Raw genomic sequence first — 109,153 nt, 5'->3', positions numbered from 1 at the left:
AAAAGGGGTGTTTTTTTCAAAAAGATAAAAATATAAAATTTGTCTAGCTCCAGCGAAAAAGCATCATCGAATAATCTTCGAAGTTTTTGCCACAAGTAATCGCACAAAGGAAAGCTACTTAGAGCTACTTCGCACGAAGAAAAAGCTTGCTTTTTCGAGGATGTGGGCCTCACCGCCTTACGTCGATGATCAAGGGCGCTTGCGCTTTTCTTAAGTCAGTCTGAACTTATTGTTTTATTAATATAACAATCAAAAAAAAGAAACGGGTTAAGATATTGTTACACTTTATGCAAACTTTTTTTATTTAATAATTTTTAACAGCAAATTAGAATGTGACTGATGTCACAGATTACAACATGAACAAAGTGTTATTATTGCTACAATAATTAGAGCATAATACAGAATCCAAAAATTACTATTACAGTTTAAATGGGGGCATATTTTATTATTTTCGACGAAATTGGGAACAGTTTGTGACAAATTGACTATCCCTATGCTGTTTTTAGTTGAAACCGATTACAATAGAACTGAAGGTGGTGGATGTGATGATTATTAAAGCAAGTCCTGAAGAATATCCCATTACACTTTATTTAAATAATCAGGAAATAGGAACCTTTCAAATGACAAGAGAGGACCTAGAAGATTGGGCAATTGGCTATTTGTTTTCAGAAGGAATGATTGATCGAATAGAGGACGTAGTTAAATTAAAGGTTTATAAAGAAGAAGGTCGAGTACTAGTCCAAAGACAACAACCGTTTTCTTCTGAAGATTTTCAAGAAATGAAAAAAATATTTACAGCTGGCTGTGGCAGAGGAACTACTTTTTTTTCCTTAACAGATGTAAAGCAATTTCCAAGAATAGTGAGCGACATGAAAGTCTCTCTCACGTACTTGTTAAAAAAACGTCATGAGTTTTCTGTTAATTCTCCAATGTACTTAGAAACTGGGGGTATGCATGGTGCGTGTATCATCTTAGAAAATGGTGAAATTGTAGTTCGCGAGGATATTGGTAGACATAATGCTGTAGATAAAATTATTGGATTTGCTATTAGAAATAAAATCAAACCCGAAGGAACTATTTTATTAACTACTGGTAGAATCTCTTATGAAATGCTGGCAAAGAGTGCTAGGTTTGGATTCGCTGTTATTGGTTCACGGACAGCAGCAACTAAACAAGCAGTTCAGATAGCAAAATATCTTAATCTATCTGTAGTTGGTTATATAAGAGGCAAAATGGTGATAGTCTATCATTCTAATGGGCGGATCATTGATGATTTAGCTAAAAAAGCTGTAGGTGATATTACCTAAAGGAGGCGATGCCTAGATTCAAACATCACGCTGTTCTTTTTAGGATAAGAGTATTGGTAGAAGGGGAGGAATAAGATGGTTGATTTAACTAGACGTAATTTTCTAAAGCTATCAGGAGCTACAGCAGTTACTTTAGCTGTAGTAGAGCTTGGCTTTAATGAAAGGGACGTTAAAGCAGAAGCTAGTAAACTTAAAACAGAAGAAACAACCGTAACACCTACTATTTGTCCGTATTGTGCAGTTGGCTGTGGTATCTTAGTTTATACCAAAGATAATGATGTGGTATATACAGAAGGGGATGCCGATCATCCAATTAACGAAGGAAAGCTTTGTAGTAAAGGCACTACGATTCGACAACTCTACACATCAGAAAAGCGCGTTCAGAAACCATTATATCGTGCGCCAGGTAGTGACAAATGGGAAGAAAAAGATTGGGAATGGATGTTATCTCGTATAGCAGATAAAGTTAAAGAAACGAGAGAACAAACCTTTATTAGAGAGGAAAATGGAATAACCGTTAACCGTGCTCATGGCCTTGCGTGTCTCGGAGGAGCTGCTCTAGATAATGAAGAAACTTATTTATTAGTTAAACTTATGAGAGGTCTTGGTTTAACGTTTATTGAACACCAAGCACGTATATGACACAGTTCTACGGTTGCCGGTCTGGCACCTTCATTTGGTCGTGGAGCTATGACAAATCACTGGAATGATCTTCAGCATACGGATTGTGCAATGATTATTGGAGCAAATCCAGCTGAAAATCATCCGATTAGCATACGATGGTTGTTAAAAGCGAAGGAAAATGGTGGAAAAGTCATTTCTGTTGATCCTCGTTATACTAGATCTTCTCAAATGGCAGATAAATATGCCCCAATGAGATCTGGAACAGATATAGCTTTCATTGGTGGATTAATAAATTATGCAATTCAAAACGATCTATTCCATAAAGAATACGTAGCATACTATACAAATGCTAGTTTCTTAGTAGTAGATGAATTTGATTTCGAAGATGGACTGTTTTCTGGTTATGATGAGTCTTTACGTTTATATGACCGTTCCACTTGGAAATTCCAAAAGGACGAAAATGGCGAGATTATTAAGGACTACTCACTAGAACATCCAAGAAGTGTATTCCAATTAATGAAAAAACACTATTCAAGATATGATGTTGAAACTGTGTCGCAGGTTACAGGTACTCCAGCTAGTGATTATGAAGAGATTGCTAAAATGTTCTGTTCAACGGGAAGTCCAAAGAAAACTGGAACAATCATGTATGCAATGGGTACTACGCAACATACAGTTGGTACTCAAAACGTACGTAGTTATGCAATGCTTCAATTACTGTTAGGGAACGTTGGTCGTCCTGGTGGTGGAGTTAATGCACTACGTGGGGAGTCAAATGTTCAGGGTTCAACAGACTTCGCATTGTTGTATCACATTTTACCTGGATACATTGGTGCACCATCCGCTACCGACAAACATAGCACTTTAGAAAAATATCTAGAAGCAGAAACACCAGCTAAAGGTTACTGGTCCAATAAACCTAAATTCTTAGTTAGCTTACTCAAAGCTTTCTATGGCCCAAATGCTACTAAGGACAACGAGTTTGGATACCAATATCTAGGGAAATACAGCAAAAATTCATCTCATATTGCATTATTTGAGTCAATGCTTGCAGATGAAATTAAAGGTCTATTCTTGTTTGGACAAAATCCAGTTGTAGGTGGACCAAATGCTGGAACAGAAAAAGAAGCTCTTGCAAAACTTGATTGGATGGTAGCAGTTGATTTATGGGAAACTGAGACAGCTTCATTTTGGCAGAAGGATGCCGGATCAAATCCAAAAGATATTAATACAGAAGTATTTTTGTTGCCAGCAGCTGCTTCCTATGAAAAAGAGGGAACAATCACTAACTCCGGACGATGGATGCAATATCGTTGGAAGGCGATTGAGCCTAAAGGTGAAGCATTAGGTGATCTAGAGATTATTCATATGCTTGCTCGACGCATTCAAGCACTATATAAAAATAGTTCTAATGTGATAGATGAACCAATTAAAGCTCTTTATTGGAATTATGGTGAAGGTGATCACGTTGATATTGATATAGTCCAACGAGAAATTAACGGTTATGACACCAATACTGGAAAATTATTAAAGAATTTTACTGTTCTTGCTGATGATGGTTCAACTTGTAGTGGTAACTGGATTTATAGTGGATTCTACCCTGAAGAAGGAAAGAACCTTTCTAAAGCACGTGACAACAAAGATACTGGAATGGGGAATTTCTTGAATTGGTCATTCTCTTGGCCAGTTAACCGTCGGATTCTATACAACCGTGCTTCCGCTGATCTTAATGGCAAAGCATGGGCAAGTGATAAAGCTGTTATTGAGTGGGATGGTTCTAAATGGGGAGGGTATGATGTTCCTGACTTCGGTGGAACAAAAGCACCATCAGATCCAGGAGGACATGATCCATTCATCATGTTAGAAGATGGAGTTGGAAGTATGTTCGGACCAGTAAACGAAGGTCCATTTCCAGAACATTACGAGCCATTTGAAAGTCCAATTCCAAATGCATTTTCCAGTGTTGATTTAAACCCTGCAGTTGTTATTTGGGATGGTAAACACAATAAAAAGGGAGACAAAGATAAATACCCTATTGTCGCTACAACCTATCGCATGACAGAACATTGGCAATCTGGAGCAATGACAAGAAATCAGGAATGGTTATCTGAACTTGTTCCACATATGTTCATCGAGATGAGTGAAGAGCTTGCAAAAGAAAAGGGTATTAACAATAAGGACGAAATCATCGTTAGTTCAGCACGTGGTGACATCAAAGCCTATGCTATGGTAACGAAACGATTTAAGCCTTATACAATCAGGGGACAAAAGGTTCATCAAGTTGGTATGCCTTGGCACTTTGGTTATAAAGGTATTGTCACAGGTAGTACTGCCAATCGTTTAACTCCTCATATAGGGGATGCAAACACAACGATTCCTGAATACAAAGCATTCCTCTGTGATGTAAGGAGGGCTGACTAATGGCTGATACAATTAAATTTGTTGATGTGACACTGTGTGATGGATGCCGTGCTTGTATGGTGGCTTGTAAAAACTGGAATGACCTACCTGCTGAAAGAGAAGAATTCTCAGGAAGTTACCAGTCTCACGAGCATTTAACGGCGAACACTTGGAATGTTCTTACTTTTAAAGAACAAGAAAATTCTAATGGCACTTTAGATTGGCTTTTTAGGCACTCCTCTTGTATGCATTGTACAGATGCTGCGTGTGAAAAGGTTTGCCCGGAAAATGCAATCTCTTATACGGACCATGGATCTGTTGTAGTAGACTATGACGCTTGTATTGGCTGTGGATATTGCGTACAAAATTGCCCGTTTGGCGTTATTCAATTAAATGAATATAAGGAAGAAAATGGAACAACCCAAAGACGCGCACAAAAGTGTACACTTTGCACAGACCGTTTAGATAATGGATTACTGCCAGCATGTGCAACTGCATGTCATACAGGAGCTATTCAGTATGGTAGTAAAGAAGAAATTCTTGCTATGGCTAAACAGCGCCTTGCTAAGGTCAAAGACCGTTATCCAAACGCAAATATCTATAACCCACAAGGAGTAAATGGTACTCACACTGTGTATCTTTTAGCTGATAAGCCATCTGTGTATGATTTGCCAGAAGATCCACGTGTACCACTTTCTGCTAAGGTTTGGAAGGACTATGCACAACCAACTGGAAAAGCATTATTTGGTGTTACTACAATGGCAGTTGTAGGTGCATTCATTGGAAACACCTTCTTCAATAAAGATAAGGGTGAAGAAGTGGAAGGAGATGAGAGGAATGAGTAAGAAGCAATATAGTGGAAAAACGGTCAAACGTTTTAGTAAACCTGTTATTTTTGCTCATTGGCTCAATGCAGCTGCCTTTATAGTACTCTATCTTTCAGCGTTGCCATTGTATACTGAATGGTTTGATTGGATGTTCTTAATCTTTGGAGGAGCAGAAGGAGCAAGATTAGTCCATCGTGTAGCGGCTGTATTTTTTGTCCTACCAACAGTGTTCATCTTGTTAGCCGATCCAAAAAGCTTTTTCCATTGGATCAAGCAATGCTTTACCTGGAGTAAAAATGATTTTGGTTTTATGACTCGCTTTATTAAGGAATTCTTTACTGGCAATGTGAAAAACATGCCAAAACAAGATTTCTACAATGGAGGAGAAAAATTCAATTCATTGCTTCAAATTCTTTGTGCCATCTTGCTTATTGGATCAGGAATCGTCATTTGGTTCCCACAATATTTCGGCTCGGGATTAATTCAAACTATGTATCCTATTCATAGTTTCAGTGCTGCTCTTGCCGTCGCTGTAGTGGTTGGCCATGTGTATTTGAGTATTGGGCATCCGAATTCCAAAATTTCAATCCGTGGAATGACTAAAGGCGATGTACCGATTGAATATGCAAAGGAACACCATGAAAATTGGTACGATGAATTGATGGAAGAGGAAAAGAAAAAGAAAAAGCAATCCGAAAAAGGTGCTTAAATAATAGGTGTGGGAGACTACCCGTAGGTAGTTTCCCTTCCTTTTTACCCATTGTTATATTTAATACTTTTGAAATAGAGATAAGCATTATCAACTGTTTATCTGTGTTTCAAAATTATAAGGAATTAGGGGGAAAAATTATGAAAAATGAAATAGTAAGTGAAGAATATATAGAGCTTCAGAAAAAGTTGCTAGATGTTCAAAAAAGAATTGAGGAACAAATTGATCAGGAGCATTTAACAGTTCTTGTAGAAGATCCATTTAAAATACCACATTTACCTTTATACACTCAAGTTGCCTTTAATGTGGATCGGAATATATATCTAGAAGCATTTAAAGGAATATTAGGGGTAATGGTCAAAAGTCAACCTTCCTTGCAAAATGATGCTTCTATATTCGGAAAAATCATGGATGCCAATCTTGCTAACCAATGGATAGAGGAAGCGTTGTCTATGAATGAATATTATTTCGTATCTTGGGCTGAGGAAAACAAGGTTGAAAGCTGGTTACCTTATTTTATGGCAGAACAAGCATTAAGACCGTTTATGAGGGTTCTTGCCAAATTATATGAAGCCCAGATTAAGGATGTAGCAAAAACCGCAAAACATTGTCCATGTTGTGGAGAACCAGTACGCCTTGCACAACTTGAGCAAAAAGGCAAAAAGTTTTTAGTTTGTCCAAGATGTTATGCAAAATGGCAGGAAAAAAAATTATCCTGCTCCCATTGTGGGAATGACGATCATCAAAAATTGAAATATTTATCAGTCGAGAGACAGAAGGAAGCTCAAATTCAAGTTTGTAACGAGTGCAATGGTTACATTAAAGTGATAGACACCAGTGCCTATATTCAAAAACCAGAGCCCGCTTTACTAGATATTCTAACCATCCATCTTGATTATATTGCTCAAGAAAAAGGGTATGGGGATATCAAACAAGATACTCAAAAACAAAATTAAAGGATTGAAGATTATGAAATTTTGTGGAGTCATTCTAGCCGGTGGACAATCTAGGAGGATGGGAACAAACAAGGCTCTTTTACCTTTAAATGGGAAGCAAGCCATTGGACACATTTTGGATGAAGTTTCCACAGTTGTTGAATCTAGTGTTATAATTAGTAATGAAATAGAAAGTTACTCTTTTTTGCAAATTCCAGTATATCAAGATATCCATCCAGGGAAAGGTCCTTTGGCAGGACTAGAAAGCGTGATGGAGAATGTTGAAAGTGAATGGTATGTAATTATAGCATGTGATATGCCTCTAATCTCCCGTAAGATTATTGGTGAACTCATAGATGAAGCAGTCTCGTGTGATGCGGTGGTCCCGAAGGTGGAAGGAAGAAAGCATCCCTTGATGGGAGTTTATCATCGATCGGTGCTCTCTGTTGTTAAAGAATGTATCAAAAACAACGAACTTCGAATGGAATCTTTGCTTCAAAAAATCAGTGTGAAATATAAAACTAGTTTTCAAGTGGAAGATTCCGTGGTTCAAAAACATTTCTTTAATATGAACCATCCTGAAGAATATGAGAATGCAAAAAGAATGATTACAAAAAATTAGGTGATAGGATGAAATTTTTTAATGTAGTATCTGTTGAGGAAGCTAAACAATTAATTAAGGAAAAGGTTCCAACTCTAAATAAAGTTGAAACTATCCCCATTGAGGAAGCGGTAGGCAAGATTTTAGCTGAAGACATATTCTCTCATGAACAAGTTCCTGCTTTTAAAAGGTCATCAGTTGATGGTTATGCTGTAAAAGCGAAGGATACGTTTGGCGCGTCAGAATCGATGCCAGCTTTTTTAACAAATGTGGGAAAAGTCGAAATGGGCGTGGAAGCAAGCAAACCAATCCAATTTGGAGAAGCTATGTATGTTCCTACTGGTGGAATGCTTCCCGAGGGAAGCGACAGTATGGTAATGATCGAGCATTGTGAGGAAATAGACGATCTTTTAAATATTTATCGTCAGGTTGCACCAAGGGAAAATGTAATTTTTGCTGGCGAAGATATTGATCAAAATCAACTTGTGTTGTCCAAAGGAACAGAGTTAGGTCCTCAACATTTAGCGGCTCTTGGTGGATTAGGAATCTATGAAATTAGTGTCTATCAACCTGTCAAAATTGGTTATTTTTCAACAGGAAATGAAATTGTTCCTTATACTACGAAAGAACTTCCATTAGGAAAAGTTCGTGATATGAATGCTCTTATAGTGGGTCAATGGGTAAAAAAATGGAATGCAGAATTTGTTTATGGCGGAATAATTTCTGACTCATTTGAAGAGTTGCAAAATAAAGCAAAAGAGATGTTACAAGAGGTTGATTTCTTATTATTATCTGGTGGAAGCTCCGTTGGAACGAAGGACTACACTGTAGAAGTAATGGAATCGTTAGGAGAGCCGGGCCTTCAGTTTCATGGAATTTCCATTAAGCCTGGAAAACCAACCATATTTTCTTTGGCACAGGAAAAACCGATCTTGGGACTTCCAGGACATCCAGCTTCTGCTTTTATCATTTTCTTTTTATTTGGAAAAGAAGTCATCTATCGATTAAGAGGAGAAGAAGTGGTCTATGCCAAAAAATCAAATGCCATTCTTACTAAAAACCTTTCTTCAACCCCTGGTCGAACTGATTATATTCGAGTAAAATTATTTGAAAAAAATCAGCAACTTTATGCGGAACCGATCTTAGGCAAATCCGGGTTGATTTCTACTCTATTAGAAAGTAATGGAATATTAGAGATTTCCAGCGAAAGAGAAGGATATGAAAAAGGAAATCTTGTTCCTGTCTATTTATTTTAAAAAGAGGTGAAATGGGTGGGAGAGAAAAACTTCAAACGTACCATTTATTTGGAAGACAAGCCAAGAAACCAGGCTCTGTCTGAATGGATGGAACATAATCATATGTTGGAGAGAACCGAGTTTATCCCTGTTGAACAAGCATTGCACAGAGTAACTGCAAAGCCGATATTCGCATCCCAGTCTGTTCCTCATTATCATGCATCGGCAATGGATGGGATTGCGGTTATTGCGGAGACAACTTATGAAGCTCATGAAAAAAATCCAATTCAATTAACTGAAGGTAAAGATTTTGTTTATGTAGATACAGGTCACAAAATTCCTTCTCCTTTTGATTCAGTTATTATGATTGAACATGTCAACGAAGTTAATGAAGGAGTGCTAGAAATTATTGAGCCAGCTACCCCTTGGCAGCATATTCGACCAATTGGGGAAGACATCATGAGTGGCTCAGTTATTCTTCCCATGCATCACCAAATACGTCCTGTGGATATTGGAGCCTTGTATGCAGCTGGTAAGGAAGAAATAGAGGTTTTGAAAATACCAATAGTGAGCATTATTCCTACAGGAAGTGAATTGGTGGAACGAAATCCATCCTTGCAACCAGGAAAAATTACTGAATTTAATAGTAAGGTTTTTGCTGGGTATGTGAAGGAGTGGGGAGGAATCCCTAAAAATAGTCCGATAACCAAAGATGATCCTGAATCCATTAAAAAAGCCTTATTAGAAGCAACGATGCATTCTGATATTGTTATTATAAACGCAGGGTCATCAGCTGGATCTAAGGACTACACTGTTCATGTCATAGCAGAATTAGGAGTAGTCTATACCCATGGTGTAGCTACTCGGCCAGGTAAACCGGTAATTTTGGGGAAAATCAATGAGACGTTTGTCATTGGGTTGCCTGGGTATCCTATTAGTGCTTATCTGGCTATGGAATGGTTTGTAAAACCTTTGCTTTATGATTACTTTCATTTACCACTCCCTAAGAGAGATACCTTAAAAGTGAAAATGGGAAGAAGAATTGTATCCACTATGGGTGCAGAAGACTTTGTAAGGGTTTCTATTTCCCTGGTAAATGGTGAGTATATAGCAAATCCTTTAACTAGAGCAGCAGGTGTAACGATGTCATTAGTGCAAGCGGACGGGCTTCTTGTTGTACCTTCCACAAGTTTAGGAATAGAGCAGGGAGAAGAAGTTGAAATTGAACTTCTTCAATCCATTGAAAAGATTAACTCTTCTATTTCTATTATAGGAAGTCATGACCCATCTTTAGACTTACTATCAGCAGTATTAAAAATGGAATCACCTCCTTATCAACTTCAGTCCTCACATGTTGGAAGCATGGCAGGAATTATCGCGTTAAAAAAAGGGGAAGCAGAAGTCGTCACTGCTCATTTATTAGATGAAAAAACAGGTGCTTATAATATTCCTTTTATTGAAAGGTTTTTAAAGGGTCAAGAATTAGTCTATATTCCTTTTTTACGTCGTATGCAAGGGTGGTATGTGACAAAGGAAAGGAAAGAAGAATTTCGAGGGCTAGAGGATCTTTTAGATGGTAGGTTTGCTTTTATTAATCGTCAAAAAGGAGCAGGTACTCGATTGCTTTTTGATTCCCTTTTAAAGGACCAAAATGTAAGTCCTGATTCTATAAATGGCTATGATAGAGAAATGTTCTCCCATTTAAGTGTTGCAGCAGAAGTTAAGGAGAGTGCAAATACAGTTGGTTTGGGAGTTTATTCAGCCAGCAAAATTATGGACATAGAATTTCTTCCCGTTGCAGAAGAAAATTATGATATTATAATGACGAAATCTATATTTGATTCAGAAAGAGGAAAAATGCTATTATCAGCCATAAGGTCTCCTCAATTTAAAAAGCAGTTGGATGAACTTGGGGGATACCGGTTAAGCTTAGAGGAACCGTTTTATTTATCCACATGAACGGGCAGTGATACCCAACCTCAAATTTTAAGTGAAAAGAGAAGAGTAGGTGTGGGATAAACTGCCAATAAATGTCCGATTGGTTCAAGGGCCAATAGATCATACCCTTGGGAGCTAACCATCAGTGGGGAAGTTTTTACTTTGTTTTTCTAAATTATGACGAATATATGTAGATTTTCGTAAAAGCTCCAAAAAGATTTTAAAACAGTTATAATAGGAGTTAAGCTAGAAAGATTTAAAGGTGGTGAATAAAAATGTTATCTAACATTGGAATTCCTGGGTTAATCTTAATTTTGGTAATTGCTTTAATAGTCTTTGGTCCAAAGAAGCTTCCTGAAATAGGTAGAGCAACTGGTCAAACTTTAAAAGAATTTAAAAATTCTGCTAGAGAACTAACTAGTGATGTTACTGATGAAGTGAAAGATGTTAAAGAAATAGTTAATAGTGATCAGCCGAAAAGCTAATCATATCGACGGTTAATGGGGTGATGAATCATGTTGTCAAATATTGGTGCACCTGGCATGATTTTAATCTTTGTTGTTGCTTTAATAGTTTTTGGTCCTTCGAGACTTCCAGAGGTTGGGAAAGCTGTTGGGAGCTCACTGAGAGAATTTAAGAGAGCAACCACAGGAATCGTAGCTGAGGATTTTGAAAAAGATCAAAAGAAAGTAACGGAAGAGGATACTCAAAATCCTCAAAAAGTTTAAAAGTGAAAAATGAGGAAGATGTAAGGAAATCGTCCTTACATCTTCTTTACTTGCAATATCAGAATGTATCCCGCATGAAGGGGCAGTAATACCCCCACCACAAGTCTTAAGTGAAACGAAAAGAGTAGATGGGGGATAAGTTCCCATGAAAATAAAACATTAAATTTTTCATCCTTGTTGGTGAAGCTTACTACATGGTTGGCTACCCGTAAATGTCTGATTGGTTCAAGGGCCTTTAGGTCATACCCTTGTTTGCTAACAATCAATGAGGAACGGCCACTGATTGAAGTTTCACTTTATAACTTTAGTCGGTCGATTGTATAAGTAAAACTAAGTATTTCGCCATTAGTACTTGACGATAGACCAAGTTTTTCTAATAATAAATTTATGTCACATGTTCTATCATTGGAGGGAAGTACGTTGTCTAAGGAGCAGGATAGTACATATCAAGATAAAGAAATGAATTTATTAGACCATTTGGACGAATTACGAAATCGTTTGATATGGACAGCGGTTGTCTTCCTGATTTTTTTAGTACTTGGATTTGTTTTCGTTACCGATATTTATAATTTTTTTATACGAAATTTAGAATTTCAATTAACCGTTATTGGACCTGGAGAGATTATATGGACCTATTTCATGCTCGCTAGTGTCGTTGCTCTTGCAGGAACCTTGCCATTTTTACTCCTACAAGTTTGGCTGTATGTCCGGCCTGCATTAACAAAGAAGGAACGTAAAGCTACATTAAATTATATTCCTGCTGTTTTTCTCCTGTTTTTAGGTGGGCTATCCTTCGGATTTTTTGTAGTTCATGATTTAATTCTAAATTTCCTAATGTCCTTAGGTGATGAAATGTTTCAAACCATGTTTACTGCAGAAAAATACTTTCGCTTTTTACTAGGAGTAACTTTACCTATAGCAATTCTTTTCGAAATACCAATTGTTATGATGTTTTTGACAAGCCTAGGCATAGTAGATCCATTTAAACTAAGAAAGTTTCGTAAGTATGCTTATCTGATATTAGTAATTGTTGGTGCTATGATATCACCTCCGGATTTTTTTCTTCAAATCGTAATAGCTATACCTTTGTTTATTCTTTATGAAGTGAGTATTCTGCTTTCCAGTAGGGTATATAAACGAAAGAAAGCGAAAGAAAAAGAGTGGGAAGAAGAAATGAATAAACCTAGCTAAACTGTTCCTTATAGGGAACAGTTTTTTTGTTTTTTCTATAGAAAGTACTGTACAAACCTTGTTAATAAAAGAAGTCCATAATCTTGACTATTTAGTGACCAAATTTTGACATGTTGAAAAATGTGATTAATGTCACATTAATCGGGTGATTATGTTCTCTATAATGATGGTGAAGTTATCTGTTTTGGTTTGATTTTCTATGGAAGAAGGGGTGTTCATGAAGAAAAATGAGACTGTATGGCAAACAGCGCTAGACAGAGGGGTTTCAAGAAGGGACTTCATGAAAATGTGTACGGTTATTGCTGCAACCATCGGCCTAGACTTTACACAGAGTAACAAGGTTCAAGCTGCAATGGAAACAAAAGAACGTGTGCCGGTAATTTGGTTACAGTTCCAAGATTGTACGGGGTGTTCTGAGTCTTTTATACGATCCTCACACCCAAAAACAGAAAGTGTTTTGTTGGATATGATTTCATTAGAGTATAGTGAAGTTTTATCTGCTGCAGCTGGCCATCAAGCGGAAAAAGCAAAAGAAAGTGTCTATGAGAAGTATAAGGGTAAATATGTTTTAGCAGTTGAAGGAAGCGTTGCAAACCCTGAGTATTTAAGTGTCGCCGGTCAAGGTGTCATAAAAGAATTTGAGAAAGCTGCAGAAAACGCTTTTGCTATTATTGCGTATGGAAGTTGTTCCTCATGGGGAGGAATTGCAGCTGCTAAGCCAAATCCAACAAATGCAAAACCAGTGACATCCTTAGATACGAAAGGGACTCCAGTCATTCGAGTTCCAGGTTGTCCTCCAATTGCGGAGGTAATGACAGGAGTTATTGCTCATATCTTAACCTTTGGCACTGTTCCTGAATTAGATTCCCTTGGTAGACCAAAAGCCTTTTTCAGACACAGAATTCATGACAAATGTAATCGTCGCGCCTATTTTGATGCAGGACTATTTGTAGAGAACTTTGATGATGAGGGTGCCAAACAAGGATATTGTTTATATAAAGTGGGATGTAAGGGACCTACCACCTATAGTTCATGTGCAGAAATGAGATGGAATGAAGGAACAAGTTATCCAATCCAATCAGGAAATCCATGTATTGGATGTACTGAAAAAGATTTTTGGGATAATGGCCCTTTCTATACTAGAGTATCTAAAATTCCTGGAACACAGACGACCATTAACCCTGACCAAATTGGATTATATGCGGCTGGGGCAACAGTAGTGGGCATAGGAGCACATGCAGCAATCACTGCAGTAAAAAAAGACAAAGATGTGCCAAATGAAGGACGGGGTGAAAAGTAATGGCAGAGCGTATTGTCGTAGATCCAGTTACTAGGATTGAAGGTCATCTGCGTATTGAAGCAGATATTCAAAATAATGTTATCAAGGATGCATTTAGCTCCGGAACAGCGATTCGGGGAATTGAGAAAATTGTAGAGGGCCGTGATCCAAGAGATGTTTGGGCCTATGTTCAAAGAATTTGTGGAGTATGTACAACGGTCCATGCTTTAGCATCTGTTAGATCAGTAGAAGATGCATTGGATATTAAAATTCCTAAAAATGGTCATCTCATTCGTGAGATTATGAATGAAGCTCTGTATGTTCATGACCATGTTGTTCATTTTTATCATTTGCACGCCCTTGACTGGGTAGACGTAGTAAATGCACTTGATGCAGATCCAGCAGAAACTAGTAAAATTGCTCAATCTATCTCAGATTGGCCGAAATCTTCTCCTGGATACTTTAAAGAGGTTCAAAATAAAGTAAAAACATTGGTGGAAAGCGGACAATTAGGTATCTTTGCTCAAGGATATTGGGGACATGAAGCTTATAAGCTTCCACCGGAAGTGAACTTGTTAGCTGTAGCTCATTATCTGGAAGCGCTAGATTGGCAGAGAAACATAGTGAAAATCCATACTATTTTGGGTGGAAAGAATCCTCATCCACATTATGTAGTTGGTGGAATGGCAACTCCAATTGACATTAATAGTGACAATGGCATTCATGCTGAAAGACTTATGCATGTATCTCAATTAATTGATGAAGCAATGGAATTTGTAAATAAAGTATATATTCCAGACCTACTAGCTATTGGATCTTATTATAAAGATTGGACCTATGGCGGAGGGTTAAATAATTACCTTTGTTTTGGAGATTTCTCCTCTAACGGGGATCTTTATGATGTCTCATCCTATCGTATGCCAAGAGGAGTCATCCTAAATGGGGATTTGACGAAGGTTTATGATGTCGATCTGAAAGATCCAGAACAAGTGAAAGAATTTATTGATCATTCCTGGTATATGTATGATGGTCAAGGTACAGGTGGTAAGCATCCGTGGAATGGGCAAACCAATCTAGAATATACAGGTCCAAAAGCCCCATATAAGCAATTAGATGTTGACGAAAAGTACTCTTGGTTAAAATCTCCAAGATGGAAGGAAGCTCCAATGGAAACAGGTCCATTGGCACGTATTCTTGTTGGATATGCCAAAGGCCAAAAAGAAATCGTGAAAATTGTAGACGATACTCTAAAGACTCTTGGTATTCCATTAGAAGCTTTACAATCGGCTTTAGGACGCACGGTTGCTAGAGGACTTGAAACTAAGCTAATCGTACAGTGGTTGCGAAATGATATGGACCAACTTCTTTCCAACATTAAAAATGGTGATTCCACAACATTTGATCGCTCAAAATGGGATCCAGAGTCATGGCCTAAGTCAGCACAAGGTGTAGGCTGGATGGAGGCTCCAAGGGGAGCGCTCGGGCATTGGATTCAAATAGAAGATGGAAAAACAGCTAATTATCAGGCGGTCGTTCCAACGACGTGGAATGCTTCTCCTAAGGACCACAAAGGGCAACAGGGTGCTTATGAGATGGCATTAAAGGGGACTCCTGTAGCAGACCCAGAACAGCCATTAGAAATCTTGAGGATTATTCATTCCTTTGACCCTTGCTTAGCTTGTGCTGTTCATTTGACAGATTTGGAAAATGATAAAACTACAGAAATTAAATTAGGTTAGGGGGGGTTTAAATGTCACTAGAGACCAAACCGGCACCTAGTATCACTCCTACCCCAACTGTCAAACAGAAGAAAATTAAAAAACCAAGGAAGCCGGTCTTAAAACTTGAAGTCAATGAAAAGGTGGAAAAGGTGTATGTTTGGGAACTTCCAGTCCGCGTTTTCCATTGGATTAACGCAGCAGCCATACTCCTGTTGTTGGTCACTGGATTTTATATTGGGCGACCAGGATTTAGCGCAGGTATTCCAGAAGAAGCATACTATTCTTCCTTAATGTGGTGGATGCGATACGTTCACTTCTTTACAGCTTTTGTATTTACCTTAAATCTAGTAATTCGTTTATATTGGGTCTTAAAAGGAAATCGATTTGCAAAGTCAAAGGCATATAAGAAAGAGTTTTGGATGGGGACGTATGAGACTCTAAAATATTACTTGTTTATGAAAAATAAGAAAAAACATTATGTTGGTCATAATCCACTTGCAGAATTAAGTTACTGGATTTTCATAGGTCTTGGATCAATTATTATTATTTTCACAGGTTTTTACATGTACATTGAGCCACAACCAGAATCCATTTTAGGAAATTTATTTTCCTGGGTACCATTTATTTTTGGAGGAGACAGCTTCACTGTTCGTTCTTTGCATCATATAGTAGCGTGGGGATTCGTGGTCTTTACGATCCTCCATGTCTATATGGGATTCCGTGAGGATTGGTTGGCTAAAAATGGTACAATGTCTTCCATTTTCACAGGATATAAGATTGAAAAAAAGCATCATGATGAGGATGAACAATAATGAATGTTTTAGAAAAAGTAAAACCAATCACTATCCTAGGAATCGGCAACACCCTCTATTCAGATGAGGGTGTTGGCGTTCACCTTTTACCATTACTAGAAAAAGAACTAAACTCTAGTGAACGAATTCATTTTGTTTACGGAGATACCGACTCACTGAGACTTCTAGAAGACATTGAATCAACAGACTATTTAATCATTCTTGATGCAATAAATGGCGGAAAGAAACCTGGAACGATATATTTTATGGAAGGAGATGAAATTCCAAAGTATATTGGAGTGAAAATGTCCATTCATCAGATTGGATTCCAAGAGGTTCTATCAGTCGCAAAAATAAGAGAAAGATTACCACAAAACATGGTCATGATAGGAATTCAACCCGCTTCTTTGGAATTGGGAGTTGATGTATCTGATACTATCAAAAAGAAAATGCCACAGTTGGTTCATGTCGTTTCTGAACAAGTGGAAAAGTGGTGGTAATAGATGAATCGTCTGCATTTTTTTCGGGAAATAAAAAAGGGAGTAATGGATACGGTGAAGGAAATGACATACCCAACTATCGTAGATGAGGTAGACCGGATCGAAGGGGTTATCGAACATGCTACTGGAGTAGAATGGATAGAGCTTGGAAACTATGATTCTTCTATTCCAAACAAAAGATGGGAAATTTATAAGAATGGTCATACGTTTATTGTTTTTTATAAGGATCAAACCTTGTGGGCTATTAATCCTACTTGTTCAAAATGTGGAACTATTTTAAATTGGATTTCTTTTGAAAATGTATGGAAGTGTTTTTCATGTGATTCCAAGTTTGAATTTGATAACAAGGAGCAATTGCAATCCATGAGGCTTCCAACTAAAAAAGTGGATGGTGTTTGGTATGTAAGTGACCATAAAAATAGGAAAGCTTGGTTTATTTAACCAGGCTTTATTCTTACACCGTTAATCACATAAGGATGGTAATTATGCATGAAATAGCATTAATGAGTGATATCTTTACAATCATTGAAAAGGATTGGAACAAACGAAACTTAGAACCTGTTAACAAAGTTAGTTTAATAGTCGGCGAGCTTAGTAATGCCATGCCAGATGCCCTAAGTATGGCGTTTGATATTCATAAAACTTATAATTATCCTTTTTTAGCAAATGAAGCTCAATTGGTGATTCACATTGAAAAAGCATTAGCTAAATGTACGATCTGTGGAGAATCATACGAACCAGATCAACGGATTTCAAATTGTCCTAATTGCAAACTGCCAAGTGGAAAGATTATTCAGGGCGAGACTTTTAAAATTCAATCATATGAAAGTAGGGATCAAGAGTGACAACTTCAAAAACTATTCAATTAAATGAAGATGTGTTAGCGGATAATAATCAAGCCGCAGAATATGTACGGGGTGTTCTTAAAGATAAGCATATTTTTTGCTTAAATTTGATGAGTTCTCCTGGAGCAGGAAAGACCACCATACTAGAACAAACCATAAAAGAATTGCCTTCAATCTATAGGGTTGGTGTAATCGAAGGGGATTTAGCAACTGAAATGGACGCTGAGCGCATACGAACTTCCGGCGCATATGCCGTTCAAATTAATACGAATGGTGGATGTCATCTCGATGCTAGAATGATAGCGAAAATTTTACATGAGCTACCATTGGAAGACATTGATATTCTATTTATTGAGAATGTAGGTAATCTTGTATGTCCATCTGGTTATGACCTGGGACAACAGCATAAAATTGCGATTCTAAGTGTACCAGAGGGGAATGATAAAATCCCTAAATATCCAGTTATGTTTAGAAGAACAGAGCTTGTCCTATTAAATAAAATCGACTTACTTCCATATCTAAATTTTGATGTAGGGGTAGCGTTAGAAGATTTAATGGGAATAAATCCAGAATCTAGCATGATTCAGCTTTCTGCAAAGACAAATGAAGGAATGGATGAGTGGATCTCATGGATAAACAAATCTTACAATCAGTGGAAAGAAGCTATGAAATAACAATTAGAGGGCGCGTACAAGGAGTAGGATTCCGTCCATTCATCTATCAATTAGGAAAAAGTTTAGATTTAAAAGGGACTGTACAAAACAATATGGATGGAGTTCATGTTCGAATGAATTCTACCTCTGAGATATTATCTCGTTTTATAGATAAAGTTCAAAAGGAAGCTCCGCGTTTGTCAAGAGTAGATTTCTGTGAATGGAAGGAAATTACGAGTTTTATAGCTGATGATTTTACTATTATTCCAAGTGAGCGAAGTGGGAAATCGCAACTTGTCATTCCGGTTGACGCAGCCATCTGTGATGATTGTTTAGAGGAAATGAGAAATAAGAGTGATTTTCGCTACCAGTATCCCTTTATTAATTGTACACAATGTGGACCAAGATACACGATCATTAGGGAACTTCCATACGATCGTCCATATACTTCTATGGAAAACTTTGAAATGTGTGAAACTTGTTATGGCGAGTACGAAAATGCTGAAAATCGAAGACACCATGCTCAACCCATTGCCTGTCCAACGTGTGGTCCTCACTTAAATTATATCGATATTCAACAAGATTATATGATGGAAGGCGATAAAGTAATTTTAAAGGTTACTGATGATATAGTACAAGGGAAGATTGTAGCAATTAAGGGGATTGGTGGCTATCACTTTGCATGTGATGCAACAAATGAAAAGACGATTGATCATTTAAGGAAAAGAAAACATCGACCTGCGAAACCTTTTGCGATTATGGCTCGTTCTTTAGAGGTGGTTCTACGAGATTTTGAATTATCTTCCGAAGCTATGAAGTGGATGAAAAGTCCGGAGGCTCCTATTTTACTATTGAAAAAGAAGGAACAATCGATTTTCCCAGAAAATCTTGCACCAAATTTACAAACCGTTGGAGTGATGCTTCCATACGCTCCGCTACATTATTTGTTATTTGATCATCTTCCAATGGATTACATCGTTATGACCAGCGCCAATCCTTCGGGACTGCCATTACTTTATCAAGATGATGAGGCGCTTCAATATGTAAAAGAAATTGCTGATACTATTTGTGGTCATAATCGCCCCATTCTCCACCCTGTAGACGATTCCGTTATGGAGATGAATGGGGAAAATCCATTACTCATTCGACGAGCTAGGGGATTTGTTCCAGATCCAATTTCTTCACGAATTCCAGTCAATGGAATTATTGCCTTGGGGTCACAGCAAAAAAATACCTTTGCCTTAGGTCGACAAGATCAAATCTTTGTTGGCCCCCACATTGGCGACTTAGGAGATGAGAGAGTAGAGAGTCATTTTCATAAAGAATTAGATCATTTAATGAAATGGATGGACATCCATCCTTCACATATAGTTATAGATAAACATCCATCCTTTTCTACAAGGGGCATGACGAAACTATGGGAGGCCCCAGTTATTGAGGTTCAGCACCATCATGCTCATTTTGCAGCATGTATGGAGGAAAATCATTTAGAAAAACCAGCTTTCGGCCTCATTTTAGACGGAACTGGATATGGGGAAGATGGTCAAATTTGGGGTTTCGAATGCTTTTACGGAACTCAAACTGAAGTCAGAAGAATGGGTCATTTAGATTATTTCCCTCTTCCAGGTGGTGAAAAGAGTGTAAAGGAACCGTGGAGAACAACAGCCGGTCTATTCCTTCATTATTTAGGGGCGGAGTCGATGGAAGAGCTCAATAAAACGTTCCCTACAAGAGTTAGCTCTTTTCCGTTGATTAATAAGATGATACAATCCTCCATTCATTCCCCGCTAGCGGGTACCTGTGGTCGATTATTTGACGCGATCAGTGCGTGGCTAGGGATAGGGGAAGTTTCGACCTATGATGGGGAAGCAGCTATTAAACTATCGGAGGTCGTTCGACCATTTAGTCAGAAAGGAAAATTACAAGAACCTTATTCTGTTGATTATAAAAATGTAAATGGATTACTAAAAATTCAGGTTAGAAAAATGCTTTCTGAAATGATGGACGATAGAAATAAAGGAAAATCAATTCTTGATATTGCGTTAAGGTTTCATGAAACGATTATTTCACAGTGTGTTCAAATGATTATGCATGCTTCGAAACAAGATCCAACCTGTAAGGATATCGTATTATCGGGCGGTTCTTTTCATAATGAATATTTGAGAACAAGAGTCCGAGAAGAGTTAAAGGAAAAAGGTTTTGAAGTTTATGAGCATAAACAACTACCTCCAAATGATGGGGGATTGTCATATGGCCAAATGGTGGTGGCTAGCTACCAATTGATAGAAGGGAGAGTGTAAAAAATGTGTGTAGGTGTTCCGGCAAAGGTTATTGAGATAAATGGATATGAGGCTAAGGTTGATGTTATGGGTTCAACCATGAAGGTGGGCATCATTTTTGTTCCTGAAGTTCAATTGGGAGAATTCGTCATAGTGCATGCAGGGCAAGCAATGTCAATCGTAGATGAAGAACACGCCAAGCTGAGCATGGAGGAATGGGGGAAGTACTATGATGCAAGAAACACAGAAGACATACTCTGAAATTGCTCTAAGCAAAGTGTTATTACAGGAAGTAAAACACAAGGCTTCCCTATTTGAACAGAAATATCAGCATAAGCCAGCCTTTATGGAGGTGTGTGGTTCTCACACAATGGCTTTGGCAAAAACAGGGATTAAACAAGCTTTGGTGAATGATGTTGATCTGATTTCTGGACCAGGTTGTCCTGTCTGCGTGACAGACCAGTCTTCCATTGAAGCCATGATTACTTTGTCAGAAATGAAGGATGTAATCATTTGTACTTTTGGAGATATGATGAGGGTACCAGGTTCAAAGCGTACATTAATGGAAGCAAAAACGTTTGGTAGCGATGTGAGAGTCCTTTATTCACCAGTAGACGCCATTCAAATCGCTATAGATAACCCTGATAAAAAGGTCATTTTTTTAGGAATTGGCTTTGAAACGACTATTCCTATCTTAGCTTTAATTGTTAAAATAGCTGAAGAGAAAGGTGTAGATAATTTCTTTCTCTGGCTTTCCACGAAGATGGTTGAGCCGATCTTACGAAAACTATTAGATGACCAAGATGTTCATCTTGATGGATTTCTATTACCAGGACATGTGTCTATTGTTACTGGTGTAGATGATTATAATTATTTAGTTAATGAATACAACATGTCAGGAGTTATTTCTGGATTTGAACCTTTGGAGATCCTCGGTGGTCTGATTAAATTATTAGATTCATTATTAGAGGAACGTTATGAGATCATAAATGATCATCCAAAAGTAGTTCGTAAAGAAGGGAATACAGTAACTCGGTCCATTATGAATCATTATTTAGAGAAGTGCGATGAAGCATGGCGTGGCATGGGTGTTATCCCTCAAAGTGGCATGGATCTCAAAACTGAATTTGATAAATATAATGCCAAGAAACAATTTATGGTTAGCATCCCTTCACCTAGAAAAACAAAATGTCGCTGCGGGGAAGTTATTCGTGGTTTAATCTCTCCCCAACAGTGCGCACTATTTGGAAAAGCGTGTGTACCTACGAATCCTATTGGCCCATGTATGGTCTCAAGTGAAGGAAGTTGTGCTGCCGCATTCCAGTATTTAAGGGAGGATTGAGAACCATGAAACCATATATAAGTTTAGCCCATGGTGATGGTGGGGAACTGGCTCATAAATTAATTCAAGAGGTCTTTGTAGAGGCATTCGATCATTCAGATGAAGCACGCTTTGATGCAGCTGCGATTAAAGTTCCATCCGAAAAACTCGCCTTTTCAACTGATAGTTTTGTTATCCAGCCAATCTTTTTTCCAGGTGGAAACATTGGGAAATTGGCAGTTGCAGGTACAGTCAATGATTTAAGTGTGTCAGGGGCAGTCCCACTTTATTTAAGTGTTGGATTTATTATAGAAGAAGGCTTCTTACTAGAGGATCTCAAAGAAATTGTTCAATCGATGGCAATAGAAGCAAAAAAAGCTGGTGTCCATATTGTGACAGGCGACACAAAGGTTGTAGAGCGAGGAAGTGTGGATGGGTTATTTATTAACACTGCTGGTATAGGTTATTATAATTCTTATGAACCTGAACCAAGTAGGATAGAGAAAGGCGATTCAATCATTGTTAATGGAACTATTGGGGATCATGGTCTAGCTGTGATGTCGGCTCGTGACCATTTAGGAATTCATCATTCGGTTGATAGTGATTGTGCTAGTTTGAATCATCTCATTCAAGCTATTGTGAAAGAATTTGCTAGTGTACGAATTATGAGGGATCCTACTAGAGGTGGTGTGGCAACAACTCTCGTTGAAATATGTGAAGATTTTCATGTTCATGCCACTATTTTCGAAGAACATTTACCTATTAAGGATGAAGTTGATGGCGCTTGTGACATCCTAGGGTTTGATCCTCTTTATATTGCAAATGAAGGAAAAGTGTTATTTATAGTTCCTAGTGAGATTAAGGAAAAAGTTGTTGATTTTCTACACCAATTTGAAGAAGGAAAAGATGCAGCTATTATTGGGGAAATTACACAAATAGAAGAGGAAATTGGTAAGCTTTATGTGACAACTCCATTAGGAACCCTAAGAAGGCTTCATCGCTTATCAAACCTTCAACTTCCAAGAATTTGTTAAAAAAATGTTCACGCTCTATTGACTTTTGTTGGTGGAGCGTGAAATAAATAAAAAAATTACACCTTTATCACAGCACACTGGGGAGACAGGTTACTGATAAAGGTGTAAAAGGTGGGTTCACTTTGCTTATTCTTACTTTAGCAGGACATTCCAAAAAATTCTATGAAATATATCACATTTTGCCAGTTTTCTGATATGATAGATGAAAAAGTTTTAAGGAGTTTAGGGATGCGATCTTTTTACCATTTTGTCATAACATTTAGAGCGAAAGTTAAGTCCGATTCAGAAAGTAGGTTTGCGGACTGGGTTTTTAAGGATCATTCTTTTCCAAGGCAATCTACTGATTATCATGAAATTAGTTCTTATATTGAAGTGTATAGCCCTTCCCCTGATGGGGTTCAAACGTTTGATCAATTATGGAAAAAATATGAAGAAAATGAAATGATATAAAAAAAGAACAGCTAATGGTTGTTCTTTTTTTACAAGATAAAGTATAAAATTTGTCTAGCTCCAGCGAAAAAGCTTCATCCAGTCATCATCTGCGTTGTTGCCCCGAGACCGTAGTAAGGAAAGCTACTTAGAGCTTATTCACAGAAACAAGTGCTTTTCTTGTTTCGAAGGGTCCTTGCGCTTTTCATACTAAGGATTTCTTGCTAAAACGAGGTTTTGAATGGATGAAACAGAGATCGTTGTTTCCTCTTGATGTAAATTTTTTATACGGACGGTTCCATTTAAAGGATCAAGATGTGTAGGGATCCCTATTTCCTTATATATATTTTGATTAGCTATATATTCTATCTCTAAAGGAAACTTAAGTTTAACAGCCTGTTGAAGCAATCTATCCCATTCAGACTGAGTTTGTTCATCTAGCGTTTTTCGTAATGGTTTATCATCTTCATTCCAGATTTCTTTTAACAATTCCACATGTTCAGGAAGCATCATTGCTGTCCATTTAATTGTACCTCTATCTCGTAACATGTTTATCAACTCCTAAGAATATTAGTATAACGAACATTTGTTCTAAAATCAATGGCAATAAAACAAACGTTCGTATATAATAGAGATAAGGAGGTGAATGGGATGAATAATTTTTCTTTTATAAAACGTTCGACCTACTGTTGGATTATTTATATGGATAAGAATGGGCAGATCAGTAAGAGAAAAGTAAAATACCTTGGAGAGACGGAAAAGTGGATGTTAGCCTATTGCTTTTTAAGAAAAGAAAAAAGAATCTTTATTAAGGATCAAATTTTGTCCATTTCTCCTATTGAAAAAACCAAAAAGTCGAGTGTTTATGCGTAAACACTTCATTACCTTGACAAAAACAGATAAAAAACCAATAACCATTTAACCCAAACAATCCCAGCAATAATTAAAGAGCCAATAAGTGTTTCAATTGTAATAGAAGTGGTTTTGAGATCTTCAAGATTTTCCTTCGCCTCAGATATGTTTTGATTAAAAGTGTCATTTTCCATGGTATCACCCCATATAATGTAGTACCTATTAGTTTCCATCTGTCAGATGAAAATTATTCATTTTTTCATGCGCTACCAATAATTGTCCATTCAAAGATCATTCTTGCCATGCTATAGTAAGGATAGAATAGAAACCGTCCTAATAGGATGGTTTTTTCCTCTATGGGAAAGAGATCAGGAGGGAAATAATGAGAATTATTAGTGGTGGAAGTGTAAAGCAGGAAGAATACGGAAAAGAACTGATGAGAGAGATAATGGAAGATTTGCTTCCATGTTTCTTTTCTAAAACGGAGTGGCAAAAATTAAAAGAAAATGGGATATTAGACCCCAGTCCCATACGTGAATTCTCGAAAGAAGAATTACTAGAATTAATTGCAAGCTTACAAACCATTAAAAGCATACTTGAACACCTTAAAGAAGACCACGAACAAAAGCGTTACAAAAATATATTCGAAAGAAATTCCGTAAAGCTTAAGCAATTGTCTATTGAATTTCCATTTACATATACGGATTTTATTTTAGGTGAAGAATTATGGAAAATTGCTCCACCTAGCACTCCTTGGATTAATTAATCTATACCTTTTCTTAAAAAGGGGGAGTTGAGTATGTCAATGACTTTGACTATGAATTGGAAACTGATGATTCTTGGTCAAGAAATAAGGATACAAGGGGAAGAGAATCTATTCCAATTAACGATGTCAGGTTACCAATTGTTTCCTATGGATGAACCCATTTCGATTAAGCGAAACGACAAAGAAAGGGAGATAGGAATTGGGGTGGTAAAAGAAGTCCTGTGGAAGGATCAAAAAACGATTCTGACCTATCAGTTAATAACTTTGTTTACTGTAAATTAGTGTCTGCAAAAAAGGAATGCAGTCGAATAATGCGCTTCCCTGGGAAATGAACTTAAAATTAAAGGAAGTCATAAAATCGTCAAAAAAGCACTCGAAGGATTGTTATTGTTCCGTTTATAATGAAAGTAGTTATTACTACCGACACATTATTTAATGGAGGAGGAATAGAATATGGCTTCTTTATTACCAGCTGTTTTAATTGGCTTGGTTATTGCTGGTCCTATTGCATTAATTATTTTGGGTGAAGTATCTATTGATTAATTGGAAAATCGTAGTCTAGTAGGCTACGATTTTCTTATTTTACTATTAAATTGATAACTTTCACTATTTAATAGTACATGAAAAAATTAAGCTTTCGCCATTAGAAATTTTACTCTAGAGTAAAAGGGCTTCTAAGAAAGCAAAATACACTTTCAAGAATCCCTATAACGATAAGCCGAGTTTTTCAGTTTTTCTATACATACAGGGGAAATTTCTCAATTATTTAAACGTTTTTAGAAATGGGCTTATGCCCACACTGATAGGATAAAGACCCCATAGTCTATAAGAGAGTATTGTGTAGCGTAGGCACCACGATGGAAAGGAGTGTCACCATGGTATTTTCGAGAAGAGGAATGGGTCCGCCAACGATGCCACCGAATCATCCTATGGGCGGAATGATGTCCCAAGGGCAAGGAAGAGGATTGTTCTCGGGAGGGCCAGCATCTACAAGAGGCATGCAATCCATGTTTGAAAATAGAGGACCGATGTTTGGGGGCGGAGGTCAAGCTCCGTTTGGAAGAATGCAATCAGCAGCTTCCCAAACACCGAAAAGAGGCCTGCTTTCTTTGTTTCAAAAAGGAGGAAGTGGGCTAGGAACGGGTAGTAATTTAGGTAGTTCATTAGCAGGTGCAGGAAACAGTTTAGGCAGTGGTGGAGGTTTTCAAGGAGTACTTAATAATGTACAACAAATGGTGCGATTAGCACAAACCGCTACTCCTATGATCCAACAATATGGGCCTATGGTTAAAAACCTGCCAGCTATGCTGAAAATGGCAAAAGCCTTAAAGGATTCCGATGATTTGGAAACAGGAGACAATTCTGATGAGGATTCTGAAGAAAATGAGTTATCCGAAAATGAACAAGAGGATTTTAATGATGATGAAGATATCGAAAAATTTCTAGAATCTGATTCAAGTAAAAATTCTAAAAAAGTCTCAAAAACCAAAAGCAAAAAAAAGAAAAGCAGTAAATCAGTTAAATCAAAATCAAATGAATCTTCCAAACAAAAAGAATCAGTTCCTAAATTATTTATTTGAATTAAGTAAAAAACCATCAATAGATTTGTGAAATCTATTGGTGGTTTTTTTAATAATAAGTTCCTTTCCTTGATTTTTTTACTGTTAAGCGGAACAATAAGAGATATATCACATGGGAAAGGGTAGATAACATGAATGAAAAGATAGAAAAAGCAACCTTTGCCGGCGGTTGTTTTTGGTGCATGGTTGAGCCTTTTGATCAAAGACCAGGAATAAAGGAAGTTATATCCGGATACACAGGAGGACATAAAGAAAATCCAACGTATAAAGAGGTGTGCTCTGATACAACTGGCCATGTAGAAGCTGTACAAATCACCTTCGATCCAGTTGTTTTCCCTTATGAGCGCTTGCTAGATATTTTTTGGCAACAAATTGATCCTACTGATGCTAGAGGGCAGTTTTATGATAGAGGGGAATCTTACCAAACGGCTATTTTTTATCATAACGAAGAACAAAGAAAGAAAGCAGAAGCGTCAAAAAAAGAATTGCAGGAAAGTGGTAAGTTTAACAATCCGATTGTGACGCCGATTTTACCTGCCAAAACTTTTTATGCAGCAGAAGAAGAACACCAATATTATTACAAAAAACAACCTTTACATTATAAGAGATATAAAGCAGGGTCAGGAAGACAACAATTTATTCAAGATAATTGGTCAATAACTAACAATAAAAATGAACTTAAAGAAAAACTGTCTCCTATTCAGTACCATGTAACTCAAGAAAATGGTACAGAAAGGCCATTTGAAAATGAGTTTTACAATTATGAAGAGGATGGCATTTATGTAGATATAGTTTCAGGGGAACCATTGTTCAGTTCCACTGACAAATATGATGCTGGTTGCGGGTGGCCGAGCTTTACGAAACCTATTGAAAAACAGGAAGTTAAAGAAAATGTGGATACCTCACACGGAATGATTCGAACAGAAGTAAGGAGCAGGAGAGCTGATTCGCATTTAGGTCACGTTTTTGAAGATGGCCCACAAGATAAAGGCGGCCTTCGTTATTGTATAAATTCAGCGGCATTACGATTTGTTCCAAAGGATAAAATGGAAGAAGAAGGTTACGGAGATTTTTTGTATTTGTTTAAAAGATAAAAGAGTTTTATAAAACAATAAACGCTTGTAGAGATGATAAATTTCTACAAGCTTTATTGTCTTATATTATTGAAGGGCTCTGAGATTATGCATGTCAAAACACTGATAGCATCCTATCTGATTGCTATTATTGGGGGAGTTATCTTCAATTGGATTCAGTTCCCAATACCATGGATTCTAGGACCTATCACAAGTATGCTAATTTATAAAGTAATGCTTAAGAAGAATACGTACTCTTCACCACGGTTAAAAAACATAAGTCTTGCTATCTTAGGAATACAAATAGGGCAAACCTTTACTCCTGATACATTACATACGGTTCAACCATACTTTATTCCTTACATGATATTTTCAATTTTGATGATCATTATTGCGATACTAAATGGATATTGGATAACTAAATGGGTTTCTATTGATCCGGTCACTAGTATTTTAGGAACTATTCCAGGAGGTCTATCAACGAGTATTGCTCTAAGTGATTCCTTAAAAGGAAACACTATTATGGTGACTATTTTTCATACGATTAGGTTATTAGCAGTTCTTTTTATTATCCCTTTTGCAGTTTTACACTGGTTTAACAGCCCTGAAGGTAATGTGATATCTGACCTTTCTAAACATCAGGTTCATGAAACACCCTGGATTCTTATATTATATTTTACCAGCATATGTTTAGGTTTTTTATTACAAAAAAAGGTACCTGCTTCTTTCATTGTTATTCCTATGATTTTAACTGCTATTTCTCAAATAACAAATCTAGGGACCTTTAGTTTTCCTTCTGAGGTTTTTCTTTTTGCACAACTTACGCTAGGTGTATTTTTAGGAAACTCAGTAGAAATTAGGGATTTATTAAAAGCTGGAAAGTATTGCGGAATTTATTTGGGGCTCAATTTATTTTTAATAGTAATTACTATAATTTTTGCTTGGCTATTTAGTTTATGGACAGGTATTCCAATGGCAGTCGCTGTTCTTAGTATAGCTCCTGGTGGACTTGTTGAAATGGCATTAACGGCACAATCCGTTGGACTAAACCCTTCGATTGTAAGTTCTTTGCAGATCATACGACTTCTTATTGTAGTTCTCATCATCCCTATAGCCTTACAAGTCACTTTTAAAATGATCAAGAAAAAAGAACCCGTACATCAAAAGGAGGATCAACCACATGATTAAGGATTTTGACACTCCTATTTGGATTCCTTGGTCACTCCCACTAATAGAAACAACTTTTATTGAAAGGCCTAACCGTTATATTATTCATTGTAGAAAAGAAGGTTCAGAAGATATTTTGAGAGTGCATTTACCAGACCCAGGTCGACTGAACGAACTTTTGTACCCAGGAGTAAAGGTTTATCTGCATCATATTCAAAAAGAGGGTAGAAAAACAGAATATAGTGCAGAGAGAGGATGTTCAAAAAGTGTTGCCCGCAACATGCCGTTCTTGTACAAACCAATAATAATATCCTTGTTTCTTTAAATCCTAATATGGCCAATGATTTAGTACGTAAAGCTTTACAAAATCAATCCATTCCTTTCTTTCAGAACAAAGAAATTGAATATGTTCGAAGAGAATATTCATACGGCGGAGCTCGTTGGGATTTTCTCCTCCAAGATCAAAACAGTCAAATAGCTGTTGAGGTAAAAAGTGTAACATTTGCTAAAGATGGGATAGCTTATTTTCCAGATGCAGTCACTGAGCGGGGGAGAAAACATGTACAAAAATTAACAGATCTCCATCTTTTAACTGGATGGAAAGGAGCTCTTATATTTGTAGTGTTCAAGCAAAGTGTTCGAAAGAGGGTATATTGTTATATCGTCAGATACCTTTTTCACTGTAGTTATTAATAGAAAGCTTGCTTGAATCCGAAACATACACTAAGATTAGAAAAAGAATATTCAATATAAAGGAGTCTGACAAGAATGTTACATAAGGTTTGGGAAAACAAAGAAACGATTAAAAAAGTGGAATGTGTACATGCCAATGCAAAAAAATACATTGTAGACCGTGTTCTTACACCTGGAAAGGTATATGAGGTTAAAAATGAAACAGAAGAGTTCTATTTTATAATAGATAATTCGGACAGAATCGGTGGCTTTAAAAAAGATTATTTTAAAGAAGTATAAAGTTTGTCTAGCTCCAGCGAAAAAGCACCATCGAGTAATCTTCGAAGTTTTTGCCCCAAGTAATCGCAGGAAGGAAAGCTACTTAGAGCTACTTCGCAGAAACAAGTGCTGTTCTTGTTTCGAGGGGCAGCCTATCGACTAGAGTCGGTTCCCCCCTCTCCTTCGATAAGTCAACATCGATGAAGGTGGTTCGGTTAAAAACGCGACATTTTGGTGGGACTGCGATTACTCGTCCCACCAAAATGATTCGCACACCGAACGGACTCGCATCCTGCGAGCCCTCGTGAGCCGTGTTTCCTTTATCTCGGAGGATCGTAGGCTAAAACCGCCACATCGTGTGGCAACGCCTACGTGACCCACATCCTGTGGGCCTCACCGCCTTACGTCGATGATCACAAGAAATGCTTCTCGAGCATTTACTTCGCAGAAACAAGTGCTTTTCTTGTTTAGAAGGGCGCTTGCGCTTTTCTTATTACATATATAAATTGGCTAGAAATATTCCTAAACTTTCTTCGTAAATTTCATCAAATTGACTAAGAGGCAGTGGGTTAACTCCAGTCCCCAATTCAACTGTATATCCAGGTCTATTCCATTCTTGTATGAACCAATCTTTATATCCAGCATAACTGTCAACAGTTTGGACCGGTTTGTATCCACTTACACGGGCATATTCCTTAACAATTGCTGCTGCTTCTGGAGGTTCTTGATTTCGAAACCCCCAATATATGACTTCACCTTGCGTATGAAAGGCATTGACACGTGAAAAGTTCCTTCTGTTAGTTAATTCAGCCATGGCAATAGATTCTGGTTCAGTTAATGGAGCTTCTCCAGGATAGTCTCTAGGTCCAGGGGATTGTTCCTTCCTTTCTTTTTCAATTTCCCATCCAGCAGGAAATTGGTTATTCAGATCAACCCCTCGAATATTAGCTTTCCAATTGTTAAAGGTTAGATTCCCTTGATTCATTTCAATAACTTGGGATCGATACGGTTCTATATTTGGTGGACCATTAAGGACAAGATTTACACCATCGGGATTAACCATTGGCACAAGAGAAAGGGTACGTCTTGTATAAAATGGATTCATGGATAGACCTCGAATAGGGGTTTGATTGGTTAATGCCAGTAAATAATCATTTAAGAACTGTATCATGATAGGCGTTGTTATCCATTCATTTGCGTGAAAAGAAGAATTCGCTTGAACCATTTGGGCCCCTCTGCCGATTTGAATTTCATCAATAGAGCTCCCTAAAACCGATTGACCAATTGATTCTTGACGAATGAAAGGATAGGCTTGTCGGAGTCTCTGTAAATCTTGTTGTAGTGAGGAGTAATCGTAAGCTTTCCTCGTCTGTACAATTCTTTCGGTGAGACGAACAGGAACATAGAGTGTACTTCCAATCATTAGCTGTGTTGGAATCGTCCAAGGGTTCATCAATCGAATAACATCCATTGGTGTCTGATAGCGATTTGAAATGGACCAAAAAGTATCTCCTGGTTGTATGCGATGTGCTAATACTCTATATCCAGGTATTCTTAAGTTTTGTCCCACTTGTAATTGAGTTGGGATTACATTGGGATTGGAATCTGCGATGAGATTAAGTGGAATACCAAAAGTCTGACTTATCGACCATAAGGTTTGACCTGGTTGAACTAAAATATTCATGACATCACTCCAAGTATAAGACTTATTCTTTTATATATATATTTGATTAGTGATGATCATGAATAAAAATGGTTAATGTTTGATTTCGAAATAATCATACGTAATTTCTGTTTCTACTTCTTCTACATCTAGATTCGTAACTTTTGCATAGGGACGTGGACCAATACTTAATGCCCGGAGAAAAAAATCAATAGATTCTGATTCGCCTTGTGCAATTATCTCCACAGACCCATCTTTTTCATTTTTGACCCAACCGTTTATTGAAAAATTGGCGGCTTTCTGCTGAGTAAAGTATCGAAATCCAACACCTTGAACTCTTCCAATAACTTTCACTTTTACATTTCTCAACCGACTCACCTCACCATTATCTATATCCGCTTTTGTTAAAGATCAAACAAGAAAATCAAACTGCTGGAGTTTTTCCTGTGAATAAGTTATAAAATTGAGTAAAATAGAAATCAGGCTCAAAATAATAATATGCACGAGGAATATCAAAGGGGTTTTTTCATGAATCAATCTAAAACAATTAATTTAAGCCATTCATTGGCAGGTCTTTATCATTGGTTTTATGAAAGAAATGAAGTAGAGATTGCAGAGCAAATGTTAGATTTGCTAAAAAAAGAAAGGGAACAAGGGATTTCGATAGGATTTAGTGGACATTATTCAGCAGGAAAGTCTAGCCTTATAAATTATTTGGTTGGCCAAACTATTTTACCATCAAGTCCCATACCCACTAGTGCCAACGTCGTTGAAATCTATAAAGGGGACGAAAAAGTAAGGTTAGTTCAACAAAATGGAGAATTAATACAAGTTAGTGGTCCCACTAGTTTAGACGATGTGCGGCAATACTGTAAGGATGGAGATCTAGTTAAACGTATCATCTTAAGTAAAGAAGATATAGAACTACCCTTAGGTGTAACATTGATAGATACTCCCGGAATTGACTCTGCTAAAGATGCAGATGCTATATTGACTGAATCAACTCTTCATACCATTGACGTTTTGTTTTATGTAGTCGATTATAACCACGTTCAATCAGAACATAATTTATATTTTTTACAGCAAATGCAAAAAAGAAAGAAACCTTACTATTTAGTTGTCCATCAAATCGATAAGCATGAAGACCGCGAAAGTACGTTTGAAAATTATAAAGAGAAAATTAATCAGGTATTACATCGATGGAATATAACTCCTAAAGCAGTATACTATACGTCTTTATATGATGAAAACAACCCACATAATCAATTAACCATGCTTCAAAATACGATTGAAGAGTGGGAAAGAGGAATAATGGATTTATCCTACTCCACTATTCAACGCTCCATTCATTTTATTTTAGAAGAATTTATTTACGTAAAACGGCAGGAATGGGAAGAGAAGAAAGAAAGTCGAATGGAACAGAGAAATAAAATATTAGAGAATCTTGAATTACTTCACAAAAATTCTTCAACTCCAACTCCGAATACAGCTGAAGTTGAAATGAACCAGCTGATTAAGCAAATTGGCCAAAGAGCCCAAATTACTCCTTATGAGTTGCGTGAAAAAGCGCGTGTCTTTTTAACTGTCATGCAGCCAGAGTATAAATCGGGACTGTTTTTCTCAAAGAAAAAAACAGAGCAAGAGAGAAAAGAAGCAACTGAACAGTTTTACCACGATTTGATGAAGCTTGTGGAAGCAAATCTTCAATGGCCCATTCGTCAAAAGGTAAGTCAATATGCGCAAGAGCTGGGAGTTTCTGACCCTAAAATTTTATCTTCTTTGGAAGGAATTTCAATACATTTTCCACAAGAAAGATTGAAAGAGATAATTAAACCTGGGACGAAAGCTACAGGGGACTATTTATTATTGTATATGGAAGATGTAAAGCAGAACCTTATCAAGGCTTTTGTTAAAGAGGCACAAACCCAATGGGAAAAAGCTAATGATACTTTAGAAAAAAACTACCAAGAATTTAAAGAAGTTGAAGAGAAGGTTAAGTCTCTTCAGAATGAACTTTATCAAACCGAAAAGAAAATTGAGGTTGAGGAACAAGAATGGAAGCGGGTTGAAAGCGGCCTCCTAGCTTTGGAAGATGGGGAAATTAAGGATACCTCTTTAGTTCAAGCTGCTTTAGATAAGATTCATACTGAGACCTATACAAACTTAGAATCATTTCCAATTAAAAATTCATATTCCAACGAACTAGTGAAGAATAAGCAACAGACTCAACGTCAACAGAAACAAAAGATTAAAAAAAATTCGAAAAAAGAAATGGCAAACCTTCTTGAAGATACCGTATCTAAATTGAGCGAGTTGAAATCAGCCTCCCTAATAAAAAGGGCTCTACTAGAGAAGAAAAACTCTTTAGAAACAAATGAATACACGATAGCCTTATTTGGTGCCTTTAGTGCGGGAAAATCTTCGTTTATTAATGCTATGTTAGGGAAAAGCCTAATGCCGGTTTCTGCTCATCCAACGACTGCTACCATCACTCGAGTTTTACTACCACCGACCGTTGACGACAATCAAAAAGTTAAAATTACGGTAAAGTCAGAAGAAGAATTAAAAGAGGAATTGATGGATGTTTTCGACCAGACCAATTTACCTAACGAAAATATTGAAAAAGAGTTGAAAAAGTTAAAGAAGAAAGTAAATTCAGACCCCCTTGAACATTGGGTAGATTCTTTACTTGCTGGATATCAAAAAATGGCAGACTCACTTGGTAAAACTATTACAGTACCAATAGCTGAAATGGAAAACTTAATTAAAGATGAGGAAAGAGCTAGTTATATTCAAAAAGTTGATATTTTTGATGATAATCCGCTGACACGTGCTGGCATCATTTTAGTGGATACACCGGGAGCCGACTCCGTTCATTCAAGGCACACAAGGTTATCTTTTCAATTTATAAAGGATTCAGATGCAATCATTTATGTTTCGTATTATAATCACTCTTTCGCAAAAGCTGACGCTTCGTTTTTGTATCAATTAGGTAGGATTCAAGATGCATTCAACCACAACAAGATGTTTTTTGTTGTAAATGCAGTGGACTTAGCCAAAAATGAACGTGAGCTTGAGCTAGTTTTAAATTATGTATCTGATGAACTAAGTAAATTCGATATACAAGGACCGAGGTTATATCCTGTTTCCAGCAAAATAGCGATGGAGGCCGACGGAAATTCAGTCTGCGAAAACAAATCTGGAGTTCCTGCTGTAAAGGAAGAACTTTTTGATTTTATAAATCATGAGATTGACAATATTTTAGTGCAACAAGCAAAAAAAGAGTTAGATTATTCCATTCAGTGGCTGGATGAACGAATAAGGGAGTTTTCATTAAATCAAGAAGAAAGACAAAAGAAGGTTGAAGAACGAAAATCACTCTTAGAGAATATAAAAAGATCTGTTCTTATTTTTTCTGATGAACGATACCTTGATATAAATGATCAAAAATTGAAGCAGCAGTTCTTCCACATGCAAAAAAGAATGGTTCTTCGTTCTATGGATGTATTCAAAGAAACTGTTAACCCATCTACCATAAAAGCAAATGGGAAACTAGGGAGGACACAACTTATAGACCAGCTTCACAACTTTTTCCATCATGTGAGAAACGAACTTATTCAAGATCTTGTAGCAACTTCCCTAAGAATTGATCATTACATGAAAGATCAGATAAATCATTGGAAAGCTGATATGATTGAGAATACTAAGGACATGAATTATTTTATTCATGAGAGAAAAGCGAATTGTAATATTCCTACTCCAAACATATCTTTATCTAGCTTTGTTGCATTAGATAAGGATATTCAATCGATAGCAGCAGGATTTAAATCTACAAAGGAGTTTTTTGAACAAAGACAAGTAAACCAAGTAAAAGATGAGGTAGAGCAATACCTAAGAGTCTCCTTACAAAAAGAACTGCGTGTTCAAACGAAGGAATTACTATCTTATTATCGCGACCATTGGAACAAAGTGATCGAAAGGGAACGAGATCAACTACAACAAAGAGTGAACGAAATAGAGGTACAGGAAAATCAACAGTTATTTTCTTATGAAAGCGTAGAGAAGCTATCTCAAATTAAAAAGCAGATTGAAGAGCTGATTTATTAAGTTAAATTCCCATCAGGTGAGTGTGGAAATATATCATTTCTATACTTGCCTTTTATCCGGCATGAACGGACAGTCTACCATGAAGCAAGCTTCACCAACAACTGTCCGTAAATGTCGGTTAGGTTCAAGGGCCTTTAGGTTATACCCTTTTGTACTAAACAATTAGTCAGAACGGCCGCTGAATGAAGTGTCACTTTCATAAAAGAATGGAAAGTTGGAAGTTAAAAAAAATCTATGATTGACTTTATTTGCTTCATGCATTATGCTGTATATGGTGTTAAATAAATACGCATGGCTTTCTCGCAAATTTACTTGTTATAAAGAGTCATATCGTTTCATTTAACAACTGACTTTTTATAATGGGTAAATTTTTTTGTTGTTTTAAAACGTATGAAAAAATGTACCACATTTAAATTATGGAGGTTTTTTAACATGAAAAACGGAGTAGTAAAATGGTTTAACGCAGAAAAAGGTTTTGGATTTATTGAAGTACAAGGTGAGGACGATGTATTCGTACATTTCTCAGCAATTACTGGAGAAGGATTCAAAACTCTTGAAGAAGGTCAACAAGTTCAGTTTGAAGTAACTGAAGGTAACCGTGGACCTCAAGCAGCTAACGTAGTTAAACTTTAATATAAAACTACACATAACAGCTATCACTAAGGTGATAGCTGTTTTTATTTCAAGATAAGAAATCATTATGGCTCGCTTCGCGGAGCCACCATCTACCATGAAAATGGATTCCTAATCAAACATGGAGGATAAATCTTGTTCATCTTTGGGAATACCTTTAATAACAATATGACCAGGTCGAAATATACATTGGTGGATCCTGAAGAAGGATACCCTGCATAAGAAACGGGTTGTGACGGTATAGAAGTACCATCTATTGTGACTTGATCACGTATACAAAAGTTTTGCAGGGTCTGTTTTCATACAAAAGCATAAAATTTGTCCAGCTACAGCGCAAAAGCTTCATCGAGTAATCTTCGAAGTTTTTGTCCCAAGTAATCGTACGAAGGAAAGCTACTTAGAGCTACTTCGCAGAAAAAAGTGTTTTTCTTGTTTCGAAGGTCGCTTGTGCTTTTCTTATTTGAACCTAGAATTAAGAATAAATTGTTGTTGTTATTCAAAACCTATTCTTAGGAGGTGGATGACAATGGGTAAGAAAAGACAAGAGAGTCAATATGTCAAAGAAAATCATGCAAAACCAAAGCAAGAAGAAAAAGCACGTGGATTTGGCAACAAAAAGATGGAAGGACCAAATCGACCTTCGACTTAATACTAAAAGCTGGGAAACCAGCTTTTTTCTTTTGAATAAAAAAGGATTTTAAAGTGAAGAAAAAATAAAAAGGAGTAAACAACTTACATTATGCGATGAATATGTAATGCCCAAAGAAGAATTCGAGCCCTTTGGATCAGGACCTGTTGAAATATGGACAATGGGGATGGCTTATACTACACCTCATATTAATATTTAGGATCATTTTTGTTGGGTATTATGTTGGGAAACTATCAAAATTACTTATACACAACTAAAAAAGCAGTGTGTTACATATATAACAACACTGGTTTTTTAGTTGTGCAAAATTATAGAGGATAATAATTTTCTGAATTGTTGACGATCCTCTTCCGTAAACTTCTTAGGCCCTTTTGTTTTATGTCCGCTTCTTCTTAATTTGGCATGGGCATGTCTTTTCGATAATAATTCATCAATGTTTTTGGTTGTAAACTCGTAGCCTAAATGATGAATAACTCTACATCCTTTTCCAAGACCTAACGCTGCAAGACCGTAATCTTGAGTTATAATTAAATCCCCAGACTGGGCTAGTTGAACAATACGATAATCTACTGAATCTGCTCCTGTATCAACATACACAGACTCTATTCCATCTGGGAACTGTTCAGTTGAAAAATGCGAAAAGCTACGTACAAGCTTTACATGTAATTGATTTTTTACAGCCACTTCAATCACAATATCCTTTACTGGACATGCATCAGCATCTACTAATATTTGCATTAGAATTCTTCTCCTTGTCTGTCCTAAGTTTATATTTTTTGAAGGGAAAACAAATACAATTCATTCCATTCACCATTAAAGTGTCTAGGCATATGCTAGGGATAGGTTCTAGATTGGAGGAATTAATATGTTATTACCCGCTATTGATGCTGGTTTAATGGAAACACATTTATCTACCCATGAAGGAAAACTTTTTAAGCTTCACACTTTTTATCATCAGGCAAAAGATCCTCATTTAAAAGAATTGCTCCTACTGCAAATCAAGGTTATGAAGGTCCATGTTCCAGTAATGCTTAGCTTTTTTAATCCTCATTTAAATGAATGGATAGAGCTTCCTATGGTTGATGAATTATATCATGACCTCTTTAGCTTACCTCATTCTTCCGATGGAAATCACTCTGTGGATAAACCTATTGCTTTAGAAGCGAAATCAACAGCAACTGAAATGGCTCAAGAAAACTTTACTTCCGCGCTAATGATGAAAAATGAAAATGTGAAGCATGTTCATGTTCACATGGCTCTACAACAATATGAACTTCTAAAAAAGTTTGAAAAGTATTTAAAACATAAAGGATGGGCGGCTTGGCACCTAAACGCTTCAAAAAAAGGTCAGTTGGAAACCATCCAAAAATATCAGCACCTGTTACAGCAAGCATAGAAAATGAAAAGTGCCTCAAATTGGCACTTTATTTTTTCACTAAAAAATTGGCTTCCTCTAGTGCTTTTTCAACCTCATCAAGCAACTTATCACTAGTTGCAGAAACCGTATGCAAATGAGTTCCATCTGTTAATTCCAACAAATAGGACGCATTTGTTTGTTTCATCTTTTTTAGGAATTGTTGTACTTCTATACGATTAGAAACCATTACAGATGCTGTTAAGTCGCCATATATAGGGTGCTCAATTTTGACATCCTCTACGGTAACTCCATGATCAACCATTAAGTTTAATTCCGCCTCTGTTTGTTCTGGGGTGTGATAGCAAGCAATAATTCGTTTTGCTTTCTCTTCTTTCCCATTATTCAAATAAAGATATCCTTGACTAGTAGCTACAATGGAATGACTTTTTGCCTTTAAAAGGGAAACATCGTTCACAATCACCTGTCTACTAACATTCATTCTTCTAGCAAGTTCCCTACCGGTAATTGGTTCATAATTATTCTTTAGAATTTCTAAAAGTAAATTCCTTCTATTTTCCCCCAATATCTTTTGATCGTTCATTTAATAACTCTCCAATCTCTTTAGTAAGATGAGAAGATTGTATGCAAAGCGTGTGTTAATTCTAGGATATCATTTTTTGTTGTATATTTCCCAAAAGAAATACGCACAAACTGTTTTGCTCTTTCTGGTGAAACACCAGTTCCAATTATTGTGGAAGAGGGAGACTGTTTTCCAACCTGACAAGCACTTCCGGTTGATATGGCAAAGCCTAATCGATTAAGTTCTAGCATTAGCCATTGTCCCTCTAATCGATCAACCATTAATCCGATTATCGAAGGGATTTGTCTTCTGTTATCGGATTCAATAATAGAGTAGGGAATCATGAAAGATTCCAAGTTTTCTTTGAACAAGTTTCTCAATTCCTCATGACGAGCTTGTTGTTCTTGGATGATATTCATAGACTGACTAGCCGCAACTGTAAATCCAGCAATGGCTGGGAGGTTGACAGTTCCTGCTCGAAAGCCATTTTCATGTGTTGTTTGGGGAAGAAACGACCTCCATTCTAAGGATGGATTAACATATACGGCACCAATACCCTTTGGACCATATATTTTGTGACCTGAAATCGACAGACTTGATACATAAGGAATGATTTCTTTTACAGATATTTTCCCAAAAGATTGAACGCAATCCGTATGTAGTAATATCTTATATTTATTACATATATCCCCAATCTGTTCAATTGGTTGGATAGTTCCCACTTCACCGTTCGCATGTTGCACAATCGCAAGGATCGTGTCTTTTTGTATGGATTTAGAGAAATCATCGATATCTATTGTTCCATCTTTTTGGTAGGGAAGAAGAGTGATAGAATATCCTTCTTCTTCTAATTTTACTAAAAAATTTAAAATAGAGGAATGTTCTCCCATAGATGCGACAATATGTTTACCTTCTTTTAAGGGTGCACTTAATAAAGAATGGATCGCAAGAACATTACTTTCTGTACCTCCACTAGTAAAATATAGTGAAGTTTCGTTTATACCTATTAGGTTAGCCATTTCCTTACGACAAATTTCAAGAAATGCTTTTGCCTTTCCACCAATGTCATGAAGACTACTTGTGTTTCCATAATAGTTTTTTGCGGTTTTTATATAAGCCTCTAGAGCTTCCTCCACTATAGGACAAGTTGCAGCATAATCAAAATATTTCATTTTCTCCCAGCTTTCTTTTAAAAATAACTTGTCATAAGTTTAAATCTATGTAAATATAGGTGTCAAGACAGGTGTTAAGTTGTTGAGGAGGAGAAAGATGAAGGTAGACGTTTTGATTATTGGAAGTGGGATAGCTGCAATGCAGTTTTTAAAAAATCTTCGTAGTGATCTTCATGTGATGATTGTCACAAAGTCATCCCTTCAAACAAGCAACTCTTATTTAGCACAAGGAGGAATAGCAGCATCCATTGGCACTGAAGACAATCCCAATTTACATTTTAAAGATACCCTAGAAGCTGGTCGGCTCTATAATGATACATTAGCAGTTAGAAAATTGGTTGAAGAAGCACCTGACATTATCCAAGATTTAGTGAAAAACGGCTGTCAATTTGACTATAATGCTAAAGGTCAAATTAGTCTCGGAATGGAAGGTTCACACTCTAAACGAAGAATTGTTCATGGTGGAGGGGATCAAACAGGGAAAATAGTGATGAACCATTTATTTAACCAGAATTTAACCCATGTAGAGATAAAGGAACATTTTATGGTTTACGAATTAGCAGTAGATCACGAAAATAATCGTTGTATTGGCGCAAAAGCCAAAAATGAAAACGGTCAAATTTTAGAAGTTAGTGCAAATCATGTTGTACTTGCCACTGGCGGCTGTGGTGGAATTTACTCTTATTCTTCCAATGCACCTACTGTTTCTGGTGATGGAATAGCTTTGGCCTATCGAGCGGGAGCGCAAATTACTGATATGGAATTTATACAATTCCATCCAACTATGTTTTGTCTGGATGGTAGAGTCATAGGGTTAATCTCTGAGGCTGTCAGAGGAGAAGGTGCCATTCTCGTAACAGAAAATAAGGAGAGAATCATGGAAAAGGTTCATCCTTTGAAAGATCTTGCTCCAAGGCATGTTGTCTCTCAAACAATATTTGACCATTTAAAAAATGGGGATAAGGTTTATTTAGACATTACTGCTATTACTAAATTCTCTGATCGTTTTCCAACTATTGCAGAAATGTGCAAAGAAAATGGGATTGATTTAAAAAAGGGATTAATACCGGTTGTTCCTGGGAGTCACTTTTTGATGGGTGGTGTAAAAACAGACCTAATTGGAAAAACAAATATTGATGGATTGTATGCAATAGGGGAAGTTGCTTGTACGGGAGTTCACGGAGCAAATCGTTTAGCAAGTAACTCCTTGCTGGAAGGGTTGGCCTATGGGAAGCGTTTAGCAGAATGGATAAATATATCCAATGATAGTTATTCAAGTCCTGCTATGAATAGATTTCAAGACAGGGAACATAAAACAAGTTTTTCTTTTTCATTACCTGAGTCAACCGAAATTCAAAGAATGATGATGCAAAAAGTAGGGATTGTACGTTCCTGCGATGGTCTTATGGAACAAGAACAGTGGTTAAAAAAATGGAATATCGAACAGCTATGTTCTGCTAATCTTCAACCCCTTACTGTTAAGGAAACGACAAAGGTATTTATGCTAATTACTTCATGGTTAATCACCGATTCTTCTTTACAAAGAGAAGAAAGTCGTGGAGGACATTTTAGAAGTGATTTTCCATTTGAAAGGGAAGAATGGAGAACGCAGAAAATCATTCAACAAAGATACAGAGAAAAGGGGAAACAAGATGAACCATTTAAAGTTGCAGCAATTACTAGAGCAATTTTTTATTGAAGATATGGGAGATCAGGATGTGTCAAGTAATCTTTTATTCAATAATGGTCAACATGGAAAAGTGGTTTTTCTAGCTAAAGAACCGGGAGTTTTTTGTGGAAAAGATATAATAAAAACAGGCTTTCATCTAATGGATCCCAAAATAGAGGTAGAGGTGCGTATACAAGATGGAACCTCCGTTGAAAAAGGGATGGTTATAGCTGAAGCATTTGGAGAGGTTAAATATTTATTGTCGGCAGAACGTGTGATATTAAATCTTATCCAAAGAATGAGTGGGATTGCAACGAAAACGAAACAGGCTGTAGACCTTCTAAATAGCAATCATACGAGAATTTGTGATACTAGAAAAACAACACCCGGACTTAGAATGCTAGAGAAATATGCCGTTCGTTGTGGCGGAGGATTTAACCACCGTTTGGGGCTTTATGATGCAATCATGCTTAAGGATAATCACATTTCTTTTGCAGGCTCAATCACAAACGCGCTCAAAACCGCTCGCTCTCAAGTGGGTCATATGGTAAAAATCGAAGTGGAGACTGAAACAGAAGAGCAGGTTCGGGAAGCTGTAGAAGCAAATGTTGATGTCATCATGTTTGATAATCGTACACCAGACGAAATTAAAAAATTTATAAAATTAGTTCCATCCCATATAGTGACTGAGGCATCTGGAGGTATTACATTAGAAACTCTCGGAGATTACTCTATGACTGGTGTTGATTATATTTCATTAGGCTTTTTAACACATTCAGTAAAAGCTTTAGATATTAGTGTGAAGGTATTTTTTTAAAAGGGGGATGGACCGTGAATTTTTTTGATACTTTAGAGAAGAAGACAAATATTTTGCCGAAAAAGTATCGTCAAATGACAGTTGAACAATTAGAAGACCGCATGCGAGAGATCAAAAGGGAGATGGGTTCAAAGCTTTTCATACCTGGTCATCACTATCAAAAAGACGAAGTGATTCAATTTGCTGATGCAAGAGGTGATTCCTTAAAATTGGCTCAGTGGTCAGCGGAAAATGAAGAAGCTGAACATATTGTGTTTTGTGGAGTTCACTTTATGGCGGAAACAGCTGATATTGTCACAAAAGAAAATCAAAAAGTTTATCTGCCAGATATGCGTGCGGGATGTTCAATGGCTGATATGGCAGATATAAAGCAAACCGAAAGATGTTGGAGGGAGCTAGGTGAATTGTTTGGAGAAACTATTCTACCATTAACCTATGTAAACTCCACAGCCGCTATAAAAGCGTTTGTTGGAAAAAACAAAGGAGCGACAGTTACCTCTTCAAACGCAGAGAAAATGGTCAGTTGGGCTTTTACACAAAAAGAACGGATATTGTTTTTACCAGATCAACATCTTGGAAGAAATACTGCGTATAATTTGGGTATACCATTGGAACAAATGGCAGTTTGGGATCCACATGTAAATCAACTACTTTTTGAAGGCGAATTAGAGGATGTTAAGGTGATTTTATGGAAAGGTCATTGTTCTGTACATGAAAATTTCACGGTGGAAAATGTTGCACAAGTACGCGAACAGTATCCTGAAATGAAAATAATTGTTCATCCAGAGTGCCGTCGGGAAGTAGTCGCTTTATCCGACTTTTCCGGGTCAACGAATTATATTATAGATCAAATTGAAAAGTCTGAAGAAGGTACTTCCTGGGCGATTGGGACAGAAATGAACTTAGTGAAACGGATTATTAAGGAACATCCAGATCGTCATATTATCTCTTTAAATCAAGATATGTGTCCTTGTTTGACTATGAATCGTATTGATCTACCACATCTCGTTTGGTGTTTAGATTCAGTTGTTGATGGTAACCCTCACAATGTGATAAAAGTAGACGAGGAAATTGCAATGTATGCTAGAGAAGCATTAAATCAAATGCTTGAACGGGCTTAAGGATAAGAACCCATAGCAGGCTAGCTCTTTTTTATTTAGAGTTAGCTTTTTTTAAAAGATGAGAAAACATAAAGTGAAATTTCAATCAGTGGCCGCCATTCACCGATTGTTAGTACCCAAGTGCATGACCTAAAGGCCCTTATTAACGGGAAGCAATAACCCACCTACTCTTTTCATTTTACTTAAAACTGGAGGCGTGGAGTATTACTTCCCGTTCATGCGGGATAAAATATGTTTGGCTTCAGTTATGAATTTCACTAAAGTCTACCCCGGTTTTTGCTTCGAGTAATCGCAGTAAGGAAAGCAACGTAGAGAATCTTCGCAAAAACATTTGATTTTCTTGTTTTGAGATCAGCCTATCACTAGAGTCGGTTCCCTTATCTGCTTACGTCGATGGTCAAGGACGGCTTGAACTTTTCTAAACAAAAACGATCTTACCCCTGTTCCTCTTTAGTCTCTAACTCACTTTTTGGTAGAACATACCCATGATCATCCATAATTGAACGTAAGAGCATGGAAATCAAAATGATGGCGCCACCTAATATAGCAATAAAAATTCCCTGATCTATATAAATAATTCCTATGCTAAGAATTCCTATACCCAAAGCCATAATGAAAGGTAAAATGCTTCTGTTAGGCATGTGTATATCTGATAATGGCTCGCTTGGGGATAAACATTGCTTCCCATTCATTTTTTCGATCCATAAAGGATCCAACCCCCTCACCAATGGGAGTTGATTAAAATTGTAAAAAGGTGGGGGCGAAGGAATGGACCATTCGAGTGTTCTACCATTCCATGGATCATTTCCTGCACTCACTTTATGTCTATTCGAATAGAAAAAATTACTTAAATAAAATAGGGCTCCTACACTCATGACGATAACCCCAACAAAGCTAATCTGATGGTATATATCAAATCCTTGATCCGCACCATATGTCCAGTACCTGCGTGGCATTCCAATTAATCCAAGAATATGGTGAACGAAAAAGGTTAAATGAAACCCAACAAAAAACAACCAAAATGAAGTTTTTCCTACCTTCTCATTTAGCATATATCCAAACATTTTTGGCCACCAATAATGAATTCCTCCAAGGATTCCAAAAACAACCCCACTAATAATGACATAATGGAAATGTCCTACAACAAAATACGTATCATGATAGAGATAATCGGCTGGGGCCATTGCCAGCATCACGCCTGTCATTCCACCAAAAGTAAACGTAGGAATAAATCCAAGGGACCAGAGCATTGGTGTGGTGACTGTAATCGATCCCTTCCACATAGTGAATAACCAATTAAAAATTTTGATACCCGTAGGAACAGCAATCAACATTGTAGAAATCGAAAAAATCGCATTAGCAATTGGGCCCAATCCAACAGTAAACATATGATGGGCCCAAACCATAAATCCTAAAAATCCAATTAATACAGTGGCAAATACCATAGAGGTATATCCAAACAATCTCTTTTTTGAAAATGTACTTATGATCTCTGAAAAAATACCAAAGGCAGGAAGAACTAAGATATAGACTTCGGGATGACCAAAAATCCAAAATAGATGCTCCCAAATCACTTCATTTCCCCCCATGCCAACACTAAAGAAGTGAGACCCAAAGAGTCTGTCAAACATTAATAAGAAAAGACCAACCGTTAAAGCGGGGAAGGCAAGTAATATGAGGCCAGATGCTACAAAACTTGTCCAAGTAAATAAGGGAAGACGTAAATAAGTCATTCCTGGTGCTCTCATATTTATAATGGTTACCAAAAAGTTAATAGCACCCATGATGGATCCTGCACCTGAAACCTGTAGTCCAAGCGCATAAAAATCTACACCATGTCCTTCAGACATCGTTGATAGGGGAGCATAAGCGGTCCATCCCGCATCTGGAACTTCTCCAACAAGCCAACTTACGTTTAAAATAATACCACCCATTAAAAATAACCAAAATCCAAGAGCATTTAAAAAAGGAAAAGCTACATCTCTTGCCCCTATTTGTAACGGAATAATAAAGTTCATTAGCCCAAAAAGAAGGGGCATTGCCGCAAAGAAAATCATTGTTGTTCCATGCATGGTAAGCAATTCATTGTATGTACTCGCCGAAATAAATCCATTCATGGGAATAAGCAATTGAATCTTAGTTATAAATATTTCTAAACCAGCTAATACAAAGAAAAACCCCCCACCTATCAAATAAAGGATTCCAATTTTTTTATGATCTACAGTTGTTAAATGGTCCCAAAATATTCCTTTTTTTTGCACCAAAAAACTCCTCCTTATGTCAAACTTATTCTTTAGTAGGATAAGCAAGATACCCATAAAAAAATGGGAGTTGGGTATCTTATTATGACGATTTTGTTAATAATTATAGTGATTAGAACTTAATGAGTATTTTTATATAAGAATCTTTATAAAAACAAAAAAGTGATTTACACCACTTCATCATTCTATCTATAGGTCTAAAATGAAGAAAAACGTAGGGAGAGAGGTAAAATGAAAGAAATAAATTGGTCCGTACCATTAGAAAGTGAAGAGTATAAAGAAGATATAGAATTAATGGTAAAAGCTGCTATGGCAGCAATTGAGGAAACTGCACCTGGATATTACGTCAATTTAGTTACACCAGGATGTCATGGTCACCCTGATGAATACTTACTTCCTCGATTGAAGAATTTGTTTGGAACAGTTATATCTTCAAAATTCATTAACCAATGTGGTTGTGGTGGATTTGTTTATCGAGTATGGAAGAATAGCGTTGAAAATAATTGAATAATATAGCCTTTCTAAGAAAAAATAAAATTGTGTTCAAAAGTTTGGAAAGGTGGTTTTAAGCATGACTAGAGGACAAAGTCAAAATGGTAACAAAGACAAAACAAATTTACCTCAGACACCAAAGACTCAAAAATCAGACGGGAGAGATATTGAATTTTCACAAGAATTAGCAGATGTAGAGGATTTAGAAGCACAAGAAAGATCTAAGGCTGCTGATGCAAGAACACATAATAAAGAGTAGACTTAGTTAAGAGCTGATCTAATTTCAGCTCTTTTTTGTTCTTAGACATGCAGTTAATTAAATAAAATAAGGACAGAGGGAGGAGATTTCATGAAGGATATTGATTGGCATATGTTTCTGTTTGTTGGGGTTTCAATCATTCATGAGTATTGGATATTAAACGGATTACCACAAATTTATTATTGGGAAGTAAAAAAAGAGATGAAGTCTCTTTTAGATGAGGATTCAAACAATAGAAAGATTGCGTGAAACAAAAATCCCTTCATTTTTAGCGGTACCTCTGCATACCCATGTAGTAATACGCAAAATATTTAGATTAGTCAGCTTTTTTCTTGATTTTTTCTAGTAATCTAGTATACTCAATTTGTAAGCGATTACACTTCACTATGGTAAAGGAGGAAAATTATGAGTGGAATTTGGCTCGCGGTAGTCGGTATGATTGTTTTCTTTTTAGGATATCGGTATTATTCCAAATTTATTGCAGAGAAAATTTATCGACTTGACCCAAATTATGTAACGCCTGCCCACCAATTTAAGGATGGGGTAGACTATGTGCCTACCAATAAATTTGTGTTGTGGGGGCACCATTTCACTTCCGTTGCTGGTGCAGCACCTATCGTAGGACCAGCTATTGCGGTCTATTGGGGATGGTTACCTGCATTATTATGGGTAACGTTAGGAACCGTTTTTGCTGCTGGAGTCCATGATTTTGGAGCTCTAGTATTATCAGCAAGAAACAAAGGACAATCGGTAGGAACGATTGCCAACAAATTAATTGGCCAGAGAGCAAAGATCTTATTCTTGTTCATCATTTTGTTACTTGTATTAATGGTTAACGCAGTATTTGCTTGGGTAATTGCAAATTTATTTATTTCGTTCCCGGCAAGTGTACTTTCAGTCTTCATCCAAATCCCATTAGCCGTTTGGATTGGATACCACGTTTATAAGAGAAATGGGAATATGCTTATTCCATCTTTGATTGCATTAGCAGTCATGTATTTAACCGCAATTTTAGCTAGTAATGTTGAATTTTTACAAATTGATTTAGTTAGATACTTCGGTGGAGAAGGATCAACAGTCCTGGGTATGACTGCTACCTCAATGGCGTTTTTCGTATGGATAATCATCCTTATGGTTTATGTTTATATCGCGTCTACCCTACCTGTATGGAAGCTATTACAACCGAGAGATTTTATTAACTCACATCAATTAATAGTTGGTCTTGCTATTCTTTACTTAGGATTATTATTCTCAAATCCTGAAGTAACCGCGCCAACTATGAATACTGACGCGACTACTTCTTGGTTCCCGTTATTATTTATAACAATTGCCTGCGGTGCCATTTCAGGATTTCACGGACTCGTTTCATCTGGAACTTCATCGAAACAATTAGATAAAGAAACAGATGCTAGGTTTGTTGGTTACTTCGGAGCGGTAGGAGAAGGTATATTGGCTCTTATTGCCATTATTGCTGTTGTGACATTCTTCCCAACTACTGCTGACTTCACAGCAACATATAGTGGTTTTTCAGAAGCCACTGCAGCAGGATTAGGTGTATTTATTCAAGGTGCAGGTGTTTTAGCACAAGGTATTGGGATTCCTACAACCGTTGCTACAACAATCGTTTCTATTATTGTTGTAAGTTTTGCTGCAACAACTCTAGATTCATCCGTTCGTTTAATGCGTTATATTATTTCTGAATTAGGCCAAGAATATAACTTCCAACCTATTACTAAAACACATGTAGCCACAACTGTAGCTGTTGTATCAAGTGCAGCTTTAACTCTATTACCTCAAGGACCTAATGGTTTTGGCTCAGGAGGATATCTCTTATGGCCGCTTTTCGGTACTTCTAACCAGTTATTAGCTGGTATTACATTATTGCTAATTACTATATGGCTAAAACGTCAGGGTAGAAATTACTTGCCTACTCTGATCCCAATGGTCTTCCTGATGTTTATGACCCTATGGGCTATGGTACAACAAGTATTCACAGAGTGGTCACCTTGGAATCCTGACACTTCTAACTGGTTATTGTTTATCCTTGGTTCGATTGTAATGGTATTTGCCCTGTGGATTACACTTACAGCTATATCTGAAATCTTTAAAAAAGACAAAAATGATCTAAACATAAGTGCATAAGAAATGGCCGTGCCATGTGGCACGGCTTTTCCCTATCAACAGAAATTATAATTTTAGTCGATTGAAGGTACATGAAAAATTAGGTTTCCTTCATTAGAACTTGCACTCCAGAGTATAAGGGCTTCTAAGAAAGCAAAATACGTTTTCAAGAATCCGTTTAATGATAAGCCGATTTTTTCTTACGATTTTTCCTGTTTGACTTATTCCATTTCGAAAGTGAGGAATCCCAGTATGGTTGAGGTGATGATTATTCGTCAAGAAAAAATGATTGGGGTTGGATGATGTGGGGGGATTAGTGATGACGGGTTCATCACAATGAAAGATGAGTTTGCATATATGGAAAAAGATAGGGCTAATCTAGGTGAATTATATTTACAAACAAATTCTCAATTTGGAGATGAAGTAGGAATTACATTTTTAGATCAAAGGAATATTTTATCCATCCTATTTTACTTCTTTCATCAAGTGAAAAAAAAGAAAATCGGACTTATTAGTGCTCTAAAAAATATTTTTTTTCATCTCAAGCTTAATGCTGTTTTTATTAATGGTAAATATCTCAAAAATTTAGAAAACTATGATACACTAATTCTAGAAGAAATAAAGCAAGGGGAGATGTCATGAAAAACGTTGGATCTTCACTTAAGAGGATTTTTGAAATGTATGAAGAAGTACTAAGCTTACCCCATAAAATGGAAATAGCAAGAGAGTTAAGAGATGAGGATGATTTATTCTTATTACTTCTTTATTCAGATATGCTTGGGATTCCTAACCCAGCTTTTTACTATACGCTTGAGCTCTATCCATATATTATAGAAAAATTCCATGACTGGCACTTACGTATGGGCATGGAACATTCTCCCCTTGATGGAATTCGTTGTTGTTGAGGTGATCAAATGGAAGAAATTAAATCGAAAAAAATACTTTTTATCGGTGGAAAGGGTGGGGTTGGTAAGTCTACTTCTTCGTCTGCCTTAGCACTTGCATTTTCAAAAGAAGGAGAAAGGACATTGCTCATTTCTACAGATCCCGCTCATAATCTAGGAGATATCTTTCATAAAAAAGTCGGGTCCAGAAAAACCCCTTTAGAAACTAACCTATGGGGAATTGAAATTGATCCGAACGAAGAATCAAAACGTTATATCCAAGGGGTAAAACAAAACCTAAAGGGACTTGTTAAGTCAAGTATGGTTGAAGAGGTTCATAGACAAATTGATATGGCTAGTGCGTCACCGGGCGCTGATGAGGCTGCCCTATTTGATCGAATGGTTTCTATTATTTTAGAGGAAAGTGAAGACTTCGATAAAATCGTGTTTGATACCGCACCTACTGGTCACACTATTCGATTACTCACCTTACCAGAATTAATGGGTGTCTGGATTGATGGAATGATTGAACGGAGAAAAAAGATCAACAAAAACTACTCCCAATTATTAAATGATGGAGAACCAGTGGAGGATCCTGTTTATGAGGTTCTGCAAAAAAGAAAAGAAAAGTTTTCTAAAGTAAGAGAAGTCATAATGGATGGAAAGAAAACAGGTTTTATTTTTGTTTTAAATCCAGAACGTCTGCCTATTCTTGAGACCGAGGCAGCTATTAAACAATTAGATAAATATCATCTTCACGTAAAAACTCTTATTGTAAATAAAGTCCTTCCTAAAGAAGCAGATGGAGTCTTTCTTGAAAAAAGGAGACAAACAGAATCTGCCTATTTAGAAGAAATGAGAAGAGTATTTAAGAAACAAGCTATGATTAAAATCCCTTTATTTGAAGAAGATGTATCAGATATGCAAAAATTAGGTGTCTTTGCAAAACACATTCAAAAATCATTACGGGAGGAGAATCAGTCTTGAAAGCTATTTTACATAGTGGGAAAGAAGGGATGGAGGGACTTTCCTTTGGAGAAGCAGAGGAACCAATAGTTGAAAAAAACCAAGTGAAAATTAAATTATTTTCATCTGGAATGAACCGTCGTGATTTAATAGTAACCACTCGCCATAAAGCAGATCAGCCACCGTTAATTCCAGGTTCTGATGGAGCAGGTATCATAGTTGAATTAGGAGGAGGTGTAACTAACTTTCAAGTAGGAGATGAAGTCATAATAAATCCTGGTCTTGGTTGGTTTGAAAAAAGTGATGCTCCTCCTAAAGGCTTTGAAATCTTAGGCTTACCAGACAACGGAACATTTGCTGAATACATTGTACTTCCTATCGAAAATGTGGTAAAAAAACCATCGCATTTAAGCTTTGAAGAAGCAGGAGTAATTGGCTTAGCCGGCCTCACTGGTTATCGTTCTCTTTTTACGAGAGGGCAAGTAAAAAAAGGTGATACAGTCTTGCTTCCTGGGATTGGGAGTGGTGTCTTAACTTTCATTCTGAAATACGCTAAAGCTATAGGGGCAAGAGTTATTGTTACTTCTAGAAGTGAAGATAAGTTGGCAGCAGCTGAAAAGCTTGGGGCTGACAAGGGAATTTTGACCCAATCGGATTGGAATAAGGAACTAGCAGATGAAAAAATCGATCTTGTTATAGAGTCTATTGGCCGTGCTACCTTTAATAAATCCTTAAGTGTACTTAGAAAGGGTGGAACCTTAGTAACCTTCGGTGCAACAACGGAGGATGAGATAGACATCAACATACGCACTTTTTTCTATGCGCAACAAAATATTTTGGGTAGCACAATGGGTAGTGGAGAAGAATTTAATGAAATGCTTCACTTTATAGAGAAGCATCAGATCAAACCAGAAGTTGATCGAGTCTTCCATTTGTCTGAATATAAAACAGCATTTGAGTATTTGAGCGACTCCAAAAACTTTGGGAAAATTGGATTTAAAATTTAATTTTTAAAGTGCAGTTTAATTCTAACTGATTTCACATGCAAAATAAGAAGTTGAATTAGTGAAACTATTCAAAGATGTGTATTTAGAAAGGATGTTAGCAATGATTAGTGAAAAATTACTTACAGAATTGAATGAGCAAATGAATTTTGAGTTCGAATCTGCCCACACCTATATGGCGATGGCTGCGTGGTGTTCAGCAGAAAGCTTAGATGGATTTGCAAACTTTTTCTTAGTTCAAGCCGAGGAAGAGAGATTTCATGGAATGAAGTTGTATCAATACATTAATGACCGTAGAGAGAAAGCTTATTTTACTGGATACGACACCCCTTTAAACGAATTTGATTCCATGCTAGATGTTTTTCAACATGCCTTTGAACAAGAGAAAAAAGTAACAAGCAAAATTTATGAACTTTCTGACATTGCATTAGATGAACGTGAACATGCAACCATTCAGTTTTTAAAGTTCTTTTTAGATGAGCAAGTTGAAGAAGAAGCATTGTTTGACTCCATTATTGAAAAACTAAAAAGAATTCAGGGTGACAACACCGCACTTTATTTGTTGGATGAAGAATTCGCCAATAGAACTTTTTCTCCAGAAAGAGAATAATTCATTAAGCTTCCCACAAATGGGGAGCTTTTTTTACGAAGGATTTTACATATTTTAGTCGAATTATAAGGTTAGAAAAACTTGCTAATAACTGCTTTACGACATAGACTGGTTGTTTTTGATAAAATGATACATACGATACACACGAGGGGGAAAAGGGCAATGAAGTTTTTTCACACAGCAGATTGGCATTTAGGAAAACTGGTGCAAGGAGTTTATATGACAGAGGAACAAGCGTTTATTCTTCAACAATTTTTAAAAGAAATAGAAAATGAGAAACCAGATTGCGTTGTCATTGCAGGTGACTTATATGATCGAGCTGTCCCGCCTACAGAAGCTATTAATCTTCTAAATGAAATTTTGGAAAAAATAGTGTTAGATCTAAAAACTCCTGTGATTGCAATTGCAGGAAATCATGATAGTCCGGGAAGATTACACTTTGGTAGCAAAATTATGAAAACATCAGGATTTCACATCATAGGAGAACTGTCATTGCCAATAGAACCAGTTGTTTTAGAGGATAACCATGGAGAAGTCCATTTTCATTTAGTTCCTTATACGGAGCCTAGTATTATTCGTAAACTATTAAACAATGAAGAAATCAAAACTCATAATGATGCTCTAGAAGCACTGGTTGTTCATATCGAGGAGAAAAAGGTTCAAAGTGCTAGGCACGTCTTTGTTGGTCATTTATTTGCAACACCTAATGGAGAAGCAAAGGAAAATACAAGTACATCTGAACGCCCATTATCGATTGGTGGAGCTGAGTATGTTAGCCATCATCATTTTAAGGGATTCCACTATACAGCCTTAGGGCATCTCCATCAAGCTCATTACGTTGGAGACGAAAGAGTTAGATATGCGGGGTCTCTGCTTAAATATTCTGTGTCAGAGGAAAAACATAAGAAAGGCTATTATGCAGTTGAAATAGATGAGTCGGGAAATACAACTGTTGAAAAGAGACTGTTGACCGCTAATCGGGACCTTTATACTGTCGAAGGGTTTATCGAGGATATAGAAAAACATGCTCGTTGTGAAGACTTTGTGTTTGTGAGATTGCTTAACGATACACCAGTATTATCAGCTATGGAAAGAGTACGATCTGTGTATCCGAACGCTATGCATATAGAGAGATCTCTCAGAACGTCTACATCAAATATGGATTTTCAACAAACTATGGACCGAACAAAATTAGATGATTTATCCCTCTTTAAAGCATTTTATAAAGAGATAAAGGGAACTGAGGTAAGTAAGGAAGTTGAAGGATTATTTAAAGAGACCATTCAAGAATTATTACAGGCAGAAGGTGAAAGACGATGAAACCGATAAAATTAACAATGACTGCGTTTGGCCCCTATCGAGAAACAGAAATCATAGATTTCAAGGATCTGCAGGGTCAACAGCTATTTGTTGTGTCAGGAAAAACGGGTGCAGGGAAAACGACCATTTTTGATGCGATCTGTTTTGCATTATACGGGAATGCAAGTGGTGAGGACCGCAATGATGTTCGTATGCTTCGAAGTGACTTTGCTAAGGATGATGTACATACATCGGTAGATTTTCTTTTTAGTCTAAAAGGAAAGGTATATCGAGTTTTTCGCCAAATTGCTCATATCAAAGAAGGAAACAAAAGTGCAACAGGTGACAAATATGAACTTTATGAGTGCAAGGGCGAAGAAGAGATTCCTTTGACGGATCGGTTCATTGTAAGTCAAATTGATGGAAAAATAATGGAAATCATTGGATTAACGAAAGATCAGTTTAGTCAAATTATCATGCTCCCACAAGGCGAGTTTCGGAAATTGCTTACCTCTGAAACCGAGAATAAAGAGGAAGTTCTTCGTAAAATTTTTAAAACTACGTATTATCGAAACATTGCTGATCGCCTAAATCAAAAAAGGAAAGAGAACCAGCAGTTATTTGATTCTCAAGTGAAAGAAAGAGATTTTTACGAACATAATATCCTATCTTCTTTGCCTCCCCGAGAAAATACCGAATGGGCTGATCTACTAGAACAAGAATATAAAAACACATACCAAGTGATTCAGGCACTGGATAAAGAAATTGATTTTTATAAAAAAGAAACTGAAAGACAGGAAGTAAGCTTTGAAGAAAAAGAAAAGGGAGTAAAAAAGAAAACAGAGCAGTTTCACAAGGCACAATCCATTAACCAAAGGTTTCAATTACTGGAACAAAAGAAACACTTACACAATGAACTCATTTCTGATAAAGAAAAGATGATAGAGAGTGAGAATAAGATAAAACTTTCTGAAAGTGCCAAACAGTTATTACCTTATGAAAAACAAAATGAGGAATTAAAAAAAGAAGTCCATACAAAGCGCTTAGACCTTGAACAAATAACCACTCAATTAAAAGAGTCTAAAACTAATCTTACAAATGCACAAAAACTTTATGATGAAGAAATAGATCGAAAACCAGAGAGAGAAAAAGTTACGAAAGAATTAGATCGAATCGAGGAATACTTACCTACTGTACGTGAGATTGACATTAAGAAAAAAGAGATCATAACCCTTAATCTTACGGTTGAAAAGGATGAAGAAAATAAGAATAAATTAGAAACATTATATAAAGAGCAGAAGGCCAAGAAAGATGAGTTATCAGAGAAAAGGAAGGAATTAGATGAAGAGGTTTATACATTAACTGAAAAAATGGATGAGATTAATGACTTAGGAGAAAAGTCTAAGAAGACCCAGGAATACCTAGATTGGAAAAGTAAAAAAGAAAAGCTGTCTCAACAACTTAAGATAGAAAAAGAGAAGGTTACAAAAATAGAGAATCAACTTAGGGACTTAGAAAAACTTTGGATGGAAGGACAAGCTAGTATTCTTGCTGGACATTTACACGACGGACAACCGTGCCCCGTTTGTGGAAGTGTTGACCATCCTAATAAGGCTATAAAAACTGTAGATACACCTACCAAAGAAGAAATTGATAAACTTCGTTTAGAAAAAGATGAGATGGAAAAGCATTACAATCAGGTACTTGCTGAATTCAACTTAGCTGAAAAATCCATACACGATAGAGAAAAAGAGCTCATTCAACTAGGGTTTCATGTGATTCAAATACAGAAAGAACACGAACATATCCAATTAAAAGGATCAAAATTAAAGAGAGAAATTATGGATTTGAGGGAGAAGCAGAAGATCCTTACACAAGTAAGGAAACAGCTTCAAGATATAGAAAGTGATTTAGAAATTAAATTTCGTGATATTGAAAAGTTAACTAGCAAACTTCATGAAAATAAAACTTCCTACGAAACAAAAAAATCAGTGTATGAAGAAAGCCTTAAAAAAATTCCAAATGAGCTTAGGGACTTAAAAACATTAACGAATCATCAAACAGTCTTACAGAAACAAAAAGAAAAAATGGAAAATGATTGGGAGAGAGTTCAAACCAATTTACAAAAATCAAAAGAGCATTTAGCAATTGTCCGTACAAAGCAGGAAAATTCTTTATTGAATGTAAAGGACTTAGAACAGAAGAGCCAAATGGCTGAAAAAGAATTTCTTGAGGCTGTTCATTCTTCCGGTTTTACAAGCTTATTAGATTACCAAAATGCAAAAATGAGTGACCATGAGCGACAAGAATTAAAACAAAAGATTGAAGACTACTACACTAACCTAAAAACAGTACTTCAACAGATTAAAGAACTTGAGGAAGAGTTAAAGGATGATAGCAAGTCTGATCTTTCTATATTAGAGCAAGAATTACAAGTAGTTTCCAAAGAATTAGAGGAAAATAGGAAGATTCTTTCGCAGCTTAAATCCTATTTGGATAAGGCGATTGAAGGAAGAAAATTAATCCTTGAAGCTAATGAAAAAGTGAAAGACATAGAAAAGCATTTAGAAAATGTCAAAGATTTATATGATGTCATTCGAGGAGAAAATTCAAGAAAAATTAGCTTTGAACGCTATTTACAAATTGAATTTTTGGAACAAATTATTCAGTCAGCTAACGAAAGACTTGCTCAGTTATCCAATGGTCAATACTATTTGGTCCGTAGTGATCGATTAGAAAAGCGTGGTCGACAAAGTGGTTTGGGATTAGATGTTTATGATAACTATACTGGACAAGTTCGGGATGTCAAAACTTTGTCTGGAGGCGAGAAATTTAATGCATCTTTATGCTTAGCTCTTGGTATGGCCGATGTAATTCAGTCGTATGAAGGAGGAATCTCCATTGAAACAATGTTTATTGATGAGGGGTTTGGATCCCTTGATGAAGAATCATTGAACAAAGCTATTGAGACATTAATTTCGCTTCAAAAAACAGGAAGAATGATAGGTATTATCTCTCACGTCCAGGAATTGAAGCAAGCCATTCCTGCTATTCTAGAAGTAGAGAAGATGAAAGAAGGATATAGCCGCACAAAGTTTATAATCAAATAATGTAAAAGACCAAATCGACACGGTTTGGTCTTTTACATGTTTAAACTAAAATAAGCCAAGCCATCTTATCATATATATGATAAGTAGGTGATAACCTTCTTTAAGAAAGGATGGAGCAAATGAAAATTCATGTGGTCCAGTCTGGTGAAACCCTATGGCGACTTTCTCAAATTTATGGAGTGGCAGTTTCACAAATTGTTGCAACAAATCAACTTTCTGATCCAAACCAATTAGTTGTAGGTCAGTCTTTAGTTATTCCTGAGGCAGCCCAATACCATGTAGTTCAACAGGGTGAGACTTTATGGAGTATCTCCCAACAGTATCGAGTAACTATTGAAAGCATTTTACGGGAAAATAATATTACTAATCCATCTCTCATTTATCCAGGTCAAAGATTAAAAATACCAACAGATTTTTACGTAGTAAAACCAGGGGAAACTTTGTGGGCCATTTCTAACAGATTTCAAGTCCCATTACAGGAGCTAATCTCAGTAAACAAAATCTCTAATCCATCACAAATCTATCCTGGACAGCGTTTGATTATTCCTGAAAAAAGAAAGCCTCTGATTGAGGTAAATGCTTATATAACAAGAACTAATGATGCTGCTCAGCAGGAGGTAAGAAGTGTAGGCCCCTACTTAACCTATCTAAGCCCCTTTAGTTATTCCATTCGTGCTGATGGCACTTTAAGTACAATGACTGAAACAGAACTGCTTCAGGTTGCAACGAACCAAAATATTGCTCCTTTAATGGTTCTAACCAATTTTAGAAATGGAGAATTTAGTTCAGAGCTTGCTAGCGAGTTATTTGCAAACACAGAGGCACAGTATCGTTTGATTTCAAATATTATGGAAGTAATGGAGGCAAAGGGATATTACGGGTTGAATATTGACTTTGAATACTTGTATCCAATCGACAGAGAAAATTATAACAACTTTTTGCGAAGAGTGGTAGAGCGATTACATCCATTAGGCTATTCCGTGTCAACAGCTATTGCACCAAAATATAGACGTGAGCAACAAGGATTATTATATGAGGCACATGATTATCAAGCCCATGGTGAAATGGTTGATTTTGTTGTCATTATGACCTATGAATGGGGGTGGTCTGGCGGTCCGCCGATGGCAGTGGCGCCGATCAGCGAGGTTCGTCAAGTGATTCAATACGCCCTTACAGAAATGCCAGCTAATAAGATTATTATGGGAATGCCTCTTTATGGATATGACTGGACACTTCCATATGTAAAAGGAGGGGCTTGGGCAAGAACGTTAAGTACAAAAGCTTCAGTTGAGCTTGCGGCAAGAAATGGCGTTTCCATTTACTTCGATACACAGGCACAATCTCCTTACTTTAACTATGTGGATGCACAAGGGAAAGAGCATGTGGTCTGGTTCGAAGACGCACGTAGTGTTCAGGTCAAATACGACCTTGTAGAAGAATTAGGACTCAGAGGAGTAAGTTATTGGGTACTAGGAAATCCGTTTCCACAAAACTGGTTTGTTCTTGCAGACCACTTTAGAATACAAAAATTTTAATATGAGTTTGTCTCTCATACACGAAACATAGGCTATCTTCATACCTTAAGGTAGAACGTATAGGGGAGGTAGCCTATGATTATCCATGTAGTACAAAGAGGAGAAACATTGTGGCGTATTTCTAATCGATATCAAGTTCCTATTTTAGATATAGCAGATGTGAATGGTTTACCAGATTCGAATAAATTAGCTGTGGGTCAGTCACTTGTTATACCAACTTATGATGAGATTCACATAGTTCAAGCTGGAGAAGCACTTTGGATGATTGCTCAAAGATATGGAACAACCGTGGACACTATAGTTCTGACTAATCAAATTGTAGATCCATCAAGAATTTATCCAGGTATGAAATTGAGAATTCCATCTCAGCTCCATACCGTTCAACCAGGGGAGACTCTATGGCAAATTTCACAGCGATACCAACGCTCGATGAGAGAAATTATGAGAGTCAATCGCATAGAAAATGCAAATTTGATCTATCCAGGAACAAGGTTAATTATTCCAAAAAGGAAACCAATCATTGAAACAAATGCCTTTACGTATCACTCCGGAGCAGTAGCAACTCAAATGGTAGGAGAAGTTGCCGAACATCTTACGTATATCTCACCTTTTGCTTATGTCATCCAAGAAGATGGTTCTTTACAACTTTACATGAAGGATGATCGCCAAGCCATTCAAGCAGGCTTAGCAGAAAACGCTCGACCTATGATGTCTATTACTAATTTTACAACAACGTCAGCAGGTGAAAATGTTGCACACGAAGTATTATCGAGCTCTGAAAATAGGGAACGCTTACTCACCAACATTTTAGCCATAATGCGTGAAAAAGGATATGAGGGTTTAAATGTAGACTTTGAAAATGTATTACCTGCTGATCGAGAGCTATACAATCAGTTTCTTGTTGAAACTGTTGAGAGGCTCCACGAGGCAGGATATTTTGTGTCAACTTCACTTGCACCAAAAATCAGCGCCGAACAAAAAGGATTGTTATATGAAGCTCACGATTATGAAGCCCATGGAAGAATAGTTGATTTTATAGTATTGATGACTTATGAATGGGGATATCGCCTGGGTCCACCTCGAGCAATTTCTCCACTAAATGAAATTAAAAGAGTACTTGATTATGCTCTCACTGTAATTCCTAAGGAAAAGATCATGATGGGCTTTCAGTTGTATGCGAGAGACTGGATTATCCCGCATCAACAAGGAATGGAGGCTGAGACCTTTAGCCCACAAGAAGCAGTTGCACGAGCAATTAAATATGGAGCTACAATAGAATATGATCCTGTTTCAGCATCTCCTTACTATCGCTACATGGATGAGCAAGGAAGAAATCATGAAGTGTGGTTTGAAGATGCTAGAAGTGCACAGGCAAAATTTGATTTGGCAAAACAGTACGGGTTATTAGGGATAAGTTATTGGGTTCTTGGATATCCTTATCCACAAAATTGGGCTTTACTAGAAGACAACTTTACGATTCGTAAATTATCCTAACTCATAGTATATTTTGTATTGGTTCAACCATCCTAACAATAGGTATATCAAAGGAGGATGGTGAGAACCAATGGACCAATCACTAGCGTATTTGCATGAAATTTTATCGAATTACACGGAAGACAATGAGGCAATAAGAAATATAGATGAAAATATGGTGAATCAATCTTTTTCATCGGAAGGGGATTTTGTTCAAAATCTACATGAACAAGATCGGCGGATGTTAGAGCAAATTTTGTTAAAAGAAATTCATCATGCTAATCAAGTAGGGGATCATGAGCGAGGATATCTACTAAATGAGGTCTATGAGCTACTAACTTAAACATTAAATGAGCGTCTACCATTAAGGTGGACGTTTTCCTATGTAGGAAGGAAGTCATCCTTCCTTCTAATTAGCTATGGCCAATTTTTTTATTGGGTAGTATAAATGTTCATCAATATACATAGTCTTGGATCTATACTTAAGGTGTTCATCATAGGTTTGCATTAAACCATCGTAGATTATTACTAGTAATTTTACATGTTGGATTACCTTTTGCGTAAACATACCGGATCGATTATGAAGAATATTGTTATATTTAGTGACTATTCTTCTAAGTTTCTTGAGAGTCTTCTTTGCTTGAATGATATTGGTAACTTCCTGTAAGTCTTTAAAGAAAGATGTAGTATCCTGCTCTAGTATTTCTTTAAGAGTTGCATTCATTTCCACAGGATCCATCTCTTTTTGTAGAATGAATTGTTTAATCATAATTCGATCAGTAACTTCTGGTTGGTTCAAAAATTGAAGATAAATACAAAGTGTATTATAAGCATCGAACATTGGGTTATGCTTTATTCCTACGAAAGTAAGGTCATAAAGGGCAAGAGCGTTTTCTACAGACATGTTTTCTTTAGAAACTCTTTTTGTGAAAACATCTTGAAAATCCACATAACGTTGTTTTATTTTTTTAAGTGTTCCATCAGGAATTCCCCAGCTTTTTGAGTCGATTTCTAACCTGCTCATGTCACTTTTAGACCAGGAGAAAAAACGAGAGCGTTTAATTCCACCAACCCATGTCAGAAATTCCTCTAACACAGCTGGAAAGGTAGCAGCATCAGCTAATTGATCATCTGTAATACCAGTTAACCTTTTACAGAATGCACTTAATGGTTTATTGCTTCTTGGCTTTATATATTGATCAAAATAACTAACTGTTTTTGTGGCTAAATCATATTTGACAGCACCTAAGCGAATTGCTTCCATATCGTTGTAGTCCATTCCGCGATTAGAACATAACATTTCAAAATCAAAAAAAATAAATTGTGTAATTTCAGCCATAATTTCACCCCTCCCCAACCTATTATTATAAGAGCTAATAGGGAGGGAGGGTACTATCAATTTTTTCCATGAAATAGTAAGGACCTCTCCAAATAATGGCAGAGGTCCTTTTGTTAATTAATAGCCATATGGGAATCCATTAGGATATCCAAAGTTCTGATTTTTAGGTTGGAAGTCTATATCTTGATCGTCAAGATCTTCCATAGTACCGAAGTATCCAGATTTCCCCACTCCTGTTGTTGGGTTAATCCCAGGTAACATAGATGGGTTATTTACTACATAAGGTAATCCTGGTTGATTTCCAGGTATTACTGGATAATTTGGCATTTCAAAATCAGGTGTCATACCAGGATTATTCATCCCGTATCCAGGAGTTCCCATTCCAAATGTCATTCCAGGGGTAGCAGGCATGTATCCAGGTATTGGATTTTGACCATATGGCGATCCGTATCCTATTCCAGGATAACCATAACCAGGAGTCATACTAGGCATAATTCCTCCTTGATAACCATACCCTCCCATAGGAATGCCCCATCCCATGTTTCCATAGCCCATTTGTGTATTCATATTTCTATACATGAATTTTCTCCTTTCCTTTATAAATAATAGTGAAAGTGTCTAAGGGGTAATGCCTAATCATACTATGGAAAAAAGGAGAATTCTGTATAGTTATATACCCAAGAAAAGTAAAAATGTTTATTTTTGTTACAGATTAAGAATTTAATAATGAGTTTTTTTGATTTTCCTTTCGTTTCCTAGTGATTTATAAACTGAAACACACATAAAGATTAAGATAATGGTAAACGGCAGTGCCGAAATAAGAGATGCCGTCTGAAGGCCTTCTAAACCACTACTAATAATAAGAACTACTGCAACAGCAGACATTAAAGTCCCCCATAAAATTTTAACGCCCATGCTTGGGAATAGACTTCCATTTGTCGTTAGCATCCCCAACACATAGGTGGCTGAGTCTGCAGAAGTGATTAAGAATGTAAAGATTAACAAAATCGCTAATAGGGACATTGGTAAAGTTAATGGGAAATATTCGAAGGTGGAGAATAATGCATTTGTAACATCTTCATTCACTGCTTGTGCAATTTGAGTACCCTCAAATAAATCAAGCTGCAGAGCAGAACCACCAAAAACTGATATCCAAATAATGGCAATCAATGGGGGTATGATGAGAACCCCAAGAACAAACTCGCGAATAGTCCTTCCTTTTGATACACGAGCGACAAAGGAGCCAACAAAAGGTGACCATGCAATCGCCCATGCCCAATAAAAAATGGTCCAATCTCTGACCCAAGTCCCACCGGTGTATGGATTTAAGCGAAAGCTGAATTCAATAAAATGCTGAAGATAATCACCCAATCCCAAGGTAAAACTTTTTAAAATAAATACAGTAGGACCTAAAAATAACATAAAAAGAGTTAACCCTAATGCAAGTCCTAAGTTCAAGTTACTTAAATACTTAATCCCTTTATTTAACCCAGTTGTAGAAGATAATAAATAAAGGGCCATCAGGATTAAAGTAATAATTATTTGTACCGTAGCATTGTTAGGTATTCCAAATACATAACGCATTCCTCCATTGATTTGAAGGATTCCCATTCCTAAAGATGTAGCTACTCCAGTGATCGTAGCAATAACTGACAGGATTTCAATTGTATTTCTTAATTTTGTTTTTCCTTCTTTTCCAATAAGGGGATTAAAGGTAGTACTAACAAGACCGTTTTCTTTTTTTCTGAATTGAAAGTACGCTATTGCTAATCCAACAACAGTAAATACTGACCACTGATGCACTCCCCAATGAAAAAAAGAATAGTGCATTGCAAGCCTAGCTGCTTCAGGAGTTAAAGCCGTCTCTCCCATTGGAGGAGAGAAGAAATGACTCATTGGCTCAGCTATCCCCCAGAATACCAAACCAACCCCAAAGCCAGCACTAAATAGCATACCAATCCAAGTGAAAAAAGGAAATTCCGGCCTAGAATCGTCACTCCCTAGCCTAACCTTTCCATATCTTGAAAATGCTATAAATAAACAGAAAACTACAAAGAACATAACAGATAGGAGGTAAAGCCATCCAAATGCTCTAGTCGTCAAATTATATATATTAGTAGCCTGTTTATCTAAAGCATTGGGAAAAAGTCCACCCCATATAGTGAATATAATGACTATAGTTGCAGAGATCCATAATACGGGGTTAAGTGGTTGTTTCATACAAATCCTCCTTGTACAATGTTTGTTCTCTTTCCTTATATTGTGACATTTACGATTCATTAGACATGAAGATAATGGATAAAGGAGCCACTCCGTTGTGACTCCCCAATTTACATTCAAAATTTCCTAGTAGCTCACATGATATCCCTGAGATTCTAAGGAATCTACAATGTGTTTATATGTCTCGGGATTATTATTGTACTCAATTTTAATTTCCCCATCGTCCATATCGAGTAGTGCTCTTTCAATTCCAGGGATTGTTGATAAAAAACTTTCTATATGTTGAACATCATTTCGATGTTTTGCTTCCTTCACAAAAATCGTTCGATAAGACATTTCCTTACTCCTTTCTTTTTGATTATTATGAGCATTTCCTTATGCTTGACACCTCCCAATATTCAACAAGTCATTCTTATATAGGAAGTCATGCTTAAAGAACAAAAACATACATTGAATAAAAAGGATTTTTTCACTTTTAAGAGAAAGTAAAGATAACTCCTTGTATGAAAAGAGATGAAAAAATGAGCGTTTCATTAGATGAAATTTTGGGTGAGCCTTTGTTAAAAGAAGCAAAGGTTAAAACCGGTAGTCAATTATTATCCGATAAATATATTCAATCGATCTGTGTCATTGAAGTTCCTGTTGAAAATTTTGTTAGACCAGAAGAGTTTGTTTTGACAACAGGAATCGGCACCAAAAATGAACCTCACTTATTGTTGGACTTCGTGACAGATATTATTAATTCCGAGGCTTCTGTACTAGCCTTTGCAATAGGGAAATTCGTACAGGAGGTACCGAAAGATATACTTGAAATTTCAGAAGAAAAAGGACTTATTATACTGGAGATTCCTTGGTCTGTAAGATTTGCAGATATTATTCAAGTGGTAATGAACAAACTTGAAAATAAAAGGGACCAATTGGACCATAAATCAAGTGAAATACGGGAGTTGTTGATCAAAAGTGTATTAAATGGAGAAGGAATTGAGGACATTGCTAATATTCTTTATAACCATTTAAATGTTCCAATTGCTGTCTTAGATGATAAGTATTTATTAAGAGCAAATATTCATTTTTTGCCAGAATCAGCCTTATTTCACAAGCAAACAGTTGAAACAACTGGGACTTATAAAAATATATTTGTATTTTCTCATCCTGTAACTTCGGTAACCGTGGGTAATGTCCAATGTTTAATGATACCTATTTATTCTAACCAAAAGAAACAGGGGTTTTTACTTATTAAAGAAAGGAATCCAGAAGAAGTTACCCACTTTAAAAAGAACATTATTGAACATGGCATAATTGCATGTGGATTATATTTTTTGCAAGAAAATGCCGTAGCAATGACGGAAATTCGGTTAAAGGAGAACTTTCTACTTACTATAGCCAAAAATAGAACAATATTAACTGATAAAGATTATATAGAAGGCAAATTGTTGGGATACGATTTAAGACGAGAATATGTTTGCCTCGTTGGAAAGATAAAGTATGGGCAAAGCACAGTTTATCAGTCATCTTTAGAACATATGAAGTATTTTACGCAGAATATCTTCTATAACGTTGGATTTGACTTCCGCAGAAAGCTAATGTTTACATTTGATGAGGATTTGGTCATTATGTATGTGGAAATTCATAGTCAAGTTCTGCCCAAAGAGTGGCTTGAACAGTTTCTAGATGAAATTAACCATGGGATACAAGACCGATTTCCGGATAGTGTCATGAATTGGGGTATATCCTATATCCCTAACCAGTTAGATTCCTTTTCGAAAAGCTATGAAGAAGCGAAAGTAGCTTTAGATATAGGAATAAAAGAAAAACAAACAATAAGTTTTTATGACCGTACAAAATTAAATCGATTGCTACTTTCCTTTTCAAAATATGAAGACATTACAAACATTTTGAATGAAATTATCCAGCCACTTTTGGATTACGATAAAAAAAGGAATGCAGACCTCATTAAAACCTTTGTTATTTTTAATCAAATGAAAGGAAATGTTAGCCAAACGGCAAGAGAACTTAATCTTCATCGTCAATCCCTTCTTTATAGGTTACGTAACATTGAATCTTTAACGGGGCTCAACCTAGGGGATTCAGATGACTGGTTTTTACTTGAGGTAGCGGTAAGAGCGTTCCTATTACAAAATGATATTTGAATAAAACAAGGTATGAATTTAATCAGATTTGTACCTTTTTTTGTTGGAAAAATTGTATAAAAAATAGACGACAATTTTCATACATATTGAACATTATGTAAGTTTATATATTACGATACAATATAGATATCAACTAGTTATAATATTCTGAAAAAGAGGTGAATGTAATGCTGGCTTTTGATTTAGAGGAGTATCAAACTCGATTGCAAAAGACCAAGAAAGAAATGGAGTGTCTTGGAATAGAAGTCCTTCTCGTATCAGATCCTGCGAATATGAATTATTTAACTGGATATGATGCTTGGTCATTTTATGTCGATCAAATGGTGGTTGTAATCATTGATGAGCCTCAGCCTCTTTGGATAGGACGTTATTTAGATGCAAGAGGGGCCAAAGCAACGACGTGGATTCATGATGATTACGTGATTTCATATCCAGATCATTATGTTCATGCATTAAATAAGCACCCTATGGATTTCGTTGCAGAATTTCTTATACAAATTAGTCAAGGAGATCGGAATATAGGCATAGAAATGGAAAGCTTTTATTTCTCAGTAAGAGCGTTTGAACGGTTAAAGACTGGTTTACCTAATGCTTTGATAAAAGACGCCAGTCTTATTGTTAATAAAATACGTTTAATTAAATCTGAACATGAAATTAACATGATGAAAAAGGCTGCTCTATTTACGGAAACAGCTATGACAAAAGGAATACAAATAATGAAGGACGGAACAAGCGAGTGCGATGTTGGAGCAGTCATTTATTATCATCTATTAAAAGAAAGGGAGGGAATGGCGGGGGATTACCCAGCGATTGTACCGCTCCTACCTTCAGGAGAACAGATTGGTCAACCTCACCAAACATGGACAGAAAGAAAGTTAAACCATGGAGATGCAGCCATTATTGAATTATCCGGATGCTATAAACGTTATCATGTACCTATGGCCAGAACAGTCTCAATTGGTCCACCTTCAAAACAACTTCAATGGCTGTCTTCAGTTGTATCTGAAGGAATTCAAAAGGTGTTAGATAGGGTTACACCAGGAGTAACTTGTCATGAATTAGAAGAAACGTGGAGACATTCTATCCAAAAGTATGGCCTGGAAAAAGAATCTAGAATCGGATACTCAGTGGGACTTAACTACCCTCCTGACTGGGGGGAACGAACAGCAAGTCTTAGAAAAGGGGATTTCACTATTTTAGAACCAAACATGACCTTTCATTTGATTCCAGCCCTGTGGTTTGAGAATCACGGAATGGAAATTAGTGAGACTTTTCGTGTAACTGAACATGGTGTTGAAACATTTACTCACCTACCTAAAAAGTTACTTCTAAGTGAGGAGTGGAATCAGGGAGATAAAATTAGTTAGATAGGGGGAAATGAAATGGATCAAGTCAAAATGGGGACAAAAACTGTGTGGGCAGGAGAAAAAAATTACCTTGCCTTTGGAGCAACACAAGTACCAGTAGTTCACAGCGTTTCTTATGGATACGACGACATGGATCAGTGGTATGATGTCGCAATTGGTAAAAAAGATGGTCATATTTATGGTAGAAATACAAATCCAACTGTAGAAGCATTTGAAGAAAAAATACGGTTACTTGAGGGAGCAGAAGCTTGTACCAGTTTTTCTACTGGAATGGCTGCCATAAGTAATACGCTAAATACTTTCTTATTCCCAGGGGATAGGATTGTATCTATTAAAGACACATATGGTGGAACTAATAAAATTTTTACGGAATTTCTCCCAAAGCAAAAAGTAGATGTAGCCCTGTGTGATACGGGGAATCATGAACAGTTGGAAAAGGAGATAAAAAAAGGTTGCGGTGTCTTATATTTAGAATCTCCAACCAATCCAACAGTAAAGATTACAGACATCGTAAGGATGGCTCAAATAGGGAAAGAAGAAGGGGCGATTGTAATAGTTGACAACACTTTTGCTACCCCTATTAACCAAAATCCTCTAGAACTTGGAGCGGATTTGGTCATTCATAGTGCTACAAAGTTTTTAGGAGGGCACGCAGATGCCTTGGGAGGGAGTGTTTGCGGAAGCAAAGAATTAGTTGATCAGATTTACCATTACCGTGAAATCAACGGTGCAACCTTAGGCCCTATGGCTGCCTATTTGTTGCTGAGGGGAATGAAAACTCTCAAGTTAAGAATTCAACAGCAGAATCAAAATGCTATGGATGTTGCGAAATATTTAAAAACTGTGGATCTTGTAGAAAATGTATTTTATCCAGGTTTACCAGATCATCCTGGTCATGAAATTGCAAAAGGACAAATGAATGGTTTCGGAGGGATGTTAAGCTTTTCCATAAAAGGGGGAGTTGATGCTCTTCAAGGTTTTTTACCAGAGCTTACATTTGCAAACCGTGCTGCAAATTTAGGATCAGTCGAAACAATAGTTGGGCCATCCAGAACCACAAGTCATGTAGAGTGCACGCCTGAAGAAAGAGCTGCAATGGGAATACCAGAAGGGCTCATAAGATATTCAGCAGGTATAGAGGATATTGAGGACCTCATTCAGGACTTAGATCAAGCATTTCATAAGATAAGGAAGTAGATTTTACAGCACTATTGAACTAAAATAATGTAGACAGTCCTTCTTATTTTTTAAGAATGGTTGTTTTTTAAAAATAACGAACTTCTGTATAATGGTCGGTAGGACAAGAATGTTAAGTTCAAAAGGGGTAGTAAAATGACTTTACAAGTAGGAACAGTAGAAAATCTGATAGTTAAAAGAAAAATGGAGAGCGGATATGTCTTAAGTGATGGAGAGACCGAGGTGTTATTACATCACAACGAGGCTACCGAGAGTCTAGAAGAAGGAAAAGAAGTCGATGTATTTCTTTATCAGGATAAAAAAGGGCAAACCGTTGGTACTATGGCAATACCTGAGATTCAATTCAATATATATGATTGGGCAAAGGTTGTTGAAAAGGTTTCTAATCTTGGGGTGTTTGTTAATATAGGCATTCAAAAGGAAATTTTAGTATCAAAGGATGATTTACCTCTATATGAGGAGGTTTGGCCTATTCCTGGTGATGAGTTGTTTGTATGTTTAGATATAGACAAGAAGGGAAGGCTTCTTGCTGTTCCAGTAAATGAAGAAATGATTAACCAGGAAAGAGACCATGCACAAATTTCTATCTTAAACAAAAAGATTGAAGGACGGGTCTACAGGGCCACTAAAACAGGTTCATTTATAATCACAGAACAGGGAATTAGAGGGTTTATTCATCCTTCTGAGCGAACGAGAGAGCCTCGAATGGGTGAATGGGTTAGCGGTAGAACGATTGCTGTACATGAAGATGGGACCATTAATATTTCTCTCCTCCCTCTAAAGCATGAAAGACTATACGAAGATGCAGAAACAATATTATCTTTTATTAGAGAAAACGGTGGAGAAATGCCATTGTCAGACAAAAGTGATCCAGAATTAATTAATGACTTTTTTCAATTGAGTAAATCGGCTTTTAAGAGAGCTTTGGGACGGTTAATGAAAGAAGGAAAAGTTGAGCAAGTTAATGGGAAAACGATACTAAAGAATATGAAATAGAACATTAGACCAAGCAAATTTTCTGCTTGGTTTTCTAATTAAAAATGTCAGAAAATTGTTGAAAAAAGTTTGTGATTTTTCATCCGGCTTGACTACATAATAAATTGACTAGAAATTGATTCTTCATTATGTAAAATTTGAAAGGAATCGGAGGTCTGTTATGTATACGCTTATTGTTTATTGTTCGTCGCACGGGACAACTGCAAAAGCTGTAAAATTACTAGCGTCAAAAATTTCCGGTGAAATTATTGTTGCAGATCTAAAGGAAAAGAAAGAAATGGACACCCATTTAGATGTTTCTCTCTATGATAATATTATTATTGGAGGGTCTATTCACGCTGGCAATATTCAGGGAAAGGTAAAACAATTTGTAAAGTCCAATCTGTCCTCTTTATTGTTGAAGAATGTTGGGTTATTTCTCTGTTGTATGAGAACAGGTGAAATAGCGACTCAACAATTTGAAGCAGCATTTCCGGAAGAATTACGAAAACATGCAGTTGCAACAAGTTTATTTGGAGGCGAGTTTTTAGTTAGTAAAATGAATTTTGTTGAGAAAAAGATTGTTAAAAAAATAAGCGGCGTTTCTGAGGATACGTTTATGTTGAATGAAGATGAAATATTTTCTTTTGCAGAAAAATTCAACAAGAACTACGAAATAATACATCAGGTATAAACTAGTCTAATTATAGGGAAATTATAAAGATTTAACCGAGGTGTTAAAGTGAAAAAGTACTATCCTAATACATCTATTACTATCAAAGAAGGAGATCTTTTATATTCCTATAAGATAAATAGAGGGACATTACTAGTAGGTCATTTGGCTTTCATAGGTCCTAATGACAATGTATTTCATGTGAATCAAGTTAAACCCAATGGACATATCGATTCCCTAGAGCGTTACAGCAGAAGGCATATCCAAGGAGATCAGCTTCATGTCTTACGTCCGAATTTATTATCGGTAAATGGCGCCTCTAAATGGGCACTAGAGAACATTCATCAAGTTACACGATACATTTTCACATGGAATCTTAAAAGAATGTCAAATAATTATTGTTCCAAGTTTATTTGGCAAGCCTTCTGGTATGGAGAAGGAGTAGACATAACAGGAAGGAATCTAAAAGATAGTAGTTTTGCTTTTGTATTTCCGAAGGATTTTATCCTTGACCGTGGAGAACACTTCACTAAAAAAGGAACGTTTTCAATATAGAAGACGTTCTAATTTTTTTATCCACAATTATAAAAAAGGGTAGATGAGTAATAATGAAGAATATGTTTTAATATACAAATTTTCATGAGGTGTAAAAGGTGGAATATAATGAAAAAATACCAGATGATTAAAGGTTTTCTTTTACTTGGTGTACTCTTAGTGGGCGGATTTCCTTTTGTCGAAGCAAATAATAGCCAGGCACCTATTACTAACCAATCGTCCATTACTAACAAAATTGAAAATTTTCTTTTACAAGATGAGTTAGTAAAAAACTCAATGGTTGGAATTAGTTTGAGGGATAGTCAAACTGGTGAGCTAATATATGAAAAAAATGGAGAAATACCCTTTAGACCTGCATCCAATTTAAAACTGATTACTGCAGCATCTGCACTTGATGTTTTAGGTGAGGATTATACTTTTCGAACCATGCTTAAAACGGATAGTGAAATAACACGAGGGAGTCTGAAAGGTGATTTATATTTAGTAGGGATGGGCGATGTTACTCTACGACCATCTGACCTTGAGGAGTTTGCGAAAGCTTTATCAGAAAAAGGAGTTCATACGATAGAGGGAAATTTAATAGGGGATGATCACTGGTATGATGATGTTCGTTATTCGAAGGATTTGGTTTGGGAGGATGAAGAGACTTATTATGGAGCTCAAATTTCTGCACTTACTTTATCCCCAACAAAAGATTATGATGCAGGAACCATTATAGTCGATGTCTTTCCAGGAGATGCTGTGGGAGATTCTCCCAAAATCTTTCTATTTCCCTCAACAGATTATATTAAAGTCATTAACGACGCATCTACTGTTGAAAAAGGGAAGGAGAATACAATTACCATACATCGGAAGCATGGGGAGAATACCGTTGAAATCACCGGTAAAATCCCTGCTGATGTAGGTCGAAGCAGGGATTGGATATCAGTCTGGGATCCAGCAAAATATACCGCTTTTGTATTTAAGGAGATATTACAAGAGTATGGAATCTCTGTGGAAGGAGAAATAAAAACAGGTATTGTCCCAAAAGAATCTAAAATAATTTATGAGAGTCAGTCCATTCCATTAAAAGAACTTCTTATTCCATTTATGAAACTGAGTAATAACGGGCATGCCGAGACCCTTGTTAAAGAAATGGGAAAGGTAGAAAAAGGGGAAGGTAGCTGGGAAAATGGTCTTGAGGTTGTCGATGATTGGTTAAAAAAGATGGAACTTGATACAGATATCATTCAATTAAGAGATGGATCAGGATTATCACAAGCTAATCTGATTCCACCAAACGAAATCACAAACTTCCTTTTTCACATTCAAGACAAGACTTGGTTTACCGAATTTAGAAATTCGCTTCCTATCGCAGGAAATCCTGACCGAATGCTTGGTGGAACTCTCCGATTTAGAATGAACGACCTCCCACAAGATTTTATGGTTTCGGCAAAGACGGGAACGTTAACTACTGTTAGTTCACTCTCAGGCTATTTAGAGGTCCCTAATGGTAAATCCATCATCTTTTCTATAATAGTGAACAATGTTTTGGATGAAGATGAAGCAAAAGAGTTTGAAGATCGCTTCTTACAATTTCTAATCAGTGATTACATGAATGATATGTAAAAGGCAATACTAAGTAAGAGGTGAGACTATATGAGTGAAAAACAAAAGAAAAAATTCGAAGTACCAACCCAAACCAATAATAAAGGGAGTATAGGGATTAGAGCAGGATTGTCATCTAATGTGCCATGGACGACTCCAGATCGCCTGGAGGGAGACTCTGTTGATGAACATGAACATCTTGAGGCAGCTAATGAAGAAATTGCTGAGGATGAAATTATGCAACAGTACAATAACCTTTAAACACCAAATGTGCCATATCCTGGCACATTTTTTATTTTAAGTGAAAATACTCTTTCACGATCGAAAAATACAGGTCATTAGCTTTCTTTAGATCCGGATTTTCGGGTAGAATACTTTGATTGTTGGCTTTTTCTAATTTTAAAAATAAATCATCTATAAATTTAAAAAATTCTATCCAAGAAACTTCTCCATTTCTAATATCTATTAACAATTTATAATCCTTTTGTCTATTTACAATAAGCTCCCCTTCTTGAAGGATTTCAATTCCCATCAACAAAAGTCTTGTCAAATGCATGGCGTGTTTATAAAGATTTTGTTCAGATTTAACTTTTTGATTCTTTTTTATCCTCATTAATTGGTCTTTCGCATATCCACCAAAAGTGAAATAACACTTTTTTGATAAGAATGAATAGCGTTGGTTTCTTAACATTTCCCCATAGTCAGTTTGTTTTAAAATAAAGGATTCCGGAACAAATAAAAGCTCAAGTACAGTTGGATTTTGGGAGAGCATAAGATTCATGAATTTTTTTAAAGAATGAAATTCTAAATCAGGTTCGTGAAAAACACTCGTTTCCCATTCTTTCCCTAGTTGGATAATTTCTTTGAGAGGCAATAATACTATCGCTTTTTCATCCTGATCAGAAGTGGTTATTCTTAACCCATACACAGTTGAACCAGTAATAACATGATAAATGGTGTGTTGAAACAAATATTCTTTATTCAAACGACATCTTCCTTTTTTAGAGGTTATACGAATATTTTCTGCACAAACTATAGGTGAACTATTTACTATATTGTATTTCGAAATTCGTTAACTTAACAGGAGGATTCCTATGGGTGCTATTGAAAGAAGCGGGTATCGTTTTGAACCGGAGTTTAGTGTAATTCAACAAAAGGGAGCTGTACATGTCTATCATAATGGAGAGTTCGTGGAAGAAATTATCTTTTCTTTTCATGGTGAATTTCCTGAACATGATCAGATTGAGCACCTTGTTGATGAATATTTAATTAATCATGATTTAGATTAGTTTGTTTGATTTTTCCTGACTAGCATATAAAATTCCTCGCAAAATAACAAGGAGGAGGGATTTATTTATGAAAAAAAGACATGGTCAAGAAAATGCGGCATTAACTAATAATCAAACTCCGAAGGAAAGCTTACCAGAAGGTGGAGAACTTTTTAACCGTTCCAAGCACAATCGTCCTAAGTCCAAAAGATAATAAGGAGGAGTCATGGTGAGTGAGAAAACAAAGCCGTTTGAGAAAGAAATTGAAAAAATTGAAATTCCAGAAATTCAAGAAAAAACAAAACATCCTGGGATAGAGGAATTTAGTTTGCAACAAGACAATTTTGCACCAGGTGAAAATGAATATTTAAGAGAGAATCCCAACCATCCATTTGCAGAAGAGTTAGCTGATGGGGGAGAAAGGGATCAAATTATTTATCAGCAAGCAGGGAAATATTGTGGTGGACTATAAGGTAAGAAAAGCATAATCTCCCTTGGTCATCGACGTAAGGCCCACAGGATGCGGGTATGTAGACGTTGCTAATCATTTCGGTGGGCCGAATGATCGCAGGCTCAGGATGTCGCTTTTTTAACCGAACATTCTTCATCGATGTTGACTTATCGATCGAGAGGAGGGAACCGACTCTAGTCGATAGGTTGCCCCTCGAAACAAGAAAAGCACTTGTTTCCGCAAAGAAGGTCTAAGTAGCTTCCCTTAGTGCAATTACTCGAGGCAAAACCCCGAAGAATATTCGTTGAAGTCTTTTTGCTAAAGCTAAACAGATTTAGCTTTCTTACTTTTATTCAAACAACCTCAGAGTTTCTCTGAGGTCTACATAAGGTGGGATGAGGATGCCAGAATTACCCGAAATGGAAAATTATAAGATACTACTTTCACAACAAATTATAAATCAACCGATTACTCATGTCACAATTGAACGAGAGAAGTCCATTAATGTTCCCGCTCATTCCTTTACCTCAATGCTGCTAGGAAAGAAAATTGTTTCTATTTCCAGAAGAGCTAAACATCTCCTTTTCCATTTAGAAAACAATAAGATCCTATTGCTTCATCTAATGTTAGGTGGTTCCATGTTTTATGGGACAAAAGAAGAAAAGCCTAATCGAACATCTCAAGTAACTCTTTCTTTTGGAGATTATCATCTTTACTTTATTGGTCTAAGGCTCGGCTATTTGCATCTATTATCTCAAGAAGCTACCGAAAATGAATTAAAAGACTTAGGCCGCGAACCTTTGGATCCTTCCTTTACACTCGAAACATTTCTACAAGAAGCATCATCAAAAAGAGGAAGGGTGAAAACAACATTAACTGATCAACAATTTATAGCTGGGATTGGTAATCGTTATTCGGATGAAATTTGTTTCCACTCGAGAATTCTCCCAATGAAAAATATGAATGAGCTAACCGCGGAGCAAGTGAAACAACTTTTTCTTTCCATTCAACATATTTTGAAGGAAGCTTCAAATAGGGGGGATACATGTCTGAACTATTTTTTGTTGGTGATCAACGCACAGGTGGATATGTCCCACACTTTAAGGTCTATAACAGAAAGGGAGAAAAATGTGACAGATGTGGGGCAACGATTATAAGAGAAAAGATTTCATCAAGAAAAACCTTTTTTTGTCCTGGTTGCCAAAATTGAGGTGAATGAATTATTCATGTTTGGATGCCATATTAGTATTCGAGAAGGTTATTATGGTGCTGCAAAAAAAGTGCATGATATAGGTACATCTGCCTTTCAATATTTCCCTAAAAATCCATGGAGCCTTTCTATAAAGGATTTTGATAAGGCTGATGCTAAAAGAGCAAAGGAATTTATTGAAAAAATCATATTATTTCAGTATCCCATCCCCCTTATCCAACAGACTTGACTCCCACTAAAGAGAAAGAAGAAATGGTGTTTCAATCGTTAAAAAATGATTTGGAAATCACGAATGTATGTGGATCTAATGGGGTAGTCGTGTATTTTGGAAAACACAGAAGTGAAAATAATCCCTTAGAAGGTTATCAAAAAATGATTGAGTCATACATTTAAATAATTCAAAATACCCTTCTGAATCTGGAAAAGACCGGCATGAACCGATCTTCATAAACGGTTATATACAGGAGAGTCATTTTGATACCATTCTTACTTCTCCTCCATTAATACAAGTACCATTCATATTAGAGACACCAGATCAAAGAGGTATTACTAAGCAGGAAGAAATTCAGCAGCTCATAAAAAAGTGGAGAACTAAAGCCTGATTTTCATATTTATAAAAGAATAAACCAATCTGGCATCTCTTCCTTCACGAGTTCGTAATTTTAATAACGGACGTAATTGTGCCAACATCTTTTGGTCACATAAAAAACGATTCCTTGAAACTTGATAACATAAATCATGTTCCTGGCAAATAGCATCTAGAACGTTCACTGGTTTTCCAGGACCGCTACACCCTGGCCCACAATAAAGATATCCCGGAAGACAAAATCCACCTCTTCTTTTTAATCGTCGACGGTACACATTAACCCACTCCCATTAAATTTTTATTTTTATTTATATTTTATTACCGCTAAAGAACAGGTGTGTGTATATTCGTCTAATAGATTCAATCAAAAAACAGGTGGAAGTTGCTTTTCCACCTGTTTCAACTATTTATTTTCTATGATATTCTGCAAATTTAACAAAAGCTCTTTCATCTTCAATTAGACCGCATGACCCACATTGAACTTTTGTCTCTGGTCCATTGTAAGGATGGTGAAAGGGATCTAATTGACCACTTGAATACTCATCCACTACTTCTCCTGAACGTGGATCTAGTTTTACGGGTCTCGCTACTTGCTCAATAATATTAAAGCGAGAGTAATTGGTTTTACAATTTGGGCATAAGTATGGATTTGCCATAATAAATACACCTCCTTTTTTTAGAATTCCCTACCTTTCTTCATTTATCCCGCATGAATGGGCGGCGGCCAACCATGAAGCAAGTTTCACCACCAAGGATGAAAAATTCAATCTTTTATTTTCATGGGAGTAATACCCCCGCCTCAAGTCTTAAGTGAAACAAAAAGAGTAGGTGGGGGATAAACTGCCCGTAAATGTCCGATTGGTTCAAGGGTCTTTAGGTCATACCCTTGGGTGCTAACAATCAGTGGGGACGGTCACTGATTGAAGTTTCGCTTTATGTATGATTACTTGAATTCACCCTATAAATTGTGGTTATCTAAAGGAAAGAAAATAGGGGGCAAACCATGAAATTCATAACCTTTAAAAATAAGGTAGACCAGTCTTTTGGTATAGGTATAATCAGTGAAGAAGGTACAATAAATTTACAGCAAGTCTTTAAAGATTATTTAAAAAAGGATTTTTTTCCAAACACAATGATCGAATGGATCAAAGAATATGAGAATTGGAAGGATGAGCTCAAACATTTAGTAGAACTTGATAAACAATACTTTTTACATACAACTGATATTGAAATACTCGCCCCAATACCTCGTCCAAGAAAAAATATATTTTGTGTGGGAAAAAATTATAAAGAACATGCCATTGAAATGGGAAGTGAAGCTGATATTCCAACAGATCCTATGCTTTTTTCTAAACTTCCTACCTCAGTCATTGGACCGGAACAAGATATTTTATCCCATTCACATGTAACGCAGGCACTAGACTATGAAGGAGAGCTTGCTGTTGTCATTGGGAAAGAAGGAAAAGATATTCCAAAAGAAGAGGCAATGGAATATATTTTTGGCTATACAATTATCAATGATGTTACAGCTAGAGATCGTCAAAAAAAGCACAAACAGTTCCTACTAGGGAAAAGTCTAGATACTTTTTGTCCGATGGGACCTTACATTGTTCATAAGGATGAGATTAAAGACCCTCATAAACTATCTATTGAAACAAGAGTTAATGGAGAAGTTCGTCAAAGCTCGAACACCAAACAGTTAATTTTCGATATTCCAACACTCATTTCTGTCATTTCTGAAGGTACCACATTAGAAGTTGGAGATATCATAGCAACTGGTACACCTGCTGGAGTAGGGAGTGGTTTTAAACCTCCAAGATATTTATCAACAGGTGATCTTATTGAAATAGAAATAACAGGAATTGGAATTCTACGAAATACGGTTAGTTAATTCTACAATATAAAAAACAATCCTAATTTATATAGGATTGTTTTTTTCTTTGTGAGTTTGGGTACTCTATGAATAATTGAGTAAGGGGGATTTTGTTATGAATTTATCACATGAAGAACGGATTAAATTTCATGGTTTTAACAATCTTACGAAAACATTAAGCTTTAATATGTATGATATTTGTTATACAAAAACTAAAGAAGAACGGGAAGCCTACATAGAATATATCGATGATCAATACAACGCAGATCGATTAACGCATATTTTAACTAACGTTGCTGATATAATTGGAGCACATGTTCTTAATGTTGCCAAGCAAGACTATATTCCACAAGGAGCGAGTGTAACAGTTTTAGTATCTGAAGGTCCAGTTGTTGAAGTTCCTGAAGAATCTTATGATGAATCACCAGGCCCACTTCCAGAAGCAGTACTCGTTGGTCTAGACAAAAGTCATATCACCGTCCACACATATCCGGAATATCATCCACAAGAGGGAATAAGCACTTTCCGCGCGGACATTGATGTAGCAACATGCGGTGAAATTTCACCTCTAAAAGCTCTAACCTACTTGATTCATTCCTTTGAAACAGATGTAATGACCATGGATTATAGAGTAAGAGGATTTACTAGAGCTGAAGATGGTACAAAATTATTTATTGATCATGACATAAGCTCCATACAAAATTATTTACCAGCCAGAGTAAAAGAAATGTACGACATGATTGATGTGAATATTTATTCAGAGCACATTTTTCATACTAAATGTAAATTGAAAGACTTTGATTTAGATAATTATTTATTTGGGTATTCAAAGGACAAATTAACAGAAGAAGAGCAAGAAGAAATAACAGATAACCTCATTTTTGAAATGGACGAGATCTACCATGGAAAGAACATGAAGCGTGGCTCTTTTGAGGAAGAAGAGTAAAATATTCTGTGAGAACACAGAGCATTCATTTTTAAAAATGGATGCTTTATTTTTTGAAAACTTTTCAGTCATTTTGCAATGTTTTTTGATATGATACGTCTAATTGATTAGAAGTAAGATGGAGGTGAAGGAGGCGTGGACCATAAAGAGATAATATCTGAATGGTTTGATTTATACGGGGACGATATCTTTCATTTTTTGTTATATAGAGTTGGTTCCAGTGATGCAGAAGATTTGGTACAGGAAGTGTTTATAAGGGCTTTGAAATCCTATAAACATTTTGAAAACCTTTCTAGCCCAAAAACTTGGTTATATAGTATAGCCAGAAATGTAGCCATCGATGAATGGAGAAAAAGAGGTTCGAGAAAATGGAAGAAACTAATTCCTTTAGACAAATCTCCTGAAGTAGTTTCTTATGAGACCCCTGAGTTCATTTTGGATGGAAATGAAGAAACCCATAGAATATTTTCAGCTATTCGTCAATTAAAGCCTTCTTATCAAGAGGTGACAATTTTAAGAGGGGTAAAAGAACTTTCTATCAAGGAAACAGCAGACATTTTAAATTGGAGTGAAAGTAAAGTAAGATCCACTCAACATCGTGCCCGACAAGTTTTACTAGAAATCTTAAGGAGGGATGAAGACGATGAGCTACAGGGATTCTCAAAAATTAGATAAGCAATTAACTCAGATGCCAAAACCGAAACTGAGCAAAGAAAGGAGAAGCTTGATTCAAACCGCCATAGAAAATTATGAAGTAAAAAAAACCCCTCGCTTCCCTTTCTTTAAGACAATGGGGGCTATGGTTGCCGTAGGCATTTTTGCTTTACTTTTTATTACTAATTTACCTAATCAAGATACACCACCAAATACATCACCGATTATAGAAAATTACTCTGCGTTTTCCGTACCTGAAAATGTCTCTTTTATTGAAGTTATAAAAGATGAGAAAACAACCGGTACAAGTGATGATAAAGTAATTCTCTCGTTCTTTGAGACCATTGGTAAGATGGAATTTAAACAAACAACCAAAGAAGGAATTAAGGAAGGTTCTACTAATAGCCTGACATTAAATTTGTATGCGGATATCAATAGTTCCGAACTATTACATTCATTAACTTTTTACGGTAAAGGAATAGTTAGTGTGAATGGTCACTATTATGAAATAGATCAAAGCGTTGTTGACCAATTTACAAATGATTATTTCAAAATTATAGATGAAATGGCCTCTGAAGAAGATCCGAAAAATGACCCAAGTATAAAATGGCAAGATGTTGAAAGAAATCAAGAGGAATTGGATGCAGAACAAAAGGAAGTTGATCAAGGACATCAGCCGGGGAAACTCGATCCCCAAGATACAGCATTTACTTTTGTTTCTCAAGAATTTGGGGAAAAAGGAGACATTCAAGTCATTCAACAAAAGATGTCTGAATCTCTTAATTCAAGTGAAGTATACTTTGAAATTCTTGTTGATCAGACGAAATTCCATCTCCTATTAGATCAACCCGTTAAATTAGGCGAAGCTGGTATTTGGTCCGTATTTAAGTATTCAATAGAGCAAAATGGAGAACAAGATTCTAATAAACCTACACAAGAAGAATCTATTGAAGAAGTTGCGGAACAGACCTTACAAGTATTGGCAGACAGAAATATGCAGGAACTATCAAGTATTGTCCATTCCAAAAAAGGGCTGACATTCTCTCCTTATGTCAACATTAAGGATGATGCAGAGATATTTCAAAAAAATGAAGTCCTTAGCCTATTGGATCGAACAGAAAAATTCGAATGGGGAATATACGATGGTAGTGGAATGCCAATGGAATTAACACCGAGGGAATATTGGAATCAATTTGTGAAAGCAGATCAGTTGATAGAGTATGATGAAAAAAATATAAACGAAATGAAACAAAGAGGAAATACGTATAATAATATCAAAGAAGCCTTTCCAAATTCTTTTTATGTAGAATTTTATGATAAAGGTACGGAAGCAAATAACTTTATGGATTGGCAAAGTCTATATCTTGTTTATCAAAAAGAAGACGGTGAATGGAAGTTAATTGCGGTTGTCCATGATCAATGGACGATATAAGTCAATCAATTAATTCTAACAGTTAGGTGTTTTTCCTAACTGTTTTTTTTGAAAGATAAAGTATAAAATTTGGCTAGCTCCAGCGCCCTATCGACTAGAGTCGGTTCCCTCCTCTCCATCGATAAGTCAACATCGATTCACTTCGTGAACCGTGTTTCCTTTATCTCGCTCGATGAGGTCCACCGCCTTACGTCGATGATCGAGGGCGCTTGCGCTTTTCTTAGTTTAAAGATACGTTAATAGTCTCATACTGATAATTATATATACCTGGTTTATGAAGAAGGGAGATAGAGGTATGATTTCCTTTCGGGGAGATGCACATAAAATATATTTGAAAATGAGAGAGGCGTCTAATAAAGGTGTCTCGTATAAAAATTTGAAAATGATTAAAGAAATGCAAGAAATACAAGACTTTTATCAATCTATAGAAACGGATACTTTAAAAAAACTATATTATCGAATGATGAAAGAACGAAATGGATCAGGAATTGTCTTAATCTTCGTCACGGCAGTTCCATGGTTTTTATTTTTGTTTTCTGGTCCCTTAGAGGAATTCTTAATGAATAACGGCTCTTTTCTGTGGCTTACTTTTACTATAATCTACTTCTCTATTCTTACTATTATGGTAACAATACACTTCCGAGAAAATGCTTGGGCAACAGTACATGTAGAGATTATTCGCGATATATTAAATGAGCGGAATGAATAAAAAGCAGTTATTTTACCTCTAATGAACCACTTATGATAAAGTAAATAGGAATGCGTTTTTGTGAAAGGAATGGAAATTATGAGTAAAATAGTGGTTTTAGCAGAAAAGCCTTCCGTTGGGCGAGATATTGCTCGTATTCTAAATTGTCATCAATCAAGGAATGGTTATTTAGAAGGAGATAAATATATTGTAACTTGGGCATTAGGCCATTTGGTCACACTTGCTGACCCAGAGACTTATGATGATAAATATAAAACTTGGAAATTAGAGGATTTGCCAATGCTACCTTCGAACCTCAAGTTGGTGGTTATTAAGAAAACAGGAAAACAATTTCAAACCGTGAAATCGCAGTTAACGCGAAAAGATGTGAAAGAGGTAATTATTGCTACAGATGCTGGTCGTGAAGGAGAGCTAGTCGCTCGCTGGATCATTGAAAAATCAAGAGTACAAAAGCCAATTAAACGACTTTGGATTTCTTCTGTAACAGATAAGGCGATTAAAGAAGGATTTCAAAAGCTGCAACCAGGTAAACATTATGAAAATCTCTACGCATCCGCTGTAGCAAGATCTGAAGCTGACTGGTATGTAGGTTTAAATGCAACACGTGCGTTAACAACTAAATTCAATGCTCAGCTGTCGAGTGGTCGAGTTCAAACCCCAACATTGCAGATGATTGCACAAAGGGAACAAGAAATAAAGGATTTTCAGCCGCAGGATTATTATGGTATAAGAGCTGAAACAAGAGATGGATTATCCTTTACATGGTATGATCAATCTTCTAAACAAACAAGAATCTTTTCTAAGCAAAAGGCAGAACAATTGTTAGAAAGTGTAAGAAACAAAGAAGCAAGAGTGAGTAAAGTAGATAAAACTCACAAAAAATCCTTCGCTCCTCAATTATACGATTTAACCGACTTGCAAAGAGATGCCAATAGAATTTTCGGGTTCTCGGCTAAACAAACCTTATCAATCATGCAAAAACTTTATGAACAGCACAAGGTACTGACTTATCCAAGGACTGATTCGCGCTACCTCTCATCAGATATTGTTCCAACCTTAAAAGAAAGGGTTCAGGCCTCTTCAGGTGGAGAATACAAAAAAATTGCGGTTGGAATCTTAAGAAAAGAGATTAAAGGTCATCCTTCTTTTGTTGATGACCGAAAAGTTTCAGATCATCATGCCATCATTCCTACTGAGCAACCCGTTCGTTTGTCTGCTTTGAATGATAAAGAATTTAAAATTTATGATTTGGTAGTGAAAAGGTTTCTAGCTGTTTTATTACCAGCTTTTGAGTATGAACAAACGACCATTCATGCAGAAGTTAATGGATCATTGTTTAGAGCTAAAGGAAAAAGAGTTTTGAACAATGGTTGGAAGGAGCTCTATCAGAGTCAATCTCTTGATGAAAGGGAAGAGGAGGAGAAAGACCAAGTTCTCCCTTCTATTCAACAAGGAGAAACGTTTCAAGGAATTACTTTTTCTCTAATAAAAGATCAAACAAAGCCTCCAGAGAGATTCACAGAGGGAACGCTCTTACAGGCTATGGAAAACCCCGTAAAATTTTTGGAGCAAAAGAATAAAAAGCATGTAGAGACATTAAAAAACACTGGAGGACTTGGGACAGTTGCAACTCGTGCTGACATTATAGAGAAACTATACAATACATTCTACGTTGAGAAAAAAGGTAAATATGTTCATCTTACTTCTAAAGGAAAACAACTTCTCGATTTGGTACCTGATGATTTAAAGTCACCTATCCTTACAGCCGAATGGGAACAAAAATTATCTAGAATTTCTGATGGAAAGCTAAAGAAAGAAGAATTTATCCAAGAAATTAAATCTTATGCCAAAACGATTGTTCATGAAATTAAGACAAAGGATGAAAAGTTTAAGCATGATAATGTTACGGGCACTAAATGTCCGGAGTGTGGGAAGCTAATGCTTGAAGTGAATGGCAAAAAGGGTAAAATGCTTGTCTGTCAGGATCGTTCCTGTGGTCATAAGAAAAACATTGCGAAAGTAACGAATGCCCGCTGCCCAAACTGTCATAAACGTATGGAGCTTAGAGGAGAAGGAGAAGGTCAAATGTTTACCTGTAAATGTGGACACCGCGAGAAGCTTTCCACATTCAATGAGCGAAGAAAAAAAGAAAAAAACCATAACGTTTCAAAACGTGATGTACAGAAGTACATGAAAAAGCAAGAAAAAGAGGAATTTACAAATCCTGCATTGGCTGAGGCATTAGCTAAACTGAAAAACAAATAAGTAATAAAAAGTACTCACTTCTATACTGCATAAAAGTGAGTACTTTTTTGCAGATAAAAATGTGACAGATGAATATTTAAGAATCTTCCATTATAATTAGAACTAGGTCATAGAAGTAAATAATATAAATGCGAATATAAGTGAAGGGGAGAGAGTTTGTGAAGAAAAGGGTTGTTATTACAGGGCTAGGTGCTGTTACTCCATTAGCAAATAATGCAGTAGAATCATGGGATCATATTAAAAATGGAACTTCAGGAATTGCTCCCATGACGAAAATAGATGTTGAAAATTCACCTATCAACATTTCCGGTGAAGTAAAAAACTTTGATCCTAGTCAATTTATGGACAAAAAAGAAGTTAAACGCATGGGGCGATTTACTCAATTTGCCATTGCTTCTAGCAAGATGGCAATTGAGGATGCTGGAATTGCTGTAGGAATAAATGCAGATCCCAATCGTACTGGCGTATGGATTGGTTCTGGAATTGGTGGATTAGATACGTTTGAAGAGCAACATAAACGATATTTATCAAAGGGACCAAAAAGGGTAAGTCCATTTACTATTCCAATGTTTATTCCGGATATGGCTTCTGGGAGGGTATCTATTGAGTTAGGAGCTAAAGGAATGAATAATTGCTCGGTCACAGCTTGTGCATCTGGTGCTAATTCTATTGGTGACGCATTTCGTGTGATTCAAAAAGGGGATATGGATGTAATGATTGCCGGAGGAACAGAAGCCGCCATTACTGAAATGACTGTTGCAGGATTTAATAACATGACTGCCTTATCAACAAATCCCGACCCTCATCATGCTAGTAGACCGTTTGACAAAAATAGAGATGGTTTTGTAATTGCGGAAGGCTGCGGAATCTTAATTCTAGAGGAACTGGAACATGCACTAGCACGTAAGGCGAAAATTTATGGAGAAATTGTAGGATATGCAGGTACCGGAGATGCCTATCATATTACATCTCCAGCTCCAGATGGAGAAGGGGCCCAACGATCAATGAAGTTGGCTTTACAGGATGCTAATATCCCCCCATCAGATGTGGACTATATTAATGCCCACGGAACAAGTACTCACTATAATGATTTAAATGAAACCATTGCTGTTAAAAAAGTCTTTGAATCTCATGCCTATAACCTAGCTATAAGCTCTACAAAATCGATGACAGGACATTTGCTAGGTGCAGCTGGTGCAGTAGAAGCCATTTTCTCAATCTTAGCTATAAAAGATGGTATACTACCACCAACCATCAACTATGAAACACCTGATGAGGAATTAGATTTAAATTATATTCCAAATCAAGCAATAGAAAAAGAGATTACCACAGTTTTATCGAATTCTTTAGGTTTCGGTGGACATAACGCTTCTCTTGTCTTTCAAAAATATAAAGGGTAGAAAACAGGTGTTGGTATGAATCGATTTATTGTTATAGGCGGAGGAATACTTGGTGTTTCCACCGCCTATCATTTAGCCAAACAAAATAAAGAAGTGTTATTAGTTGATCGAAATGATCCTGGACAAGCAACCGATGCTGCTGCTGGGATTATTTGTCCATGGCTCTCCCAAAGACGGAATAAGGCCTGGTATACATTAGCAAAGAATGGAGCAGCCTATTATCCTTCCCTAATAAAACAATTAGAAGAAGAAGGAGAATACGAGGTAGGATATTCTCAGGTTGGTACAATCTGCATTCGAAAAGAGGAAAGTAAACTAGATAAGCTAGAAAAGATTGCAAAGGACCGAAGAAATGATGCACCAGAAATTGGAGAAATTAAAAGATTATCTTCAGAGGAAACAAAAGCTCTATTTCCTCTTTTAGACAGTGACTATTCTTCATTATTTGTAAGTGGAGGAGCACGTGTTGATGGCAGGGCATTTCGAAATGCACTCCTTAACGCTTCTAAGAAATTAGGTGCCATTCATATTGTAGGTGATGCTGTTCTTGAATATCAGAAAAATAAAGTTAAAGGCATAAGGGTAGAGGGAGAGTTTATTCCTGCTGATTCTGTAATTGTTACAGCTGGTGCTTGGGGGAAAGAACTATTATTGCCATTAGGTTTAAATTTTTTAGTAACTTTTCAGAAAGCTCAAATCCTTCATTTCGGAATAAAGAATAAAGATACTAGCCATTGGCCTGTGGTGATGCCACCAAGTGATCAATATCTACTCGCTTACGATAATGGAAGAATTATTGCAGGGGCAACCCATGAGAATGATGTGGAAAAAGAAGACCTAAGAGTAACAGCTGGTGGGATTCAAGAAGTGTTAAACAAAGCTCTGGCAATTGCTCCCGCTTTAGCAGATAGTATTATTTTAGAAACAAGAGTAGGTTTTCGTCCTTTTACTCCAGGTTTTTTACCTGTTTTCGGAAAAGCACCACATTATCAGGGATTGTTTGTGGCGAATGGTCTAGGCTCTTCTGGGCTTACAGTTGGTCCATATTTGGGTTACCAAATTTCTAAAATGGTATTAGATCTACCATTGGATATTGATCCGAAACTATACAATGTTCATCAAGCTTTTGGCACTCCTTTTCCATGTAATAGAAATAGATGATTATGTAGTTACTTTTAATTTTCTTCGATCATTTTCAAAAATGCCCTAACCTGAGGCAACTCTTTAGCTTTAGTTGAGTAACAAACCCAAGTATCACGTTTTAATAGTTCTCCGTTTAATTCAAGCCTTTCCTTATGATAGAAGTTTTGTCCAAGATTTTTAATTGATGTTTCAGGTAGAATTGCCATTCCTAAATCATTCATCATTAATTGTTTGCAAGTTTCAATTTGATCAACTTTCCTAGTTTTTTTACTATTAAAGTTCAAATTCTCAGAAAACCACTCATTACGAAAGAGTAGAATGGGGGAGAGTATTTATGTTTTTATTTAAGGGAATTGACCATGTCCAGCTTGCTGCACCTAAAGGATCTGAAAGTGATGCTCGTCATTTTTTTAGTCATATTTTGGGATTTGAAGAAATTGAAAAACCTGAAGACTTAAAAAATAGAGGTGGGGTATGGTTTCAAGCCGGAAATCATCAAGTCCATATTGGAATTGAAGAGCCATTTACTCCTGCTAAAAAGGCTCATCCAGCCTTTGAAGTACAAGATTTAGAAGAGCTGAAAATCTATTTGAATGAAAATCAAATTAAGTTTACAAGTGATGATTTGTTGCCTGGTGCTAATCGAATCTATGTCCAGGATCCCTTTGGAAACAGAATAGAAATAGTAGAATGGCTATGATTAAGGCTATTAAAAGTGGTTGGGGGAAATCGTTTTGAACAAAGTAGCAATCGTGACAGGTTCTTCAAGTGGCTTTGGTTTATTGACATCCATTGAACTAGCTAAAAGTGGGTTTCATGTTTTAGCTACTATGAGGAATATAGAAAAGGCTGATGTTTTTAAATCAATTACGTCGGACCCAGAAATTTTAAACAGAATTACTCCTTTAGAGTTAGATGTAACAATTAATCAAACGTTTGATCAATTTCAGAGAAAACTAGAATCATTGGACCGTGTTGATTTGCTTGTTAATAATGCAGGCTATGCCATGGGTGGTTTTGTAGAACAAGTTTCTGTTGAGGAATATAAAAAACAGTTTGATACAAATGTCTTTGGTCTAATGGCAGTAACTAAAATGGTTTTACCACGGATGAGAAAGCAACGCTTTGGAACAATTATTAATATAAGCAGCATTAGTGGACGGTTGGCTTTTCCAGGCTTATCTCCTTATGTCGCCTCTAAATATGCTATAGAAGGGTATACAGAGAGTTTAAGATTGGAAGTAAGTCCGCTTGGTATTCAAGTAGCTTTAATCGAGCCTGGATCTTATAAAACGAATATTTGGACATCAGGAATGGAATTGCCAAAATCTAAAGAACCGATTCCAGATTATGAAGGTTACATGGATGCTATTCTTTCTGAATTAGAAAAAGGGAAGTCAAAGCACGGAGATCCTATTGAAGTAGCAAATTTGATAGTTGAATTATCACAAAAAAAGATACTTAAAAAATTACGGTATCCAGTAGGAAATGGAACAAAACTCATGATCTTTGTGAAAAACAAATTACACTGGCGTTTTTGGGAGAAACTAGTTCACAGGAAAATTTTTAAATAATCAGACAGTTCGACATTAAATACTGAGCTTTGTTCAATTTTAATAAAGAAAAATATATTTATTCGATATTCCTGTCATATTTTGCGCTTGCCTGGGGAATGAAAGAAGTTTTTTTGTTTTACGAAAGGGAATAAATATATAAAAAGAATGGAGGTAGAGCAAATATGTCTGATCTAATTGAAATCTCAAAGATTCATATCGTTCAAGATGAAAGACCTAACCGAAGAGCTTACATAGCTGATTTCTCAGAACCCATTTACTTTGGTGTTCACGGGGGAGTAAAAGATTTTTATAAAGCAACTCCCGAAAAGGAGTACCCTTCAACTTTGGACCATATTGTAGCTGCTGCTGGTGGATGAATGGTTGGTACATTATCCGGCGCGCTGGAGGCGCGTAAAATACCAACATCACCAGATAAAGTAAAAGCCGATGCCAGGGGAAAAATAGAAGCACCAGAAGGGGTTATGAAAATAACAGCAATTGACATCCATTTTGACGTAACTATCCCAAAAGGAAAAAGGGAAGAGGCTGAGAGGTCCTTACGGGTATTCGAAAGAAATTGTCCGGTAGCACAGACCTTAAAAGGTAGTGTTGAATTAACTTATGATTGGGAAATTACAGAGGAATGAAAAAGAACTGCTCCTAATGGAGCAGTTCTTTTTTTGCAAATATTATCAATCTAAGCATCCAATGAACTTCCAGCAGATTGTAGCTTCTCTTCCTTGGCAACTTTCATAAACTTTTTAGTTTCAGCCACAACTACCCCAGACAGAGCAAGAAGGCCAATTAAGTTCGGAAATGCCATAAGGCCGTTCATAATATCTGCAAAGCCAAATACAACATCTAAGGAAACAGAGGCTCCAACAAAAATAAAGAAAATATAGAAATAACGATAAATTTTAACACCTTGATCTCCCAAAAGGTAATCGATAGATTTTTCTCCATAGTATGCCCATCCAAGAATAGTAGAGAATGTAAAGAATAATACACCAAAGGTAACAATGTAATTACCTGCTGATCCTAAGAATTGAGCAAAAGAGGCACTAGTTAGTGTAGACCCATCTAATCCGTCTCCCCATTGATTTGCCATGACAATGGTAATACCCGTAATTGAACAGATTACAATTGTATCAATAAATACCTGTGTCATAGATACTAATGCTTGACGAGCCGGGTAGTCTGTCTTAGCAGCTGCTGCAGCAATAGGAGCAGAACCTAGACCAGCTTCATTGGAGAATACGCCTCGAGCTACACCATATCGAATAGCTGTACCTAAAAGACCACCAGCCACTGCATTTCCTGAAAATGCATCACTAAAAATTAAACCTACAGCATCTCCAACTAAATTGAAGTTCGTTACTATAACAATTAGTCCACCAATAACATAGAAAGCAGCCATAATAGGAACAAAAAATGCTGTAACTTTTCCAATACTCTTAATTCCCCCAAGAATGACTAATGCTGCTAATACAGCAAAGACAATACCAGTGATAAAGGGGTGAATAGAAAACGTTTCTTCCAGAGAAGCAGCAGCAGTATTAGATTGAACCATATTTCCAATTCCAAATGCCGCAATAGCAGCAAAAATGGCAAACATGACTCCTAAAACCTTACCTGCTTTGTTATTAATACCCCGTTCCAAATAATACATTGGTCCACCAGACATTTCTCCCTTGTCATTCTTTACACGATATTTAACCGCTAAAAGGGCTTCCGCATACTTGGTAGCCATTCCTACAAGAGCAGTAATCCACATCCAAAAAACTGCCCCGGGTCCACCGGCAACGACAGCAGTTGCCACCCCTGCAATATTCCCTGTACCCACTGTTGCAGCAAGTGCAGTAGTTAAAGCTTGATAATGAGTAATATCACCCTCGGACTCTTTGTCTTGATGCTTACTGAAAGAAAGTTTTAAAGCGTAAGGCAAAGCTCGAAATTGAAGAAATAACAAACGAATAGAAAGAAAAAGACCTGTACCAACCAATAAAATTAGTAAAAATGGACCCCAAACATAACCTCCAATCTCCTCTAAAACCTCAGCACCTTTTTCATTAAATGTTTCTAGAAATTCAATCAATGACTCATACCCCCTTAATTTACACTTACTATATTAAATATTCTGAAATTTTTAACAAAATGTCAAGCAATATTTATTATGAGAGTTGCATTTTCGTACATACTAATAACCAGTTGATGTTGGCATGTTTAGAAAGTATGTTATAATAGTCCGTATTTAATTTTTGAAAGGGGAATAGTAATGGCTTTTGATTGGTTAGAATGGTTAGGCTATTTAGCTTCTTTGATTGTATTAATATCACTATTGATGAGTTCCATTATTAAGTTAAGATGGGTGAATTTGATTGGTTCTGCTATCTTTGCCTTATATGGATTTCTAATTGGGGCTCTTCCTGTAGGTTTTATGAATTTAGGTATTGTTTTGATCAATGTATATTATTTATACAAAATTTATAATTCAAAAGAATATTTTAAATTACTTCCTATTGAAAATGATTCTCCATATGTACAGCATTTTCTTGATTTTTATGAATCTGGAATTGAAAAGTATTTTTCACTTTCAGAAGTAGATCCCATAAAATCAGAGGTTAAATTGTTTATCTTAAGAAATATGGTGCCAGCTGGTTTGTTTATTGCTAAGAGACATAATGAGCATACATTAGAGATTATGTTGGACTTTGTCATTCCTGAGTATCGTGATTTTAAAATTGGATCATTTATCTATGAATCAAGTAAGACTTATTTTTTAAGTCAAGGATATACAATTTTTATTAGTTATAGTTCAAATCCCGATCATATTAATTATTTGAAAAAAATGGGGTTTGTCGAAGATACAGATGAAAAAGGGAAAAAATATTATACTAAAACGATATAGAAGGTGGTCTAAATAATGGAAGTAAAAAGTTATTCTGTTGAAAAGTGGAATGATCCAACCGGAATTATTGAAGGGGATCGTTATGAGTTTCTTTTAGAGGTGGAAGTAGAAGAGGATGATGAATTGTATAGTGAAGAAGGTCTATCCTTGAAAGTTATTCTTGCCATTTACGGTGAAGATGTAAGGATTGTTAATTATCAGTTTTATGAAGCAACTAGCAATAAACCTCTTGATTTTGCTTTAGAAGAAGACGAGGAAGAGGAGATCCTTTCTTTTTGTAAAGATCATATAAAGGAATGATTTTTGTAGAAAATATTGGCTTTTAATATTTTTTGGGAATTGTGCATATTGCTGTACATTTTTTCACAATTTCTGCAAAATAGAACTTGCGGTAAAAAACTTCCTCTTGTTTTTTCCTTTAAAGGATTAATTTCATTTAAATATGGTGAAACTAGAGGATGTTTAATTTTACCGAGAATTTGGTAATAAGGAAGGAGAATGAATATGCCACAAGGAGCTACTGAAACAAGTACCCTAAAGGTTGGTGACAAGGCACCAGACTTCACATTGCCCGCACATGGTGGTCGCGAAGTAAAACTAAGTGACTATCTTGGAGACAAAAATGTATTTATTAGTTTTTACCCTCTAGATTGGACACCTGTCTGAGGTGCGCAAATGCCTTCATACGAGGACGATCTTCCTCGTTTTGAAGAGTTTGATACCCAAGTTTTGGGTATAAGTGTTGATAGTGTTGATAGCCATGAGGCTTGGCAAAAATCACTTGGTGGAATTTCTTATCCACTTTGCTCTGATTTCTATCCTCATGGTGAGGTTTCTGAAAAATTCGGAGTACTACGTAAAGAAAAAGGGAAACCAGCTTACGGTGCATCTGAGCGAGCATTGTTTGTTATCGATAAAGAAGGCGTTGTTCAATTCATTGATGTACATCCAATCGATAAGCAACCTGACAATGAAGAGATCTTTGACGTTCTTCGAAAATTAAACTTCTAAATTTAAAAAGGCTAGACAAGCTATTAGAAAAAAATGAGGTGGTAGTGTATGGAATTATCAAGAAAAGCGATCCCATATACACCTGTCAACAAACCGCTACATGAAATGACAATCATGATCGTGTCAACTTCAGGTGTTCATTTAAAGGACCAAGAACCATATAATACAGATCCCGCTGAAGGAGATGCTACGTATCGTGTAATTCCTGGTGATGTTCAAGCAGAAGATTTGACCGTAACTCACTCTGCTCCAAAAGATCACTATAATACGGATTACCCTAAAGAAGATATTAATTGCGTTTTCCCAATTGATCGTTTACGTGAAATGGTTAACGATGGTGATCTTGGTGGGGTAGCTGAAAAGCACCTAACAATGATGGGCTATTCAATGAGATTAAATAAAATTAACAAAGAAACGGTTCCAGCGTTAGTTAAAGAAGTTGTTCGCTCAAAAGCTGATGCAGTTCTCTTAACAGCTGGCTGACCACTTTGTCATCGTACTGTAGTTACAGTGCAACGCGGAATTGAAGCACAAGGTATTCCAACATCTTTAATTACTTTGGATGTTGAACAATCAAGCTTAATGAGACCGCCTCGTGCGATTCATCCAATGGGCTTCGAATTTGGGCATTCCCTCGGAAAGCCTCATGATAAGAACACCCAACGAAAGGTCCTAGAAGCAGCTCTTGCTGAATTAATGGAAAGACAAGAGCCAGGAAATATTCATGAAGTAGGATTTCCGAGTTATAAGTGAAAAATAGTCAAAGCTCCTAACTTTAGTTAGGGGCTTTTTTAACAGATAGGAAAGTATAAAACTTTCCTATCTGCATAAGTGCAACTAAGGCATTCTCTCTAAATAATTATCAATGGTATTTCCTTTTTTAAATGTTTCAAAGTAAATTTAAAATAATACAATAAATAAGCGATTCGCCCATCCCTTTGATAGGTGGTTATCATATGATACTTATGCCTAGACAATAAAACACAGGGAGGAATTACTAGTGCATCAATACGAACACTATCATGGTGACCAATTCATGCCACATGATCATTTATCTGAAGGGTTATTAGGCACAGTACAGGACTGTGCTGCAACCTGCGAACATATGATTGGAATGTTGCATAAATCAAAGGATATGTACGGCAGAGGAATTCAACTTAGCCATTTGCGTGACTGTGCTGATATGTGCGAATTAATGTCAAGATATCTTGCGAGAAATAGCCAACTTTCAAAATCATTAGCTAAATATTGTGCTTATGTTTGTGAAGTCTGTGGAAATACTTGCCGTCAGTTCCCAGATCCAGAATCACAAAGATGCGCACAAACTTGTTTTCATTGCGCTAAAGAATGCAATGAATTTGCAGCTATTTAAATTTAGGTGGGGTTCTACATTGGTAGAGCCCCTTTTTGCTTATTTATACTATCAGAATTTAACTTTGGTTGGTTGATAGTACATAAAAAAATTAGACTTTCGCCATTAGGACTTACATTAAAGAGTATTAGGCGCTTCTTAGAAAGCAAAATACGCCTTCAAGAATCCATTTAACAATAAGTCAAGTTTTTCTAAAAAATTTGGGATAATAAAGTATAATGATTTAGGCATTGAGACATATTTTAATGTCATATGTACGAGCAATGAAGTTATAAACATAAAGTACAAGGCCGTTCCCCACTTATTGTTAGCACCCTAGGGTATGACCTAAAGGCCTTAAATACTGGATAAAACCAAGATCTTACGTTAGCATTGAATCGAATTGAAATTTCATTAACAGAAGCGGTTGCATATAAAGATTGTTAAATGGCTTAATAGCAGCTAGGAGTTTCTTGACTTTTCTTTGTAATTGTACCTAACCCCATTCCAAGTCAACTTTCATTTGAGGATTTTCATCATAGGTTGAAGTCAATGTTAGATGTTCCTCTATAAGAAATGATAAAAAAATAAAGCAGGGAGAATAGCGAAAATTGAAAAGAATATTAGTATTAGGTGTTTCAGCAGGTGTAGGTAAATCTACTTTTGCCCAAAAACTCGGAGAAAAATTACATATTCAAGTTTATCACTTAGATACACTTTATTGGAAGCCTGGATGGATAGAAGCGTCTTTAGAAGAATTTTCATTCAAACAGGAGCAAATCGTTGTAAATGATAGTTGGATTATAGAAGGAAATTATAGCAGTACATACGATTTGCGTATTCAAAACGCTGATACAATTATTTATTTGGAGCTTCCCTTAAGTGTTTGCTTATATCGTGTCATCAAAAGAAGTATTCAGTACCAAGGGAAAACCAGGCCTGATATGACGGTTGGATGTAAGGAAAAAATGGATTACAAGTTTTTAAAGTTTATTCTCACAACCTATCACTCTCGTAAAGAAAAAATGGAAAAACGATTTGAGGCTTTTCAAAAGATGAATCCAGAAAATAAGGTCATCAAGCTTAAAAGCAAAAAAGGAATTGAAGATTATTTGGAAAGTTTACAATGACGGAGAACGAAAAAAAATAGCCGATCCCCTAGGGGGGAACCGCTTATCCTATAGGTCACAGTGTCCGCTGTGGCCTATTTAAATTAATTTTTCTATGCGATTCATCTCCCACCTAAACACTGTCGTGTTTTGAGGAAGGAGTCCTTGCATAAGACAGATACAAAAACATTACTTGATCTAATAGGTATTTATTTAGTTTTTAAAAAGTTTTTAAATTCAAATACTTGAAAGTCAAAAAAGGTCAAAGTATAATAAAGTCAACCATTGGTCAAAAAAGGTCAAGGTAATAACAAAGGAGGTCATTTTTGATGTTATGTCAAATTTGTAATAAAAATGAAGCGCAAATAAATGTATATACTCAAATTAATCATCATAAGTCCCAAGTCAAAATGTGTCTTTCTTGTTTCGAAAATGCGGAAGCCAAAAATAAAATGCCTTCTGGATTTAACAGTGGTTTCCCATTTGATGACTTAATTAACGGCTTTGCTACAGGAAATCAACATTCTTTTTCAAATAATCAAAATACAAATGCTGATCCCGCCCAAAGGGGAAGAGGAGGCAATGGATTACTAGATCAATTCGGACGAAATGTAACCGACCAGGCTAGAAATGGTCAAATTGATCCAGTGATCGGTCGTGATCAAGAAGTAGAAAGAGTTATAGAAATTCTAAATCGACGAAATAAAAATAACCCTGTTTTGATCGGTGAACCTGGAGTAGGTAAAACAGCAATTGCAGAAGGACTAGCACTAAAAATTGTTTCAGGAGATGTCCCATCTAAATTAGTTGGTAAAGAACTTTACGTCATGGATGTCGCATCATTAACTGCTGGTACCGGAATCCGTGGGTCTTTTGAAGAGAGATTAAAGAGTATTATTTCGGAATTACAATCTAGACAAAATGTTCTTTTATTTATTGATGAAATCCATCAGCTAGTTGGTGCAGGTTCTGCAGAGGGAGCTATGGACGCTGGGAATATTCTAAAACCAGCACTTGCTCGTGGAGAGCTACAGGTAATTGGAGCAACTACTCTAAAGGAATATCGTCAGATTGAAAAAGATGCTGCATTAGAAAGACGATTCCAGCCAATTACAGTTAAGGAACCAACAGTAGAAGAAGCATACGAAATCTTAAAAGGTTTGCAATCTAAATACGAAGACTATCATAAGGTCGAATATACTGAAGAAGCTTTAAAAGCCTGTATAACTTTATCTGAACGTTATATTCAAGATCGTTTCTTACCAGACAAAGCCATCGATTTATTAGATGAAGCAGGTTCTAAGGTGAATCTTTTGTCAGAAGGGAAAGAAGTAGCTTCGTTACAGAAGAAATTGAACGAATTGAGAGAGAAGAAGCAACAGGCTACTATTAATGAAAGGTATGAAGAAGCAGCTAAATTACGAGATCAAGAAATCAAGTTAGAACAAGAGCTTCAATCAGAAGCTGTAAATCAAAATAAAGGCGTTGTGGACCAAGAATTTATTATGAGTTTAGTTGAAAGAAAAACAGGGATTCCTGTAGGTAAGCTTCAAGAGAATGAAAAGGACAAGATGAAACTTCTTGAAAAAAATCTTTCAAATAAAGTAATTGGACAAGATGTGGCTGTTCAAAAGGTTGCGAAAGCAATTCGTAGAAGTCGAGCAGGACTAAAATCAAAGCATCGACCAATTGGAAGTTTCTTGTTTGTTGGTCCTACTGGTGTAGGAAAAACGGAATTAGCTAAATCATTGGCTGAACAATTATTTGGATCAAAAGAAGCTATGATTCGCTTAGACATGAGTGAATATATGGAAAAACATTCTGTATCTAAACTAATTGGTTCACCGCCTGGATACGTTGGACATGACGAGGCAGGACAATTAACAGAAAAGGTAAGACGTAATCCATATAGCCTCATATTGTTAGATGAAATTGAAAAAGCACATCCTGATGTGCAACATATGTTTTTGCAAATATTGGAAGACGGAAGACTTACTGACAGCCAAGGAAGAACAGTTAGTTTTAAGGATACTGTTCTCATTATGACAAGCAATGCAGGGGTTTCCCATAAGAAAATAACCGTTGGGTTTAACTCTGTTGGAGAAGAAATGCAAAAGGAATCTGGAATTTTAGAATCCTTAGGATCTTACTTTAAACCCGAATTCCTAAACCGCTTCGACTCCATAGTTGAATTTAATTCACTAGAGAAAGAACACCTACTTCAAGTTCTTGATCTTATGCTAGTAGAATTGAAGGATCAACTTTTAGAAAAAAGTATCTCTTTAGTAATTGACAAAAAAGCAAAAGTAAAATTGATTGAACTAGGATATCATCCAGCATTTGGGGCTCGTCCATTACGTCGCGTGATTCAAGAGCAATTGGAAGACAAAATAGCAGATCTATTACTTGAGGACCAGGACATTAGGAAGATTACTGTCTCCGTTGCTGAAGAAGAATTCTTCTTCACTGGAAAATAGTTGCCTCTATTGAAAAATAGGAAGAAAGGTGGGATCGTATCCTCCATTCTTCCTATTTTTCTTCTTTTTACGTTGCTATCTTAATATATACATAGTGGATACTTTATGAAAGTGTCAAAAATACGTAAGGGAGAGGAAAAATGAAAAGAAAAATTCTAATTACGGTTTTGACTTTGTTGCTTATGCTTCCAACAATTGGGGTTCAAGCAGGTAGTTTGGGGAAGAGTGATCCAACAGGGGAACCTGGAACTTGGTACTTGGGATCACAGCCTTCTAATTATTCCATTTCTAATTATCCCATCTTATTCGTACACGGACTTAACAGCTCCGCAAGTACTTGGTGGGATGGGAATGACATGTATTCGACCGCTTTTGATAACGGTTACAACACTGCATTTGTTGATCTCTATCCAACAAATGATATGTGGGACAACGGATACTTACTATCCCAACGAATAAGAGACATCTATAATCATTTCGAAAAAAAAGTTGTGATAGTAGGACATAGTAAAGGTGGAGTTGATGCACAATCAGCAATAGTACATTATGGGGCATCTCCTTATGTTGAAAAAGTAATAACTCTTTCCACACCTCATCATGGTTCAGAGCTTGCTGATCTGGCTTATAGCAGCTGGGCGGGTTGGTTGGCTGGTATATTGGGCAGTAAAAGTGATGCTACTTATTCCTTACAAACCGGTTATATGAGCTATTTTCGTTCGGTTACTGATTCACATTATAATGTAGATAATGTTCCTTTTTATACTTTTGGTGGGAGAAAATGGGGAAGCTTTGGAAGCTCTCTTTATTGGGGGGGACTGTATTTAAGGTCCTACGGACAAAATGATGGGGCAGTTACAGTTAGAAGTTCAAGACTTCCTTATGCTACAGAAATTAAAGTAGGCGACTGGAATCATTCCACCATCAAAGAAGGTTCTTCAACCTTTTCATTGTTTGAGCCTTATTTAAAGGAGCATAACTATTATTTGTATAGTGGTAGTAATGAACAACAGCTGGAAGATCAAGAAGTGTCATCATTCATAAGAGGCGGGATCGCGAAGGGAAAGCAAATAGAAAACTTTCATGTTGAGGAAAACACAAACAAGATTACTTTTAATTTAATCAGCAATCAATCCATCCAAGACCTAATGTTAATGGATCCAAATGGAAATACACAGACTTCCATTGATATTAAGAAAGCTACAACAGACTATTTTAAGGGAGCTTATCATCATAATATATCTATTTCAGAACCGACTGCAGGGGAATGGACGGTGATATCAAACTCAAGTTCTAATCCTACTTACCTCATGGAAGTAGAATATGATAGTCCTTTTAATGAGGATGTAAAGCTTTCACCTGACGGGAAGAAAATAAAAATTGAGACTAAAAACAAAAAAATAAAACTTAAGTCTGAGGCACGAATTGAGTTTTATAAAAACGGTAAACTAAAGCAAAAGCAATTTAAAACGCCAAAAGCTGGGGAGATTATCCTTCCAGACCTTGGAGCTGGCGTTTACAATGTCACTATTGATATGGAGGGTAAGGTGGGTGAGGATAAATTCCATCGCACTAAAGTAAAAACCGTCTATATTGATCAAAATGGAAAAGCCTATCACTAATGATTTCAATTACGAAAAAAGTATACGAAAACAAGCACAGGGAAAATCCTGTGCTTGCTTTTTTATTGAAACAACATCGAAAACATAGATTGTAGACTAAATGAATGTTCTGATTTAAGTTTGCTGCTCTATTGTTGTTTTGGTAGACGATGATTCAGGATCACAAGGTGTTGATGCCTCTAACTCAACTTCAGCGGAATTAGTAACTTCTGAGCTGGAGTCAGCAAAAATAGATTGGAACAAATCCATAAACCAAAGTTTCGTTTTTTGAGCCAACGAAAGATCCGCTTTGGAAGTAACCTGGAGGTTATTTTCAGTACACAAATCATCGGAAGCAACTTTTGGATCCACTTCAATTTCGGAAGAGCCATTTAAGTGACTTTGAGTGTTTATTTGCAAACCATTTAAGCTTGAATTCATCTCTTGCATGCCCTTAGCCTTAGTACTCACGGAATGTTTAATGACATCGCTACTCTGAACAGCATTAGAATCATCTACTGCTGTTCCTTCGTATCCTGACAAATGTACAGAGCCATTTAGATTCACATCAAGACCAATAGAGTTGCCAGAACCAAGAATATCCGCATTCAACTGACTTTCACTAGTTAAATCTGTTCCTAGATCAAGTTTAACCTTATTCTCAGCGGCTTCTGCTTTCATGTGTTCACCGAAAATACCTAGAGACACACCAATTATCATCACCATTTTTATCATCACTTTATTCACTATACATCGCTCCTTCAAATTTTTTAAAATACGTTTGGATTTGAAGGAGATAATTCTGGTGGTGGTATCGGAGGTGCGTGTAACCATTGATCAAAGAAATAAGAAATCGTATTAACAGACGTTATGGACCCAGTTTTAGGTAACCATGGATAACTTTCACTTAAAATATGTAATCCAGTACCATGATCAACTGGACTTTGATGGCCTCCTAACCCTCTTCCTGGAGACTTTGTTTGTCCAGTTATCGCAACGGGGAAAGGAGGAGAAGGTATTTTTTTACTCGGTTTTTGGTCTGAATTAGCCTTATTCACAACTTCTTGGTTTTCTTCTGATTCCTCTTGTTTCTTTGAAATAGTCTCGTGAGTGATAGATGGAATTTTCGATAATTCTCTCTTAGATTTAACTATTTTTTGTAAAACTTCCAAAGATACAGATATATTTTTTCGTTCTGTTGTTTTTTTCATTTTATTTGGTGTCTTCACAATTTCTTTAGGAGTTTCTATTACTTTTTTCAACACGTTTGAGGTTACTTCTGTGATGTAGTTCTTACTATGAGAAGCTAAATGGTCAGCTACTTCATCTACTTGGTCCATACTCTGGATCACTAATTCCTCAGATTCATCTATCACCTGATTGGTTGACTCAAGAACTTTATCTTCGGCTGTTTCTGTTCCATCATCAATTGCACTTGCTACTTCTTTTACCATTTTACTGGCTGACTTTGTTGTTTGAGATAACAAGTCCGAACCAAATACCTCTTGTGGATATATAAATAATGAACATACTCCTAAAAAGAAGGGGTCCTACCAACAAAAAGCGGAAAACATACGCTAAGCAAATTTCGACATGAATAAAGCCGATATTTCCTACGCTAAGGAAATCGTCGGCTATTATTTTTATTGAATAAGAGGGCGCAGCGAATGTAAGCTTGCTATTTTCTTCATATCAAAGGTGAATTCACCAAGAAAATTGATATGCTCCCATCCCAATGGAGAAATATGTTTTAGTAAGTCTTCTCGTAAATTTCCTTTTTCCTTCAACAAATTTGTTGCTTCGGTAAGATATACGGTATTCCATACGCTAATGGCGTTAATTATAATATTCAAGGCACTTGCACGTTGAAGTTGGTCTTGCAGCCCTCGTTCTCGTAACTCACCCCGTTTGCCAAAGAATAATGCTCTTGCTAAGCCATTCATTGCTTCCCCTTTGTTCAATCCTCGTTGAATACGCCTACGAAGTGTTTCATTAGATATGTAATCTAAGATAAAAATAGTTTTTTCGATTCTTCCCATTTCTCGCAAAGCAGTAGCTAACTTGTTTTGCCTTGCATAAGATCCTAATTTCCCCATAATAAGTGAACCGGACACTTTTCCTTCTCGAATAGAATGGGCTAAACGGAGTACATCATCAAAGTTTTCTTGAATAACCTTTATGTTAATCCGTCCACGAAGTAATCTTTCTAGGTCAGGAAAATCACTTGGTTTTTGAATGGTATATAGTTTGGCATCGGCTAGATCACGCAGCCTTGGTGCAAAACGAAATCCTAACAAGTGACTTAAACCAAAAACTTGATCGGTATAACCAGCCGTATCAGTATAATGCTCCTCAATATTTAATTCTGTTTCATGATGAAGCAAACCATCTATGACATGTACGGCATCTCTTGCATTTGTACTAATGACTTTCGTATAAAAAGACGAAAATTTATCACTTGTAAACCGATAAATGGTTGCCCCTTTCCCTGTGCCATAATGGGGATTTGCTTCAGCATGCAACGATGAAACACCAACTTGTACACGCATTCCGTCAGATGAAGATGTGGTACCATCTCCCCAATAAGAAGCTAGAGCAAGCTTATGCTGAAAATTTACTAAAGTTGCCTGTGCTCGATTTATAGCATCATCATACAATCGCCATTGTGCGGCATTGGCCATCTGGTGATAAGTAACTCCAGGTGTAGCATCTGCCATTTTAGTTAATCCAATATTCGTCCCCATTGCCATAAGCGCAGCCATTAAAATTACCTTTTCTTCTCCCTTTGGAGGGCGATTGGTGGAGGCATGTATTAACATTTCGTCAAACCCTGTCCAGTGCGCTACCTCCATTAAAAGATCAGTGAGCTTAATTCTTGGAAGCATATTATATATGGATAAACTGAAGGTTCGTGCATCTTCTGAGGTATCCTTTTCCAGACGATCTACCCTAAGTTTTGCTTTTTCTATATTTACTCCTTCAAGACTATCAAAGTTATTTGATACCCATGTAAAGCGTTCAGCTAAAGCTTTCCCTCTTTCCTCAAGGTATTCCTCTGCTGTTGATCGAACTGCCAATCTAGTATCTTTAAGATTGGTTGTTTTCCATTCATTTTTAGGAACAAGGTACTCCTCAAAGTCCTTATGAAGCCTACTACCGACTACAGATACGTCCCCTGAACGAATATGATTTTTTAATTCCGTTAGGGCAGCCATTTCATAATAATGTCGATTAATTGTTCCTTCCTCATCGTACACATGCTTTTCCCATCGTTTTGGGACGAAATCTAATGGTACTCCATCTGGTACTTTTCTTTTTCCTGATTCATTCATCTCATTCAATGTTTTTAATGCACGTAATAATGGTTCTGCTGCATTTGTAGAACGAAATTCTAATGATTTAAGAAGAGTAGGGGTATACTTTCTTAGATAAATAAATCTATTCTCTAGCAAGTCAAGGTAATCATAATCCATTGGTCGTGCTAACTTTTTTGCTTCTTCAACGGAAGTAACAATTTTATCCCAAGGCATTACCTTTTCAATGGTGCTAAATGGATCAAGCCCTTTATCTCGTGCTTGAATAAGCGCAGCCCCAATATCTGCAAAATGAACAACCTTTTCATTAACTGCTTTTCCATTTTCCTTTTGCATTTCCTCTTGCGTTTTGCGACCTTTCGATTGTAAAATCATCATTTGCCGATCATGAATTTCAATTGCTTGGTCAATTAAGTCCTGACTTAGTGTTCCTAGATATGCTACAAGGATGGCATATTTCTTATTTTCTTTAAATCTGCGAAACGAATGAGGTTCATAACGTGCTCCGATACGTGATAATTGAAGCAATCGATTGGGATGTACTTCATGTAAATTTGTCGGAAGTTTCAAGTCCCGAATATATTCCAAACGCTTTATTACTTTTAGAAAGGCATCAGGTGATGACTGGCCGGGAATTTCCCTCAACCATGCTAATGGGGTTTTCTTGCTTTCCACTAGTGGATCGATAAATTCATCCAACTTTTTCTTTTGCCAGTTTGAAAGGGTCCCGGTTAAGGATTTAAAAATCTTTTCCTCTGCTCTCCGACGAGTTTCCCAGACAAGTCTCTCTATTGTAGTCATTCCAGGAAGAATTACTTTTCGATTCCGTATTTCTTCTTGAACAGTTCGAAGTAGATACATGGAATTGCCATTTTGAAGAGCATGTTTCAAAAGATACTGAGCTAATTCCCGATATGTACTTACAGAAAAATTCTGGTATCCATATACCTGTCGGATTTCTTCCATATGTTCATGCTTAGTTGGGTCACGTTGGGCATATAAGGAAAAAGAATCGGGATTAGCATTTATCTGTTTTGCTATATATTGGACTACATAATCTGGTATAGGTTCAACATCTGTAAGAGACCACCCCGGATAGCGCAATACACATAATTGGACAGCAAATCCTAAACGATTATGATCTCTTCTATGCCGTTTAATAACTTCCAAATCATATTGCGAAAATGTATAATAGGTTTCCAGTTCCCTTTCGGTCATATCAGATGGAATCCGTACAAATTCATCCCTTTGGTCTACTGTAAGTAATTCTTTCCCTCTCGATGCCATTTCCTCCCCATCCATCCTTTCGTATTCAAAGACTTACTTCTTTTCTAAATATCGATATACAGTTGTTCGGGAAACACCCCACCTTTGAGCAATATCCGTAATGGGCGTCCCATTCGCCACTAATGTCTTTAACATTTCTAACTCTTTCTTATCTAACTTCTCTGGTCTTCCTCCTAATCGCCCTCTGGCTCTTGCTGCAGCACGTCCAGCTGCTGATCGCTCCTGAATAAGATTACGCTCAAATTCAGCAAAGGCTGCAAAAAGATGAAACATAAGTTGCCCCGTTGCACTAGCCTTGTCCATCGTAATGTTTTCCTGCAAGCTATGGAAACTAATGCCTCGGTCATTAAGGTCATTCACAATTTTAATTAAATGCTGCATATTTCTACCTAATCGATCTAAGCGCCAAACTACTATCGTATCACCAGAGCGTGCAAATCGAAGTGCTTCTTCCAACCCTTGTCTTTTATCTTTGGCGCCACTAATTTTATCTGTAAATATTTCTTCGCAACCATGTTCTCTAAGAGCATCCAATTGTAAATCAAGATTTTGAATGCCTGTTGAAACACGAGCATATCCTACCTTCATTAATTTCTCCCCTTGTTTAATTTTTCTGCTTTATCGTAACACAACTTAATGTTAGGGGTAATATCTGAACATAGATTTCTTTACAGAGTTTATGAACACATATAATAGGCAGAAGGCTAGAAAAATATTTAAATTTTAGAGTGTTCAGAAATTGATGAGTATCTGAACAGTAATGTTAATTGGAAATTATCATTAATAACAATTATTTTACAAAAAGGGAATTGATTATCAATTGATGAGTATCTGAACAGTAATGTTAATTGGAAATTATCATTAATAACAATTATTTTACAAAAAGGGAATTGATTATCAATTGATGAGTATCTGAACAGTAATGTTAATTGGAAATTATCATTAATAACAATTATTTTACAAAAAGGGAATTGATTATCCTGTAATTACATGATAATATAATTGCGTAATTGTGTAAATAAGTAATTACATATTAACTATACTTCTGTGAGGTGCAAAACAATGATTGATATGAGAAGTGATACTTTAACTAAACCATCTGAAGAAATGCGGGAAGTAATGAGGACTGCTATTGTAGGTGATGATTGCTATGGTGAAGATGAGAGTGTAAATAATTCAGAAGAATATTGTAAAGAACTTTTTGAAGTAGAAGGGGCACTGTTTGTTCCTAGCGGAACAATGGCTAATCAAATAGCAATAAAAGCCCAGGTTGAAGAAGGAAATGAAATTATCACAGAAGCAAATTATCATATCAATTTTTATGAAAGTGCTTCGACTGCAATACTTAGCAGAGCTGTATTGAATTGTGTAAGAAAAAAAGACGGGATAATTAATAAGGGCGATGTCGAGGAATTAATAAATTCAAAGCCCAGAGGACCTCTATATTCGAAACCACAGTTAGTCACTATTGAGAATACAATAAATTATTATCAAGGTAAGACTTTCCCAATTGAAACCATTAAAAGTTTATACAAGTATACAAGAGAAATAGATATCTCACTCCATTTGGATGGAGCAAGGTTATTTAATGCCCATGTTGCTACTGGCGTTCCTTTAAAGGAATATGCAAGAAATGTTGATTCCCTAAGTGTTTGTTTCGCAAAAGGACTGGGTGCACCTTATGGATCAATGCTTATGGGAAGTGAAGAATTTATAGGGTCTGCTAGAACGTTAAGAAAGCAGTTTGGAGGGGGGTTACACCAAATTGGAATGTATGCTGCTGCAGCTCAATACGCATTGGATTATCACCTTATAAAAATTAAAAATGATCATCAACTCACAAAAGAGAGGGCTGTTTTGCTGAATGAAATTCCAGAGATTTCAATAAATGTTGAAAGCATAGAAACCAACATGATTTTTATAAATATAAATAGCTTAACTAATAACACAAATGAATTTTTAAGATTATGTGAAGAGTACGGACTATTAATTTTTCCATGGTTGCCTGGATTGGCTAGGATAGTGATTAATCGACATATATCTAGGGATGATATTTATAAAGCTACAGAAATAACAAAGATGGTTGTAAAAAAACTCTCTAGGAGTGTTGTACATGTATAAAATAAAAAATGAAGGAGTGTTAAGCTTTTTTATTAGGGTTTTTAATTCGATTGGTTTTTTTTCAATAATACCTCTTCTTTCACTTTGGTTGGTAGAGGTGAAAGATATAGAGATTAGTAAGGCTAGTTTTATTGTAGCCTCATTTACTTTTATGTCCAAGGCAGGAAGCGCCTTTGTTGGGGGAATTATTAATAAGCTTGGACTAAAGCAAAGTTTACTTATTGGCTTATTTGGGTCTTCCTTTACACTTTTAGTGATTACTTATTTCACTAACTATTTTATACTTCTATTATTTATCATTACTTTAGGTATTTTTATATCTTTATATAATATAGCCTTAAAAACGCATATTTCAATGCTTGAAGAATCCAAAAGGCTAAATGCTTTTTCATTACTTAATATTGCTGTAAATGTTGGAGCATCCCTTGGCCCTCTTTTAGGAGGACTAGTATTAGATTGGCACCCAAGTAGTCTACTAATTATCAGTATGCTTAATTATATGTTTGCTGGGCTTATAGCTCTGCTTCTCCCTAACATACAACTAAAATCAGAGGAAAGTTTAAATATTTTTGAGTTTATTAAATACCGAAAAGAAAAGAAAGGATTTAAATCTTTTTTAAGGTTTACACTGTTCTCTTCCGTTTTCTGGTTTCTTTACACACAAATATTTACTACTCTTCCAATAGTATTTTCACAAGAATTTACTGGGAAAACAATAGGTCTACTTTTTACAATAAATGCGATAACTGTAATACTTATTCAGGGTGTTTTCCCCAAATTTCAGCCCCTTATTCGTAAAGAATTGTGGTATTCAATTGCATTTGTGTTGATTGGTATTTCTTTTATGGTTTTATGGTTTAACCCAACAATTACATTTGTTGTAATAGCTATAATTATATTTAGTATAAGTGAAATTATATGGGTCCCAACAATTGATAGTGAATTAGTGGCTAATAGAGGTGGATTAAGTCCATCATGGGCATTTGGAATTGCTGGAGTTGTTTGGGGATTAGGAGAGTCTTTGGGAAGTTTTATAGGTTTAAATCTTTATCATTATTTCGATGATTTTACTTTCCTAATTTTATCTGTAATTTCTGTCCTTATATTAACAATTCATGCTTTCAGTTTGAAATTTAATAATAAATTCATAAAGACTAGTAAATACTTCGAGGAGAAAAGAATATGAAAAATATCTTATTTATTGAGACCAATACTACAGGAACTGGATCAAAAGCCATGAAGATAGCAAAGGATAAGGGATATAAAGTTCATTTTTGGACATCTAATTTTGACCAATATAATTCTATGCAAGAAAATGATCACCCAAGTAAGATTGCAGACGAATATCTGGTTATTGATACCTACGATATTGAGAAAATGAAGTATGAAATTAGGGAGAAACAATTGAGTTTTTCTGGAATTTTAGCATTTGATGATTATCACCTCTTACCTGCCGCAGCATTGGCAAATGAGTTTAATTTACCTGGTCATAAAGCATGTTCTTTAGAGAAAGTTCGAAACAAAAGAAAAATGCGAGATCATATTTTGAAAAATGAATTTAATTTAATTTCTCAACCAGAGTACAATGCTGTTTCTTCTATAGAAGACCTTGACAAAATACAATTGAATTTCCCATGTGTAATTAAACCAGTAGATGATAGTGGGAGTAACGGGGTAACCGTTTGTAAAAATGAAGAACAACTAAGAAACTCATTAGGAACAGAGATTAAAAGAAAAACAAATGAACGTGGGTATCAATTAACAGAAGAATGGCTTATTGAAGAGTTCATAACTGGAGAAGAGTATTCTGCTGAAATGATATATACTGATTTAAGTTGGAAGTTAGTTTCCGTTACAGAGAAAGAAACCTTTGGTGATCATTCAGTTGAATGCGGTCATATAACTGGACGCTTAGATTTTCCTTTTATTAACCTAGAAAAAAACCTTTCAAAATTACTCGAATTATTTGGGCTTAATTTTGGAGCTGCCCACATTGAGTTTTTTGTTGTTGAAAACAATATATATTTAGTAGAAATAAATCCCAGGTTAGCTGGGGATTGTATCCCAGAATTAGTAGAGATAGCTACAGGGGTTAACATGGTAGACCATGTTGTACTCCAAGCTATTGGTGAACGTTTGGATATTGGTAATAAAAAAGAGAAATTTGCGTCCATTCAGTTCGCTCTGCCAGTATCTTTAGGGGAATATAAAAAAGTGACTGGGGTTGAAAAGGTTAAAGATACAAAAGGTTTTGTAAGAATGAGTATTAATAAATTGCCTTATATCTCAACGGGCATAAAAAGTAGTTACCATCGGTTAGGCTATATCATAACAAAAGGCGATACAAAAAAAGAGGCACAAATAGCTGCTAAAGAGGCTATTAATACCTTAGAATGGAGTGTTTCTAATGGATAAAATGTTAATTATTTTAGGTGCTAGTGAATTTGGGGTATTAGCAGGGAGAAATCTTGGCTTTAAAGTCATTGTAGTTAGTCCTAAATCTACGAATATCTCTACTAAAATTATTGATAAAGCAGAAAGTGTAATTATTGTAGATAATTTAGAGGATGAAGATGAAGTATTAAAAAAGGTTAATGATTTACTAAAAATTTATAAGAAAATTGATTTAGTATTAAGTTTTACAGAATTAGGGTTAAAAACTGCTTCTATAATTAGTGAGAAGCTAAATTTACCCACTAATCACCTTAATGTTATAGAATCCACTAGAAATAAATCACTTATGAGGGAAATATTTTTGAAGAATGATATACTAAGATTAGATTATAAAGCTGGGTTTATTAATGAGTTTCAACAAGATCAATTACCAATTCATGCTCCTTTTATTATCAAGCCCCTTGACGGTTATGGTAGTAAAAATGTCTTTTTTATAGAAAACCAAGAGGAATGGGCAAAATGGTATATAAATAATAAAGATGATAGTGATATACATTGGATAGTTGAACCATATATTGAAGGACCTGAGTATAGCATTGAAACGGTTTCGTCAAGGGGAAATCATTTTATAATAGGGATAACTGAGAAAAACACAACAGGAAAACCGAATTTTATTGAAACTGGGCATTCTGTTCCAGCATCTCTAAACCATATTTTATATGATCAAATTATACAAGCAACAAAGGAATCTCTAACATCAATAGGAGTACAACATGGCCCTAGCCATATTGAAGTTAAATGGGATAATAAGAACAATAAAATAGTCATTATCGAAATGCATACTAGACCAGGTGGTGATTACATACCTCTTTTACATACCCTTTCGACGGGTATTGATCAGTATGAAATAGGTATAAGATCATTTTATGATCCATCTGTTTTAGAATTAATATTGCCTGAACACGTTAAGCATAGCTCAATCAAGTTTTTAACATTTAAAGAAGGAACACTATTAAGTAAGGGCTTTTCAGATAATATTAGCGATGAAAATATCAAAGATTGGGCTATATATTATAATATTGGTGAAAAAGTAAAGAAGACAGCTGATTCTTATAGCCGTGCCGGACATATCATTGTAAGTTCAAATTCAAGGGAATCAAATAATGAATCATTAAATTCCTTTGAAGAAAAATTACTTATTAAAATAAATTAATGAAGGTTAGTGATTTTATGGCGGTTTTTACTATTGCAGCTATTGAAAGGGATTGTACGGTAGAATATAATGTTTCTCCTTTATTTGAAATGATGGCTTGCCTGAGAAGTTGTTATTTAAATAAAGGAAATAATGAAGAAGCTTTAAAAACATTTTACAAAGAGAATTATGATACTTTGAGTAAGTTTTATGGGAAATTTGAATATGGCGCACAGTTAGCAGAGTGTATCTTGGGGATGAAAGAAAAACATACTTTCCCTAATTTTATTGAATACTTGAATAACTTAGAGAAAGAGGAATTTTTATATTATCTTCTAGGAAGATATATTGAACCCATTGAAATTAAACATATTTTAGAAAAATCAAAATCACCAACAGAAGAAATTAGAAATAGAATTAAACATTTAAACGGTATTATTAATGAAGAACAACTAGAATTTATTGAAAGTTATAGTTCTTACTATAATGAATTGACTAAACTTTGGACGAATTTCTACGAGGACTTTTTTAGACAAAAAGAATTAGAAATAATGACTGAATGGGAACAAAGTAATAAATTCCTGAATTTAGACTTATTATCAAATGGTTTTGACAAGATTATTTCTAAGTTATTAACAGGATATGAAATACCTGAGCAATTCCCAACTAAAGAAACTAAATTGATTCGATTTTATCCTTCTTTATATGTTGCACCTAAATTTATAGTAATATGGGGATTAGGTGAATTAAATATAGTATACAACGCATCAATATATTTAAGTGAAGATATCAATAATGAGTCGGTTAAACAAAAATTAGAAGAAGAAAAGTCTTTAGAAAGCTTATCTGAAATTGGAAAATCACTTTCTGAGTTAGGAAGATTAAAAATACTTTCTTTAATTTCTAACAACTCCAAAATTAAATCTCAGGAAATTGCGAATGAGTTGAATATTACCACAGCCACAGTATCAAGACATCTAAGCCTACTCAAACAGAATAATTTAGTAATTGAAAGAAAGGAAAATGGATTTAATATTTATACTATAAACCAGACGGAATTTGACAATTATTTCAATAATATTAAAAAGTATTTTTTTAATTGACAATTTATTTAATTATCTGGACATTCCAAGGTCGAACATAGAAGTTTGCCTAAATACTAACGCTATTTAGCAACTCTTCTCATTTAAAGCCGATGATTCCTTAGCGTAGGAAAAATCGGCTTTATTCATGTCGAAATTTGCTTAACGTATGTTTTCCGCTTTTTGTTGGTGGGACCCCGGTGTTTGTCAAGTTAGTTGTCGTTTTTAATCCCAA

Annotated in this window: 115 protein-coding genes; 94 read left to right on the top strand and 21 right to left on the bottom strand. The window is 36.1% G+C overall.

What is annotated here, in order from left to right:
• Positions 1-545 precede the first annotated feature (545 nt).
• The 23 genes from fdhD (at position 546) to RZN25_04270 (ending at position 23,368) form a co-directional block, all read left to right on the top strand.
• Positions 546-1,307, top strand: a complete 762-nt coding sequence (gene fdhD / locus RZN25_04380; protein MEQ6376059.1) for a formate dehydrogenase accessory sulfurtransferase FdhD — start codon at positions 546-548, stop codon at positions 1,305-1,307.
• 75 nt (positions 1,308-1,382) lie between these two features.
• A complete protein-coding gene (fdnG, locus tag RZN25_04375; GenBank protein ID MEQ6376058.1) occupies positions 1,383-4,352 on the top strand; it encodes a formate dehydrogenase-N subunit alpha in 2,970 nt (989 codons plus the stop codon).
• Entirely contained in the window at positions 4,352-5,176 is an 825-nt protein-coding gene (locus RZN25_04370; protein ID MEQ6376057.1) for a 4Fe-4S dicluster domain-containing protein, read from the top strand. Before fdnG ends, RZN25_04370 begins: the two co-directional genes overlap by 1 nt.
• A complete protein-coding gene (locus RZN25_04365; protein MEQ6376056.1) occupies positions 5,169-5,867 on the top strand; it encodes a cytochrome b/b6 domain-containing protein in 699 nt (232 codons plus the stop codon). The genes RZN25_04370 and RZN25_04365 overlap by 8 nt, the downstream gene beginning before the upstream one ends.
• 140 nt (positions 5,868-6,007) lie before the next feature.
• Complete coding sequence (locus RZN25_04360) at positions 6,008-6,823, top strand: formate dehydrogenase accessory protein FdhE (GenBank protein MEQ6376055.1); 816 nt, start codon at positions 6,008-6,010, stop codon at positions 6,821-6,823.
• Between the two features lie 13 nt (positions 6,824-6,836).
• Positions 6,837-7,424: a molybdenum cofactor guanylyltransferase gene (locus tag RZN25_04355; protein ID MEQ6376054.1), complete on the top strand. Its 588-nt coding sequence runs from the start codon at positions 6,837-6,839 to the stop codon at positions 7,422-7,424.
• A gap of 8 nt (positions 7,425-7,432) precedes the next feature.
• Positions 7,433-8,659 (top strand): molybdopterin molybdotransferase MoeA, encoded by a 1,227-nt coding sequence (locus tag RZN25_04350; GenBank protein MEQ6376053.1) that lies wholly within the window; start codon positions 7,433-7,435, stop codon positions 8,657-8,659.
• A 15-nt stretch (positions 8,660-8,674) separates the two neighbouring features.
• Complete coding sequence (locus RZN25_04345) at positions 8,675-10,597, top strand: molybdopterin biosynthesis protein (GenBank protein MEQ6376052.1); 1,923 nt, start codon at positions 8,675-8,677, stop codon at positions 10,595-10,597.
• 254 nt (positions 10,598-10,851) lie between these two features.
• The gene (locus tag RZN25_04340; protein ID MEQ6376051.1) at positions 10,852-11,061 is read left to right on the top strand and encodes a twin-arginine translocase TatA/TatE family subunit; all 210 of its coding nucleotides are present in this window, start codon (positions 10,852-10,854) and stop codon (positions 11,059-11,061) included.
• Positions 11,062-11,091: 30 nt separating this feature from the next.
• On the top strand, positions 11,092-11,304 hold the full coding sequence (locus RZN25_04335; GenBank protein MEQ6376050.1) for a twin-arginine translocase TatA/TatE family subunit: 213 nt from the start codon (positions 11,092-11,094) through the stop codon (positions 11,302-11,304).
• Positions 11,305-11,724: 420 nt separating this feature from the next.
• The gene (gene tatC, locus RZN25_04330; GenBank protein MEQ6376049.1) at positions 11,725-12,495 is read left to right on the top strand and encodes a twin-arginine translocase subunit TatC; all 771 of its coding nucleotides are present in this window, start codon (positions 11,725-11,727) and stop codon (positions 12,493-12,495) included.
• A 217-nt stretch (positions 12,496-12,712) separates the two neighbouring features.
• A complete protein-coding gene (locus tag RZN25_04325; protein MEQ6376048.1) occupies positions 12,713-13,795 on the top strand; it encodes a hydrogenase small subunit in 1,083 nt (360 codons plus the stop codon).
• The gene (locus RZN25_04320; GenBank protein MEQ6376047.1) at positions 13,795-15,513 is read left to right on the top strand and encodes a nickel-dependent hydrogenase large subunit; all 1,719 of its coding nucleotides are present in this window, start codon (positions 13,795-13,797) and stop codon (positions 15,511-15,513) included. Before RZN25_04325 ends, RZN25_04320 begins: the two co-directional genes overlap by 1 nt.
• Positions 15,514-15,524: 11 nt before the next feature.
• Entirely contained in the window at positions 15,525-16,307 is a 783-nt protein-coding gene (gene cybH / locus RZN25_04315) for a Ni/Fe-hydrogenase, b-type cytochrome subunit (protein MEQ6376046.1), read from the top strand.
• Positions 16,307-16,786: a HyaD/HybD family hydrogenase maturation endopeptidase gene (locus RZN25_04310; protein MEQ6376045.1), complete on the top strand. Its 480-nt coding sequence runs from the start codon at positions 16,307-16,309 to the stop codon at positions 16,784-16,786. The genes cybH and RZN25_04310 overlap by 1 nt, the downstream gene beginning before the upstream one ends.
• Positions 16,787-16,789: 3 nt before the next feature.
• A complete protein-coding gene (locus RZN25_04305) occupies positions 16,790-17,227 on the top strand; it encodes a hypothetical protein (GenBank protein ID MEQ6376044.1) in 438 nt (145 codons plus the stop codon).
• A 44-nt stretch (positions 17,228-17,271) separates the two neighbouring features.
• Positions 17,272-17,631, top strand: a complete 360-nt coding sequence (locus RZN25_04300; protein ID MEQ6376043.1) for a hydrogenase maturation nickel metallochaperone HypA — start codon at positions 17,272-17,274, stop codon at positions 17,629-17,631.
• Entirely contained in the window at positions 17,628-18,305 is a 678-nt protein-coding gene (gene hypB, locus RZN25_04295; GenBank protein ID MEQ6376042.1) for a hydrogenase nickel incorporation protein HypB, read from the top strand. Before RZN25_04300 ends, hypB begins: the two co-directional genes overlap by 4 nt.
• On the top strand, positions 18,260-20,584 hold the full coding sequence (gene hypF, locus RZN25_04290) for a carbamoyltransferase HypF (protein MEQ6376041.1): 2,325 nt from the start codon (positions 18,260-18,262) through the stop codon (positions 20,582-20,584). The genes hypB and hypF overlap by 46 nt, the downstream gene beginning before the upstream one ends.
• Before the next feature lie 3 nt (positions 20,585-20,587).
• Positions 20,588-20,824 carry a HypC/HybG/HupF family hydrogenase formation chaperone gene (locus RZN25_04285; protein ID MEQ6376040.1) on the top strand — a complete coding sequence of 79 codons (237 nt, stop codon included), beginning with the start codon at positions 20,588-20,590 and terminating at the stop codon, positions 20,822-20,824.
• The gene (gene hypD, locus RZN25_04280) at positions 20,796-21,905 is read left to right on the top strand and encodes a hydrogenase formation protein HypD (GenBank protein ID MEQ6376039.1); all 1,110 of its coding nucleotides are present in this window, start codon (positions 20,796-20,798) and stop codon (positions 21,903-21,905) included. The genes RZN25_04285 and hypD overlap by 29 nt, the downstream gene beginning before the upstream one ends.
• Before the next feature lie 5 nt (positions 21,906-21,910).
• Positions 21,911-22,918 (top strand): hydrogenase expression/formation protein HypE, encoded by a 1,008-nt coding sequence (gene hypE, locus RZN25_04275; GenBank protein ID MEQ6376038.1) that lies wholly within the window; start codon positions 21,911-21,913, stop codon positions 22,916-22,918.
• Between the two features lie 228 nt (positions 22,919-23,146).
• The gene (locus RZN25_04270) at positions 23,147-23,368 is read left to right on the top strand and encodes a YozE family protein (GenBank protein ID MEQ6376037.1); all 222 of its coding nucleotides are present in this window, start codon (positions 23,147-23,149) and stop codon (positions 23,366-23,368) included.
• A 189-nt stretch (positions 23,369-23,557) separates the two neighbouring features.
• Here RZN25_04270 and RZN25_04265 read toward each other — a convergent pair whose 3' ends face one another.
• The gene (locus RZN25_04265) at positions 23,558-23,896 is read right to left on the bottom strand and encodes a YolD-like family protein (protein ID MEQ6376036.1); all 339 of its coding nucleotides are present in this window, start codon (positions 23,894-23,896) and stop codon (positions 23,558-23,560) included.
• A gap of 102 nt (positions 23,897-23,998) precedes the next feature.
• Between RZN25_04265 and RZN25_04260 the strand changes: the two genes are divergently transcribed.
• Complete coding sequence (locus RZN25_04260) at positions 23,999-24,220, top strand: hypothetical protein (GenBank protein ID MEQ6376035.1); 222 nt, start codon at positions 23,999-24,001, stop codon at positions 24,218-24,220.
• An 8-nt stretch (positions 24,221-24,228) separates the two neighbouring features.
• Here RZN25_04260 and RZN25_04255 read toward each other — a convergent pair whose 3' ends face one another.
• On the bottom strand, positions 24,229-24,393 hold the full coding sequence (locus RZN25_04255; protein MEQ6376034.1) for a hypothetical protein: 165 nt from the start codon (positions 24,391-24,393) through the stop codon (positions 24,229-24,231).
• A 188-nt stretch (positions 24,394-24,581) separates the two neighbouring features.
• On the opposite strand from RZN25_04255, the gene RZN25_04250 reads away from it, so the two are divergent.
• From RZN25_04250 to RZN25_04215, 8 genes are all read left to right on the top strand, one after another.
• Positions 24,582-24,965: a DUF5365 family protein gene (locus tag RZN25_04250; GenBank protein MEQ6376033.1), complete on the top strand. Its 384-nt coding sequence runs from the start codon at positions 24,582-24,584 to the stop codon at positions 24,963-24,965.
• A 33-nt stretch (positions 24,966-24,998) separates the two neighbouring features.
• Positions 24,999-25,247 (top strand): DUF2584 family protein, encoded by a 249-nt coding sequence (locus RZN25_04245; GenBank protein ID MEQ6376032.1) that lies wholly within the window; start codon positions 24,999-25,001, stop codon positions 25,245-25,247.
• Positions 25,248-25,840: 593 nt separating this feature from the next.
• Positions 25,841-26,545, top strand: a complete 705-nt coding sequence (gene vrrA / locus RZN25_04240) for a VrrA/YqfQ family protein (protein MEQ6376031.1) — start codon at positions 25,841-25,843, stop codon at positions 26,543-26,545.
• Between the two features lie 131 nt (positions 26,546-26,676).
• Entirely contained in the window at positions 26,677-27,639 is a 963-nt protein-coding gene (gene msrB / locus RZN25_04235) for a peptide-methionine (R)-S-oxide reductase MsrB (protein MEQ6376030.1), read from the top strand.
• An 87-nt stretch (positions 27,640-27,726) separates the two neighbouring features.
• On the top strand, positions 27,727-28,806 hold the full coding sequence (locus tag RZN25_04230) for an AbrB family transcriptional regulator (protein MEQ6376029.1): 1,080 nt from the start codon (positions 27,727-27,729) through the stop codon (positions 28,804-28,806).
• Positions 28,799-29,110 (top strand): hypothetical protein, encoded by a 312-nt coding sequence (locus tag RZN25_04225; protein MEQ6376028.1) that lies wholly within the window; start codon positions 28,799-28,801, stop codon positions 29,108-29,110. The genes RZN25_04230 and RZN25_04225 overlap by 8 nt, the downstream gene beginning before the upstream one ends.
• On the top strand, positions 29,041-29,478 hold the full coding sequence (locus tag RZN25_04220; protein ID MEQ6376027.1) for a DNA/RNA nuclease SfsA: 438 nt from the start codon (positions 29,041-29,043) through the stop codon (positions 29,476-29,478). The genes RZN25_04225 and RZN25_04220 overlap by 70 nt, the downstream gene beginning before the upstream one ends.
• Positions 29,479-29,553: 75 nt before the next feature.
• A complete protein-coding gene (locus RZN25_04215; protein MEQ6376026.1) occupies positions 29,554-29,757 on the top strand; it encodes a DUF6501 family protein in 204 nt (67 codons plus the stop codon).
• A 472-nt stretch (positions 29,758-30,229) separates the two neighbouring features.
• On the opposite strand, the gene RZN25_04210 is transcribed toward RZN25_04215, so the two are convergent.
• Together RZN25_04210 and RZN25_04205 are read right to left on the bottom strand one after the other, a co-directional pair.
• Positions 30,230-31,420 carry a M14 family zinc carboxypeptidase gene (locus RZN25_04210; GenBank protein ID MEQ6376025.1) on the bottom strand — a complete coding sequence of 397 codons (1,191 nt, stop codon included), beginning with the start codon at positions 31,418-31,420 and terminating at the stop codon, positions 30,230-30,232.
• Positions 31,421-31,492: 72 nt separating this feature from the next.
• A complete protein-coding gene (locus tag RZN25_04205) occupies positions 31,493-31,777 on the bottom strand; it encodes an acylphosphatase (protein ID MEQ6376024.1) in 285 nt (94 codons plus the stop codon).
• 150 nt (positions 31,778-31,927) lie between these two features.
• On the opposite strand from RZN25_04205, the gene RZN25_04200 reads away from it, so the two are divergent.
• From RZN25_04200 to RZN25_04190, 3 genes are all read left to right on the top strand, one after another.
• Positions 31,928-35,506, top strand: a complete 3,579-nt coding sequence (locus RZN25_04200; GenBank protein ID MEQ6376023.1) for a dynamin family protein — start codon at positions 31,928-31,930, stop codon at positions 35,504-35,506.
• 432 nt (positions 35,507-35,938) lie between these two features.
• Entirely contained in the window at positions 35,939-36,139 is a 201-nt protein-coding gene (locus tag RZN25_04195) for a cold-shock protein (GenBank protein MEQ6376022.1), read from the top strand.
• A 526-nt stretch (positions 36,140-36,665) separates the two neighbouring features.
• Positions 36,666-36,788 carry a hypothetical protein gene (locus tag RZN25_04190; GenBank protein MEQ6376021.1) on the top strand — a complete coding sequence of 41 codons (123 nt, stop codon included), beginning with the start codon at positions 36,666-36,668 and terminating at the stop codon, positions 36,786-36,788.
• 294 nt (positions 36,789-37,082) lie between these two features.
• Here the strand turns inward: RZN25_04190 and RZN25_04185 are convergent, their stop codons facing one another.
• Positions 37,083-37,526, bottom strand: a complete 444-nt coding sequence (locus tag RZN25_04185) for a YaiI/YqxD family protein (GenBank protein MEQ6376020.1) — start codon at positions 37,524-37,526, stop codon at positions 37,083-37,085.
• Between the two features lie 127 nt (positions 37,527-37,653).
• Between RZN25_04185 and RZN25_04180 the strand changes: the two genes are divergently transcribed.
• Positions 37,654-38,184 carry a hypothetical protein gene (locus tag RZN25_04180; protein MEQ6376019.1) on the top strand — a complete coding sequence of 177 codons (531 nt, stop codon included), beginning with the start codon at positions 37,654-37,656 and terminating at the stop codon, positions 38,182-38,184.
• Positions 38,185-38,212: 28 nt separating this feature from the next.
• Here the strand turns inward: RZN25_04180 and RZN25_04175 are convergent, their stop codons facing one another.
• Both RZN25_04175 and RZN25_04170 read right to left on the bottom strand, forming a co-directional pair.
• Positions 38,213-38,746, bottom strand: coding sequence for a transcription repressor NadR (locus RZN25_04175; GenBank protein ID MEQ6376018.1), 534 nt, complete (start codon positions 38,744-38,746; stop codon positions 38,213-38,215).
• A gap of 20 nt (positions 38,747-38,766) precedes the next feature.
• Complete coding sequence (locus RZN25_04170; protein MEQ6376017.1) at positions 38,767-39,897, bottom strand: IscS subfamily cysteine desulfurase; 1,131 nt, start codon at positions 39,895-39,897, stop codon at positions 38,767-38,769.
• Between the two features lie 97 nt (positions 39,898-39,994).
• On the opposite strand from RZN25_04170, the gene nadB reads away from it, so the two are divergent.
• The 3 genes from nadB to nadA are packed head-to-tail and all read left to right on the top strand — an operon-like array spanning position 39,995 to position 43,504.
• On the top strand, positions 39,995-41,596 hold the full coding sequence (nadB, locus tag RZN25_04165; protein MEQ6376016.1) for an L-aspartate oxidase: 1,602 nt from the start codon (positions 39,995-39,997) through the stop codon (positions 41,594-41,596).
• Positions 41,550-42,383 carry a carboxylating nicotinate-nucleotide diphosphorylase gene (gene nadC, locus RZN25_04160; protein MEQ6376015.1) on the top strand — a complete coding sequence of 278 codons (834 nt, stop codon included), beginning with the start codon at positions 41,550-41,552 and terminating at the stop codon, positions 42,381-42,383. Before nadB ends, nadC begins: the two co-directional genes overlap by 47 nt.
• 14 nt (positions 42,384-42,397) lie before the next feature.
• Positions 42,398-43,504 carry a quinolinate synthase NadA gene (gene nadA, locus RZN25_04155; GenBank protein MEQ6376014.1) on the top strand — a complete coding sequence of 369 codons (1,107 nt, stop codon included), beginning with the start codon at positions 42,398-42,400 and terminating at the stop codon, positions 43,502-43,504.
• 434 nt (positions 43,505-43,938) lie between these two features.
• Here the strand turns inward: nadA and ctaD are convergent, their stop codons facing one another.
• Entirely contained in the window at positions 43,939-45,822 is a 1,884-nt protein-coding gene (ctaD, locus tag RZN25_04150) for a cytochrome c oxidase subunit I (protein ID MEQ6376013.1), read from the bottom strand.
• 174 nt (positions 45,823-45,996) lie between these two features.
• Here ctaD and RZN25_04145 point away from each other — a divergent pair, with 174 nt between their 5' ends.
• The 14 genes from RZN25_04145 to RZN25_04080 all read left to right on the top strand — a co-directional run bounded on the left by RZN25_04145 (position 45,997) and on the right by RZN25_04080 (position 59,861).
• Positions 45,997-46,272, top strand: a complete 276-nt coding sequence (locus RZN25_04145; GenBank protein ID MEQ6376012.1) for a CGCGG family rSAM-modified RiPP protein — start codon at positions 45,997-45,999, stop codon at positions 46,270-46,272.
• 64 nt (positions 46,273-46,336) lie between these two features.
• On the top strand, positions 46,337-46,516 hold the full coding sequence (locus tag RZN25_04140) for a YfhD family protein (protein ID MEQ6376011.1): 180 nt from the start codon (positions 46,337-46,339) through the stop codon (positions 46,514-46,516).
• 90 nt (positions 46,517-46,606) lie between these two features.
• A complete protein-coding gene (locus tag RZN25_04135; GenBank protein ID MEQ6376010.1) occupies positions 46,607-46,765 on the top strand; it encodes a hypothetical protein in 159 nt (52 codons plus the stop codon).
• Positions 46,766-46,921: 156 nt separating this feature from the next.
• Positions 46,922-48,658, top strand: a complete 1,737-nt coding sequence (locus RZN25_04130) for a carbon starvation protein A (protein MEQ6376009.1) — start codon at positions 46,922-46,924, stop codon at positions 48,656-48,658.
• Positions 48,659-48,973: 315 nt separating this feature from the next.
• Positions 48,974-49,279, top strand: coding sequence for a hypothetical protein (locus RZN25_04125; protein ID MEQ6376008.1), 306 nt, complete (start codon positions 48,974-48,976; stop codon positions 49,277-49,279).
• Positions 49,276-49,542 (top strand): cory-CC-star protein, encoded by a 267-nt coding sequence (locus tag RZN25_04120; protein ID MEQ6376007.1) that lies wholly within the window; start codon positions 49,276-49,278, stop codon positions 49,540-49,542. The genes RZN25_04125 and RZN25_04120 overlap by 4 nt, the downstream gene beginning before the upstream one ends.
• Before the next feature lie 9 nt (positions 49,543-49,551).
• Complete coding sequence (locus RZN25_04115) at positions 49,552-50,508, top strand: ArsA family ATPase (GenBank protein MEQ6376006.1); 957 nt, start codon at positions 49,552-49,554, stop codon at positions 50,506-50,508.
• Positions 50,505-51,494 (top strand): zinc-binding dehydrogenase, encoded by a 990-nt coding sequence (locus RZN25_04110; GenBank protein MEQ6376005.1) that lies wholly within the window; start codon positions 50,505-50,507, stop codon positions 51,492-51,494. The genes RZN25_04115 and RZN25_04110 overlap by 4 nt, the downstream gene beginning before the upstream one ends.
• Before the next feature lie 100 nt (positions 51,495-51,594).
• Positions 51,595-52,101, top strand: coding sequence for a ferritin (locus tag RZN25_04105; protein MEQ6376004.1), 507 nt, complete (start codon positions 51,595-51,597; stop codon positions 52,099-52,101).
• 162 nt (positions 52,102-52,263) lie between these two features.
• Positions 52,264-53,421 carry an exonuclease SbcCD subunit D gene (locus RZN25_04100; GenBank protein ID MEQ6376003.1) on the top strand — a complete coding sequence of 386 codons (1,158 nt, stop codon included), beginning with the start codon at positions 52,264-52,266 and terminating at the stop codon, positions 53,419-53,421.
• Positions 53,418-56,510 (top strand): SMC family ATPase, encoded by a 3,093-nt coding sequence (locus tag RZN25_04095; GenBank protein ID MEQ6376002.1) that lies wholly within the window; start codon positions 53,418-53,420, stop codon positions 56,508-56,510. The genes RZN25_04100 and RZN25_04095 overlap by 4 nt, the downstream gene beginning before the upstream one ends.
• A gap of 119 nt (positions 56,511-56,629) precedes the next feature.
• Entirely contained in the window at positions 56,630-58,045 is a 1,416-nt protein-coding gene (locus RZN25_04090) for a LysM peptidoglycan-binding domain-containing protein (GenBank protein ID MEQ6376001.1), read from the top strand.
• Positions 58,046-58,120: 75 nt separating this feature from the next.
• The gene (locus RZN25_04085; GenBank protein ID MEQ6376000.1) at positions 58,121-59,539 is read left to right on the top strand and encodes a LysM peptidoglycan-binding domain-containing protein; all 1,419 of its coding nucleotides are present in this window, start codon (positions 58,121-58,123) and stop codon (positions 59,537-59,539) included.
• 70 nt (positions 59,540-59,609) lie between these two features.
• Positions 59,610-59,861 carry a sporulation protein gene (locus RZN25_04080; GenBank protein ID MEQ6375999.1) on the top strand — a complete coding sequence of 84 codons (252 nt, stop codon included), beginning with the start codon at positions 59,610-59,612 and terminating at the stop codon, positions 59,859-59,861.
• Between the two features lie 66 nt (positions 59,862-59,927).
• On the opposite strand, the gene RZN25_04075 is transcribed toward RZN25_04080, so the two are convergent.
• From RZN25_04075 to RZN25_04060, 4 genes are all read right to left on the bottom strand, one after another.
• Complete coding sequence (locus RZN25_04075; protein ID MEQ6375998.1) at positions 59,928-60,857, bottom strand: 3'-5' exonuclease; 930 nt, start codon at positions 60,855-60,857, stop codon at positions 59,928-59,930.
• Positions 60,858-60,974: 117 nt separating this feature from the next.
• Entirely contained in the window at positions 60,975-61,436 is a 462-nt protein-coding gene (locus RZN25_04070) for a hypothetical protein (GenBank protein ID MEQ6375997.1), read from the bottom strand.
• Positions 61,437-61,577: 141 nt separating this feature from the next.
• Complete coding sequence (locus tag RZN25_04065) at positions 61,578-63,077, bottom strand: BCCT family transporter (GenBank protein ID MEQ6375996.1); 1,500 nt, start codon at positions 63,075-63,077, stop codon at positions 61,578-61,580.
• A gap of 126 nt (positions 63,078-63,203) precedes the next feature.
• Complete coding sequence (locus RZN25_04060; protein MEQ6375995.1) at positions 63,204-63,413, bottom strand: heavy metal-associated domain-containing protein; 210 nt, start codon at positions 63,411-63,413, stop codon at positions 63,204-63,206.
• Between the two features lie 185 nt (positions 63,414-63,598).
• Here RZN25_04060 and RZN25_04055 point away from each other — a divergent pair, with 185 nt between their 5' ends.
• From RZN25_04055 to RZN25_04020, 8 genes are all read left to right on the top strand, one after another.
• Complete coding sequence (locus RZN25_04055) at positions 63,599-65,227, top strand: PucR family transcriptional regulator ligand-binding domain-containing protein (GenBank protein MEQ6375994.1); 1,629 nt, start codon at positions 63,599-63,601, stop codon at positions 65,225-65,227.
• A gap of 167 nt (positions 65,228-65,394) precedes the next feature.
• A complete protein-coding gene (locus RZN25_04050) occupies positions 65,395-66,594 on the top strand; it encodes a M24 family metallopeptidase (GenBank protein ID MEQ6375993.1) in 1,200 nt (399 codons plus the stop codon).
• A 15-nt stretch (positions 66,595-66,609) separates the two neighbouring features.
• Positions 66,610-67,791, top strand: a complete 1,182-nt coding sequence (locus RZN25_04045) for a cystathionine gamma-synthase family protein (protein ID MEQ6375992.1) — start codon at positions 66,610-66,612, stop codon at positions 67,789-67,791.
• A 135-nt stretch (positions 67,792-67,926) separates the two neighbouring features.
• Complete coding sequence (locus RZN25_04040; protein ID MEQ6375991.1) at positions 67,927-68,787, top strand: S1-like domain-containing RNA-binding protein; 861 nt, start codon at positions 67,927-67,929, stop codon at positions 68,785-68,787.
• A 160-nt stretch (positions 68,788-68,947) separates the two neighbouring features.
• Positions 68,948-69,460: a flavodoxin domain-containing protein gene (locus RZN25_04035; GenBank protein ID MEQ6375990.1), complete on the top strand. Its 513-nt coding sequence runs from the start codon at positions 68,948-68,950 to the stop codon at positions 69,458-69,460.
• 48 nt (positions 69,461-69,508) lie between these two features.
• On the top strand, positions 69,509-69,994 hold the full coding sequence (locus RZN25_04030) for a hypothetical protein (GenBank protein ID MEQ6375989.1): 486 nt from the start codon (positions 69,509-69,511) through the stop codon (positions 69,992-69,994).
• Between the two features lie 108 nt (positions 69,995-70,102).
• Complete coding sequence (gene dacB, locus RZN25_04025; GenBank protein MEQ6375988.1) at positions 70,103-71,602, top strand: D-alanyl-D-alanine carboxypeptidase/D-alanyl-D-alanine-endopeptidase; 1,500 nt, start codon at positions 70,103-70,105, stop codon at positions 71,600-71,602.
• A 30-nt stretch (positions 71,603-71,632) separates the two neighbouring features.
• Entirely contained in the window at positions 71,633-71,842 is a 210-nt protein-coding gene (locus RZN25_04020) for a hypothetical protein (protein ID MEQ6375987.1), read from the top strand.
• 31 nt (positions 71,843-71,873) lie between these two features.
• Here RZN25_04020 and RZN25_04015 read toward each other — a convergent pair whose 3' ends face one another.
• On the bottom strand, positions 71,874-72,566 hold the full coding sequence (locus RZN25_04015) for a nucleotidyltransferase domain-containing protein (protein MEQ6375986.1): 693 nt from the start codon (positions 72,564-72,566) through the stop codon (positions 71,874-71,876).
• Between the two features lie 109 nt (positions 72,567-72,675).
• On the opposite strand from RZN25_04015, the gene RZN25_04010 reads away from it, so the two are divergent.
• From RZN25_04010 to RZN25_03980, 7 genes are all read left to right on the top strand, one after another.
• Positions 72,676-72,870: a YbxH family protein gene (locus RZN25_04010; GenBank protein ID MEQ6375985.1), complete on the top strand. Its 195-nt coding sequence runs from the start codon at positions 72,676-72,678 to the stop codon at positions 72,868-72,870.
• A gap of 67 nt (positions 72,871-72,937) precedes the next feature.
• Positions 72,938-73,063 (top strand): hypothetical protein, encoded by a 126-nt coding sequence (locus RZN25_04005; protein ID MEQ6375984.1) that lies wholly within the window; start codon positions 72,938-72,940, stop codon positions 73,061-73,063.
• A 15-nt stretch (positions 73,064-73,078) separates the two neighbouring features.
• A complete protein-coding gene (locus RZN25_04000; protein ID MEQ6375983.1) occupies positions 73,079-73,321 on the top strand; it encodes a hypothetical protein in 243 nt (80 codons plus the stop codon).
• Positions 73,322-73,701: 380 nt separating this feature from the next.
• Entirely contained in the window at positions 73,702-74,457 is a 756-nt protein-coding gene (locus tag RZN25_03995; protein MEQ6375982.1) for a DNA-formamidopyrimidine glycosylase family protein, read from the top strand.
• Positions 74,451-74,510, top strand: a complete 60-nt coding sequence (locus tag RZN25_03990; protein ID MEQ6375981.1) for a hypothetical protein — start codon at positions 74,451-74,453, stop codon at positions 74,508-74,510. Before RZN25_03995 ends, RZN25_03990 begins: the two co-directional genes overlap by 7 nt.
• A 1-nt stretch (position 74,511) precedes the next feature.
• On the top strand, positions 74,512-74,739 hold the full coding sequence (locus RZN25_03985; GenBank protein ID MEQ6375980.1) for a hypothetical protein: 228 nt from the start codon (positions 74,512-74,514) through the stop codon (positions 74,737-74,739).
• Positions 74,740-74,762: 23 nt separating this feature from the next.
• Entirely contained in the window at positions 74,763-74,903 is a 141-nt protein-coding gene (locus RZN25_03980; GenBank protein ID MEQ6375979.1) for a hypothetical protein, read from the top strand.
• A 198-nt stretch (positions 74,904-75,101) separates the two neighbouring features.
• Here the strand turns inward: RZN25_03980 and RZN25_03975 are convergent, their stop codons facing one another.
• Positions 75,102-75,371 (bottom strand): hypothetical protein, encoded by a 270-nt coding sequence (locus RZN25_03975; GenBank protein ID MEQ6375978.1) that lies wholly within the window; start codon positions 75,369-75,371, stop codon positions 75,102-75,104.
• Between the two features lie 132 nt (positions 75,372-75,503).
• A complete protein-coding gene (locus RZN25_03970) occupies positions 75,504-75,752 on the bottom strand; it encodes a DNA alkylation repair protein (GenBank protein ID MEQ6375977.1) in 249 nt (82 codons plus the stop codon).
• Between the two features lie 347 nt (positions 75,753-76,099).
• Between RZN25_03970 and RZN25_03965 the strand changes: the two genes are divergently transcribed.
• The 8 genes from RZN25_03965 (at position 76,100) to RZN25_03930 (ending at position 85,536) form a co-directional block, all read left to right on the top strand.
• The gene (locus RZN25_03965; protein ID MEQ6375976.1) at positions 76,100-76,987 is read left to right on the top strand and encodes a fumarylacetoacetate hydrolase family protein; all 888 of its coding nucleotides are present in this window, start codon (positions 76,100-76,102) and stop codon (positions 76,985-76,987) included.
• A gap of 97 nt (positions 76,988-77,084) precedes the next feature.
• Positions 77,085-77,915, top strand: coding sequence for an adenosylmethionine decarboxylase (speD, locus tag RZN25_03960; protein ID MEQ6375975.1), 831 nt, complete (start codon positions 77,085-77,087; stop codon positions 77,913-77,915).
• A 135-nt stretch (positions 77,916-78,050) separates the two neighbouring features.
• A complete protein-coding gene (locus RZN25_03955; protein ID MEQ6375974.1) occupies positions 78,051-78,590 on the top strand; it encodes an RNA polymerase sigma factor in 540 nt (179 codons plus the stop codon).
• Positions 78,559-80,001, top strand: coding sequence for a hypothetical protein (locus tag RZN25_03950; GenBank protein ID MEQ6375973.1), 1,443 nt, complete (start codon positions 78,559-78,561; stop codon positions 79,999-80,001). The genes RZN25_03955 and RZN25_03950 overlap by 32 nt, the downstream gene beginning before the upstream one ends.
• A 295-nt stretch (positions 80,002-80,296) precedes the next feature.
• Positions 80,297-80,710, top strand: a complete 414-nt coding sequence (locus RZN25_03945) for a hypothetical protein (protein MEQ6375972.1) — start codon at positions 80,297-80,299, stop codon at positions 80,708-80,710.
• A 78-nt stretch (positions 80,711-80,788) separates the two neighbouring features.
• Positions 80,789-82,975, top strand: a complete 2,187-nt coding sequence (locus tag RZN25_03940) for a DNA topoisomerase III (GenBank protein ID MEQ6375971.1) — start codon at positions 80,789-80,791, stop codon at positions 82,973-82,975.
• Between the two features lie 158 nt (positions 82,976-83,133).
• The gene (gene fabF / locus RZN25_03935) at positions 83,134-84,375 is read left to right on the top strand and encodes a beta-ketoacyl-ACP synthase II (protein ID MEQ6375970.1); all 1,242 of its coding nucleotides are present in this window, start codon (positions 83,134-83,136) and stop codon (positions 84,373-84,375) included.
• A 15-nt stretch (positions 84,376-84,390) separates the two neighbouring features.
• Positions 84,391-85,536, top strand: a complete 1,146-nt coding sequence (locus RZN25_03930; protein ID MEQ6375969.1) for an FAD-binding oxidoreductase — start codon at positions 84,391-84,393, stop codon at positions 85,534-85,536.
• Positions 85,537-85,550: 14 nt separating this feature from the next.
• Here RZN25_03930 and RZN25_03925 read toward each other — a convergent pair whose 3' ends face one another.
• The gene (locus RZN25_03925) at positions 85,551-85,838 is read right to left on the bottom strand and encodes a LysR substrate-binding domain-containing protein (GenBank protein ID MEQ6375968.1); all 288 of its coding nucleotides are present in this window, start codon (positions 85,836-85,838) and stop codon (positions 85,551-85,553) included.
• 14 nt (positions 85,839-85,852) lie between these two features.
• Between RZN25_03925 and RZN25_03920 the strand changes: the two genes are divergently transcribed.
• The 4 genes from RZN25_03920 to RZN25_03905 all read left to right on the top strand — a co-directional run bounded on the left by RZN25_03920 (position 85,853) and on the right by RZN25_03905 (position 87,721).
• On the top strand, positions 85,853-86,218 hold the full coding sequence (locus tag RZN25_03920; protein ID MEQ6375967.1) for a VOC family protein: 366 nt from the start codon (positions 85,853-85,855) through the stop codon (positions 86,216-86,218).
• Between the two features lie 28 nt (positions 86,219-86,246).
• Entirely contained in the window at positions 86,247-87,092 is an 846-nt protein-coding gene (locus tag RZN25_03915; protein MEQ6375966.1) for an SDR family oxidoreductase, read from the top strand.
• A 164-nt stretch (positions 87,093-87,256) separates the two neighbouring features.
• On the top strand, positions 87,257-87,451 hold the full coding sequence (locus tag RZN25_03910; GenBank protein ID MEQ6375965.1) for a hypothetical protein: 195 nt from the start codon (positions 87,257-87,259) through the stop codon (positions 87,449-87,451).
• Positions 87,452-87,721, top strand: a complete 270-nt coding sequence (locus tag RZN25_03905) for an OsmC family protein (protein ID MEQ6375964.1) — start codon at positions 87,452-87,454, stop codon at positions 87,719-87,721.
• A gap of 50 nt (positions 87,722-87,771) precedes the next feature.
• Here RZN25_03905 and RZN25_03900 read toward each other — a convergent pair whose 3' ends face one another.
• The gene (locus RZN25_03900) at positions 87,772-89,169 is read right to left on the bottom strand and encodes a sodium:alanine symporter family protein (protein MEQ6375963.1); all 1,398 of its coding nucleotides are present in this window, start codon (positions 89,167-89,169) and stop codon (positions 87,772-87,774) included.
• 180 nt (positions 89,170-89,349) lie between these two features.
• Between RZN25_03900 and RZN25_03895 the strand changes: the two genes are divergently transcribed.
• The 9 genes from RZN25_03895 (at position 89,350) to RZN25_03855 (ending at position 97,549) form a co-directional block, all read left to right on the top strand.
• Positions 89,350-89,982, top strand: a complete 633-nt coding sequence (locus RZN25_03895) for a hypothetical protein (GenBank protein MEQ6375962.1) — start codon at positions 89,350-89,352, stop codon at positions 89,980-89,982.
• Positions 89,983-89,997: 15 nt separating this feature from the next.
• On the top strand, positions 89,998-90,282 hold the full coding sequence (locus RZN25_03890) for a DUF6509 family protein (protein MEQ6375961.1): 285 nt from the start codon (positions 89,998-90,000) through the stop codon (positions 90,280-90,282).
• Between the two features lie 198 nt (positions 90,283-90,480).
• Complete coding sequence (locus tag RZN25_03885) at positions 90,481-90,993, top strand: peroxiredoxin (protein ID MEQ6375960.1); 513 nt, start codon at positions 90,481-90,483, stop codon at positions 90,991-90,993.
• Positions 90,994-91,041: 48 nt separating this feature from the next.
• On the top strand, positions 91,042-91,476 hold the full coding sequence (locus RZN25_03880) for a glycine/sarcosine/betaine reductase selenoprotein B family protein (protein ID MEQ6375959.1): 435 nt from the start codon (positions 91,042-91,044) through the stop codon (positions 91,474-91,476).
• Between the two features lie 27 nt (positions 91,477-91,503).
• On the top strand, positions 91,504-91,746 hold the full coding sequence (locus RZN25_03875) for a hypothetical protein (GenBank protein ID MEQ6375958.1): 243 nt from the start codon (positions 91,504-91,506) through the stop codon (positions 91,744-91,746).
• Positions 91,747-91,993: 247 nt separating this feature from the next.
• A complete protein-coding gene (locus RZN25_03870) occupies positions 91,994-92,365 on the top strand; it encodes a four-helix bundle copper-binding protein (protein ID MEQ6375957.1) in 372 nt (123 codons plus the stop codon).
• Positions 92,366-92,955: 590 nt separating this feature from the next.
• A complete protein-coding gene (locus tag RZN25_03865; GenBank protein ID MEQ6375956.1) occupies positions 92,956-93,474 on the top strand; it encodes a topology modulation protein in 519 nt (172 codons plus the stop codon).
• Between the two features lie 308 nt (positions 93,475-93,782).
• Complete coding sequence (locus RZN25_03860; GenBank protein ID MEQ6375955.1) at positions 93,783-95,930, top strand: AAA family ATPase; 2,148 nt, start codon at positions 93,783-93,785, stop codon at positions 95,928-95,930.
• Between the two features lie 140 nt (positions 95,931-96,070).
• Complete coding sequence (locus RZN25_03855) at positions 96,071-97,549, top strand: hypothetical protein (GenBank protein ID MEQ6375954.1); 1,479 nt, start codon at positions 96,071-96,073, stop codon at positions 97,547-97,549.
• Between the two features lie 114 nt (positions 97,550-97,663).
• On the opposite strand, the gene RZN25_03850 is transcribed toward RZN25_03855, so the two are convergent.
• The 4 genes from RZN25_03850 to RZN25_03835 form a co-directional block, all read right to left on the bottom strand.
• The gene (locus tag RZN25_03850) at positions 97,664-98,275 is read right to left on the bottom strand and encodes a hypothetical protein (protein MEQ6375953.1); all 612 of its coding nucleotides are present in this window, start codon (positions 98,273-98,275) and stop codon (positions 97,664-97,666) included.
• Positions 98,276-98,298: 23 nt separating this feature from the next.
• Positions 98,299-99,015, bottom strand: coding sequence for a hypothetical protein (locus RZN25_03845; GenBank protein MEQ6375952.1), 717 nt, complete (start codon positions 99,013-99,015; stop codon positions 98,299-98,301).
• A gap of 156 nt (positions 99,016-99,171) precedes the next feature.
• Positions 99,172-102,129, bottom strand: a complete 2,958-nt coding sequence (locus tag RZN25_03840) for a Tn3 family transposase (protein ID MEQ6375951.1) — start codon at positions 102,127-102,129, stop codon at positions 99,172-99,174.
• 33 nt (positions 102,130-102,162) lie between these two features.
• The gene (locus tag RZN25_03835; protein MEQ6375950.1) at positions 102,163-102,717 is read right to left on the bottom strand and encodes a recombinase family protein; all 555 of its coding nucleotides are present in this window, start codon (positions 102,715-102,717) and stop codon (positions 102,163-102,165) included.
• Between the two features lie 474 nt (positions 102,718-103,191).
• Here RZN25_03835 and RZN25_03830 point away from each other — a divergent pair, with 474 nt between their 5' ends.
• From RZN25_03830 to RZN25_03810, 5 genes are read left to right on the top strand one after another with little or no spacing between them, the layout of a single operon-like run.
• Positions 103,192-104,250 (top strand): GntG family PLP-dependent aldolase, encoded by a 1,059-nt coding sequence (locus RZN25_03830; GenBank protein MEQ6375949.1) that lies wholly within the window; start codon positions 103,192-103,194, stop codon positions 104,248-104,250.
• Entirely contained in the window at positions 104,243-105,436 is a 1,194-nt protein-coding gene (locus RZN25_03825) for an MFS transporter (protein MEQ6375948.1), read from the top strand. Before RZN25_03830 ends, RZN25_03825 begins: the two co-directional genes overlap by 8 nt.
• The gene (locus RZN25_03820) at positions 105,433-106,665 is read left to right on the top strand and encodes an ATP-grasp domain-containing protein (GenBank protein ID MEQ6375947.1); all 1,233 of its coding nucleotides are present in this window, start codon (positions 105,433-105,435) and stop codon (positions 106,663-106,665) included. Before RZN25_03825 ends, RZN25_03820 begins: the two co-directional genes overlap by 4 nt.
• Positions 106,658-107,857: an ATP-grasp domain-containing protein gene (locus tag RZN25_03815; protein ID MEQ6375946.1), complete on the top strand. Its 1,200-nt coding sequence runs from the start codon at positions 106,658-106,660 to the stop codon at positions 107,855-107,857. Before RZN25_03820 ends, RZN25_03815 begins: the two co-directional genes overlap by 8 nt.
• A 17-nt stretch (positions 107,858-107,874) precedes the next feature.
• Entirely contained in the window at positions 107,875-108,939 is a 1,065-nt protein-coding gene (locus RZN25_03810) for an ArsR family transcriptional regulator (GenBank protein ID MEQ6375945.1), read from the top strand.
• The last annotated feature ends 214 nt before the right edge of the window (positions 108,940-109,153 follow it).

Source organism: Bacillaceae bacterium S4-13-56, assembly GCA_040191315.1.
Taxonomy (GTDB): domain Bacteria; phylum Bacillota; class Bacilli; order Bacillales; family JAWJLM01; genus JAWJLM01.
This window is presented reverse-complemented; position numbering and strand designations above follow the sequence as displayed.

What these genes read in the sequence shown, in the direction of transcription:
- fdhD (MEQ6376059.1), top strand. Translation starts at nt 546, where the DNA reads ATGATTATTAAAGCAAGTCCTGAAGAATATCCCATTACACTTTATTTA.
- RZN25_04370 (MEQ6376057.1), top strand. Translation starts at nt 4,352, where the DNA reads ATGGCTGATACAATTAAATTTGTTGATGTGACACTGTGTGATGGATGC.
- RZN25_04365 (MEQ6376056.1), top strand. Translation starts at nt 5,169, where the DNA reads ATGAGTAAGAAGCAATATAGTGGAAAAACGGTCAAACGTTTTAGTAAA.
- RZN25_04360 (MEQ6376055.1), top strand. Translation starts at nt 6,008, where the DNA reads ATGAAAAATGAAATAGTAAGTGAAGAATATATAGAGCTTCAGAAAAAG.
- RZN25_04355 (MEQ6376054.1), top strand. Translation starts at nt 6,837, where the DNA reads ATGAAATTTTGTGGAGTCATTCTAGCCGGTGGACAATCTAGGAGGATG.
- RZN25_04350 (MEQ6376053.1), top strand. Translation starts at nt 7,433, where the DNA reads ATGAAATTTTTTAATGTAGTATCTGTTGAGGAAGCTAAACAATTAATT.
- RZN25_04340 (MEQ6376051.1), top strand. Translation starts at nt 10,852, where the DNA reads ATGTTATCTAACATTGGAATTCCTGGGTTAATCTTAATTTTGGTAATT.
- RZN25_04335 (MEQ6376050.1), top strand. Translation starts at nt 11,092, where the DNA reads ATGTTGTCAAATATTGGTGCACCTGGCATGATTTTAATCTTTGTTGTT.
- RZN25_04325 (MEQ6376048.1), top strand. Translation starts at nt 12,713, where the DNA reads ATGAAGAAAAATGAGACTGTATGGCAAACAGCGCTAGACAGAGGGGTT.
- RZN25_04320 (MEQ6376047.1), top strand. Translation starts at nt 13,795, where the DNA reads ATGGCAGAGCGTATTGTCGTAGATCCAGTTACTAGGATTGAAGGTCAT.
- cybH (MEQ6376046.1), top strand. Translation starts at nt 15,525, where the DNA reads ATGTCACTAGAGACCAAACCGGCACCTAGTATCACTCCTACCCCAACT.
- RZN25_04310 (MEQ6376045.1), top strand. Translation starts at nt 16,307, where the DNA reads ATGAATGTTTTAGAAAAAGTAAAACCAATCACTATCCTAGGAATCGGC.
- RZN25_04305 (MEQ6376044.1), top strand. Translation starts at nt 16,790, where the DNA reads ATGAATCGTCTGCATTTTTTTCGGGAAATAAAAAAGGGAGTAATGGAT.
- RZN25_04300 (MEQ6376043.1), top strand. Translation starts at nt 17,272, where the DNA reads ATGCATGAAATAGCATTAATGAGTGATATCTTTACAATCATTGAAAAG.
- hypF (MEQ6376041.1), top strand. Translation starts at nt 18,260, where the DNA reads ATGGATAAACAAATCTTACAATCAGTGGAAAGAAGCTATGAAATAACA.
- RZN25_04285 (MEQ6376040.1), top strand. Translation starts at nt 20,588, where the DNA reads ATGTGTGTAGGTGTTCCGGCAAAGGTTATTGAGATAAATGGATATGAG.
- hypD (MEQ6376039.1), top strand. Translation starts at nt 20,796, where the DNA reads ATGCAAGAAACACAGAAGACATACTCTGAAATTGCTCTAAGCAAAGTG.
- hypE (MEQ6376038.1), top strand. Translation starts at nt 21,911, where the DNA reads ATGAAACCATATATAAGTTTAGCCCATGGTGATGGTGGGGAACTGGCT.
- RZN25_04270 (MEQ6376037.1), top strand. Translation starts at nt 23,147, where the DNA reads ATGCGATCTTTTTACCATTTTGTCATAACATTTAGAGCGAAAGTTAAG.
- RZN25_04265 (MEQ6376036.1), bottom strand. Translation starts at nt 23,896, where the DNA reads ATGTTACGAGATAGAGGTACAATTAAATGGACAGCAATGATGCTTCCT.
- RZN25_04260 (MEQ6376035.1), top strand. Translation starts at nt 23,999, where the DNA reads ATGAATAATTTTTCTTTTATAAAACGTTCGACCTACTGTTGGATTATT.
- RZN25_04255 (MEQ6376034.1), bottom strand. Translation starts at nt 24,393, where the DNA reads ATGGAAAATGACACTTTTAATCAAAACATATCTGAGGCGAAGGAAAAT.
- RZN25_04250 (MEQ6376033.1), top strand. Translation starts at nt 24,582, where the DNA reads ATGAGAATTATTAGTGGTGGAAGTGTAAAGCAGGAAGAATACGGAAAA.
- RZN25_04245 (MEQ6376032.1), top strand. Translation starts at nt 24,999, where the DNA reads ATGTCAATGACTTTGACTATGAATTGGAAACTGATGATTCTTGGTCAA.
- vrrA (MEQ6376031.1), top strand. Translation starts at nt 25,841, where the DNA reads ATGGTATTTTCGAGAAGAGGAATGGGTCCGCCAACGATGCCACCGAAT.
- msrB (MEQ6376030.1), top strand. Translation starts at nt 26,677, where the DNA reads ATGAATGAAAAGATAGAAAAAGCAACCTTTGCCGGCGGTTGTTTTTGG.
- RZN25_04230 (MEQ6376029.1), top strand. Translation starts at nt 27,727, where the DNA reads ATGCATGTCAAAACACTGATAGCATCCTATCTGATTGCTATTATTGGG.
- RZN25_04225 (MEQ6376028.1), top strand. Translation starts at nt 28,799, where the DNA reads ATGATTAAGGATTTTGACACTCCTATTTGGATTCCTTGGTCACTCCCA.
- RZN25_04220 (MEQ6376027.1), top strand. Translation starts at nt 29,041, where the DNA reads ATGTTCAAAAAGTGTTGCCCGCAACATGCCGTTCTTGTACAAACCAAT.
- RZN25_04215 (MEQ6376026.1), top strand. Translation starts at nt 29,554, where the DNA reads ATGTTACATAAGGTTTGGGAAAACAAAGAAACGATTAAAAAAGTGGAA.
- RZN25_04210 (MEQ6376025.1), bottom strand. Translation starts at nt 31,420, where the DNA reads ATGAATATTTTAGTTCAACCAGGTCAAACCTTATGGTCGATAAGTCAG.
- RZN25_04200 (MEQ6376023.1), top strand. Translation starts at nt 31,928, where the DNA reads ATGAATCAATCTAAAACAATTAATTTAAGCCATTCATTGGCAGGTCTT.
- RZN25_04195 (MEQ6376022.1), top strand. Translation starts at nt 35,939, where the DNA reads ATGAAAAACGGAGTAGTAAAATGGTTTAACGCAGAAAAAGGTTTTGGA.
- RZN25_04190 (MEQ6376021.1), top strand. Translation starts at nt 36,666, where the DNA reads ATGGGTAAGAAAAGACAAGAGAGTCAATATGTCAAAGAAAATCATGCA.
- RZN25_04185 (MEQ6376020.1), bottom strand. Translation starts at nt 37,526, where the DNA reads ATGCAAATATTAGTAGATGCTGATGCATGTCCAGTAAAGGATATTGTG.
- RZN25_04180 (MEQ6376019.1), top strand. Translation starts at nt 37,654, where the DNA reads ATGTTATTACCCGCTATTGATGCTGGTTTAATGGAAACACATTTATCT.
- RZN25_04175 (MEQ6376018.1), bottom strand. Translation starts at nt 38,746, where the DNA reads ATGAACGATCAAAAGATATTGGGGGAAAATAGAAGGAATTTACTTTTA.
- RZN25_04170 (MEQ6376017.1), bottom strand. Translation starts at nt 39,897, where the DNA reads ATGAAATATTTTGATTATGCTGCAACTTGTCCTATAGTGGAGGAAGCT.
- nadB (MEQ6376016.1), top strand. Translation starts at nt 39,995, where the DNA reads ATGAAGGTAGACGTTTTGATTATTGGAAGTGGGATAGCTGCAATGCAG.
- nadC (MEQ6376015.1), top strand. Translation starts at nt 41,550, where the DNA reads ATGAACCATTTAAAGTTGCAGCAATTACTAGAGCAATTTTTTATTGAA.
- ctaD (MEQ6376013.1), bottom strand. Translation starts at nt 45,822, where the DNA reads ATGGGTATCTTGCTTATCCTACTAAAGAATAAGTTTGACATAAGGAGG.
- RZN25_04145 (MEQ6376012.1), top strand. Translation starts at nt 45,997, where the DNA reads ATGAAAGAAATAAATTGGTCCGTACCATTAGAAAGTGAAGAGTATAAA.
- RZN25_04140 (MEQ6376011.1), top strand. Translation starts at nt 46,337, where the DNA reads ATGACTAGAGGACAAAGTCAAAATGGTAACAAAGACAAAACAAATTTA.
- RZN25_04135 (MEQ6376010.1), top strand. Translation starts at nt 46,607, where the DNA reads ATGAAGGATATTGATTGGCATATGTTTCTGTTTGTTGGGGTTTCAATC.
- RZN25_04130 (MEQ6376009.1), top strand. Translation starts at nt 46,922, where the DNA reads ATGAGTGGAATTTGGCTCGCGGTAGTCGGTATGATTGTTTTCTTTTTA.
- RZN25_04125 (MEQ6376008.1), top strand. Translation starts at nt 48,974, where the DNA reads ATGAAAGATGAGTTTGCATATATGGAAAAAGATAGGGCTAATCTAGGT.
- RZN25_04120 (MEQ6376007.1), top strand. Translation starts at nt 49,276, where the DNA reads ATGAAAAACGTTGGATCTTCACTTAAGAGGATTTTTGAAATGTATGAA.
- RZN25_04115 (MEQ6376006.1), top strand. Translation starts at nt 49,552, where the DNA reads ATGGAAGAAATTAAATCGAAAAAAATACTTTTTATCGGTGGAAAGGGT.
- RZN25_04105 (MEQ6376004.1), top strand. Translation starts at nt 51,595, where the DNA reads ATGATTAGTGAAAAATTACTTACAGAATTGAATGAGCAAATGAATTTT.
- RZN25_04100 (MEQ6376003.1), top strand. Translation starts at nt 52,264, where the DNA reads ATGAAGTTTTTTCACACAGCAGATTGGCATTTAGGAAAACTGGTGCAA.
- RZN25_04095 (MEQ6376002.1), top strand. Translation starts at nt 53,418, where the DNA reads ATGAAACCGATAAAATTAACAATGACTGCGTTTGGCCCCTATCGAGAA.
- RZN25_04090 (MEQ6376001.1), top strand. Translation starts at nt 56,630, where the DNA reads ATGAAAATTCATGTGGTCCAGTCTGGTGAAACCCTATGGCGACTTTCT.
- RZN25_04085 (MEQ6376000.1), top strand. Translation starts at nt 58,121, where the DNA reads ATGATTATCCATGTAGTACAAAGAGGAGAAACATTGTGGCGTATTTCT.
- RZN25_04080 (MEQ6375999.1), top strand. Translation starts at nt 59,610, where the DNA reads ATGGACCAATCACTAGCGTATTTGCATGAAATTTTATCGAATTACACG.
- RZN25_04075 (MEQ6375998.1), bottom strand. Translation starts at nt 60,857, where the DNA reads ATGGCTGAAATTACACAATTTATTTTTTTTGATTTTGAAATGTTATGT.
- RZN25_04070 (MEQ6375997.1), bottom strand. Translation starts at nt 61,436, where the DNA reads ATGTATAGAAATATGAATACACAAATGGGCTATGGAAACATGGGATGG.
- RZN25_04065 (MEQ6375996.1), bottom strand. Translation starts at nt 63,077, where the DNA reads ATGAAACAACCACTTAACCCCGTATTATGGATCTCTGCAACTATAGTC.
- RZN25_04060 (MEQ6375995.1), bottom strand. Translation starts at nt 63,413, where the DNA reads ATGTCTTATCGAACGATTTTTGTGAAGGAAGCAAAACATCGAAATGAT.
- RZN25_04055 (MEQ6375994.1), top strand. Translation starts at nt 63,599, where the DNA reads ATGAGCGTTTCATTAGATGAAATTTTGGGTGAGCCTTTGTTAAAAGAA.
- RZN25_04050 (MEQ6375993.1), top strand. Translation starts at nt 65,395, where the DNA reads ATGCTGGCTTTTGATTTAGAGGAGTATCAAACTCGATTGCAAAAGACC.
- RZN25_04045 (MEQ6375992.1), top strand. Translation starts at nt 66,610, where the DNA reads ATGGATCAAGTCAAAATGGGGACAAAAACTGTGTGGGCAGGAGAAAAA.
- RZN25_04040 (MEQ6375991.1), top strand. Translation starts at nt 67,927, where the DNA reads ATGACTTTACAAGTAGGAACAGTAGAAAATCTGATAGTTAAAAGAAAA.
- RZN25_04035 (MEQ6375990.1), top strand. Translation starts at nt 68,948, where the DNA reads ATGTATACGCTTATTGTTTATTGTTCGTCGCACGGGACAACTGCAAAA.
- dacB (MEQ6375988.1), top strand. Translation starts at nt 70,103, where the DNA reads ATGAAAAAATACCAGATGATTAAAGGTTTTCTTTTACTTGGTGTACTC.
- RZN25_04020 (MEQ6375987.1), top strand. Translation starts at nt 71,633, where the DNA reads ATGAGTGAAAAACAAAAGAAAAAATTCGAAGTACCAACCCAAACCAAT.
- RZN25_04010 (MEQ6375985.1), top strand. Translation starts at nt 72,676, where the DNA reads ATGGGTGCTATTGAAAGAAGCGGGTATCGTTTTGAACCGGAGTTTAGT.
- RZN25_04005 (MEQ6375984.1), top strand. Translation starts at nt 72,938, where the DNA reads ATGAAAAAAAGACATGGTCAAGAAAATGCGGCATTAACTAATAATCAA.
- RZN25_03995 (MEQ6375982.1), top strand. Translation starts at nt 73,702, where the DNA reads ATGCCAGAATTACCCGAAATGGAAAATTATAAGATACTACTTTCACAA.
- RZN25_03980 (MEQ6375979.1), top strand. Translation starts at nt 74,763, where the DNA reads ATGGTGTTTCAATCGTTAAAAAATGATTTGGAAATCACGAATGTATGT.
- RZN25_03970 (MEQ6375977.1), bottom strand. Translation starts at nt 75,752, where the DNA reads ATGGCAAATCCATACTTATGCCCAAATTGTAAAACCAATTACTCTCGC.
- RZN25_03965 (MEQ6375976.1), top strand. Translation starts at nt 76,100, where the DNA reads ATGAAATTCATAACCTTTAAAAATAAGGTAGACCAGTCTTTTGGTATA.
- speD (MEQ6375975.1), top strand. Translation starts at nt 77,085, where the DNA reads ATGAATTTATCACATGAAGAACGGATTAAATTTCATGGTTTTAACAAT.
- RZN25_03950 (MEQ6375973.1), top strand. Translation starts at nt 78,559, where the DNA reads ATGAGCTACAGGGATTCTCAAAAATTAGATAAGCAATTAACTCAGATG.
- RZN25_03945 (MEQ6375972.1), top strand. Translation starts at nt 80,297, where the DNA reads ATGATTTCCTTTCGGGGAGATGCACATAAAATATATTTGAAAATGAGA.
- RZN25_03940 (MEQ6375971.1), top strand. Translation starts at nt 80,789, where the DNA reads ATGAGTAAAATAGTGGTTTTAGCAGAAAAGCCTTCCGTTGGGCGAGAT.
- RZN25_03930 (MEQ6375969.1), top strand. Translation starts at nt 84,391, where the DNA reads ATGAATCGATTTATTGTTATAGGCGGAGGAATACTTGGTGTTTCCACC.
- RZN25_03920 (MEQ6375967.1), top strand. Translation starts at nt 85,853, where the DNA reads ATGTTTTTATTTAAGGGAATTGACCATGTCCAGCTTGCTGCACCTAAA.
- RZN25_03910 (MEQ6375965.1), top strand. Translation starts at nt 87,257, where the DNA reads ATGTCTGATCTAATTGAAATCTCAAAGATTCATATCGTTCAAGATGAA.
- RZN25_03905 (MEQ6375964.1), top strand. Translation starts at nt 87,452, where the DNA reads ATGGTTGGTACATTATCCGGCGCGCTGGAGGCGCGTAAAATACCAACA.
- RZN25_03895 (MEQ6375962.1), top strand. Translation starts at nt 89,350, where the DNA reads ATGGCTTTTGATTGGTTAGAATGGTTAGGCTATTTAGCTTCTTTGATT.
- RZN25_03890 (MEQ6375961.1), top strand. Translation starts at nt 89,998, where the DNA reads ATGGAAGTAAAAAGTTATTCTGTTGAAAAGTGGAATGATCCAACCGGA.
- RZN25_03880 (MEQ6375959.1), top strand. Translation starts at nt 91,042, where the DNA reads ATGGAATTATCAAGAAAAGCGATCCCATATACACCTGTCAACAAACCG.
- RZN25_03860 (MEQ6375955.1), top strand. Translation starts at nt 93,783, where the DNA reads ATGTTATGTCAAATTTGTAATAAAAATGAAGCGCAAATAAATGTATAT.
- RZN25_03855 (MEQ6375954.1), top strand. Translation starts at nt 96,071, where the DNA reads ATGAAAAGAAAAATTCTAATTACGGTTTTGACTTTGTTGCTTATGCTT.
- RZN25_03840 (MEQ6375951.1), bottom strand. Translation starts at nt 102,129, where the DNA reads ATGGCATCGAGAGGGAAAGAATTACTTACAGTAGACCAAAGGGATGAA.
- RZN25_03835 (MEQ6375950.1), bottom strand. Translation starts at nt 102,717, where the DNA reads ATGAAGGTAGGATATGCTCGTGTTTCAACAGGCATTCAAAATCTTGAT.
- RZN25_03830 (MEQ6375949.1), top strand. Translation starts at nt 103,192, where the DNA reads ATGATTGATATGAGAAGTGATACTTTAACTAAACCATCTGAAGAAATG.
- RZN25_03825 (MEQ6375948.1), top strand. Translation starts at nt 104,243, where the DNA reads ATGTATAAAATAAAAAATGAAGGAGTGTTAAGCTTTTTTATTAGGGTT.
- RZN25_03820 (MEQ6375947.1), top strand. Translation starts at nt 105,433, where the DNA reads ATGAAAAATATCTTATTTATTGAGACCAATACTACAGGAACTGGATCA.
- RZN25_03815 (MEQ6375946.1), top strand. Translation starts at nt 106,658, where the DNA reads ATGGATAAAATGTTAATTATTTTAGGTGCTAGTGAATTTGGGGTATTA.
- RZN25_03810 (MEQ6375945.1), top strand. Translation starts at nt 107,875, where the DNA reads ATGGCGGTTTTTACTATTGCAGCTATTGAAAGGGATTGTACGGTAGAA.